The organism is Paracoccus sp. (in: a-proteobacteria), from assembly GCF_047605025.1.
GTDB lineage: Bacteria > Pseudomonadota > Alphaproteobacteria > Rhodobacterales > Rhodobacteraceae > Paracoccus.
In genome coordinates, this window is record NZ_JASGGO010000015.1 from 1 (window position 1) to 95,515 (window position 95,515).

95 protein-coding genes, 4 tRNA genes, 1 pseudogene and 1 riboswitch are annotated in these 95,515 nt (G+C 66.5%); of the genes and pseudogenes, 56 read left to right on the plus strand and 44 right to left on the minus strand.

The genetic code is table 11. The features are described from left to right. The first annotated feature begins 316 nt into the window (after positions 1 to 316). From QM682_RS10050 to QM682_RS10060, 3 genes are all read left to right on the plus strand, one after another. Positions 317 to 673, plus strand: coding sequence for a hypothetical protein (locus QM682_RS10050; protein WP_415129297.1), 357 nt, complete (start codon positions 317 to 319; stop codon positions 671 to 673). Positions 674 to 775: 102 nt separating this feature from the next. Continuing rightward, positions 776 to 964, plus strand: coding sequence for a hypothetical protein (locus QM682_RS10055; protein WP_415129299.1), 189 nt, complete (start codon positions 776 to 778; stop codon positions 962 to 964). Beyond that, positions 961 to 1,446 carry a hypothetical protein gene (locus tag QM682_RS10060; protein ID WP_415129301.1) on the plus strand — a complete coding sequence of 162 codons (486 nt, stop codon included), beginning with the start codon at positions 961 to 963 and terminating at the stop codon, positions 1,444 to 1,446. Before QM682_RS10055 ends, QM682_RS10060 begins: the two co-directional genes overlap by 4 nt. A gap of 220 nt (positions 1,447 to 1,666) precedes the next feature. Here QM682_RS10060 and QM682_RS10065 read toward each other — a convergent pair. Beyond that, positions 1,667 to 1,742, minus strand: a tRNA-Thr gene (locus QM682_RS10065). 117 nt (positions 1,743 to 1,859) lie between these two features. Continuing rightward, on the minus strand, positions 1,860 to 3,041 hold the full coding sequence (locus QM682_RS10070) for a calcium-binding protein (protein WP_415129303.1): 1,182 nt from the start codon (positions 3,039 to 3,041) through the stop codon (positions 1,860 to 1,862). 298 nt (positions 3,042 to 3,339) lie between these two features. Here QM682_RS10070 and QM682_RS10075 point away from each other — a divergent pair. Then, positions 3,340 to 3,424 (plus strand) — tRNA-Leu (locus QM682_RS10075). A 27-nt stretch (positions 3,425 to 3,451) separates the two neighbouring features. Here QM682_RS10075 and QM682_RS10080 read toward each other — a convergent pair. Further along, positions 3,452 to 4,939 carry an NAD(P)H-hydrate dehydratase gene (locus tag QM682_RS10080; protein WP_415129305.1) on the minus strand — a complete coding sequence of 496 codons (1,488 nt, stop codon included), beginning with the start codon at positions 4,937 to 4,939 and terminating at the stop codon, positions 3,452 to 3,454. Positions 4,940 to 5,128: 189 nt separating this feature from the next. Between QM682_RS10080 and QM682_RS10085 the strand changes: the two genes are divergently transcribed. From QM682_RS10085 to QM682_RS10095, 3 genes are all read left to right on the plus strand, one after another. Continuing rightward, on the plus strand, positions 5,129 to 5,467 hold the full coding sequence (locus tag QM682_RS10085; protein ID WP_028717789.1) for a P-II family nitrogen regulator: 339 nt from the start codon (positions 5,129 to 5,131) through the stop codon (positions 5,465 to 5,467). A gap of 86 nt (positions 5,468 to 5,553) precedes the next feature. Continuing rightward, positions 5,554 to 6,960, plus strand: a complete 1,407-nt coding sequence (gene glnA / locus QM682_RS10090; protein ID WP_415129307.1) for a type I glutamate--ammonia ligase — start codon at positions 5,554 to 5,556, stop codon at positions 6,958 to 6,960. A 484-nt stretch (positions 6,961 to 7,444) separates the two neighbouring features. Beyond that, positions 7,445 to 8,320, plus strand: a complete 876-nt coding sequence (locus tag QM682_RS10095) for a hypothetical protein (RefSeq protein WP_415129309.1) — start codon at positions 7,445 to 7,447, stop codon at positions 8,318 to 8,320. Positions 8,321 to 8,380: 60 nt separating this feature from the next. Here the strand turns inward: QM682_RS10095 and QM682_RS10100 are convergent, their stop codons facing one another. Beyond that, a complete protein-coding gene (locus QM682_RS10100) occupies positions 8,381 to 8,632 on the minus strand; it encodes a DUF2312 domain-containing protein (protein ID WP_415129311.1) in 252 nt (83 codons plus the stop codon). A gap of 93 nt (positions 8,633 to 8,725) precedes the next feature. On the opposite strand from QM682_RS10100, the gene QM682_RS10105 reads away from it, so the two are divergent. From QM682_RS10105 to QM682_RS10125, 5 genes are all read left to right on the plus strand, one after another. Beyond that, positions 8,726 to 8,953 (plus strand): hypothetical protein, encoded by a 228-nt coding sequence (locus QM682_RS10105; RefSeq protein WP_415129313.1) that lies wholly within the window; start codon positions 8,726 to 8,728, stop codon positions 8,951 to 8,953. Position 8,954: 1 nt separating this feature from the next. Further along, positions 8,955 to 9,404, plus strand: coding sequence for a D-aminoacyl-tRNA deacylase (gene dtd, locus QM682_RS10110; protein WP_415129315.1), 450 nt, complete (start codon positions 8,955 to 8,957; stop codon positions 9,402 to 9,404). A gap of 418 nt (positions 9,405 to 9,822) precedes the next feature. Continuing rightward, complete coding sequence (locus QM682_RS10115; RefSeq protein ID WP_415129473.1) at positions 9,823 to 11,061, plus strand: DEAD/DEAH box helicase; 1,239 nt, start codon at positions 9,823 to 9,825, stop codon at positions 11,059 to 11,061. Positions 11,062 to 11,161: 100 nt separating this feature from the next. Next, a complete protein-coding gene (locus QM682_RS10120) occupies positions 11,162 to 11,740 on the plus strand; it encodes a thymidine kinase (RefSeq protein ID WP_415129475.1) in 579 nt (192 codons plus the stop codon). Further along, the gene (locus QM682_RS10125; RefSeq protein WP_415129317.1) at positions 11,737 to 12,984 is read left to right on the plus strand and encodes a cytochrome b/b6 domain-containing protein; all 1,248 of its coding nucleotides are present in this window, start codon (positions 11,737 to 11,739) and stop codon (positions 12,982 to 12,984) included. Before QM682_RS10120 ends, QM682_RS10125 begins: the two co-directional genes overlap by 4 nt. Before the next feature lie 63 nt (positions 12,985 to 13,047). Here the strand turns inward: QM682_RS10125 and ndk are convergent, their stop codons facing one another. Further along, a complete protein-coding gene (gene ndk / locus QM682_RS10130; protein ID WP_415129319.1) occupies positions 13,048 to 13,470 on the minus strand; it encodes a nucleoside-diphosphate kinase in 423 nt (140 codons plus the stop codon). A gap of 124 nt (positions 13,471 to 13,594) precedes the next feature. On the opposite strand from ndk, the gene QM682_RS10135 reads away from it, so the two are divergent. The 4 genes from QM682_RS10135 to QM682_RS10150 all read left to right on the plus strand — a co-directional run bounded on the left by QM682_RS10135 (position 13,595) and on the right by QM682_RS10150 (position 17,347). After that, the gene (locus tag QM682_RS10135; protein WP_415129321.1) at positions 13,595 to 15,463 is read left to right on the plus strand and encodes an ABC-F family ATP-binding cassette domain-containing protein; all 1,869 of its coding nucleotides are present in this window, start codon (positions 13,595 to 13,597) and stop codon (positions 15,461 to 15,463) included. A gap of 115 nt (positions 15,464 to 15,578) precedes the next feature. Further along, positions 15,579 to 16,322 (plus strand): MipA/OmpV family protein, encoded by a 744-nt coding sequence (locus QM682_RS10140; RefSeq protein ID WP_415129323.1) that lies wholly within the window; start codon positions 15,579 to 15,581, stop codon positions 16,320 to 16,322. Positions 16,323 to 16,427: 105 nt separating this feature from the next. Further along, positions 16,428 to 16,787, plus strand: a complete 360-nt coding sequence (locus QM682_RS10145) for an SUF system Fe-S cluster assembly protein (protein ID WP_415129325.1) — start codon at positions 16,428 to 16,430, stop codon at positions 16,785 to 16,787. After that, positions 16,784 to 17,347, plus strand: coding sequence for a sugar O-acetyltransferase (locus QM682_RS10150; protein ID WP_415129327.1), 564 nt, complete (start codon positions 16,784 to 16,786; stop codon positions 17,345 to 17,347). The genes QM682_RS10145 and QM682_RS10150 overlap by 4 nt, the downstream gene beginning before the upstream one ends. Before the next feature lie 2 nt (positions 17,348 to 17,349). On the opposite strand, the gene QM682_RS10155 is transcribed toward QM682_RS10150, so the two are convergent. Both QM682_RS10155 and hemF read right to left on the minus strand, forming a co-directional pair. After that, on the minus strand, positions 17,350 to 17,910 hold the full coding sequence (locus QM682_RS10155; protein WP_415129329.1) for a histidine phosphatase family protein: 561 nt from the start codon (positions 17,908 to 17,910) through the stop codon (positions 17,350 to 17,352). Further along, positions 17,907 to 18,764, minus strand: coding sequence for an oxygen-dependent coproporphyrinogen oxidase (gene hemF, locus QM682_RS10160; protein ID WP_415129331.1), 858 nt, complete (start codon positions 18,762 to 18,764; stop codon positions 17,907 to 17,909). The genes QM682_RS10155 and hemF overlap by 4 nt, the downstream gene beginning before the upstream one ends. 81 nt (positions 18,765 to 18,845) lie before the next feature. On the opposite strand from hemF, the gene QM682_RS10165 reads away from it, so the two are divergent. Beyond that, positions 18,846 to 19,259 (plus strand): hypothetical protein, encoded by a 414-nt coding sequence (locus tag QM682_RS10165; RefSeq protein ID WP_415129333.1) that lies wholly within the window; start codon positions 18,846 to 18,848, stop codon positions 19,257 to 19,259. Here the strand turns inward: QM682_RS10165 and QM682_RS10170 are convergent, their stop codons facing one another. The 3 genes from QM682_RS10170 to clpS are packed head-to-tail and all read right to left on the minus strand — an operon-like array spanning position 19,260 to position 21,397. After that, the gene (locus QM682_RS10170; protein WP_415129335.1) at positions 19,260 to 20,066 is read right to left on the minus strand and encodes an SDR family NAD(P)-dependent oxidoreductase; all 807 of its coding nucleotides are present in this window, start codon (positions 20,064 to 20,066) and stop codon (positions 19,260 to 19,262) included. Next, positions 20,063 to 21,076, minus strand: a complete 1,014-nt coding sequence (locus QM682_RS10175) for a methyltransferase (protein ID WP_415129337.1) — start codon at positions 21,074 to 21,076, stop codon at positions 20,063 to 20,065. Before QM682_RS10175 ends, QM682_RS10170 begins: the two co-directional genes overlap by 4 nt. 3 nt (positions 21,077 to 21,079) lie before the next feature. Then, positions 21,080 to 21,397 carry an ATP-dependent Clp protease adapter ClpS gene (clpS, locus tag QM682_RS10180; RefSeq protein ID WP_415129339.1) on the minus strand — a complete coding sequence of 106 codons (318 nt, stop codon included), beginning with the start codon at positions 21,395 to 21,397 and terminating at the stop codon, positions 21,080 to 21,082. A 298-nt stretch (positions 21,398 to 21,695) separates the two neighbouring features. Between clpS and QM682_RS10185 the strand changes: the two genes are divergently transcribed. After that, a complete protein-coding gene (locus QM682_RS10185; RefSeq protein ID WP_415129341.1) occupies positions 21,696 to 23,309 on the plus strand; it encodes a D-alanyl-D-alanine carboxypeptidase family protein in 1,614 nt (537 codons plus the stop codon). 98 nt (positions 23,310 to 23,407) lie between these two features. Here QM682_RS10185 and QM682_RS10190 read toward each other — a convergent pair whose 3' ends face one another. The 5 genes from QM682_RS10190 to QM682_RS10210 form a co-directional block, all read right to left on the minus strand. After that, positions 23,408 to 24,556 carry a hypothetical protein gene (locus tag QM682_RS10190; protein ID WP_415129343.1) on the minus strand — a complete coding sequence of 383 codons (1,149 nt, stop codon included), beginning with the start codon at positions 24,554 to 24,556 and terminating at the stop codon, positions 23,408 to 23,410. 611 nt (positions 24,557 to 25,167) lie between these two features. Next, positions 25,168 to 26,007: an ATP-binding protein gene (locus QM682_RS10195; protein ID WP_415129345.1), complete on the minus strand. Its 840-nt coding sequence runs from the start codon at positions 26,005 to 26,007 to the stop codon at positions 25,168 to 25,170. Next, on the minus strand, positions 26,000 to 26,854 hold the full coding sequence (gene tatC / locus QM682_RS10200; protein WP_415129347.1) for a twin-arginine translocase subunit TatC: 855 nt from the start codon (positions 26,852 to 26,854) through the stop codon (positions 26,000 to 26,002). The genes QM682_RS10195 and tatC overlap by 8 nt, the downstream gene beginning before the upstream one ends. Positions 26,855 to 26,916: 62 nt before the next feature. Next, positions 26,917 to 27,414: a Sec-independent protein translocase protein TatB gene (gene tatB, locus QM682_RS10205; RefSeq protein WP_415129349.1), complete on the minus strand. Its 498-nt coding sequence runs from the start codon at positions 27,412 to 27,414 to the stop codon at positions 26,917 to 26,919. 21 nt (positions 27,415 to 27,435) lie between these two features. Next, entirely contained in the window at positions 27,436 to 27,747 is a 312-nt protein-coding gene (locus QM682_RS10210; RefSeq protein WP_415129351.1) for a twin-arginine translocase TatA/TatE family subunit, read from the minus strand. Between the two features lie 161 nt (positions 27,748 to 27,908). Here QM682_RS10210 and QM682_RS10215 point away from each other — a divergent pair, with 161 nt between their 5' ends. Further along, complete coding sequence (locus tag QM682_RS10215) at positions 27,909 to 28,535, plus strand: MarC family protein (RefSeq protein ID WP_415129353.1); 627 nt, start codon at positions 27,909 to 27,911, stop codon at positions 28,533 to 28,535. Beyond that, complete coding sequence (locus QM682_RS10220; protein WP_415129355.1) at positions 28,535 to 29,107, plus strand: TIGR02281 family clan AA aspartic protease; 573 nt, start codon at positions 28,535 to 28,537, stop codon at positions 29,105 to 29,107. The genes QM682_RS10215 and QM682_RS10220 overlap by 1 nt, the downstream gene beginning before the upstream one ends. 88 nt (positions 29,108 to 29,195) lie before the next feature. Here the strand turns inward: QM682_RS10220 and QM682_RS10225 are convergent, their stop codons facing one another. After that, on the minus strand, positions 29,196 to 29,645 hold the full coding sequence (locus QM682_RS10225; RefSeq protein ID WP_415129357.1) for a DNA polymerase III subunit chi: 450 nt from the start codon (positions 29,643 to 29,645) through the stop codon (positions 29,196 to 29,198). Beyond that, the gene (locus QM682_RS10230) at positions 29,645 to 31,117 is read right to left on the minus strand and encodes a leucyl aminopeptidase (protein ID WP_415129359.1); all 1,473 of its coding nucleotides are present in this window, start codon (positions 31,115 to 31,117) and stop codon (positions 29,645 to 29,647) included. Before QM682_RS10230 ends, QM682_RS10225 begins: the two co-directional genes overlap by 1 nt. 134 nt (positions 31,118 to 31,251) lie before the next feature. Here QM682_RS10230 and lptF point away from each other — a divergent pair, with 134 nt between their 5' ends. The 8 genes from lptF (at position 31,252) to QM682_RS10270 (ending at position 40,199) form a co-directional block, all read left to right on the plus strand. Then, a complete protein-coding gene (lptF, locus tag QM682_RS10235) occupies positions 31,252 to 32,382 on the plus strand; it encodes an LPS export ABC transporter permease LptF (RefSeq protein WP_415129361.1) in 1,131 nt (376 codons plus the stop codon). Then, positions 32,379 to 33,500 (plus strand): LPS export ABC transporter permease LptG, encoded by a 1,122-nt coding sequence (lptG, locus tag QM682_RS10240; RefSeq protein ID WP_415129363.1) that lies wholly within the window; start codon positions 32,379 to 32,381, stop codon positions 33,498 to 33,500. Before lptF ends, lptG begins: the two co-directional genes overlap by 4 nt. Positions 33,501 to 33,592: 92 nt before the next feature. Then, complete coding sequence (locus tag QM682_RS10245; protein ID WP_415129365.1) at positions 33,593 to 35,941, plus strand: LPS-assembly protein LptD; 2,349 nt, start codon at positions 33,593 to 33,595, stop codon at positions 35,939 to 35,941. A gap of 31 nt (positions 35,942 to 35,972) precedes the next feature. After that, entirely contained in the window at positions 35,973 to 37,253 is a 1,281-nt protein-coding gene (locus QM682_RS10250; protein ID WP_415129367.1) for a peptidylprolyl isomerase, read from the plus strand. A gap of 93 nt (positions 37,254 to 37,346) precedes the next feature. Beyond that, a complete protein-coding gene (gene pdxA, locus QM682_RS10255; protein ID WP_415129369.1) occupies positions 37,347 to 38,318 on the plus strand; it encodes a 4-hydroxythreonine-4-phosphate dehydrogenase PdxA in 972 nt (323 codons plus the stop codon). Continuing rightward, entirely contained in the window at positions 38,315 to 39,163 is an 849-nt protein-coding gene (rsmA, locus tag QM682_RS10260; RefSeq protein ID WP_415129371.1) for a 16S rRNA (adenine(1518)-N(6)/adenine(1519)-N(6))-dimethyltransferase RsmA, read from the plus strand. The genes pdxA and rsmA overlap by 4 nt, the downstream gene beginning before the upstream one ends. 36 nt (positions 39,164 to 39,199) lie before the next feature. Further along, entirely contained in the window at positions 39,200 to 39,619 is a 420-nt protein-coding gene (locus tag QM682_RS10265; RefSeq protein WP_415127037.1) for a transposase, read from the plus strand. Further along, complete coding sequence (locus QM682_RS10270; RefSeq protein WP_415129373.1) at positions 39,597 to 40,199, plus strand: IS630 family transposase; 603 nt, start codon at positions 39,597 to 39,599, stop codon at positions 40,197 to 40,199. Before QM682_RS10265 ends, QM682_RS10270 begins: the two co-directional genes overlap by 23 nt. A gap of 19 nt (positions 40,200 to 40,218) precedes the next feature. On the opposite strand, the gene QM682_RS10275 is transcribed toward QM682_RS10270, so the two are convergent. The 4 genes from QM682_RS10275 to QM682_RS10290 form a co-directional block, all read right to left on the minus strand. Next, the gene (locus QM682_RS10275) at positions 40,219 to 41,034 is read right to left on the minus strand and encodes a DUF4167 domain-containing protein (RefSeq protein ID WP_415129375.1); all 816 of its coding nucleotides are present in this window, start codon (positions 41,032 to 41,034) and stop codon (positions 40,219 to 40,221) included. Between the two features lie 231 nt (positions 41,035 to 41,265). Continuing rightward, positions 41,266 to 42,117 carry a peptide chain release factor N(5)-glutamine methyltransferase gene (gene prmC, locus QM682_RS10280; protein ID WP_415129377.1) on the minus strand — a complete coding sequence of 284 codons (852 nt, stop codon included), beginning with the start codon at positions 42,115 to 42,117 and terminating at the stop codon, positions 41,266 to 41,268. Beyond that, positions 42,117 to 43,172 carry a peptide chain release factor 1 gene (gene prfA, locus QM682_RS10285; RefSeq protein ID WP_415129379.1) on the minus strand — a complete coding sequence of 352 codons (1,056 nt, stop codon included), beginning with the start codon at positions 43,170 to 43,172 and terminating at the stop codon, positions 42,117 to 42,119. Before prfA ends, prmC begins: the two co-directional genes overlap by 1 nt. 143 nt (positions 43,173 to 43,315) lie before the next feature. After that, a complete protein-coding gene (locus QM682_RS10290) occupies positions 43,316 to 43,900 on the minus strand; it encodes a YceI family protein (RefSeq protein WP_415129381.1) in 585 nt (194 codons plus the stop codon). 309 nt (positions 43,901 to 44,209) lie between these two features. Here QM682_RS10290 and rpsF point away from each other — a divergent pair, with 309 nt between their 5' ends. The 5 genes from rpsF (at position 44,210) to QM682_RS10315 (ending at position 47,453) form a co-directional block, all read left to right on the plus strand. Continuing rightward, positions 44,210 to 44,632, plus strand: coding sequence for a 30S ribosomal protein S6 (rpsF, locus tag QM682_RS10295; protein ID WP_415129383.1), 423 nt, complete (start codon positions 44,210 to 44,212; stop codon positions 44,630 to 44,632). Between the two features lie 18 nt (positions 44,633 to 44,650). After that, entirely contained in the window at positions 44,651 to 44,878 is a 228-nt protein-coding gene (rpsR, locus tag QM682_RS10300) for a 30S ribosomal protein S18 (RefSeq protein ID WP_022704737.1), read from the plus strand. Positions 44,879 to 44,890: 12 nt separating this feature from the next. After that, positions 44,891 to 45,475, plus strand: a complete 585-nt coding sequence (rplI, locus tag QM682_RS10305; RefSeq protein WP_415129385.1) for a 50S ribosomal protein L9 — start codon at positions 44,891 to 44,893, stop codon at positions 45,473 to 45,475. Between the two features lie 156 nt (positions 45,476 to 45,631). Further along, complete coding sequence (locus tag QM682_RS10310) at positions 45,632 to 46,516, plus strand: hypothetical protein (RefSeq protein ID WP_415129387.1); 885 nt, start codon at positions 45,632 to 45,634, stop codon at positions 46,514 to 46,516. 106 nt (positions 46,517 to 46,622) lie between these two features. Continuing rightward, complete coding sequence (locus QM682_RS10315; protein ID WP_415129389.1) at positions 46,623 to 47,453, plus strand: universal stress protein; 831 nt, start codon at positions 46,623 to 46,625, stop codon at positions 47,451 to 47,453. Here QM682_RS10315 and fnrL read toward each other — a convergent pair. Further along, positions 47,450 to 48,199, minus strand: a complete 750-nt coding sequence (fnrL, locus tag QM682_RS10320; protein ID WP_415129391.1) for a transcriptional regulator FnrL — start codon at positions 48,197 to 48,199, stop codon at positions 47,450 to 47,452. The two genes, QM682_RS10315 and fnrL, sit on opposite strands and share 4 nt — an antisense overlap. A 52-nt stretch (positions 48,200 to 48,251) precedes the next feature. Here fnrL and hemN point away from each other — a divergent pair, with 52 nt between their 5' ends. Further along, positions 48,252 to 49,607 carry an oxygen-independent coproporphyrinogen III oxidase gene (gene hemN, locus QM682_RS10325; RefSeq protein WP_415129393.1) on the plus strand — a complete coding sequence of 452 codons (1,356 nt, stop codon included), beginning with the start codon at positions 48,252 to 48,254 and terminating at the stop codon, positions 49,605 to 49,607. A 157-nt stretch (positions 49,608 to 49,764) separates the two neighbouring features. On the opposite strand, the gene polA is transcribed toward hemN, so the two are convergent. Then, on the minus strand, positions 49,765 to 52,578 hold the full coding sequence (gene polA, locus QM682_RS10330) for a DNA polymerase I (protein WP_415129395.1): 2,814 nt from the start codon (positions 52,576 to 52,578) through the stop codon (positions 49,765 to 49,767). 181 nt (positions 52,579 to 52,759) lie between these two features. Beyond that, positions 52,760 to 52,951, minus strand: a complete 192-nt coding sequence (locus tag QM682_RS10335; RefSeq protein WP_415129397.1) for a zinc-finger domain-containing protein — start codon at positions 52,949 to 52,951, stop codon at positions 52,760 to 52,762. A gap of 69 nt (positions 52,952 to 53,020) precedes the next feature. Between QM682_RS10335 and QM682_RS10340 the strand changes: the two genes are divergently transcribed. Next, positions 53,021 to 53,974 (plus strand): ABC transporter ATP-binding protein, encoded by a 954-nt coding sequence (locus QM682_RS10340; RefSeq protein ID WP_415129399.1) that lies wholly within the window; start codon positions 53,021 to 53,023, stop codon positions 53,972 to 53,974. Between the two features lie 3 nt (positions 53,975 to 53,977). Here QM682_RS10340 and QM682_RS10345 read toward each other — a convergent pair whose 3' ends face one another. Both QM682_RS10345 and QM682_RS10350 read right to left on the minus strand, forming a co-directional pair. Further along, positions 53,978 to 54,349, minus strand: coding sequence for a histidine triad nucleotide-binding protein (locus tag QM682_RS10345; RefSeq protein ID WP_415129401.1), 372 nt, complete (start codon positions 54,347 to 54,349; stop codon positions 53,978 to 53,980). A 12-nt stretch (positions 54,350 to 54,361) separates the two neighbouring features. Further along, on the minus strand, positions 54,362 to 55,939 hold the full coding sequence (locus QM682_RS10350; RefSeq protein WP_415129403.1) for a DUF5928 domain-containing protein: 1,578 nt from the start codon (positions 55,937 to 55,939) through the stop codon (positions 54,362 to 54,364). 134 nt (positions 55,940 to 56,073) lie between these two features. On the opposite strand from QM682_RS10350, the gene QM682_RS10355 reads away from it, so the two are divergent. From QM682_RS10355 to QM682_RS10370, 4 genes are all read left to right on the plus strand, one after another. After that, positions 56,074 to 56,892, plus strand: coding sequence for a sulfotransferase family protein (locus tag QM682_RS10355; RefSeq protein ID WP_415129405.1), 819 nt, complete (start codon positions 56,074 to 56,076; stop codon positions 56,890 to 56,892). Between the two features lie 292 nt (positions 56,893 to 57,184). After that, entirely contained in the window at positions 57,185 to 57,391 is a 207-nt protein-coding gene (rpmF, locus tag QM682_RS10360; protein ID WP_155062779.1) for a 50S ribosomal protein L32, read from the plus strand. A gap of 17 nt (positions 57,392 to 57,408) precedes the next feature. Next, the gene (plsX, locus tag QM682_RS10365; protein ID WP_415129408.1) at positions 57,409 to 58,518 is read left to right on the plus strand and encodes a phosphate acyltransferase PlsX; all 1,110 of its coding nucleotides are present in this window, start codon (positions 57,409 to 57,411) and stop codon (positions 58,516 to 58,518) included. Between the two features lie 16 nt (positions 58,519 to 58,534). Beyond that, a complete protein-coding gene (locus QM682_RS10370) occupies positions 58,535 to 59,506 on the plus strand; it encodes a beta-ketoacyl-ACP synthase III (RefSeq protein ID WP_415129410.1) in 972 nt (323 codons plus the stop codon). On the opposite strand, the gene QM682_RS10375 is transcribed toward QM682_RS10370, so the two are convergent. Beyond that, positions 59,507 to 59,782 carry a DksA/TraR family C4-type zinc finger protein gene (locus QM682_RS10375; RefSeq protein WP_415129412.1) on the minus strand — a complete coding sequence of 92 codons (276 nt, stop codon included), beginning with the start codon at positions 59,780 to 59,782 and terminating at the stop codon, positions 59,507 to 59,509. Between the two features lie 196 nt (positions 59,783 to 59,978). Between QM682_RS10375 and ihfA the strand changes: the two genes are divergently transcribed. The 4 genes from ihfA (at position 59,979) to QM682_RS10395 (ending at position 62,190) form a co-directional block, all read left to right on the plus strand. Further along, the gene (ihfA, locus tag QM682_RS10380; protein ID WP_415129414.1) at positions 59,979 to 60,287 is read left to right on the plus strand and encodes an integration host factor subunit alpha; all 309 of its coding nucleotides are present in this window, start codon (positions 59,979 to 59,981) and stop codon (positions 60,285 to 60,287) included. Further along, positions 60,287 to 60,868 (plus strand): MerR family transcriptional regulator, encoded by a 582-nt coding sequence (locus QM682_RS10385; protein WP_415129416.1) that lies wholly within the window; start codon positions 60,287 to 60,289, stop codon positions 60,866 to 60,868. The genes ihfA and QM682_RS10385 overlap by 1 nt, the downstream gene beginning before the upstream one ends. A gap of 116 nt (positions 60,869 to 60,984) precedes the next feature. Next, a tRNA-Pro gene (locus QM682_RS10390) sits at positions 60,985 to 61,062 on the plus strand. Positions 61,063 to 61,122: 60 nt separating this feature from the next. Beyond that, the gene (locus QM682_RS10395) at positions 61,123 to 62,190 is read left to right on the plus strand and encodes a 2'-deoxycytidine 5'-triphosphate deaminase (RefSeq protein ID WP_415129418.1); all 1,068 of its coding nucleotides are present in this window, start codon (positions 61,123 to 61,125) and stop codon (positions 62,188 to 62,190) included. Positions 62,191 to 62,241: 51 nt separating this feature from the next. On the opposite strand, the gene QM682_RS10400 is transcribed toward QM682_RS10395, so the two are convergent. The 6 genes from QM682_RS10400 to argS all read right to left on the minus strand — a co-directional run bounded on the left by QM682_RS10400 (position 62,242) and on the right by argS (position 67,930). Beyond that, a complete protein-coding gene (locus tag QM682_RS10400; protein ID WP_415129420.1) occupies positions 62,242 to 62,436 on the minus strand; it encodes a hypothetical protein in 195 nt (64 codons plus the stop codon). Between the two features lie 9 nt (positions 62,437 to 62,445). Further along, positions 62,446 to 63,069, minus strand: a complete 624-nt coding sequence (gene scpB / locus QM682_RS10405) for an SMC-Scp complex subunit ScpB (RefSeq protein WP_415129422.1) — start codon at positions 63,067 to 63,069, stop codon at positions 62,446 to 62,448. Continuing rightward, entirely contained in the window at positions 63,066 to 63,866 is an 801-nt protein-coding gene (locus QM682_RS10410) for a segregation and condensation protein A (RefSeq protein ID WP_415129424.1), read from the minus strand. The genes scpB and QM682_RS10410 overlap by 4 nt, the downstream gene beginning before the upstream one ends. A 63-nt stretch (positions 63,867 to 63,929) precedes the next feature. Further along, on the minus strand, positions 63,930 to 64,916 hold the full coding sequence (locus tag QM682_RS10415; protein ID WP_415129426.1) for a glycoside hydrolase family 3 N-terminal domain-containing protein: 987 nt from the start codon (positions 64,914 to 64,916) through the stop codon (positions 63,930 to 63,932). Continuing rightward, a complete protein-coding gene (locus QM682_RS10420) occupies positions 64,916 to 66,109 on the minus strand; it encodes an SPOR domain-containing protein (RefSeq protein ID WP_415129428.1) in 1,194 nt (397 codons plus the stop codon). The genes QM682_RS10415 and QM682_RS10420 overlap by 1 nt, the downstream gene beginning before the upstream one ends. A 75-nt stretch (positions 66,110 to 66,184) precedes the next feature. After that, on the minus strand, positions 66,185 to 67,930 hold the full coding sequence (gene argS / locus QM682_RS10425; protein WP_415129430.1) for an arginine--tRNA ligase: 1,746 nt from the start codon (positions 67,928 to 67,930) through the stop codon (positions 66,185 to 66,187). Positions 67,931 to 68,358: 428 nt separating this feature from the next. Here argS and QM682_RS10430 point away from each other — a divergent pair, with 428 nt between their 5' ends. From QM682_RS10430 to metK, 3 genes are all read left to right on the plus strand, one after another. Beyond that, a complete protein-coding gene (locus QM682_RS10430) occupies positions 68,359 to 70,494 on the plus strand; it encodes a DEAD/DEAH box helicase (protein WP_415129432.1) in 2,136 nt (711 codons plus the stop codon). An 8-nt stretch (positions 70,495 to 70,502) separates the two neighbouring features. Further along, the gene (gene lnt / locus QM682_RS10435) at positions 70,503 to 72,059 is read left to right on the plus strand and encodes an apolipoprotein N-acyltransferase (RefSeq protein ID WP_415129434.1); all 1,557 of its coding nucleotides are present in this window, start codon (positions 70,503 to 70,505) and stop codon (positions 72,057 to 72,059) included. Positions 72,060 to 72,074: 15 nt separating this feature from the next. Continuing rightward, a riboswitch (SAM-SAH riboswitch) is annotated at positions 72,075 to 72,122 on the plus strand. Between the two features lie 6 nt (positions 72,123 to 72,128). Next, positions 72,129 to 73,295 (plus strand): methionine adenosyltransferase, encoded by a 1,167-nt coding sequence (gene metK, locus QM682_RS10440; protein ID WP_415129436.1) that lies wholly within the window; start codon positions 72,129 to 72,131, stop codon positions 73,293 to 73,295. A 179-nt stretch (positions 73,296 to 73,474) separates the two neighbouring features. Here metK and QM682_RS10445 read toward each other — a convergent pair whose 3' ends face one another. Further along, complete coding sequence (locus QM682_RS10445) at positions 73,475 to 74,101, minus strand: DnaJ domain-containing protein (RefSeq protein ID WP_415129438.1); 627 nt, start codon at positions 74,099 to 74,101, stop codon at positions 73,475 to 73,477. A gap of 69 nt (positions 74,102 to 74,170) precedes the next feature. Between QM682_RS10445 and QM682_RS10450 the strand changes: the two genes are divergently transcribed. The 4 genes from QM682_RS10450 (at position 74,171) to QM682_RS10465 (ending at position 77,462) form a co-directional block, all read left to right on the plus strand. Further along, entirely contained in the window at positions 74,171 to 74,422 is a 252-nt protein-coding gene (locus tag QM682_RS10450) for a BolA family protein (RefSeq protein WP_415129440.1), read from the plus strand. Positions 74,423 to 74,500: 78 nt separating this feature from the next. After that, positions 74,501 to 75,466 (plus strand): class II fructose-bisphosphatase, encoded by a 966-nt coding sequence (gene glpX / locus QM682_RS10455; protein ID WP_415129442.1) that lies wholly within the window; start codon positions 74,501 to 74,503, stop codon positions 75,464 to 75,466. A 47-nt stretch (positions 75,467 to 75,513) separates the two neighbouring features. Beyond that, a complete protein-coding gene (gene recJ, locus QM682_RS10460; RefSeq protein WP_415129444.1) occupies positions 75,514 to 77,253 on the plus strand; it encodes a single-stranded-DNA-specific exonuclease RecJ in 1,740 nt (579 codons plus the stop codon). A 134-nt stretch (positions 77,254 to 77,387) separates the two neighbouring features. Further along, positions 77,388 to 77,462: transfer RNA gene (locus tag QM682_RS10465), tRNA-Glu, on the plus strand. Positions 77,463 to 77,571: 109 nt separating this feature from the next. Here the strand turns inward: QM682_RS10465 and QM682_RS10470 are convergent. The 5 genes from QM682_RS10470 to dusB form a co-directional block, all read right to left on the minus strand. Further along, a complete protein-coding gene (locus tag QM682_RS10470) occupies positions 77,572 to 78,960 on the minus strand; it encodes a sigma-54-dependent transcriptional regulator (RefSeq protein ID WP_415129446.1) in 1,389 nt (462 codons plus the stop codon). Continuing rightward, entirely contained in the window at positions 78,957 to 81,170 is a 2,214-nt protein-coding gene (locus tag QM682_RS10475) for an ATP-binding protein (protein ID WP_415129448.1), read from the minus strand. The genes QM682_RS10470 and QM682_RS10475 overlap by 4 nt, the downstream gene beginning before the upstream one ends. A 129-nt stretch (positions 81,171 to 81,299) precedes the next feature. Continuing rightward, complete coding sequence (locus QM682_RS10480; protein ID WP_415129449.1) at positions 81,300 to 82,799, minus strand: response regulator; 1,500 nt, start codon at positions 82,797 to 82,799, stop codon at positions 81,300 to 81,302. Positions 82,800 to 82,808: 9 nt separating this feature from the next. Next, positions 82,809 to 83,969, minus strand: a complete 1,161-nt coding sequence (locus tag QM682_RS10485) for a two-component system sensor histidine kinase NtrB (protein ID WP_415129451.1) — start codon at positions 83,967 to 83,969, stop codon at positions 82,809 to 82,811. Beyond that, positions 83,966 to 85,018, minus strand: coding sequence for a tRNA dihydrouridine synthase DusB (gene dusB / locus QM682_RS10490; RefSeq protein ID WP_415129453.1), 1,053 nt, complete (start codon positions 85,016 to 85,018; stop codon positions 83,966 to 83,968). Before dusB ends, QM682_RS10485 begins: the two co-directional genes overlap by 4 nt. Before the next feature lie 244 nt (positions 85,019 to 85,262). Here dusB and QM682_RS10495 point away from each other — a divergent pair, with 244 nt between their 5' ends. The 4 genes from QM682_RS10495 (at position 85,263) to QM682_RS10510 (ending at position 90,550) form a co-directional block, all read left to right on the plus strand. Next, positions 85,263 to 86,645: an L-serine ammonia-lyase gene (locus tag QM682_RS10495; RefSeq protein WP_415129455.1), complete on the plus strand. Its 1,383-nt coding sequence runs from the start codon at positions 85,263 to 85,265 to the stop codon at positions 86,643 to 86,645. A gap of 129 nt (positions 86,646 to 86,774) precedes the next feature. Beyond that, positions 86,775 to 87,626, plus strand: a complete 852-nt coding sequence (locus QM682_RS10500) for a hypothetical protein (RefSeq protein ID WP_415129457.1) — start codon at positions 86,775 to 86,777, stop codon at positions 87,624 to 87,626. Between the two features lie 81 nt (positions 87,627 to 87,707). Next, positions 87,708 to 89,882 carry a YjbH domain-containing protein gene (locus tag QM682_RS10505; protein WP_415129459.1) on the plus strand — a complete coding sequence of 725 codons (2,175 nt, stop codon included), beginning with the start codon at positions 87,708 to 87,710 and terminating at the stop codon, positions 89,880 to 89,882. Continuing rightward, positions 89,879 to 90,550, plus strand: coding sequence for a YjbF family lipoprotein (locus QM682_RS10510; protein WP_415129461.1), 672 nt, complete (start codon positions 89,879 to 89,881; stop codon positions 90,548 to 90,550). Before QM682_RS10505 ends, QM682_RS10510 begins: the two co-directional genes overlap by 4 nt. A 428-nt stretch (positions 90,551 to 90,978) precedes the next feature. On the opposite strand, the gene QM682_RS10515 is transcribed toward QM682_RS10510, so the two are convergent. The 4 genes from QM682_RS10515 to QM682_RS10530 all read right to left on the minus strand — a co-directional run bounded on the left by QM682_RS10515 (position 90,979) and on the right by QM682_RS10530 (position 93,500). Beyond that, positions 90,979 to 91,182 carry a hypothetical protein gene (locus QM682_RS10515; RefSeq protein ID WP_379029276.1) on the minus strand — a complete coding sequence of 68 codons (204 nt, stop codon included), beginning with the start codon at positions 91,180 to 91,182 and terminating at the stop codon, positions 90,979 to 90,981. A gap of 213 nt (positions 91,183 to 91,395) precedes the next feature. Next, positions 91,396 to 92,178: a metal ABC transporter permease gene (locus tag QM682_RS10520; protein WP_415129463.1), complete on the minus strand. Its 783-nt coding sequence runs from the start codon at positions 92,176 to 92,178 to the stop codon at positions 91,396 to 91,398. 9 nt (positions 92,179 to 92,187) lie between these two features. Beyond that, complete coding sequence (locus tag QM682_RS10525; RefSeq protein ID WP_415129465.1) at positions 92,188 to 92,982, minus strand: metal ABC transporter ATP-binding protein; 795 nt, start codon at positions 92,980 to 92,982, stop codon at positions 92,188 to 92,190. Further along, the gene (locus QM682_RS10530) at positions 92,979 to 93,500 is read right to left on the minus strand and encodes a Fur family transcriptional regulator (protein ID WP_415129467.1); all 522 of its coding nucleotides are present in this window, start codon (positions 93,498 to 93,500) and stop codon (positions 92,979 to 92,981) included. The genes QM682_RS10525 and QM682_RS10530 overlap by 4 nt, the downstream gene beginning before the upstream one ends. Before the next feature lie 78 nt (positions 93,501 to 93,578). Between QM682_RS10530 and QM682_RS10535 the strand changes: the two genes are divergently transcribed. Then, positions 93,579 to 94,568 carry a zinc ABC transporter substrate-binding protein gene (locus QM682_RS10535; protein ID WP_415129469.1) on the plus strand — a complete coding sequence of 330 codons (990 nt, stop codon included), beginning with the start codon at positions 93,579 to 93,581 and terminating at the stop codon, positions 94,566 to 94,568. 193 nt (positions 94,569 to 94,761) lie between these two features. Then, positions 94,762 to 94,938, plus strand: a complete 177-nt coding sequence (gene hemP, locus QM682_RS10540) for a hemin uptake protein HemP (protein ID WP_415129471.1) — start codon at positions 94,762 to 94,764, stop codon at positions 94,936 to 94,938. Positions 94,939 to 95,075: 137 nt separating this feature from the next. Here the strand turns inward: hemP and QM682_RS10545 are convergent. Further along, positions 95,076 to 95,515 (minus strand): annotated as a pseudogene (locus tag QM682_RS10545) (hypothetical protein); the annotation flags it as partial.

Genomic DNA, 95,515 nt, shown 5'->3' on the forward strand with positions numbered 1-95,515 from the left:
AATCTGCGCCCCTTGCCACAGCGACAAGACCGCGAGGGACGAGGGGTGGAGGCGCCCGAGGCAGGTGGAACTGGATGGGTATCCGGTGTGACCCCTGGAAGTAAATCAACCCCTGAGGGGGGGGTATTGCCAACCTAGGGCCGAAGCGGCCCCGGACCCGATGCCCAGGTTCCTTCACACATCCACAATTCAAGCATTCGGGAAACCAACCATGTCGAGGCCGAGAACGCCCCTGGCGAAAGCCCGGCTGACGGGTGCCGACCGGAAGAATCCGCAACGCTACCGCCTCCGGTCCGAGCCTGATGGCGGTGGCCCCGTGGGTGATCCGCCCGCCTATCTGCCCGCTGACGCCCGCCGCCTGTGGCGCTCTTTCGTGGATGAACTGCCTTGGCTAAGGCGCTCTGATCGCGCCCTTCTCGAATCTCTGTCTCTGCTGCGTGCACGGGTGATGCTGGGCGAAGATGCATCATTCGCGCACATGCGTGAGTTGCGCTGCGAACTAGGCTTTCGCCTTCTCGATCAACTGTCGAATGAACTCAGGCCGCGACGGCTCTGGTTCCAGCTTCGCGCGTTCGGCGTCCAGCCATGCGAGAAGGTCGGGCTGGATGCGAACACCTATCAGGATTCCCTTGCCGGTAGCCGGGCGGCCCATTCTCTTTGTGTTATCATTTAGTGCTTGATCTGACATGCGGCGATGATAACATAAAGTCAGGCCGAGGGAAGTTGCGACCTTCCACCCGGCCCTAACCGAAACCCTGATCTGGAGGATCAGCGCATGGCTATCCATTGCCATAACGCCCCCGGCTTGCCTGTCGCAAGCCTTCACGAAATCCACGACATGCTCACGCTCGCTCTGGACGCTTCTGAGCGCCGGACCGGCTACAGCACGGCCGAGCGCGAAGCCCGGTCCTATGTCCGCAGCGCCCTGCGCCGCGTGGGCCGCATCATGGAGGGCGTGGCATGAGCTATTTCAGCGCACGTTGCGACACCGATGCTGAGCTTCACACCATCGAGGGGCTGCTATGCGTCCTTGATGATGCGGCTCTCAACCATCTGACGCAGGACGAAACGCCCATGGCCTCGGGCATCATCAACCTGATTCAGGTTGTCGCGGATCGGGTCAAGAAGGCGCGGGAACTCCACATGGCCGAGACTGACGCCCAGCGCGCAGAGCAGGCAGAGGAAAGCCCCATCGCCGCGATGCACCGGGAAATCACCGCGTTGCATGCGCTGCTGAACGGCGACCATGGCCTGACGGAGGATGAGGCCGATCAGGCCAGCAGCCGCCTGGCGGGCCTCGCCAATGCCATCGCCGAACTACCGGCCCGTAACGCAGACGACATGCTGCGCAAAATCATGGGCCAGACGGCCAACGGGGATCACGACATCGGCGACGGGCCGCACGCGGAAGCGATCTGGGCCGAGGCCCGCGCGCTCGTCGCCTGAAACGCGGGCTTCGTGGACCTGCTTGTGGGTCAGGCCGAGATCAGAAGCCTTCACAGCTTCTTCCGTCCCGGAAGAAGCGCATAGTGCCCGGCTTCGGCCAGGCGTTCGGATTCGTCGCAACCCGTGGCATCCAATCATTTTGAGGATGTGGGGTGCATCAGTGGGTGTAAAATCCACCAACTCAAAATCTCAAGGTAAAACAATGACTTATGAAAGTAATTGGTGCCGGTTGCAGGAATCGAACCCGCGACATCGTGATTACAAATCACGCGCTCTACCAACTGAGCTAAACCGGCATCCTTCATTGCTCTACCCTTCGGCCGGGCGCTGCGCAACCGCTTAGGAGAGCCGCCCGCGATCCCGGCATCCAAGATCGCGGCACGGGGCGGCGCCCCCTGGATCGGGCATAAGCCTCAGATGAAATCATAGACGTTGGAAAGGAAGATCGAATCCCCGCTGGCGAAGGTCAACTGCGTGCCGCCCGCAATCTCTTTCGCGCTATAAGTCATACCGGAATCCAGCTTCAGCGCGTCGATACCAGTGTCAAAGCCCAGCACCGTGTCATGGCCGAAGCCGCGCTGAAAGATCAGCACATCCCGCACCCCGTCGCCCGGCGCGTCCATGCGATAGAAATCGCCGTTCGCGCTGATCAGGTCGTTGCCGGCGCCGCCGGTGATGGTGTCGCGCCCCTCGCCGCCTTCCAGCGTGTCATTCCCGCGCGAGCCGATCACGATGTCGTCACCCCAACGGGCATTGCCGTGAAAGCCGTTGCCATCGGCGCCGATCACCGCATTGGCGCCATTGATCGTGTCCCGACCCTCATGGGTCCAGATCATCTCGAAGCCCTGGAACCTCAGATCGCTATGCGCGCCGCCGATATCGGTCCAGGCGCTTCCTCGGGTCGAGCCGTCGGCATTGACGCGGGTGACCGTCACCTCGACGCCGTCCGAGTTATCCCAGCCACTTTTGATCCAGATGTTGATCAGGTCGTTGCCGGCGCCGCCATAGATGGTGTCGTTCCCGATGATCTCCTCGAAATTGCCTTGCCCCCAGCGGATATTGTCGTTGCCCGTGCCACCGAAGATCAGGTCGTCCCCGGTCGAGCTTTGGATGAAGTCGGAGCCCGCGCCGGCGCGGATGGTGTCATTGCCCGACCCGCCATCGATGAAGTCATCATGCGCCGAGCCGACGATGCTGTCATTGCCGGCACCGGCATAGAGGGTCAGCCCATGCTCGGGCGTGCCGAAATGCGCCTTGTTCAGGGCCGCGTTCGAGGCAATGATCGTGTCATTGCCTTCGCCCAGATGAATACGCTCGACCCCGGTGAAATTCAGGAAACTGTCCTTGGTACTGAGCAGCCCGTTCTCGGTGGTCGAGAAGGTCAGCCGCAGACCGGCCGTGCTTTCGATCACCAGGCGGTCGCCGCCCGTCTTATCCATGTAGACATTGGTATCATACCGCTCGCCGGCATCACCGCCGTGGAAGTTATAGCTGCCCAGCTCGGGCGACCAATAGAGCGTGTCGTCGCCACCGCCCGCATAAAGCGTATTGGTTCCCGATGTCATGCGCAGGATGTCACTCTTCTCTGTCGGCATTTCTTAACTCCAAGAAATAAATGTATTTTATGCAACTGGCAGGTTGCGCATCGGATGGCCGGAGTGAGATCGTGCCGGCAGTCAATGGATGTGGTCTGAAGCTTAAGATACCGTTAAATTTCACGCAGAATACACCCTTAAGGATGTATTTTAATTTATCAAATATCTCTAAAATTGTGTACATGACTGGATTGAGCCGCCGACGCAAGCAGCCGAGGCCGCAAGGTTTTCCCCCTCGCACTTTCGGGAAGGCTTTGCTAAGAGGGCGCAATCCTTCGGGTTCCTGCCCGGAAGGGACGCGGGTGTGGCGAAATTGGCAGACGCACCAGATTTAGGTTCTGGCGCCGCAAGGCGTGGGGGTTCAAGTCCCTTCACCCGCACCAATCGTTAAGATTCCACGAAAGCCGACCTCACAGGGCGCGAAAAACTGCCGGCAAGAGTTCGGGCAAGTCCTCGGCGATCAATCCGGGGCCGAACTCACGCGCCGCCTCGGCATGCAGCCAAGCCCCTTGTGCCGCCGATTCGAGGGCGTCGAAGCCCCGCGCCAGAAGCCCGGCCAAAATCCCCGCCAGCACATCGCCCGAGCCTGCCGTGGCAAGCCAGGGCGCGGCCTGAAGCCCGGTCGCGGCGGCGACGGCCACCCGGCCCTCGGGGGTCGAAATCACCGTATCCGGCCCTTTCAGAAGCACCGTCGCGCCCGCCCGCGCGGCCGCCATCCGCACCAGATCCACCCGCGACATGGCCGGCCCCTTGGCGGACTGATCGCGCAGGACCCGACCCAGATCGGGAAAAAGCCGGGCAAATTCTCCTTCATGCGGGGTCAGCACGGCCCTGCGGTGCATCTGCGCGAAAAGCGCGTCCGGCCCATCCGCAAAGGCGGTCAGCGCATCGGCGTCCAGCACGACCGCGCGGCCAGAACGCAGCGCCTCGGGGACCAGGCTGCGCGCACGCTCCAGCCCCAGGCCCGGCCCCAGGCACAGCGCGTTCAGGCGCGGATCGCGCAGAAGACGAGCCAGATCCTCGGCGCCCTCGACGCGGGACAGCATGATCGCATCCAGCCTTGCGGAATTTTCGGGCATTGCGGCGGCGGGACAGCCCAGCGTCACCAATCCCGCGCCGCTGCGCAAGGCGGCGCGCGCGGCCAGCCGGGCAGCCCCCCCTTTCGCCGGCCCGCCAGCCACGGCCAGCACATGGCCGTGGCTGTATTTGTGCCCCGCCCGCTTCAGCAGCGCCGGGCCCGGACCCGCCTCTGGCACGCAATCCCCCGCCGCCGCCTGCCAGGGTTCAAGGCCGATGTCGCAGACCACGATCTCGCCTCCCAAGGCACCGCCATCGGCCAGCACATGGCCCAGCTTGCGGCGGTGGAAGGTCAGTGTCAGCGCCGCCTGGGGCAGGCGCTCATCCCCCAGGATGCGGCCGCTGCTGGCGCAGATGCCGCTGAGGATATCGACCGCCGCCAAGGGACAGCCCGAGGCCGAGATACCGCGCAAAAGTCCAGCGATCTCGGCAGTCAGGGGCCGGGTGATGCCGGTTCCGAACAGTGCATCGACGCAAAGCCCGATCGGCTTGCCGGCCCCCTCGCCCAGTCCCTGCGGCGCGGCCAAGCCGCCGATCGGCCCCTTCCACAGATCGGCCGCGCCCCGCGCCTCGGGCGTCACGGGCGCGGCCAGGGCCGCGACCTGCACCGTCCAACCACGTTGCGACAGGTGGCGCGCGATCACATAGCCGTCGCCGCCATTATTGCCCGGCCCGCACAGAATCAGCGCCAATTCGCGCCCCTCGGCCATGGCCGGAAAGCGCGCGGCCAGCACCTGGGCCGCGGCGGCGCCCGCCCGCTCCATCAGGATGGCGCCGGTGACGGCGCCGCTGGCGATGGCCGCGCCCTCGACCTGGCGCATCTGCCGAGTCGTCAGGAACTCCCGCCCGGCACCCCCGGATATTGCATATTTATTAGACTTTCTGCACATAATTAAGGCTACAATCCCAGTTTCATCGCCTCCATGCCGCTTTCCCCATCATGCCGCATGGACGAGGCCGATCAAACCCGCCAATCAGGTCGCAGGCAAGTCGCGAGGAAGGATCAGGCGATGAAGAAAGTCGAAGCCATCATCAAGCCTTTCAAACTGGATGATGTGAAGGAAGCGCTTCAGGAAGTGGGCGTCCAAGGTCTTTCGGTCACCGAGGTCAAGGGCTTCGGCCGCCAGAAGGGCCACACCGAGCTTTATCGCGGCGCCGAATATGTCGTGGATTTCCTGCCGAAGGTGAAGATCGAGATGGTTCTGCCCGACGATCTGGTCGAGGTCGCCGTCGATGCCATCATCTCGGCCGCACGCACCGAGAAGATCGGTGACGGCAAGATCTTCATCCTGCCGGTCGAGCAAGCCATCCGCATCCGCACCGGCGAAACCGGCGACGACGCGGTCTGAAAGGACTTCGGCCGCGCCGCGGCCTGTATGTAGTTTACCCACCCCGGCCGCGGCGGTCGGGCCGACTGAATGGAGGAAGGACCCCAATGAAAGTCAAGGACGTTCTGGATCTGATGAAGGCGGAAGATGTCGAATATGTCGACGTTCGCTTCACCGATCCGAAAGGCAAGCTGCAACACGTGACGCTGGTGGCCGACCTGGTCGACGAGGATTTCTTTGAAGAAGGCTTCATGTTCGACGGCTCGTCCATCGCCGGCTGGAAGTCGATCGATCAGTCCGACATGAAGCTGATCCTGGACCCCGCCTCGGTCTATATCGACCCGTTCTATGCCGAAAAGACCCTTTGCGTGCATTGCAACGTGGTCGAGCCCGACACCGGCGAGCCCTATGCCCGCGACCCGCGCGGCACCGCGCTGAAGGCCGAGGCATATCTGAAATCCTCGGGCATCGGCGATGCGGCCTATTTCGGCCCGGAAGCCGAGTTCTTCCTGTTCGACGACGTGAAATACCAGATCAGCCCGCAAAAGGTCTCGTTCGAGATCGACTCGGTGGATGCCGCCTGGAACACCGACACCGCCTATGAGGACGGCAACCTGGGCCACCGCGCGGCCCACAAGGGCGGCTATTTCCCGGTGAACCCCGTCGACGCCGCCCAGGACATCCGGGGCGAGATGCTGTCCACCATGAAGCGCATGGGCATCAAGGTCGACAAGCACCACCACGAGGTCGCCTCGGGCCAGCACGAGCTGGGCATGATCTTCGGCGGGCTGGTGCAGCAGGCCGACAACATCCAGAAATACAAATACGTCATCCACAACGTCGCCGCCGCCTATGGCAAGTCGGCGACCTTCATGCCCAAGCCCATGAAGGGCGACAACGGCAGCGGCATGCACGTCAACATGTCGATCTGGAAGGACGGCAAGCCGCTGTTCGCGGGTGACAAATATGCCGACCTGTCGCAAGAGGCGCTGTATTTCATCGGCGGCATCCTGAAGCACGCCAAGGCGCTGAACGCGCTGACGAACCCCGCGACCAACAGCTACAAGCGCCTGATCCCCGGCTTCGAGGCCCCCGTCCTGCGCGCCTATTCGGCCCGCAACCGCTCGGGCTGCGTGCGTATTCCGTGGACCGAGTCGCCGAAAGCCAAGCGCGTCGAGGCCCGTTTCCCCGATCCGGCCGCGAACCCCTATCTGGCCTTCGCCGCCCTGCTGATGGCCGGCCTGGACGGGATCAAGAACAAGATCGATCCCGGCCCGGCCTCGGACAAGGATCTCTACGATCTGCCGCCGGAAGAACTGGCCGCGATCCCGACCGTCTGCGGCTCGCTTCGCGAGGCACTGGAAGAGCTGGAAAAAGACATGGACTTCCTGCTGGCGGGCGATGTCTTCACCAAGGATCAGCTTGAAGGCTACATCAAGCTGAAATGGGAAGAGGTCTATGCCTATGAGCATACGCCCCACCCGATCGAATATGCGATGTATTACAGCTGCTGAAAAAGCTGGGACAGTGATCTGAAAGCCGCCCCCTCCGGGGCGGCTTTTGTCGTTTCGGAGGCAGGGAATCACACGGGCCGTTTCCCCCGGATTCGGCCCTTCGGTCCGGAGCTTTTGCCGATCCTGACCAAAGGGACAGGTCGCTCACGCAGAAAGCTAACCAAAAGGTCAACTACACCTTTAACGGGAAGCATGGGATAAGGCCCATGTCGGTAGGCGGTTGCTGGTTGTGGTGTTAAGCGATTGTTTTGTTTGCCCCGACATAACCGGGCGAGTGTTGTGGTGGCGCTCGTCCGGTTGTCCCGTTCTTCCCCTTGATCTTCTGCCCGGAAGGCACGCCAGCGCGCGATGCCCCGTCCCGACCGACAGCCGGGAATTGCATCACTCCCAGACGCATTCGCTTGCCTTTTCGGCGTGAAAGCTTTCTCTGCCCTGCAAGGGCGGCTAATCTGCCGCCTCGCGACGAAACAGAAACGAGGTTCGCATGCAGGTCGTCTTTCATTGCGGGGTTCACGGCACCGACATGTTCCGCATGGTCAAGACCTTGATGCAGAACCGGGACTGGCTGCTGAAGAACGGGATCGAGCCGCTGACGCCCAACAGGCACCGCGATGTCTTCGGCGAGGCGCTGAGCGCCTTGCGCGGCGCCCCCGCCAGCCCCGAGATGGAGCAGGTGATGCTGGACGCGATCCTGGAATCCGACCATCCCGAGCGGATCATCTTCAGCACCCCCACCTTTCTGGGCAAGGCCGAGCGCGCGATTTCGCCAGAGGGGCTCTATGCCTCGGCCGGGGACCGGATGGCGGCGCTGGCGAACCTGTTTCCTTCGGCCGATGTCGAATTCTTCATGGCGTTGAAGAACCCGGCCACGCTTCTGCCCTTCGTCTTCTCGCAAGAGGGCAGCGGCGACTATGCCAGGGTCATGGCCGGCATCCCGCCCGAGCGGCTACGCTGGGCGCCCGCCATCCGCCGGCTGCAAGCCGCGATTCCGGGGCGGCGGCTGGTGCTCTGGTGCCATGAGGACACGTCGCTGATCTGGCCCGAGGTGGTGCGCCGTATCGCCACCATGCCCAGCGACGTGCCGCTGAAAGCCGGCCTGCAAGTCCTGGCCGACATCCTTCGCCCCGAGGGCATCCAGATGATCCGCGACGAGATGGCCAAGCAGAGCCGCCTGACCGTCGAGACCCGGCGCGCGATCTTTTCCCGGGCCCTGGCGCAATACGCCCTGCCCGAGCAGATGGAGATCACCATCGCCCTGCCCGGCTGGACCCAGGATCTGGTCGATCAGATCAGCGATCTTTACGACGAGGACGTGGCCGAGATCGCGGCGCTGTCCGGCATCGAATTCATCACGCCCTGAGCGGGGGGGGGAAGTGGGGCCAAGACGGCCCCCTTCCGGCTTCGGAAGGCCCGGCCGGGATCAGCCCATGCCCAGCGCGGCCTTATACATCTCCAGAATGGCCTCTTCCTCGGCGATGTCGTCCTTGTCGCGCTTGCGCAGCGCGATGACCTTCTTCATCACCTTGGTGTCATAGCCGCGTGCCTTGGCCTCGGCCATCAGCTCTTTCTGCTGCTCGGTGATGTCCTTCTTTTCGCCTTCCAACTGCTCATATTGTTCGATGAACTGGCGCAGCTCTCCGGCGGCGATGCCATAGGCGTTATCGTCTGACATGTTCCGCTCCTTTGCCTTTGCCGCGCGGTCTAGGCGGTCTTGCGGGCGGGTGCAATCGCCGCTAGGGCCATGCGCAACGAGACGGAGGCAGGCATGACGATCTGGGACGGGCTGATCTGGGGCGGAGCCGCGCTGACCATGGCGGGGCTGGCCGCGCTGGTCTGGTGCATCGCGACGGCGGCCCGCGCCAAGCGCCGCGCCCTGGACGACGCGCAGATGCGCGCGGTCATGCGCCGGGTCGTGGTGGTGAACATGGCGGCACTGGGGGCCTCGGTCTTCGGGCTGATGTTCGTCGTGCTTGGCATCATGCTGGGGAAATAGGATGCGCGCGCTGATCCAACGCGTGCGCTCGGCCAGCGTCACCGTCGCGGACGAAATCGTCGGCCAATGCGGGCCAGGGCTGGCGATTTTGGTCTGCGCCATGCAGGGCGACCCCGACGACGCGCCGCGAAAGCTTGCCGCGCGGATCGCCAGGCTGCGCATCTTTCGCGATGAGGCGGGCAAGATGAACCGCTCGGTCATGGATACCGGCGGCGGCGTGCTGGTCGTCAGCCAGTTCACCCTGGCCGCCGATACCCGCACCGGCAACCGCCCCGGCTTTTCCGCCGCCGAGGCGCCCGCGCGCGGCGAGGTGCTTTATCTGGCTTTCGCCCAGGCCCTGCGCGATCTGGGCCTGCCAGTCGAAACCGGCCGCTTCGGCGCCGAGATGCAGGTCGCCCTGGTCAATGACGGTCCGGTGACGATCTGGATGGATTCGACCGACCGCGCCTGATCGTCCTTGACTTTTCGGCCCGATGGCCTCATTCCCGGCACGTTGCCGCCCGCTGCCGCGTGAGCAGCCGACGCGAATGCGCGTCAGGTCGGCACGATCTTTCCGGTTTCCCATTCACGCGGGGAGGCTTGCGGGCAAAGCGTATCGCGCCCGCCCCTCGCAACCAGCCGCCCGTGAGGCGGCGCCTTGTCATGCGCACCGATACGCGGGCGCATGGCCGAAAGATGACATGACGCAAGAAACCTCCCGCCCGAGCCGCTCGGGCAAGCCGAACCATCGCAACGAGGGCCGTGGCCCGAAACCCGCCTTCCGCGGCGGCAACGCCAAGCCCACCACCAATCACCGCCGCCACCGCGAGGAACCCGAGGAGAAATTCATCCGCCGGGCCATCCCCGATATCGACACGCCCTTCACCCGCATGGGCATCGATGCGCGCGTGGCGATCAACCTGCCGCCCATGGGGATCGAAACCCCCTCGCCCATCCAAGAGAAGTCCATCCCCTCGATCGTCGAGGGGCGCGACATCATGGGCCTGGCACAGACCGGCACCGGCAAGACGGCGGCCTTCGGCCTGCCCATGCTGACCCGGCTGCTGAACATCGGCCGCAAGCCCGAACCCCGGACCTGCCGCGCGCTGATCCTGGCGCCGACCCGCGAATTGGCGACCCAGATCGCCGAGAATATCGACGCCTATGCCGCCGGCACGCCGATCCGGCAGTTCCGCGTCGTGGGCGGCGCCTCGATCAACGTGCAGACCATGCGGATGGAGCGCGGCGTCGATGTGCTGATCGCCACGCCCGGCCGCCTGATCGACCTGATCGCGCGCGGCGCGGTGGATCTGTCGCAGACGAAATATCTGGTGCTGGACGAGGCCGACCAGATGCTGGACATCGGGTTCATCCATGCCCTGCGCCGCATCGCGAAGCTGCTGCCGCGCGAACGTCAGACGCTGCTCTTCTCGGCCACCATGCCAAAGCTGATGGAAGAGCTGGCCGAGAGCTACCTGACGAACCCCGTCAAAGTCGCGGTCAACCCGCCCGGCCAGGCCGCCGCCAAGATCGAGCAGGGCGTGCATTTCGTGAACCAGGGCGACAAGGCCACCCTGCTGGCCGAATACCTGGCCAAGCATCGCGATGAGCTTGCCATCGTCTTCGGCCGCACCAAGCACGGTTCGGAAAAGCTGTCGAAGCTGCTGGAGAAATGGGGCTACAAGGTCGCGGCGATCCACGGCAACAAGAGCCAGGGCCAGCGCGAGCGCGCTTTAGCGGGGTTCCGCGCGGGCGAAACCAAGGTGCTGGTGGCGACCGACGTGGCCGCGCGCGGCATCGACATCCCCGAAGTGGCGCATGTCTATAACTACGACCTGCCGAACGTGCCGGATCAATATGTCCACCGCATCGGGCGCACGGCCCGCGCCGGTCGCGACGGCCGCGCCATCGCCTTCTGCGCCCCCGCCGAGATCGGCGAATTGCGCGCCATTGAAAAGGCGATGAAATCGGCGATCACGGTCGTCGGCGGCGAGGCGCCCTTCGAGGCCGCCAAGATCCGCGAGCGCGGCGGTCCCGCCGGTCGCGGTGCCCCGGTCGGCGTGCAGGCGGCGCGCAAGCGTCCCGCCCGTCGCCCCTCGCGCGCGCCGAGATCGACCCAGAAGGCGTGATGTCGCCGGCCTGCCCGATCATGGGCAGGTCCCCCAAACGTGAGCCGCCGCCGCCATGCGGCGGCTTGCGGCCCTTGGCGCCAAGCGGCTATCTGCCCATATGGCCAAGCTTTATTTTCATTATTCCACGATGAACGCCGGCAAGAGCACGCTTTTGCTGCAAGCGTCCTATAACTATCGCGAACGGGGGATGCGCACGCTGCTGCTGACCGCCGCGCTGGACGACCGCGCCGGGCCGGGGCGGATCGGCAGCCGCATCGGCATCTCTGAATCCGCCATGACCTTCACCCCCGAGACCGATCTTTTCGCACTGATCCGCGCGGCGGGCGCGGGCTGCGCCTGCATCTTCGTCGACGAGGCGCAATTTTTGACCCGCACCCAGGTCTGGCAGCTTGCCCGCGTGACCGACGACCTGGGCCAGCCGGTGATGTGCTATGGGCTGCGCGTCGATTTCCGGGGCGAGATGTTTCCCGGCTCGGCCGCGCTTCTGGCCTGGGCCGACGACCTGCGCGAGGTTCGCACCATCTGCCATTGCGGGCGCAAGGCCACCATGGTCGTGCGCCAGGACGGCCAGGGCCGCGCGCTGCACGAGGGAGCGCAGGTCCAGATCGGCGGCAATGAAACCTATGTCTCGCTCTGCCGCCGCCATTGGCGCGAAGCGATGGGAGAGATCGCATGAAAATCGGCAACGACGCCCGTTCCTATGGCGCCCTGGCGCGGCTGTTTCATTGGAGCATCGCCGCCCTGATCCTGGCGGCCATCGGCCTGGGCCTTTACGCGGGCAGCCTGCCCGGCGGCACGCAGGAACAGTTGCAGCACATCTTCGCGACCTTCTCGGTCCACAAGACGGTGGGGGTCGCGGCGCTGGTCCTGGCGCTCCTGCGCATCCTCTGGACCCTGACCCAGCCGCGTCCGCGCCCGTTGCATCCACGCCGCCGCTTCGAGACCTTTCTGGCCGAGGCGGTGCATTGGGCGCTGTGGATCGGCATGGTGATGATGCCGCTTTCGGGCTGGCTTTTGCATTCGGCGGCGCCGGGCGGGTTTTCCCGCATCCTCTGGCCGCTTGGACAACGCCTGCCGCTGGTCCCCGAGGGCGCGGCCCTGGCCGAGCGTTTCGCGGCCTTTCACGAAACCGGCTGGTGGGTGCTGGCGGGGCTGATCGTTCTGCATGTCGCGGGTGCGCTGAAACATGCGCTGGTCGACCGCGACGGCACCTTGAGCCGCATGGCCGGCCCCGCCGCCCGCGCGCCCGAGCCTCCGGCCTCGCGGATCCCGGTGCTGTCGCATCTGCTTGCGGCGCTGTCGGGCCTTGCGATCTGGGGCGCGGTGGCATCGGTCGCGATGACGGGGGCCACGATGACGGGGGCAGATGACGGGACCACGGGAGCGGCCACGGGAAAAGTTACGGAAAAAGTTACGGAAAAAGTTACGGGGGCGGCGGGCGCGTCCGCCTCGGGCTGGGCGGTGCAGCAGGGAACGCTGGGGATCGAGGTGGCGCAGGCAGGCAGCCCGGTATCAGGCCAGTTCACAACCTGGCAGGCAGCCATCGACTATGACCCCGCGACACAGGCCGGGCATGTGACGGTGACGATCGACATCGCCTCTTTGGTGCTGGGCGCGGTCAGCGACAGCGCCACGGGACCCGAGTTTCTGAACGCCCCGGCACATCCCACAGCGACATTCGACGCCGACATCCTGGCCGAGGCCGGCACCCATGTCGCGCGCGGCACGCTGACCATAGCCGGGCAGTCGATGCCGGCGGAGCTGCCCTTTGATCTGGCCATCGACGGCAACGACGCGACCGCCAGCGGCACGATGCGGGTGGACCGACGCGATTTCGGCATCGGTGCCGGTTACGGCGACGAAAGCACCGTGGGCTTCGCGGTGGCGATCAGCTTTGATCTGACGGCGCGGCGTCAATGACGCGAAAGGGCCGCCTCGGTGGGCGGCCCTTTCCTTGGGTATTTGCGAAACGAAGAAGCCGGATCAGCCGACCAGTTCCAGACCCGAGAAGAAGAAGGCGATCTCGCGTGCGGCGGCCTCGGGGCTGTCCGAACCGTGGACCGAGTTTTCACCGACCGACAGGGCGAATTCCTTGCGGATGGTGCCTTCGTCGGCATTGGCGGGGTTGGTCGCGCCCATGACTTCGCGGTTCTTCAGGATGGCGCCCTCGCCCTCCAGCACCTGGACCACGACCGGCTGCGAGGTCATGAACTCGGTCAGTTCGCCATAGAAGGGGCGTTCCTTGTGCTCGGCATAGAACTGGCCCGCTTGCGCCAGCGTCAACTGGATGCGCTTTTGCGCGACGATGCGCAGGCCCGCATCCTCGAACTTGGCGTTGATCTTGCCGGTCAGGTTGCGCTTGGTGGCGTCGGGTTTGATGATCGAAAGCGTGCGTTCGGTCGCCATGAGATATCCTTTCCATGTCCCGGCCCGAGCGGCCGGAAATCCGCGCCCGGTTATCATGCGCAAACCCGCTTGAAAAGGCGGCGCGGCATTGACGCCCGCGCGCGCTTCGTCCATGCGGTGGCCCATGCTGCGCATCGACGACATATCCTATTCCATCGCTGGCAGGCCGCTGTTCGAGCAGGCCAGCGCCACCATTCCCGAAGGCCACAAGGTCGGCCTTGTCGGGCCGAACGGCGCGGGCAAGACAACGCTGTTCAAGCTGCTGCGAGGCGAGCTGGGCCTGGATGGCGGGGCGATTTCGCTGCCCCCCCGCGCCCGGATCGGAGGCGTCGCGCAGGAGGCGCCGGGGACCGGGGTGAGCGTCCTTGAGACGGTGCTGGCCGCAGACGAGGAACGCGCGGGCCTGATGGCCGAAGCCGCGACCGCCACCGACGCGCATCGCATCGCCGAGATCCAGACCCGGCTGGCCGACATCGACGCCTGGTCGGCCGAGGCCCGCGCCGCCACCATCCTGCGGGGCCTGGGCTTCTCGACCGAGGATCAGGCGCGGCCGACCAGCGATTATTCCGGCGGCTGGCGGATGCGGGTGGCCTTGGCCGGCGTGCTCTTCTCGCAGCCGGACCTGCTGCTGCTGGACGAGCCGACGAACTATCTGGACCTTGAGGGCGCGCTGTGGCTGGAAAGCTATCTGCAACGCTATCCCCATACCGTCATCGTCATCAGCCATGACCGCGACCTGCTGAACCGCGCGGTCGGCCATATCCTGCATCTGGAACACCGCAAGCTGGTGCTTTACTCGGGCGGCTACGACACCTTCGCGCGCACCCGCGCCGAAAAGCGCGCCCTGCAAGCCGCCGAGGCCAGGAAGCAGGAGGCCCGGCGCGCGCATCTGCAAAGCTTCGTGGACCGCTTCCGCGCCAAGGCCAGCAAGGCCGTGCAGGCGCAGGCCCGGATCAAGATGCTGGCGAAGATGGAGCCGATCACCGCCCCGGAGGAGGCGAAGTTCCACCGCTTCGGCTTTCCCCAGCCGGATCAGCTTTCGCCGCCCATCGTCTCGCTTGACGGGGTAAGCGTCGGCTATGACGCGCGGGCGATCCTGAAGCGGCTGAACCTGCGCATCGACCAGGACGACCGCATCGCGCTTCTGGGCCGGAACGGTCAGGGCAAGTCCACGCTGTCGAAGCTGCTGGCCGGGCGGCTGGAACCGATGGAGGGGCGGATCAACCGCTCGGGCAAGCTGCGCATCGGCTATTTCGCCCAGCACCAGGTTGATGAGCTGGACCTGGACGAGACGCCCCTGGCCCATGTCCGCAGGCTGCGCCCGGACGAGGCGCCGCCCAGGCTGCGCGCGCGGCTGGCCGGTTTCGGGCTGATGGAGGCGCAGGCCGAAACCAGGGTGCGCCAGCTTTCGGGCGGGCAGAAAGCGCGGCTGTCCCTGCTGCTGGCCACGATCGACGCGCCGCACCTGCTGATCCTGGACGAGCCGACGAACCACCTGGACATCGAATCCCGCGAGGCACTGACCGAGGCGCTGAACGACTATACCGGCGCCGTGGTGCTGGTCAGCCATGACATGCACCTGCTGAACCTGGTCGCGGACCGGCTGTGGCTGGTCGACCAGGGCGGCGTCAGCCCCTGGCAGGGCGATCTGGACGATTACCGCCGGATGCTGCTCTCGGGCGAAGAGAAGGCTGAGCCGAAAGAGGCCCAGCCCGCATCGAAGCCTGCATCGAAGCCCGCGGCCAAGCGCCCCACGCGCGACCGCATCCTTGAGCTTCGCGGCGATGCCCGCCGGGCCGAGGAACGGGTCGAGAAGCTGGCCGCCATGCTGGAAAAGCTTGACGCGATCATGGCCGACCCGGCAACCTATGACGATGCGCAAAAGGCCGAAAGCTTTGGCCGGAAGCATGCCGAAGCCAGCGAGGCCATGCTGCGGGCCGAGGCCCTTTGGATGGAGGCGCTGGAGCGGCTGGACCAGGCCGAGCGCGGCTGACGCGCCCGATTGCAACACTTGCCGACCCAATCCCGCGCCTTTGCGCCCGCGGGCTTGTCACAGGCGCGAGAATCACCGAAAGGTCCGCCCAGATCCGAACCAAGGAAACCACCCCATGACCCGCGCCCTTGCCATTGCTCTTCTGTCCGTTTCCGTCCTGGCGGCTCCGGCGGCTGCGCAATCCCTGCGCGGGATGGACCAGTTCTCGTTCGATGCGGGGCTGGGGCTGACCTATGGTCCCGATTACATGGGCGCGGGCGATGACGGCGCCTCGCCCTGGATCATCCTGCGCAACCCGCGACTGGGCGGCGAACAGGGCCAGAAGCAGGGGCTGGCAATCACCCCTTCGGTGAATTTCATCGGCAAGCGGGATGCGGGCGACAGCGATTCGCTCTCGGGGATGGACGATATCGGCGTGACCGGAGAGTTGGGGCTGCGCCTGTCCTATGTCAGCGGTCCCGTCACCAGCTACGGCGCCATGCGCAAGGGTTTCGGTGGCCATAGCGGGCTGGTGGGCGAAATCGGCACCAAATACCGCTATGATGCCAGCGACAAGCTTAGCCTCTGGACCGGGGTGGAACTGGAATTGGGCGATGACGAGTTCACCGGGACCTATTTCGGCGTCACCGATGCCGAATCGCTGGCCAGCGGCCACGCCGCCTATGATCCCGATGGCGGCGCCTATCAGGCCAAGCTGAGCCTTGAGGCGCGCTATATGCTGACGCCCGACACCTCGCTGATCGGGCGCGTGACCTATGGCCACCTGCTGGGCGATGCGGCCGACAGCCCGCTGGTCCAGGATAAGGGCGCACCGTCGATCAGCCTGGGCATCGCGCGCCGGCTGAACTTCCGCTTCTGATAGGGCCCGGCCTTTCCCGTTCTGGAGCCTGCGCCCTTGCCGGGACTGGACCCCGGCAAGGCATGGTTCTATATAATTGCCAGTTATTGACAGGATGCGGCCCGCATGACCACCGACAACCTTACGGAAGGCGATCCGCTGATCGCGCCCTCGACGACCGAACATCCGCTTTACGACAGCGTCGTCGAGGCTTGCAAGACCGTCTATGACCCCGAAATCCCGGTCAATATCTTTGACCTGGGGCTGATCTACACCATCGCCATCAATGACGAGAACCTGGTCCGGGTGATCATGACCCTGACCGCCCCCGGCTGCCCCGTCGCGGGCGAGATGCCGGGCTGGGTCGCGGATGCCGTCGAGGCCATCCCCGGCGTCAAGCAGGTCGATGTCGAGATGACCTTTCAACCGCAATGGGGTATGGACATGATGTCCGACGAGGCCCGGCTGGAGCTTGGCTTCATTTGAGCGCGCGCGAGGATATGCTGGCCGGCCGCCCCTATGATCCGGGCGATGGCGAGTTGGTCTCGTTGCGGCGGCAAGCGCAAAGCCTGATGCGCGACTATAATGCCACGATCACCGGCGACAAGCATCGCGCCCGCACGCTGACCCAGCTTCTGGGCAGTTGGAACGGCGCGGTGATCCGCGCGCCCTTCAGCGTCGATTACGGCAAGAACATCCATTTCGGCGAGGGATGCTTTGTCAATTTCGGATGCTTTTTCATGGATATATGCGAGATTCGCATCGGCGCGCGCGTGCAGTTCGGCACCGGCGTCCATGTCCTGACCGAGGATCGGCCCCGCGACCGTGCCAGCCGTGCCCAAGGCACCGAATGGGGGCGTCCGATCAGCATCGGGGATGATTGCTGGATCGGCGGCGGCGCGATCATTCTGCCCGGTGTGACCGTGGGTGAGGGCGCCATCGTCGGCGCGGGCGCCGTGGTCAGCCGCGACGTGCCGGCAGGCGCGACTGTCGTGGGCAGCCCCGCCCGGCCCATCCCCGCCCGGCCTATCCGCAGCCCCGCCTAAGATCAGAACAGGATGCGGTGCCTGCCCCCTTGCAGGTGATGGACCGCGCCTTGCAGCACCGGCATCCTCGCCAGTTCGCCGGGCGCAAGCCCCATCGCCACGCAGCGCAGCATGCGCAGGGTGATCCCATGCGTGACCAGGATCGCGGGTGCGCGCAGTTCCGACAGAAATCCCCGCGCCCGCGCCTCCAACGCGGCGAAATCCTCGCCCCCCGGAATGCGGTCATACCAGCCCAGCCCTTCGGCGAGGATACCCGGATGGTCGCGGCGCAGATCGGCCATCAATTGGCCGGTGAAGGCGCCAGTGTCGATTTCTTGCAGCCTTGGGTCGCTTCGGAAAGGCCGCGCGCCCAGGGCAATCCGCGCCGTTTCCTGCGCCCGGCCCGAGGGGCTGGCGATGGCCTGGATGCCGGCGGGCAGCCGCGCCAGGATCTGCGCCTGCCGCCGCGCCTGCTGCCGCCCCAGCGGGGTCAGCGGCGAATCCAGCCGGCCCTGGATGCGTCCCTCAAGGTTCCATTCCGTTTGTCCGTGGCGCAGCAGCCACAAATCAGACCCGCCGGTCATGCCCATTTCGCCAAGGGAGGCAGGCTCATCAGCACGGCCTCGGGATCGTGACCAGTAGCAAGGCCGAATTTCGTGCCCCGGTCGTAGACGAGATTATATTCCGCATAAAGCCCACGATGGGTCAATTGCACCTCGCGCTCGGCCTCTCCCCAGGGTTCGGCCATGCGCCGTCGGGCCAAAGGCAGAAAGGCGGGCAGAAACGCCTCGCCAACGGACTTGGTAAAGGCGAAATCGGCCTGCCAGTCGCCGCTGTTCAGATCGTCATAGAAGATGCCGCCAACGCCCCGCGCGCGCTGCCGATGGGGAATAAAGAAATACTCATCCGCCCAGGCCCTGAAACGGTCGTAATAATCCGTCCCGTGCGCCACGCAGGCGTGACGCAGGGTGTCGTGAAAATGCGTCGTGTCCTCGGGATATTCCAGGCAGGGGTTCAGGTCGCTGCCCCCCCCGAACCACCAAGCGCCGGGGGTCCAGAACATGCGCGTGTTCATATGCACGGCGGGGGCGTGGGGATTTTGCATATGCGCGACCAGGCTGATCCCCGAAGCCCAGAAGCGCGGATCCTTCTCGACCCCCGGAACGCCGCGCGCGGCCATGGCGCCGCAGGCGGCGGGCGACAACGCGCCATGCACTGCCGACCAGTTCACGCCGACCTTTTCAAAGACCCGGCCGCCCCGCATCACCGACATCAGGCCGCCGCCACCCTCTTCGCGGCGGGTTTCGCGCACATCGAACCGGCCGGGCGGCGTATCGCCCCCCGCCTCTTCCTCCAGCGCCTCGAAGGCGGCCACGATCCGGTCGCGAAGGACATGGAACCAATCCGCCGCCTGCGCGCGTTCCAACTGCATCTGCATGGCCGAAATCCTTTGCATTCTTGATTTGCCCAGTTCGGGTGCAGGGCATAAGCTTGATGCAGAGCAGTAGAGAAACCTTCCATGTCCCGCAACATCGCGCTTGCCTTTTTCCCCCTTCTTGCCCTGGCCGCCTGCGGCACGCCGCAGGAACGCTGTATCAGCAGAAATACAAGTGAATACAGGACAGTATCGCGACTTCTTGCCGAGGTTGAGGGTAATTTGGCGCGCGGTTATGCCTGGGAGGAGCGCGAGGTGGCGCGCAGCGAATGGGATGACTGTCCCTTCACCTATCGCGGCAAGAACGGCGAGCGTTACGTCAGCTATCGCCCCTGCCGACGCGACGTGATCGATACCGAGCGCTACCGCGTCCCGATCGACCCCGCCTCCGAGACCCGCAAGCGCGACAACCTGATCAAGCGCAAGCAGGCCCTTGCAAGTTCGTCCGCGCGCGCGGTCGATGCCTGCAAGTCCGCCTATCCCGAAACGCCGAAATGATCAGTAGCTGATCGGCTGGCCGGGATCGCCCAGGCTGCGGCCACCATCGACGCGCAGGATCTGCCCGGTCATGAAGCTTGAGCCCTCGCTGGCCAGGAACTGCACCGTATCGCCCAGCTCATCCGCGCCGCCGATCCGTCCCAAAGGGGTCGAGGCGATCAGCCTGTCGCGGATGCCCGGCTCCTCGCGCAGTTGCAGTTGCAAATGGTTCGACATGATCGAGGCGAAGGCCACCCCGTTCACGCGGATGCGCTTGGGCGCCAGCGCCACGGCCAGGGACCGCGTTGCCTGGGCCTGGGCGGCGCTGGCGATGGAATAGGCCAGCATGTTCGCCGCCGGGCGGTCGGCCACCAGCGAACTGACATTCACGATGGTGCCGCTCTGCAACCGATTGTCCTTGGGCTCTTCCTCGGCTTGGGCGACCATGCGGCGCGCGACCATCTGCGACAGCTTCAGCCCCGAGATCATGTTCTCGCGCAGCATCTTGCCCAAAAGCTCATCATTCATCGTCAGCGGGTCGCAAAGCTGGACGGCGCGATGGGCATTGACCAGGATGTCGACACGCTCGAAGGCGTCGATGGTCGCCGAGACCAGGTTCGCCAGTGCCAGCTTCTGGCCCAGATCGCCGGCGAATGCGCGGATCGGGCCGTCGCTTGGGTCGCCAATCTCGGCATGCAGGGCGGATTCGTCGCTATCGGCGAAGACCACCTGCGCGCCTGCATTCTGGAAATGCCGCGCGATGGCCAGGCCGATGCCGCGCGCGGCGCCGGTAACGATGGCGGTCTTGCCCTGGATCGAAAGCCTCATCTGCGGCGTCCCCTTGCAGGCTTGGCCGAGGCGCGGCGCGCGCCCGTGGCGGTCAGGATCTTGAAGCGGCTGTCCCCGCCCAGTTCGGCGACATCGGCGAAAGCCTCGCGCAGCACCGCCTCATAGGGCAGGTGCCGGTTCGCGACCATCCAAAGCCGCCCCGCCCCCGTCAGCATCCCCGCGGCCGCGCGGATGAAACCCGCGCCCAAGGCCGGATCGGCGTTGCGCCCGTCATGGAAAGGCGGGTTCATCACCAGGCCGTTCACCGGCTCGGGCAGACGGAAATCCAGCGCATCGGCCCAATGGAAGCGTGCGCGGGGATCGGTCACGTTGCGCCGCGCGCAGTCCAGCGCCACGGCGTCGGCCTCGATCAGATGCAGGGTCTCGACACCGGGACGTGTCAGGACCTGCGCCGCAAGCCAGCCCCAGCCCGCGCCCAGATCGACCATGCGGGTCGGTAGCTTCTCGGGCAGATGCGCCGCCAGCGCGACCGAAGCCGGGTCGGGCGCATCGGCCGAAAAGACGCCCGGCCGGGTGACGAAGCCCGGCGCGGCCTGATGATCCGCCGCAGCCCAATCGCCGGGGAACCAGCCCGCTTCGGGCAGGGTCAGGCGAAAGATCTTGCCATGGGCGCGGGACTGCACGCCATCGACCGGAGCCATGCCGCGCAATTCCTTCAGGACCGAATCGACGCCATCCGTCTTCTGCCCGTCGATCCAAAGCGAGGCGCCGGGCGGCAGATGCGCGGCGGCCTCGGCGATGCGGGCGCGCGCCTCGGCCCGCGCGCGGGGCAGAAAGACGATGCCCCCGTCGAAATCGCCCTGTGCCTGGGTCACGGCGGCAAAGCCCCGCGCCTTCAGCCAGGCGACATCCGGGAAATGGCGCTGCACCACCTGGGTGCGCGCGGGATCGAAGCAATCAAGATCGCTTTCACGTCCGGCGCCGATCAGCAACAGACGAGTTTCGGGCGGGGCATCGCCGAATACGAGCTCCAGTCGGGAACCAGCCAAATTCTACTCTTTTTCCATGGTGCATTGCAGCGGATGCTGCTGACGGCGGGCAAGCTCCATGACCTGCGCCACCTTGGTTTCGGCGATCTCATGCGAGTAGACGCCGACGACCGCGACCCCCCGGCGATGGACCGTCAGCATGATCTCGATGGCCTGGGCATGGGACATGCTGAAAAGCCGCTCAAGCACATGCACGACGAACTCCATCGGAGTGAAATCGTCGTTCAATAGCAATACTTTATAAAGCGGCGGCCGCTTCGTGCGCGGCTTGGTCTTGACCGCAAGATCGGCATCCTCGCCTTCGTTCGGATGTTTTGTCATGAACGGCTCAGTCACGGCGCCTAGCACATCGCTGTTGGATCAAGGGCACAATATAGGATTTCTTGCACGGTGATGTAAGCCCCCGCAAGGCATGGGCAGGAAACAACTATAGGGAGATCTGGCCCCGAAAACCGCAAACTGACGGTTTTCGAATGCCCGAAGCCGTGATATTATCGAAAAATTAACGAAGGGCCTGCATCAATGACAGACCCTCAGAGGCAGAGAGACCGGGACAGTGAGCAGAATCACCAGAAGCGTCCGCTTGGGACTAATGGTCCTATTCGCCTGGGCCATGCCCATGGCCGTCGTCGCAGCCCCGTTCGCGGCCTTCGTCATGGATGCGCGAACAGGCCAGGAAATCTATTCCCAGAATGCCGACACGCGGCTTCACCCCGCGTCATTGACCAAGATGATGACGCTTTACATGGCCTTCAACGCGATCGAGCGCGGGCAGGTCCGGCTGGACAGCAAGTTCCTGGTGTCCTCGCACGCGGCCTCGCAACCGCCTTCGCGTCTGGGCCTGCGCGCAGGCCAAAGGATCGAACTGCGCTATCTGATCCGCGCGGCGGCGGTGAAATCGGCCAATGACGCGGCGACCACCATCGGCGAGAATATCGCCGGGTCCGAGCCGAAATTCGCGGCCCAGATGACCGCCATGGCCAAGGCCCTGGGCATGCGTAACAGCAATTTCCGCAATGCGAACGGGCTGAGCGTGGACGGGCACTACTCTACGGCGCGCGACATGACGACCCTGGGGCGGCGGCTGTTCTATGACTTTCCGCAATATTACTCGATCTTCTCGCGCCGCAGCGCGGATGCGGGGATCGCGACGGTCTCCAGCACGAACAAGCGTTTCCTGGACAGCTATGAGGGGGCGGACGGGATCAAGACCGGCTATACCCGCGCGGCTGGCTTCAACCTGACGGCCTCGGCCAAGCGCGGACCCAAGCGGATCATCGCGACGGTGCTGGGCGGAAACTCGACCGCGCATCGCAACGCGGTGATGGCCCAGCTTCTGGATACGGGCTTCGGCAGGGCGCCAAGCAAAGTGCGCGAGACGCGCCCGGCCGCGCCGGTTCTGGTGGCAGAGCCGCGCCAGATCCGCCGCACGATCCAGGTCGCGCGGGTCGAGACGCGCCAACCGCAAGCCCAACCGCAACCGCAACCACAGCCGCAGCGACAGGCCATGGCGCAGCCGATGGCCCGGCTTTCCAGTTCGGATCGGCCGACGGCGCGGGCAACGCAAGCCAGCCTGGTGACCCCGCAGGCGATCACCGCGGCGGTCGAGCGGGCGCAGAAAGCGGCGCGCGCCGACAAGGTCGGGACCAGCGCGCGGCCCCTGCGCAAGCCGGGTGCCCCCGTCGCCACCGCCTCGACCAAGGGGACCGAGAGTCTGACGGCGCGCCCCGCCTCGCGCCCCGAAGGCGACACGGTCACGGATAACGGCATGAGCAGTTCTTCACGCCCTATCCCCGCGCGCCGGATCGAGGAATCGGCCAGCCTCGGGCAGGTGCGTCCCTCGCTTTTCATGCTGACCGCCCTGCCCCAGGATGAGCCGGCGCCGACCGCTGAGGCAGCCGCCCCGCCCCCGCCGCGCCAGGGCATCATCCTGGCCGCCGTCGAGCATGGCGATTCGCCCCAGCCAGCGCAACAGGTCGTCAGCCGCGCCTCGTCCGGGGCACGGGGCTTTGGCGTGTCGCTGGGGATCCATACCTCACGCGGGGCGGCGGAACAGCTTCTGCTGCGCACGGCCTTGCAGGAAAGCAATGCGCTTGGCGGGGCACAAAGCCGGGTCGGCAGCACCGCGCGCGGCTATGAGGCAACCTTCCTGGGGATGAGCCGGCAGACCGCCGAACTGGCCTGCGGCCGCTTGGCCGCGCGCCAGCAGGAATGCAAGGTGATCAGCCGCTAAGGCCGTATCGCACCCCGACGAATTGGAAAAGGCCACCCCAGACGGTGGCCTTTTTCATGCGCTGCAAGGTGCGTGCCCAGGACGGGCATCCGCGTCGGTCAGCGGAACCAAAGGCCCTGCCGCTTCAGCCGGTGGCGCAGCGCCTGCTCGGCCACCTGATGGGCGGGGTTCTGAAGCTGGCGTGCCGTCCTGCGCCCCTCTCCCTCCAGAACCAGCTTCCGATAGGCCGGATCCTCCGCGAAATGCCGGGCGATGCTGGGCTGGGCCAGCAGCGTCTCCATCAGGTGCAGGGCAGGCTCGGGCTCGCGCGCGTAAAGCAGCGAAAGGTTGCGGTAATGGCAGGTCGTCGCGCCGTCCAGACCGCAAAGCTCGGGACCGGGCCTGCCGCCGCCCAGCGAATGGATGACCAGCGGCAGAACGATCTGGTCCAGCCAGGGGTCCAGGCTTTGACAGGCCAGCTCATCCCCCGGATCGGCCCGCACCGCCAGCGCCCAATCCAGGAAGCGGCGCCCGAACTCGGCGGGATCGGCGCCGAAGAACCAGCCCGCGTTGAAATATAGATATCTCTCCCAATGCTCGTCGCACTGAGCCGGATCGAGCGAGCTTTCGAAATCAAGCCCGAAGCGGCGATACAGCGCGCCCCAGATCCCGGCATAGCCGGGACCGTAAGGGGGTGGCAGAGGCCAGGTGCCGCTTCGCCGCATCGAGGCCGAGGGGCGCGAAAAATCCAGCGGCAGCCGGCCAAGATCGCCCAGCACCAACGTATCGCTATCGAAGAAGACGAAGGGTTCGCCCTCGGGCAGGACGGCAAGCGCCTCGATCTTGTTGCCATAGGGATAGGCGCGGCCGAAATGGCGGGCGACGAAGGGTCGGATTTCCGCCCCGAGCGCCAGCAGATCGGCGCGGATCTGAGGGGGGATCGCGGTTTCGACCCCCTCCCAGGCCGCCTCGGGCAAGGGTTCGGCCAGGATCAGCCGCCCGGCTGATCCGGGCGCGTTGCGGCGCAAGCTGGCGGCGAAAAGCAACGCCTCGCGGGCCAGCCGGCCGTTCTGGGCGACCAGCAGGATATTGAAGACCCGGCTTTCAGCGGCACCGCTTTTCAGCCGATCACCCTGCCGAGCCGCACGCTTGGCCGCGCGCTCGGCCCTATTCCGGGCCTGGCGGGCCAGCCGCTCGGATTTCTGGTCGAGGGCGTTGCTTTTATGTATCAGCTTTTCTAACGTTTTTGCTTTGATCGAGTCACTCATTCCACGTTACCCCTACCCGGATCAGTCCTGCACGCAAGATTCCGGCCCAAGAACACCATTAGAAGATTATTCTGAAATGCAATCTTCAAGAAGAAGTTGTTTTCTGCGAATGCAAAAACACCTCTCTCGCAGCATTCGCCGAATAGGTGTAAGAATGGCTTAAAAGCGCGGTAAAAAGTCAGGTTTTCATGTGTCTCGTTTCCGTGCAGGGTAGGCCGAGCCGTTTAATTATTCCTCTTTTACTTGTATGGCCAAGGCCGGATGAGGCTGGGCACTGCCCTCATCCGGTCACCTGCTTTCCAAAGCCCTCACGCAGAATTCTCTTTTAAGCAGTTGCGGGAAATAGGGCTTTCGTTTTTTATAGTTTTTCTTGGTTCCGCCGATCCTGATCCACGAAGCCTTCGAGAAAAAAATATCGTTAAAAATCGGTATCTTGCCGGATCTTACCCTATCCTCGGAAAGGTCGCCTGCGGGTCACGAAAATCAATTTTTGGTTGATCTTCCGCCGAAGCCCAGCCTGGCGGGAAAAAGATCCGCAACCATCCGGCCATGCTGCGATGCGGCATGACCGGAATTCGGATTTCCACCATGGGTTTATAATTGCGAAAACCCTAGACGGCGATGCCGTGGCGGCCTGCCAGATCGGTGAAGAATTGCCACGCAACCCGCCCCGAGCGTGATCCCCGCGTCGCCTGCCATTCGATCGCCTCGGCGCGCAGTTCGGCCTCGGCGACAGCCAGTCCATGCGCGGCGCAATAGCCCTGGATCATCGCCAGATACTCGTCCTGGGAACAGGGGTGGAACCCCAGCCAAAGCCCGAAACGGTCCGAGAGCGAGACCTTCTCCTCGACCGCTTCGCCTGGATGGATCGCGGTCGAACGCTCGTTATCGATCATGTCGCGCGGCATCAGGTGGCGCCGGTTCGAGGTCGCGTAAAGAATCACATTTGCCGGCCGGCCATTGATACCGCCGTCCAGCACCGCCTTCAGCGACTTGTATTGCGTGTCGTCATGGCTGAAGGACAGGTCGTCCGAGAACAGCACGAAGCGCTTGTCCCCGGCCTGGCCCAGGATATCCAGCAACCGCGAGACCGAACCCAGATCCTCGCGCGCGATCTCGACCAGGATCAGGGGCAGGCCCTGTCGCACCGCCTCGGCATGGACGGACTTCACCAGCGAGGATTTTCCCATTCCCCGCGACCCCCATAACAACGCATTGTTCGCCGCGAAGCCGCGCGCGAATTGCAGCGTGTTGGCCAGCAGCGTGTCGCGCGCGCGGTCGATCCCGATCAGCAGCGACAGATCGACACGGCTGACCTGCGGCACCGGCTGCAAGCGGTCGGGATCGGGATGCCAGACATAGGCAGCGGCCTCGGTAAAGCTCGGCGCGGACGCGGGCGGCGGAGACATGCGCTCCAGCGCCTCGGCGATGCGGTGCAGCGGCTCACTCATCGGCCGCCTCCTCAAGGGCGCGCTTGCGCTCGATCCGGCGCACGAGGAAGATCGAGACCTCGTAAAGCCCATAAATCACCGTGAAAAGAACGATCTGGCTGATCACGTCTGGTGGCGTCACCATGGCCGCCAGGACCAGGATCACGATCACCGCATAGCGCCGAACGCTGGCCAGACCCTCGGAGCTGACCAGCCCCGCCTTGCCCATCAGCGTCAGCGCCACCGGAAGCTGGAACGAGAGGCCGAAGGCCAGGATGAACTTGGTGGTCAGCGCCAGGTATTCCTCGACCGAGCCCTGGAAAACGATGCCGGCCCACGGCTCCTTGGCCGCCGTGTCCACAACGGTGGCTGCGGCCGTGGGATCGTCGGGCAACGCCAGCGGACCCTGCTGGAAGCCCAGGAAGAAGTCGAAGGCCCAGGGCAGGATGACGTAATAGGCAAAGGCCCCGCCCAACAGGAACATGACCGGCGACGCGATCAGAAAGGGCAGCAAGGCGTTCTTTTCGCTGCGGTAAAGTCCCGGCGCGACAAAACGCCACAGTTGATAGCCCACCACCGGAAAAGCCAGCACGAAACCGCCGAAAAAGGCGATGCGCATGGCGACGAAGAAGCCCTCTTGCAGCTTCAGCAGGATCAGGCCGCAGGTCTGGCCGCGCTTTTCCAGCGAATGGCAGATCGGCTGCGTCAGGAAATCGAAGATCGGATTCCAGACGAAATAGCAGACGACCATCGCCAGCACGAAGGCCAGGACGGACCAGATCAGCCGCGTGCGCAGCTCCTTCAGGTGCTCGATCAGCGGGGCCGAGGAATCTTCGATATCGTCCGGCTTGGCAGAATTCGTCGCCACGGGATTGCGGCCTTTCCTGTCTTGATGTTGGGGCGGTCAGGGCTGGGGCGTCCGGTCCCGCCTCAATGATCCAGGTCCGAGCGTCGGACCGCATGCAGCCGGCGCCGCCCACCAGCGGCCTCGTCCGAAGACGGGGCGTCGGGCGCGGTGCCGGGCACCGGCGGGGCCTCACCCGTCATGGGCGCGGAAGCCTCCGCCACTGGGGGTTTCTCGGCGACGGGGGCCGATGGGTCGGGCACCAGCCCCTTGCGGCGGGCCTCGTCGCGCGGGTTCAGCGGATCCCATTTCTCGAACCGCTCGGTCGCACGCTCCAGCGCATCCAGGCCCAGCCCGCGCTTCGAGGTCAGCGAATTCACCTCGTGCAGCGTCTTCGACGCCTCTTCAAGACCCGAGGACTTGGCGGCATCCTCCATCGCGCTGGTGAACTCGCGCGCCATCGACCGCGCCCGCGCGGTGATCCGGCCCAGCGTGTGGAACAGCTTGGGCAGATCCTCGGGACCGATCACGATCAGCGCGACCACGCCGATCAGCAGCAGTTCACTCCAGCCGATATCGAACATGACAGATCAGCGCCGCCCTGCTCAGAGTTTGTTCTGGTCGCCGGGCGTCACGTCGCGCAGCGCCGTATCGGCGGACATGCGCGCGCGCTCGGCATCCAGCTTGGCGCGCTCGGCGGCCAGTTCGGCGCGGGCGTGGGCGATCTCGTCGGGCGAGTTCGGCTCAAGCTCCTTGGGATCGGCCTTGTCTTCCTCCGAGCCTTCCTTGACGCCCTTCTTGAATGCGGTGATTCCCTTGCCGACCTCACCCATCAGGGACGAGACCTTGCCGCGCCCGAACAGGACCAGAACGACGATTGCGATCAGCAACAGCGCCATGGGGGAAGGTGCGTGCATCTTGTTACCTCCGTGGCGCGGCCCCGACGGCCGCGCAGATATAGACTTTCCCCGATATAGGCGCCATGCGCCCTTCGGGAAACCCCCAAACGCGTGATGCGGCGGCCCCGCATCCTGCGCCCGGACTTTCCAAGCCGCACTTCGCACGCCATAGTCGCGGCATGGACATGACACAAACCATCAGTGCCTTCGTCACGCTTTTCGTGGTCATCGACCCCATAGGGCTACTGCCACCGTTCATCGTGCTGACCCGCAACATGGACCGGGCGCGGTGCAGGCGAGTGGGGTGGCGGGCGCTGATCATCGCGGCAGGGCTGCTCACGCTCTTCGGCCTCGCGGGCGAGGCGATCCTGGCCGGCATCGGCATCTCGCTTCCGGCCTTCCGCATCGCGGGGGGCGTGCTTTTGTTCCTGACCGCGCTCGACATGCTCTTCGAGCGCCGGACCGAGCGGCGCGAGGGCCAGACCCGCGACGACCCCGAGCGCGAGGATAGCGACGATCCTTCGGTCTTTCCGCTGGCGATGCCGCTCCTGGCCGGGCCTGGGGCGCTGGCCTCGATGATCCTGCTGGTGAACCAGAACCAGAGCGCGCTGCATACGCTCGTCATCCATGGGATGATGCTGGCGGTGCTGGGGATCGCGGCATTGCTTTTCGCGCTGGCGGTGCCGATCGCGCATCTGCTGGGCCGAACCGGGACCATGGTGGTGACGCGGCTTTTCGGCATGCTGCTCGCCGCGCTTTCCGTCCAGTTCGTGATCGACGGGCTCAAGGGCTCGGGGCTGGCCTGATGGAGGACCTCGGCCGGCTGGCCTATCTCGCGCTGCTGCTGGTCGCCCTGGGCGGCTTTCTGGTGGTCGAACTGCGCGCCCGCCCCGGCAGGACCCTGCGGCAGGCGGCGGCCTGGGCGATGATCTTCCTGGGCGTGATCGCGCTTGCCGGACTGTGGGACGACATCCGCCAGGCGGTGCTGCCCCAGACCCGCATGCTCGCGGGCGGGCGGATCGAAGTGCCGCTGGGCCAGGACGGGCATTTCCAGCTGACCGCGCGGGTCAATGGCGCGCCGGTGCGCTTCGTCGTCGATACGGGCGCCACCACCCTGGCCCTCAGCCCGGCGGATGCGCGCCGCGCGGGCATAGACACCGAAAGCCTGGCCTATGGCGGCGAGGCGCGCACGGCCAACGGCATCGTCGAGACCGCGACCGTCACCCTCGACCAGGTCGCCATCGGCGAGATCCGCGATTCCGACGTGGCGGCGCTGGTGCTGCGCGCGCAGCTCGACCAGTCGTTGATGGGCATGTCCTACCTCTCGCGCTTCGCCCGCCTCAGCATCGAGGGCGACCGCCTCATCCTGGAACGCTAAGCCCCTCTTTCTTGCCCAAATATCCTGGGGGGGAACGCCTGGACACCCCCATCAAGGGGGCGTCCAGGCGTGGGGGGCAAAGCCCCCCTTACTGCCTGCGCTCCCAACGGCCATCGGCCTCGGACCAATATTCAGCGGTAACCCCCTCGGCCTTCAATTGCCGCCATTGCACACGCGCACGCTCCAATGCCTGCGGATCGCTGCCGTCGAAAAGAATGCAACAGCGCTCCATCGCCTGGCACTCGCCCCCTTCGACCCCGACCCCGTCCAGCGCGATCAGGCAGCGAGGTGCGTTCGGCGCCCCCTGCCCCTCGACTGTCAGCAGCACCGGCTGCCTCGGATCATGCGGCCCGCCCGCCAAGCCATGCGGCAGAAAGCCGTCCCCCTGCCACAGCCGCTCATCCAGCGCCGCCTGGCGCGCGCGGTCCCTGCCCCGCAACTCGACCCGCCACCCTGCTTGCAGGCTCTTGCCGATCAGCACCGGCAAAAGCTGCTCCGGGCCCGAGCGGGTCAGGTGATAGAACAGGGCCGCGCCCATCAGTCGCGGCGCTCGAAGCGGTCGCGCACCAGCCGGTCCAGCGCCAGCACGCCCCAGCCGCTGGCACCCTTGGGCGAAAGCGCGGTCTCGCCCGGCGGCAGGGCCACACCCGCGATGTCAAGATGGATCCAGGGCAGATCCTCGCGCACGAAGCGTTGCAGAAACTGCGCCGCGGTGATCGAGCCGGCGGGCCGCCCGCCGGTATTCTTCACATCCGCCAGCCGCGAATCTATCAGCTTGTCATAGGCACCGGCCAGAGGCAGGCGCCAGGCCCCCTCTCCCTCGGCACGGGCGGCCGCCAGAAACTGCGTCGCAAACGCATCGTCGTTCGAGAAGACCCCGGCGTTCTCGTGCCCCAGCGCGATGATCACGGCCCCGGTCAGCGTCGCCAGATCGACGATCGCGGCGGGCTTGAAACGCTCCTGCGCATACCAAAGCACATCGGCCAGAACCAGCCGGCCCTCGGCATCGGTGTTGATCACCTCGATCGTGTCGCCCTTCATGGACTTCACGATATCGCCGGGACGCTGGGCGCGACCGTCGGGCATGTTCTCGACCAGGCCGACCAGGCCCACGACATTGGCCTTGGCGCCGCGCAGCGCCAACGCGCGCATGACCCCGGCGACGACACCCGCCCCGCCCATGTCCATGGTCATCTCCTCCATGCCCGCGGCGGGCTTGATCGAGATCCCGCCGGTGTCGAAGACGACGCCCTTGCCGACCAGCGCCAGGGGCGCCTCGTCACCGCCGCCGTTCCAGCGCATGACCACGACCTTGGACGGGCTTTCCGAACCCTGGCCCACGCCCAGAAGCGCACGCATGCCCAGCTTCTCCAGCGCGTCCTCTTCCAGCACCTCGACCTCAAGGCCCAGCGCGCCCATGGCCAGCAGGCGGTCGGCGAAATCGCCGGTGGTCAGCACGTTCGCCGGCTCATTCACCAGGTCGCGGGTGAAGAACACGCCCTCGGCCAGGGCCGCGCCGGGCCGGGCGGCCCTGGCCAAAGCCTCGGCATCGCCATGCATGAAAACGACACGGCCCCGGCCCGCCTGCTCGTCCTTTCTGGCGCTTTTATAGGCATCGAAATCATAAGCCCGCAGCGCCAGGCCCAGCGCGACCTCGGCGGCCTGGGGATGGCTCTCGGCCAGGACCGTCACACCCGGTTTGCCAAGCCTGGCGCCGATGGACGCGCCGGCCCGGCGCGCGGTCAGCGCATCGGCGCGGCGCGGCAGGGATACCAGTTGCAGCGCCTCGGCCGCCATCCCCGCGGGAAAGCCCAGTTCCAGGGATTTGCCCGGCTTCACGCCTTTCCAGGCATCCGAGGCGATCGCCCGCAGCGCCGCCTCGCGCGCGGCGCGCGGCAGGCCGGCGGGCAGGCGCCCAGTCTCGGGGACCAGGATCGCCACGCGGCCCTCGCGCTCGGCCAGGCCCGCGCTCTGCGTCTGGGTGAAGGAAATTTCGACCGGCTGGGCCATGATGCTCTCCGCGCTGCTTTGCGTTCGGGGCCGAACCTAGTCAGACAACCGGCGCTTGACCAGAGCCGGGGCTTTCGCAAACCGGACCTAGCGGCTATGCAGTCAGCAAGACGCCGACGAGAGCCGCCCGACACATGCCCCGGATCGACCGCTATATCCTGTCGCAGTTCCTGACGCTGTTCGGGTTCTTCGCGCTGGTCCTGGTCTCGGTCTATTGGATCAACCGGGCAGTGTCCCTGTTCGAGCAACTGATCCAGGACGGCCAGACAGCGCTGGTGGTGCTGGAATTCACCGCGCTGACGCTGCCTCTGGTCATCTCGGTCGTGCTGCCCATCGCGGCCTTCACCGCGACGGCCTACGGCACCAACCGTCTGGCCAACGAATCCGAACTCGTGGCCGCGCAATCGGCGGGCATGTCGCCCTGGAGGATGGCCCGGCCGGTGCTGGTCTTCGGCCTGGTGGTCGCGGTCATGGTCGCGGTCCTGGTGCATCTGCTGGTGCCGATGGCGCGGGGCCGCATGGCCGACCGCCAGGCCGAGATCGCCCAGAACGTGACCGCGCAATTCCTGCGCGCGGGGGGATTTCAGTTCCCGGTCGACGGCGTCACGCTTTACATCCGCGAGATCACCGGCGACGGGCGGCTTCAGGACTTCTATCTTGAGGACGCGCGCAATCCCTTGGACGAAAGCACCTATACCGCGACCGAGGCGCTTGTGATCAGGACCAAGGCCGGGCCGCGCCTGGTGATGCTGCACGGCATGATCCAGAACCTGCGCCGGATCCAGGGCCAGCAACGGCTTTCGGTGACACGCTTCGACGAACTGGCCTATGACCTGGCCGGGCTGGTCAGCAAGAGCACCAACCGCAAGCGCGACCTGCGCAGCTATTCGACCTGGCGGCTGCTCACCCCCGACGCGGAACTGCTGTCGGCGACCGGCGCCTCGCCCGAGGACGCGCTGGCCGAGGCGCATGAGCGGCTGGCCAAGCCGCTGATGTCGCCCATCGCGGCGATGCTGGGCTTTGCCATGCTGCTTCTGGGGGGCTTCAGCCGCTTTGGCGTCTGGCGTCAGGTAATCTGGGCGGTGGTGGCGCTGATCTTCGTGCAGTTCCTGATCACGGCGGCCGAGAATCAGGTGGCGCAGTCCCCCGCCCGCTGGCCGCTGATCTATCTGCCGCCGGCGGTCGGGGCGCTGATCTGCGTGCTTGTGCTGTGGCTCGCGGCCAGGCCGCGACGGCCGCGCGGAACGGCGAGGACCGCGACATGATCCTTTCAGCCTATGTCGGGCGGCGTTTCCTGCGCATGCTGATCGTGGTGGCGGCGATCTTCGCCGCGATCCTGTTCCTGATCGACATCGTCGAGCAGATCCGCCGCTTTTCCGGCGAGGGCATCGGTCTGACGGGGGCGGCGGGCCTCTCGGCGCTGAACATCACGGCAAGCTTCTATTCCATCCTGCCGCTGATCACCGTGCTGGCGGGGATCGCGCTGTTTCTGAACCTGTCGCGCAGTTCCGAACTGGTCGCGATCCGCGCCTCGGGCCGGTCGGGCATCCGCGTGCTGGCGGCGCCCGCCGTGGCGGCGGCGCTGGCGGGCGCGCTTTGCGTCGCGGTGCTGAACCCGGTGGTCGCGGCGACCTCGAAACGCTATGACGCGGCGGTCCAGCGCATCCAGACCGATGGCAGCCAGACCGTCAGCCTGGGCGAGGATGCCGTCTGGCTGCGCCAGGCGCTGCGCAGTCAGGACAGCGAGGGCAAGGAGGTGCGCGGCCAGGTGGTGATCCGCGCCAGCCGCGCCAGCCCCGACGCGACCACGCTTTATAACGCGACATTCATGGTATTTGCCCCGGATCAGGGACCGATCCGCCGCCTGGACGCCGCCGAGGCGCGGCTGACGCGCGGCGCCTGGGAATTGCGCAAGGTCAAGGAATGGCCGCTGACCGCCGCGAATCCCGAACTGATGTCGCAGACGCTGGAAGCGATGGAGCTTCCCACCGATCTGACCGCCGCGCGCATCCGCGACAGTTTCGGCCGCCCCGAGGCGATTCCGATCTGGCAACTGCCCGCCTTCATCCGGGGGCTGGAGCGGGCCGGCTTCTCGGCCCAGCGGCACAAGGTCTGGTTCCATATGGAACTGGCGCGCCCGCTGCTGATGGCGGCGATGGTGGCCATTGCGGCGGTCTTCACCATGCGGCATATGCGCGGGCGCAAGACCGGCATGCTGGTGCTGGGCGCCTTCGGCTGCGGCATCGGGCTGTTCTTCCTGCGCAACCTGGCGCAGGTTCTTGGGGATAACGGCGACATCCCGGCGGCTATGGCCGGATGGACGCCGCCGATCGTGGCGCTTCTTTTCGCGCTTGGCGCGCTGCTGCGGCTGGAGGACGGATGATGGCACGAGCCAGGCATGCAATGAAAAGGCGGCGAATGGCCGGAAAAGCGACAGCCAGGGCCGTGGCCGGGACAGCGTGGCGGACAGGGGCGATGGCCTGCCTTCTGGCGGCCGGTCCCGCGCTGGTGCCAGGCGCGGCCCTGGCGCAAAGCCTGGCCCCCGATGGCCAGACCCTGCCGGTCTATGGCACCGGCGACGACTTCATCGACAGCGCCGGCCCGGCCCTTGCGCCCACGGGCAGCGACAGCAACCAGCGCCTGGCCGACGGCACCGAGGCATCGCAGACGCCAAACGTCGCGGCCGGGCGGAGCGCGCTGCGCATCGCCCCCGGCGCCGGAACGGATGGGCAGTCCTCGGGCAGTCCCGCCACGCTGCTGGCCGATCAGGTGACGCTGGGCGCGGACAATACGCTGACCGCCTCGGGCGGGGTGGTGATCTGGTATCAGGGCACGCGGCTCGTCGCCTCTCGCGTGGTCTATGACCGCAAGACCGGCGGCGCGGTAATCGAGGGGCCGATCCACCTGAGCCAGCCGGCCCGGCGTGGCCAACCGCAGGAAACCATCGTCATCGCCGACAGCGCCCAGCTTGACGCGAACCTTCAGGACGGCATCCTGCGCGGCGCGCGGCTGGTCCTGGCGCGCGAATTGCAGCTTGCCGCCCGGCAGATGCGGCGCGAGGATAACGGCCGGCTGACCACGCTGGATAATGTCGCGGCATCAAGCTGCCAGATCTGCGCCGACGACCCCATCCCCCTGTGGGAAATCCGCGCCCGCAGGATCACCCATGATGCCCAGACCCAGATGCTGCATTTCGACCAGCCGCAATTCCGCGCCCTGGGCCTGCCCATCGCCAGCCTGCCCGCGCTGACCGCGCCCGATCCCACGGTCGAGCGGATGACGGGGTTTCTCTCGCCCGAGTTTCGCACCACCTCGGGCCTGGGCTTCGGGATCAAGCTGCCCTATTTCGTAACCTTGGGCGATCATGCGGACGTGACGCTGACGCCCTATGTCGCGGCCAGCCGCACCTCGACGCTGGAACTGCGCTATCGCCAGGCGTTCCAGAACGGCGTCATGGAACTGGACGGCGCCATCAGCCGCGACGATATCGAACGTGGCGTGACGCGCGGCTATCTGTTTGGCGCGGCGCGATTCGAATTGCCGCGCGGCTATCAACTGGGCCTGCAATTGCAGATCGCCAAGGACCGGGCCTATCTGCTGGACTACGACATCACCGATGCCGACCGGCTTTGGAGCGGGGTCACGCTGGACCGGGTGGCGCGGGACCGGCTGCTGACCGCGCGCATGGGGAATTACGAATCGCTGCGCGACGACGAGGCCGCGGAACTGACACCCTCGTTCGTGGCGGATGCGCTGTGGCAAAGGCGCTGGCAACCCAAGCGGATCGGCGGCATCGCCAGCATGGAATGGTCGCTGCACGCGCATCGCCGCGCCTCCGGCGTCGACGTGAGCGGCCGCGACATGGCGCGCGGCTCGTTCACGCTGGACTGGCAAAGGAACGAAGTCCTGCCCCTGGGAATGCTCGGCAAGGTCGAGACGCAGCTTAACGCCGATCTTTATCGTATCAACCAGGACAGCGATTATGAGGATTGGGTGATCCGCGCCGATCCGACCCTGGCCGCCGAGCTGCGCTGGCCCTTCGCCCGCCATGCCGGTGGCGTCACGCATATCATCGAGCCGGTGGCGCAGCTGATCTGGTCGCCCGAGCGCGTTCACAGCAACGATGTCCCGAACGAAGACAGCCAACTGATCGAGTTCGACGAGGGCAATCTGTTCTCGCTGGACCGCTTTCCGGGCTGGGACGCGCGCGAAAGCGGTTTGCGCGCCAATATCGGCGTCGGCTGGACCCGGATCGACCCCTCGGGCTGGTCGATCGGCCTGACCGGGGGCCGGGTGTTGCGCACCGAACCCGACTCCGATTTCCAGAAGACCGGGCCACAGGGACGCAAAAGCTCGGACTGGCTCATCTCGGCCAATTATCAATCGGCGAACGGGCTGGCGCTGGTGAACCGGGCGCTGATCGACGACAGCCTGTCGATCAGCCGCAACGAGTTGCGCCTGGGCTGGCTGCGGCCCGGATTGCAGCTTTCCGCGGGCTATCTGTGGCTTGATTCGAACGCGGCCGAGGACCGGCTGGAAGATGCCTCGGAACTGACCACGACTGCCGGATGGCAGATCCGGGACGGCTGGTGGGCCACGGCCGAGACGCGCTACGACTTCATCGCCGACCGTGCCCAGAAAGCCGAACTGGGCCTGAAATACCGCAACGAATGCATCACCGTCGAAATGTCGGTCGAGCGGCGATTCACCTCGACCGACACGTTGCGCGCGGATACGAGCTTCGATCTGGGCGTGCGGCTGGGCGGTTTCGGCAAGCAGTCGTCGGGGTCGGGAACGGTGGCGCGCCGCGCCTGCCTGCGTTAAGGTCTGGCGAAACGAAGCGGCGAGGGAGCTGATGCGTCGAATTCTTATGGCTGCGGCTGCGACCGCGATTCTGGCCGGCACGGGCACGCTGCCCGGCCTTGGCCCGCTGCCCGCAAAGGCGCAAGGCAACCCGTTCCAGCCGCTGGTCTATGTGAACGGGGGAGCCGTGACCCGGTTCGAACTGGACCAGCGCATGCGCTTCATGCAGATCCTGCGCGCGCCCCAGACCGACCGCGCCTCGATCGAGAAGGAGTTGATCGACGACAGGCTGAAGGCCCAGGCCGCCAAGCAGGCCGGCATCTCGGCCAGCGAAGAGCAGGTCAATGCCGGGCTTGAGGAGTTCGCCAGCCGAGGCAATCTGAGCACCGAGCAATTCGTCCAACTGTTGTCCCATAGCGGGATCGAGCGGCAAACCCTCGTGGATTATGTGACGACGCAGGTTTTGTGGCGCGAATTCATCCGCCAGCGCGTCGTGGGCATGGTGCGCGTCAGTGATGCCGAGGTCGATCAGGCGCTGAAGAAGGTGCTGGAAACGCCGCGCGTGACCAGCGTGTCGCTGTCCGAGCTGATCATCCCCGCCCCGCCCGGCCAGGAAGACAAGGCCATGGCCCTGGCCGAACGCATCACGGCCCAGACCCGAGGCGAAAGCGATTTCGCCGCCTTTGCCCGGCAATATTCGGCCACGCCCTCGGCTCCGAATGGCGGGCGGCTGCCGACGACCCCGCTGGCGAACCTGCCGCCCAGCCTGCGTCCGATCCTGTTGCAGATGCAGCCCGGCCAGGTGAGCCAACCCTTGCAGGTGCAAGGCGCGGTGGTGCTGTTCTTCCTGCGCGGCACGCAGGGTTCTCTGCGCCCCGGCGCGACCGAGCAGGTGCTGGATTTCGTGCGCTTTCGTCTGGCCTCGGCGCAGGAGGCGGCGCGGATCGCGGCGGTCTCGGACACATGCGCGGATGTTTTCGTTCACGCGCGCGGGTTGCCGCCCGAGCAGATCCAGCGCCAGACCCTGCCCCAGGGCCAGATCCCCACGGGCGAGGCGTTGCGGCTGGCGGTGCTGGACGACAATGAAAGCACGATCATCGACCAAGGTGGCGCGGTCGAGCTTCTGATGCTGTGCAAGCGCAGTCCCGCCCTGCTGGCGAACCCGGCCCCGCCCCCGGTGGATGCGGGAAATGACGCGCCCGCGCAGCCCGATCCGAACGCCCTGCCGCAGCGAAACGACGTGCAGAACCAGATCTATAACGCCAAGATCGGCCAGGCTGCGGAAAACAGCCTGGCGGAGCTGCGCGCCAATGCGATCATCCGCCGTCCCTGACGGCACCACCCGCCGGGGGCTCCGCCCCCGCGTTTTGCGTGCCCCTAAATGGGGCGCGCAAAGCGCTCCCCCGGGATATTTGGACAAGAAAGAATGAGTTTGGCCCGGCCCATCATCCTGACCTGCGGCGAACCAGCGGGGGTCGGCCCGGAACTGGCGCCGAAGGCGCTGGCATCGGGCGTGCCCTTCGTCTTTCTGGGCGATCCCCGGCATCTGCCCGAAGGAACGGACTGGGTCGAACTGGAAGCCCTGTCGGAACCGCTGCCCGAGGGACGGCTGGCGGTACTGCGCCACGAGTTTCCGACGCCCCGCGTGGCAGGGCAACCCGACCCCGCCAATGCGCAGGCCGTGATCGACGTGATCGCGCGGGCGGTGGGTCTGGCCCAATCCGGGGCGGCGGGCGGGATCTGCACGCTGCCGATCAGCAAGGAGGCGCTGAAGCGGGGCGCGAGTTTTCCCTTTCCGGGTCATACGGAATATCTGGCGCATCTGGCGGGTGGCGTGCCGGTGGCCATGATGCTGGCCTCGACCGAAGCCGAGCCGCCTTGCCGGGTGGTGCCGGTGACGATCCATATCGCCCTGTCCCAGGTCCCGGCGGCCTTCACCCCCGCCGCTTTGGAGCAGGCGATCCGCATGACCGACGCCGCATTACGCCGGGATTTCGGCATTCAGGCACCACGGCTGGCCGTGGCCGGGCTGAACCCGCATGCCGGCGAGAATGGCGTGATGGGCCATGAGGAAGCGACCTGGATCGCGGCCCTGGTTGCGCGGCTGCGCGGCGAGGGGTTTGCGCTGACCGGCCCTCTGCCCGCGGACACGATGTTTCACGCCCCGGCGCGCAGCCGCTATGACGCCGCGATCTGTGCCTATCACGATCAGGCGCTGATCCCGATCAAGACGCTGGATTTCGCGGGCGGGGTCAATGTGACGCTGGGCCTGCCATTCGTGCGGACCTCTCCCGATCACGGCACCGCCTTCGACATCGCCGGGCGCGGCATCGCCGAGGCGGGCAGCGTCGTCGCCGCCTTGCGCATGGCCTGGGAGATGGCGGGGCGCCGGGCATGAGCACGATCGACGGCCTGCCCCCCCTGCGCGAGGTCATCGCCCGCCATGACCTGCGCGCGAAGAAGCAATTGGGCCAGAACTTTCTGCTGGATCTGAATCTGACCGCCAAGATCGCGCGGGCGGCCGGGGATCTGCACGGCTGTGACGTGATCGAGGTCGGCCCAGGCCCCGGCGGGCTGACGCGCGGGCTTCTGGCCGAGGGCGTGCGCAGGGTGCTGGCCATCGAGAAGGACGCGCGCGCCCTGCCTGCCCTGGCCGAAATCTCGGCTGCCTATCCGGGGCGGCTGGACGTGATCCTGGGCGATGCGCTGGAGGTCGATCCGCTGGCGCATCTGACGCCACCGATCCGCATCTGCGCGAACCTGCCCTACAATGTGGGCACCGAGCTTCTGATCCGCTGGCTGACGCCGCCGGACTGGCCGCCCTTCTGGCAGTCGCTGACCCTGATGTTCCAGAAGGAAGTGGCCGAGCGTATCGTGGCCCGCCCCGGCGGCAAAGCCTATGGGCGACTGGCGGTATTGGCGCAATGGCGTTCGGACGCGAAGATCGTGATGACCTTGCCGCCCGAGGCTTTCGTGCCGGCGCCGAAGATCCATTCGGCGGTGGTGCATCTGACCGCCCTGCCCGAGCCCCGCTTTCCCGCCGATCCGGCGGTGCTGAGCCGCGTCGTCGCGGCGGGCTTCAACCAGCGGCGCAAGATGCTGCGCGCCTCGCTGAAGGGGCTGCATCCGGGAATCGAGGATCTGCTGCTCGCAGCGGGCATCGCACCCACCGCAAGAGCCGAGGAGATCGGGCTGGAGCAATTCTGCGCGCTGGCGCGGGGATTGGCCGCCGCGCCGCGCTAAAGCATTTCTGTTGAACGCTGGCTCACTTGGGGTTCCGTGGCGGTGCTGATCGTGATTCCCTTCCATTTGGGAGGATGGATCATGTCAGCACCATTGCCATCGGCACTTCGGGTTCGGTTTCATCGATATATCGATGAGGGTCTGAGTGGCCGGGCAGCGGCGCTGCGGCTGAAGCTCTCGCGGGCGACCGGCGCCCGGGCGCGGGCGACCAGGACCAATGGGCATGCCGAGCCATTGCCCCAGGGCCGTCCCACGGGGCATGGCAAGCTTGCTTCGCACCGGGCCTTTTTCGAGGAACTGCTTGCACAAGACCTCGACATCACGCTGTTGGAACTCAGGGACGCGCTGGCCGCGGCGGAAGGTGTTCGGGTCCATCATTCGTCCATCGCCAGCCTGCTGTCACGGCTTGGGTTCACCTATAAAAAAGTCTCTGGTGGCCGCCGGGCGCCGTGGTAGCAGGGTAAGGCAGCGGCGGATCGACTGGTTCGCGCATCGCCTGCCCGCCATCGCCGATCACCCGGATCGCGTGGTTTTTATTGATGAAACTTCGGTGAAGACCAATCTTACCCGCCTGCGGGGCCGGGCCCTGCGTGGCACACGCCTGACCATGGATGCGCCCTTCGGCAGTTGGGGAACACAGACCCTGATCGCCGGCCTCACCACGGAGGCCCTGATCGCGCCCTGGTGCATCAAGGGCGCAATGGACGGTCCCGCCTTCGCAACCTGGGTGCGCGAAGTCCTGATCCCGGAGATCGAGCCGGGAACCGTGGTGATCCTCGACAACCTTGCCGCCCACCACAACAGGCAGGCTGCCGAGGCTCTGCATGCCCATCGTTGCTGGTTCATCTATCTGCCGCCATATTCGCCGGATCTGAACCCTATCGAGATGGCATTCGCCAAGCTCAAGGCCCACCTGCGCAGGATCGGAGCACCAACCTTCACCGATGTCTTCAAGGCAATCGGCGAGGTCTGTGATCTCTTCGATCCCGACGAATGCTGGAACTACCTCAAGGCTGCCCGGTATGTCCCAGGTTAAAGCAGAAACGCTTTAGGGCTTACTCGTTCGAGGCTTTTTCCGGCGCGCCTTCCGCATCGGCGGCAGGCTTGCGGCGGCTGCGTGGGGCCGCGCCGGTGCTACTGCGAGGCGCGCGGCGGCGGGGCGCCTTTTCGGCAACCTCGGGCACGGGCTCGGGCGACGGCTCGGGCGCGAGCAAAGGCAGTTCCGGCGCGGTATTGGTCTCGGGCGTCTCGACCGGGCCTGAGCGATCCTCGACCCCGATCACCGGGGGCAGGCCCTGGGCCGGCTCATCGACCGGGGGCTTTTCCTGCCGGGGGGCACGATCCTCACGGCGATCTTCTCGGCGATCCTCACGGTTCTGGTTCTGCTCGCGATTCTGGTCGCGGCGGTCCTGGAAACGATCGCTCTGGCGATTGTCGCGGCGCTCGCCCCGGCCGTCCTGGCGATGCTCACCCCGGCTGTCGTCGCGATCACGGTTGCCGTTCTGGTAATGGCCGCCATTTTGCTGGCCGCCGGCGTTCTGGCCCTGACCGGACTGGGCACTCTCACCCTCGTCGCGGTCATCATCGCGCGAAAAGCCGTTCTGATGGCTTTGCCGCTCGGCCATTTCGCGCTGCGCCTCGCCCAGCATGCGGGTGTAATGCTCGGCATGCTGAAGGAAGCTCTGCTCGGCCACACGGTCGTTCGAGAGTTGGGCGTCGCGCGCCAGCGCCAGATACTTCTCAATGATCTGCTGCGGCGTGCCGCGCACCTTACCCTCGGGACCCGAGGAATCGAAGACGCGGTTGACGATATTGCCCAGCGTGCGCTGGCGGTTCGACTTGTTACGCGAACGGGATTTGGATGATCTCATCAGCTTGTTGTCAATTCGTGGGTCCGGCAAAGGGCCGACTCAGGTTAGGGTCGTTCTTATTGCAGCGAGTGCCAGTTCAGGAGCGGCGTTTAGCCCGATGTCCCGTCTACCAGTGAAGGCTGAGATTAACTGACCCGTGCGTGGGCCTGTCGCCCCCGTCACAAGTCCCACTAACCATCCCTCGGCCCGCCTTACAAGGGGAATCTTCCGCATTTGCGAGGTTTTGAGCGATTAGCCGCAGCTTGTGACCGGATTGCGGCCCCAGACCGCCCGGTCCCGGCCATCCAGATCCTGACGCAGCGTCACCTGCGTCAGCCCCGCCTGCCGCATCAGCCCCTGGACGGCGGCGCCCTGGCTGGGGCCTATCTCGACCATCAGCCGGCCCTGGGGGTTCAGATGGGCCAGGGCCCCGGCGCAGATGGCGCGATAGGCGGCAAGCCCGTCGCCCTCATCGGTCAGCGCCAGGCGCGGCTCCCAGTCGCGCACCTCGGGGGAAAGATCCGCCATCTCGGACAGTGCGATATAGGGCGGGTTCGAGACGATCAGGTCGAAGCGGCCATCGACAGCCCCATACCAGTCCGAAAACCGGAATTCGGGCCGCACGCCGACCGCCTCGGCATTTCCGCGCGCCACGTCCAGGGCGGCACGGGAAAGGTCGGTGCCAAGCCCGCGCGCCGCGCGCCGCTCGGCCAGAAGCGAGATCAGGATCGCGCCCGTCCCGGTGCCAAGGTCGAGCACGCTTTCGAACGCTTCGGACAGCGCCAGTTCTACCAGCAATTCGGTTTCGGGGCGGGGATCCAGCGTGTCGGGAGTGACGCGGAAATCATGCTTCCAGAAGGCGCGGCGGCCGACGATCTGGCTGACCGGCTGACGCGCGGCACGGGCGGCGACAAGCCCGGCATAGGCATCCGCCAGGGCCTGATCCGGCGTATGTTCGGTCAGGCGGTGGCGCGGGACCGGCGGCTGGCCCAAGGCCTCCAGCGCGTGCTGAAACAGGCGCTGGGCATCGCGCGCGGGGTCGGGCACGCCTGCGGCGGCCAGCCGCGCCTGGGCATCGCGCAACAGATCGGCGGCGCCGGGCATCAGCCTTCCTGAGCGGCCAGGCGCGCGGCCTGGTCATGCGCGATCAGGGCATCGGTGGTCTCGGCCAGGTCGCCCGCAATGATGCGGTCCAGCGCGTAAAGCGTCAGCCCGATCCGGTGATCGGTCATGCGGCCCTGGGGAAAGTTGTAGGTGCGGATGCGCTCGCTGCGGTCGCCTGAACCCACCTGGCTCTTGCGGTCGGCGGCGCGCTCGGCATCGGCGCGCGAGCGTTCGATATCGTAAAGCCGCGCGCGCAGGACGGCCATGGCATTGGCGCGGTTCTGGTGCTGGGATTTTTCCGAACTGGTGACGATGATTCCGGTCGGCAGATGGGTGATGCGCACCGCCGAGTCGGTGGTGTTGACATGCTGTCCCCCCGCCCCCGAGGCGCGCATGGTGTCGATGCGGATGTCGCCGGCGGGGATGTCGATATCGACCTCTTCGGCCTCGGGCAGGACGGCGACGGTGGCCGCGCTGGTATGGATGCGGCCGCCGGATTCGGTCTCGGGGACGCGCTGGACGCGATGCACGCCGGATTCGTATTTCAGCCGGGCAAAGACGCCCTCGCCCTCGATCCGGGCGGTGACCTCGCGCACGCCGCCCAGTTCGGATTCGGCCAGTTCCAGGATCTGGAAGCTCCAGCCCTGCGATTCGGCATAGCGGCGATACATCGAGAGCAGATCCCCCGCGAAAAGCGCGGCCTCGTCGCCGCCGGTGCCTGGGCGGATTTCAAGGATGGCGGGGCGGGCGTCGGCGGCGTCCCTGGGCAGCAGCGCCAGGCGCAGACGGTGCTCCAGATCGGGCAGAAGCCCGCGCAGGCGCGACAGCTCATCCTCGGCCAGTTCGCGCATCTCGGCGTCCGCCAGCATCGCCTGAGCCTCGCGGATGCCGTCCTGGGCCGCGCGCCATTCCTGGATCTGGGCGACCACGGGTTTCAGTTCGGCATATTCGCGGCTGATCGCGGCGATCCTGTCCGGCGCGGGACCGGCATTCAACTGCGCTTCGAGAAACTCGAAACGCTGGATGATCTGAAGAAGGCGGTCCTGAGGCAGCATGGCCGGGGATTAGCCCCAGATCCGCCGGGCGGCAAGCCGCAACCGCCGCATCACCGCCCCGGCCCTGGGAAAGGATCCGGGGCCACCCCTGGAAGCCGTATCAGAAACAGGATGCAAGACATTGTTCCTGATCGGAAACGCCCTTAGCCAGCCTTGGGCGCCTCGACCGTGATGCTGATGTCCAGCTTGTCATCCACGGCGGGGGCGAATTTGCCCAGGTTGAAATCCGAGCGCAGGATGCTGGTTTCCGCATCGAAGCCCGCGACCTCCTGGCCGCTCATCGGGTGTTTGGCGAGCTGGCGCAGTTCCACATCCAGCACCACCGGCTTGGTCACCCCGTTCAGCGTCAGATCGCCCGTGACCTTGGCTTCCTTGCCGTCGCCCTCGACCTCCACCTTGGTGGATTTGAAGGTGGCCAGCGCCGTGGCCTTGTCGGTGTTCAGAAAGTTCGGCCCGAAAAGATGCCCGTCCAGCACGGGCGAGACGCTGACCAGACCGGAAAGCGGGATCGTCGCCTCGACGCTGGAACTGGCCGGGTTCTCGGCATCCAGCATCAGCTTGCCGGTCACGCCGTTGATGATGCCGGTGCTGGTCGAAAAGCCCATATGCCCGTAATCGAACACGACCTGGCTGTGCGAGGGATCGAAATCATAGGCCACCGGCTCGGCCAGGGCGGCGGTCCCGGTCAGGACCAGAGCGAGGGCTGCGGGAATGAAAAACGGCTTCATGATGATCTCCTGATGGAATTTATCGGTTTACTGTCGCCGGGGAATGCCCTTGTCGCAACAAGGCCCTGCTTAACATATCCTGACAAATGCGTGTTGAGACCAGGCGGCGAAACACTGTCGCCGCAATGGGGAAGGCGGCGGGAAGGAATGCCCCGCCCCCATGATCCAAGGGGATTTCGCCTTGCAATCACGCCGACCGCCGCTATAAGGGCGCATCCTTCCGCATAAGCGAAACCGGCGCAGCCTCTCGTGGCGGGGCGCGGAGGGACTGTCCCGCCGTTGAAATGCGCTTTGAACATAGGTGCAGACATGCCGCTTTATGAGCATGTGCTGATCGCCCGCCAGGACCTGTCGAACACGCAGGCCGAGGGGCTGATCGAACATTTCTCGACCGTTCTCGCCGATAATGGCGGCAAGGTCGTCGATAACGAATACTGGGGCGTGCGCACGCTTGCCTACAAGATCAACAAGAACCGCAAGGGCCATTACGCCTTCCTGCGTTCGGACGCGCCCTCGGCCGCCGTGCAGGAGATGGAGCGCCTGGCCCGTCTGCATGACGACGTGATGCGCGTGCTGACCGTCCGCGTGGACGAGCACAAGGACGGCCCCTCGGTCCAGATGCAGAAGCGCGACGAGCGTGAGCGCGGTGACCGTGGCGATCGCGGAGACCGTGGTGATCGCGGGGACCGTGGCGAACGCCGCGAGCGTCGCGAACGCGACGACCGGAACTAAGGGAAAGGAACCAGAACCATGGCGAACAAACCCTTCTTCCGCCGCCGGAAAGTGTGCCCCTTCTCGGGCGACAACGCTCCTGCCATCGATTACAAGGATACGCGTCTGCTTCAGCGTTACGTTTCGGAACGCGGCAAGATCGTGCCCTCGCGCATCACCGCCGTCTCGGCGAAGAAGCAGCGTGAACTGGCCCGCGCCATCAAGCGCGCCCGCTTCCTCGCCCTGCTTCCCTATGCCGTGAAGTAAGGAGAGACGATCATGCAAGTCATCCTGCTGGAACGTGTGGCCAAGCTGGGCCAGATGGGCGATGTCGTGAAGGTGAAAGACGGCTTCGCGCGCAACTTCCTCTTGCCGCAAGGCAAGGCGCTGCGGGCCTCGGAAGCCAATATCGCGGCCTTCGAAGAGCGTAAGGTCGAACTGGCCAACCGCAACGACGAAACCCGCGCCGATGCGCAGAAGCTGGCCGAGAAACTGGACGGCCAGATCTTCGTCATCATCCGTTCGGCCTCGGACGCCGGCGCGCTTTACGGTTCGGTCACGCCGCGCGATGCCGCCGATGCCGCCATTGCCGAAGGCTTCTCGGTCGAGCGTCGTCAGGTCGTTCTGACCGCGCCGATCAAGGAACTGGGCCTGCACGAGGTGCGCGTTCACCTGCACCCGGAAGTCGGTGCGACGATCAGGCTGAACGTCGCCCGCTCGGCCGAGGAAGCCAAGCTGCAAGCCTCGGGCAAGTCGATCCAGGAACTGGCCGCCGAAGAAGAGGCCGCCGCCGAGTTCGAAATCGCCGAACTGTTCGACGATATCGGCTCTGCCGGCCGCGACGAGGATGGCGACGCGAACTGATCGCGTCCTTTCCCTGGCAAGACCCCGAAACGCGCCGCCTGCGGCGCGTTTTTTCATGGCATCGCCACACGCGGGCCGGGGAACGTTCGGGCCGGCTTGCGGGTTGATCCCCAAACTTCAGCCCCACGACCGCGGCCTCATCCCAAGGACAATCCCATGAGCAGCCACCACTCCGACCGCCGCGATCCCGACCCGCAGGGCGATTTGGGCGTCACCCGGACCGATGCGGATGTGCTCAGCGAGACCCGCTTTGGCCCCCGCCCCGTGCCCCAGGGGCACAGGCCTCCTCACGGGCCGCATGAATCGCGCCGCATCCCGCCCTCGGGCGATGTTTCGCCGGACGGCTCGCGCAGCTATCCGCGCCCGTCCCGGCTGGCGAAGTGGATCGTCTGGGGCGGCACCGGGATCGCCGCGGCGGCCCTGACGGCCGGCACGGTCTATGCCGCCCGCCATGTCGCCGACCTGCTGGATGGCGACAAATCCCCCGCCGGCGGGCCGCGCCCGGCCAAGCCGCCCCACATGCCCGCCGAGGCGGCCCGCGACGACCGTCCCCCCCGACAAGGTGCCCGACAAGACGCCCAGGATCGCGCCGCGCGTTTCGCCGCCCCCTCGGCGGACGAGCCGCGCGCCCGGCCTCGCCGCCGCGCGCCCCGCCGCAACCTGATGCAAGAGATCGAACAGAACACCCAAAGCCTCAGCCAGGGGGTGGACAGCGTGATGCGCTCGGTCAATCACGCGGTAACGGGGTTTGGCGGCGTCGCGGGGCAAGCCGCCCAGATCGTCCGCGAATTCGGCGATGTCGCGGTCCTGATCCGCGAATTGATGGGCAATTCCCAAGACCGGCGCCCGGAGCCGGCCGCGCGTCAGGGTTTCGGCACCCGTCCGCCCGGTCCCGCGCATGGCGAAGTTCATCCCGACAACCGGGCCCCCGACGACCGCCACGGCGCGCATATGCCCGACCTGCATGGCGATGCCGCCGCCCATGACCCGGCCAAGGACTCCATCGCTCGCGATTTCGATCCCCGCAGCCATCGGCTTTGAGCCGCGCGGCTCCAATCTTGATCTGCGTCAATCCGCTTGCCCGAAGGCCCGCTAGGATAGATCCGTGGATGCCTCGGTTCAGAGGCGCAAAGAAGGAGAGAGGCATATGGGCTACAAGTCCATTCTGACCGTGCTGACCGGCGAGGCGCGGCAGCAGCTTGATTCGGCCGTCGCCATGACCCGGCGCGAGAATGCGCATCTGGATGTTTTCTGCTTGGGCGTCGATCACAGCCAGGTCGGCTATTATTATGCCGGCGCCTCGGCCTATGTGTTGCAGGAAACCATCGACAAAGCCGTGGCCTCGGCGGGTGAGTTGGAACAGAAAGTGCGTGATCGGCTGGCCCCCGAGGATATCCGCTGGTCGGTCGATTCCGCTGTCGCGCAGGTGGGCGGCCTGTCCACGCTGGTGGCGCTGCGGGCGCGCTATTCGGATCTGGTGGTGTTGAACCGGCCCTATGGCGAAGGCGCCTCGGCCGATGCGGAGGCGATCACCGAAGCCGCCCTATTCGAGGGCGCCGCTCCGGTGCTGATCGTTCCGCATGAACTGACCGAGCCCTTCGGCAAGCGCATCCTGATCGCCTGGAACCAGTCGAGCGAGGCGATGGCTGCGGTGCGCCGCGCGCTGCCGCTTCTCCAGGCCGCCGATGCGGTCGAAATCACGGTGATCGATCCTTCGCCCAACGGGCCGGAACGCTCGGACCCCGGCGGAGCCTTGTGCCAGATGCTGACGCGCCATGGCGTCCGGGCCGAGATCGCAGTCCTGGCCCGCACCCTGCCCCAGGTCAGCGACATCCTGACCCGCCGCGCGACCGAGATCGGCGCCGACATGGTGGTGATGGGTGCCTATGGCCATTCGCGCTTTCGCCAGGCCATTCTGGGCGGCGCCACGCGCAATATGCTGGAAAAGGCCACCGTCCCGGTGCTGATGGCCCGCTAGCTCGGCAGGCCGCCATCCATGTCGTCCCCGCTTTCCGCGATCAGATCGCGGAAGCTGGGGACGATCACCCGGCGCTTGCCCGCAAGCTCGATCAGCCCCTCGCGCTTCAGGGTATTGATCTGGCGGCTGACGGTTTCCAGCGTCAGGCCCAGATAATCGGACATGGCATCGCGCGTCAAAGGCAGTTCGACCGCGATCCTGCCCTCGGGGCGCTGCTTGATCAGCGCTGCCTCTCGCCGGGCCAGGATGACCAGGAAGGACGCGATCTTTTCGCGCGCGGATTTCCGGCCCAGAAGCAGCAGCCAGTCGCGGGCGGCGTCCAACTCGTCCAGGGTCATCTCAAGCAGGCGGCTCGCGATGCGGGGATTGTCGATCAGCAGCTTCTCGAAGGGCTTGCGGCGAAAGCAGCACAAGGTCAGGTCACTGGTCGCGGTAACGGTATAGGCAGCCATCTCGCGCCCCGGACGGCCCAGGAAATCGCTGGGCAGCAACAGCCCCACCATCTGCGTGCGCCCATCCTCCATCTGCTGGGTCAGCCCCGCCATGCCAGCAACGACCGAGCCGACGAAATCCATCCGATCCCCCGCCCAGACGATGACCTGCCCCGCCTCGAAGCTGCGATAGAACTTCATCTGCTCCAACTCGGCCAGTTCGTCCTTCTCGCAATGTGCGCAGACCGCCCGATACCGGATCGGGCAGATCGCGCAGGCATGCTGCGAGACGAGAAGGGCGTTATCTGCTGTCATGAGGCTTGATCTGGGTCAATGAGTCCGCGCACCATCCCATTAAACTAGCGCCATGGAACAACAATCGCAACTTGAACGCCACGGTCTGTTCAAGACCCGTGTCCCGCGTTACACAAGCTACCCCACCGCGCCGCATTTCGGCCCCGCCATCGGTGCCGCGGAATTCGGCGAATGGCTTGCCGCGATCCCGGCGCAAGGCAGCATCTCGCTTTATTTGCATGTGCCGTTTTGCCGCAGGCTATGCTGGTTCTGCGCCTGCCGGACGCAGGGCACGCAATCGCTGGACCCGGTGCGCAGCTATGCCCAGACGCTGATCCGCGAAATCGCGCTCCTCAAGACGCGGCTCGCGCCGGGGATCACGCTCTCGCGATTGCATTGGGGCGGAGGAACCCCGACGCTGATGCCGCCCGAGATGATCCGCGAGATCGCGGCCGCGCTGCATTCCGCCTTCCCGCTAAAGCCGGATGCCGAATTCTCGGTCGAGATCGACCCGAGCGAAATCGACGAAGCCCGCATGGACGCGCTGGCCGAGGCCGGCCTGACCCGTGCCTCGATCGGAATCCAGGACTTCGACCCCGAGATCCAAAGGATCATCGGCCGGGAACAAAGCTTCGCCCAGACCCGCCGCGCGGTGCGGATGATCCGCGACCGGAACATCGCCAGCCTGAATGCGGATATCCTCTACGGCCTGCCGAGGCAGGATCCGCTCCGCATCGCCGAGACGGTGCAGAAGCTGCTGGCGCTCTCACCCGACCGGGTGGCGCTTTACGGCTATGCGCATGTGCCCTGGATGGCCAGGCGGCAGGTGATGATCCCGGATGACAGCCTGCCCCTGGCCCAGGATCGGCTGGCCCTGTTCGAAACCGCCCGCCGGCTTTTCCTGGCCGATGGCTATGACCAGGTTGGCATCGACCATTTCGCCCGCCCAGGGGACGGCCTCGCCCGCGCCCAGGGCCGGGGCCGGCTACGCCGGAATTTCCAGGGCTATACCGATGACCGATCCCCGGCGCTGATCGGGCTGGGCGCCTCGGCCATCTCGCGTCTGCCCCAGGGTTATGCGCAGAACGCCCCGGCAACGAACCAGCATATCGCCCAGATCCGCCAAGGCCGGTTTTCGACCACCCGAGGCCATCGATTCACAGCCGAGGATCTCTGGCGCGGCCGGATGATCGAGGCGCTGATGTGCGACTTCCACATCCATGCCCCCGAATTCACCGCCGCCCACGGCCTTTCTCCGGCGCGATTGTCCCAGATCCTCACCCCCGTCGCGCGGCACTTCGGCAACCTGGTGCGGATCGACGATCAGGGCCTGACCATCCTGCCCGAGGGGCGCCCGCTGACGCGGATCATCGCGCGGATGTTCGACGCCTATGAAGCGTCGTCCTCGGCCCATTCCTCGGCCATCTGACGAAGGCCCCGCCTTGCGGCACTGGTGCATGGGTATTTGGAAAGCGGAGAAGCACTGCGCCGCACCCCATGACCAAGACCGGCGCAGGACAAGATCCCCTCTGCATTCTTCGCTTCCGAAATACCCATGCGGCCATGACGAAGCAAAGGCGCCGGGATCAATGCGCCTCGGCCCAGTTCGCACCAACGCCCGCGTCCACGATCAGCGGCACATCCAGACGGATCGCCGGATCGGCGGCACCCTGCATCACATCGCGCGCGACCCGGATCAGATCCTCAACCGCCGATTCCTCGACCTCGAAGACCAGTTCGTCATGGACCTGTAACAGCATCTGGGCGGGCAGGTCGCGAATCGCCTCGGGCATGCGGATCATCGCGCGGCGAATGATGTCAGCCGCCGCGCCCTGGATCGGAGCATTGATCGCAGCGCGCCGCGCGCCGCCCGCAGCAGGCCCGCTCTGGTTGATGCCCGGCGTCATGATCCGCCGCCCGAACAGGGTGCGCACCTGCCCCTCCTGCTTGGCACCGGCGATTGTGCGGTCCATATAGGCCCTGATCTCGGGGAAACGCTGAAAATAAGTATCGATGAATGCCTGCGCCTCGGCGCGAGGAATGCGCAGATTGCGCGCCAGGCCAAAGCCCGAGATACCGTAGATCACCCCGAAATTGATTGCCTTGGCACGGCGGCGGATCATCGGATCCATGCCCTCGACCGGGACGCCGAACATCTCGCTGGCGGTCATGGCGTGAATGTCGATGCCGTCGCGGAACGCCTGGCGCAGCGCCGGGATCCGCGCCACATGCGCCAGGATGCGCAGTTCGATCTGGCTGTAGTCAAGGCTCACCAGCCGCATCCCCGGCCCCGCGACGAAGGCTTCGCGGATGCGCCGCCCCTCGTCGGTCCGGACCGGGATATTCTGCAAGTTCGGATCGGTCGAGGCCAGCCGCCCCGTCTGCGCGCCGGCGATGGAATAGCTGGTATGGACCCGCCCCGTCTCGGGGTTCACATGCAAGGGAAGCGCGTCGGTATAGGTCGATTTCAGCTTCGATATCCCGCGCCAATCCAGCACGCGGGCAGGCAGGTCATGACCCTCGGCGGCCAGGTCCTCAAGCACCTCGGCATTGGTCGAGAAGGCCCCGGTCTTACCCTGCTTGCCGCCCGCAAGGCCCATCCGCTCGAACAGGATCTCGCCCAGTTGCTTGGGACTGCCGACATTGAAGGGACCGCCCGCCAGTTCGTGGATCTCGGCCTCAAGCGCGGCCATCTTCTGGGCAAAGGCATTCGACATGCGCTTCAGATGCTCGGCATCGATGCGGATGCCCTGCATCTCCATCCGCGCCAGGACCGGGACCATGGGGCGCTCCAGCACCTCATAAGCGGTCGTAACCTGGGCGCGGGCAAGCTCGGGACGGAAGCGATGCCACAGCCGCCAGGTCACCTCGGCATCCTCGGCGGCATATTCGGCGGCCTTGTCGATGGCGACCTGTTGAAAGCCGATCTGCGCCTTGCCCGAACCGATCAGATCCTTGATCGGCACGCATTTATGCCCCAGATAGCGGTCGGCCAGTTCGTCCATGCCATGGTTATGCTCGCCCGCATTCATCGCGTAAGACATCAGCATGGTGTCGTCGATCGGCGCGACCGTGATGCCCTGCCGGGCCATGATCTTGAAATCATACTTGATGTTCTGGCCGATCTTCAGGACCGCCTCGTCCTCCAGCATCGGCTTCAGCAGGGCCAGCGCACGGGCCGCATCCATCTGCCCCTCGGCCAGAGCCGGGCCGCCGAAAAGATCGCCCGCCGCCCCCTCGCCGACATGGCCCAAAGGGATATAGCAAGCCCGCCCCGGCCCCGTGCAAAGCGAGATCCCGACCAGATCCGCCTGCATCTCGTCCAGCCCGGTCGTCTCGGTATCGAAGGCGACGACGCCCTTCCCGGCGATCTCGTCCAGCCACTGGCACAAGGCGGCCTCGTCGCGGATCACGGCATAGAGGCGGCGGTCGATGGCCGGCAGTTCGGCCGTCGTCGTGGGCGCCGAGACGGTCGCCGCCACCGTCTCGGCGGCCGCGGGCGCCTCGGCCCCGAATCGCTCGGCCACGCGCTGGGTCAGGGTGCGGAACTCCATCCGGTTCAGGAACTCGATCAGCGCCTGCGGCTCGGGCGCTCGCACATCCAGGCTCTGCAAACCGAAATCCAGCGGCGTGTTGCAATCCAGCTCGACCAGCCGCTTCGAGACCCGAATCTGCTCGGCATGGTCGATCAGGGTCTGGCGGCGCTTGGGCTGCCTGATCTCGCCCGCCCGCTCCAGCAGCGTCTCCAGGTCGCCGAACTCGTTGATCAATTGCGCGGCGGTCTTGATCCCGATCCCCGGCGCGCCCGGAACGTTGTCGACTGAATCGCCGGCCAAAGCCTGCACATCCACCACCCGCTCAGGCCCGACGCCGAACTTCTCGCGCACCTCGTCTGGTCCGATGGACTTGCCCTTGATCGGGTCCATCATCTCGACGCCATTGCCCACAAGCTGCATCAGGTCCTTGTCCGAGCTGATGATCGTGACACGCCCGCCCGCATCCCGCGCCTGGCAGGACAAGGCGGCAATGATGTCGTCCGCTTCGAATCCCTCAAGCTCGATGCAGGCGATGTTGAAGGCCCGCGTCGCCTCGCGGGTCAGCGGGAACTGCGGCCGCAGATCCTCGGGCAACTCGGGGCGGTTGGCCTTGTAAAGCGGATAAATATCGTTTCGGAACGTCTTGGAACTATGGTCAAAAATTACCGCGGCATGGGTCGGCTGATCAGACCCCGAGCCGTCCTGGATATATTTCCACAGCATGTTGCAAAAGCCCGCCACCGCCCCGATGGGCAGCCCGTCCGAGCGGCGCGTCAGCGGCGGCAAGGCGTGATATGCACGAAAGATGAAGGCCGAGCCGTCGATCAGATGAAGATGGTGGCCCTTGCCGAATTTCGCGTCCATGGATGCCTCCGTCTGCCGCTGCCGAATACAGCCCCCTTCTGGCACGAAGCGGAACGGGGGCCAAGACCGGGGACAGACCCGGCATCGCCGCATCTTTCTTGTTCAAATATCCCCGCCGGAGGCAGCCAAGCCCACCACCGGCGCAAGACGCGAAACGAAGGGAACGGCGATGAAATCGGCCTCAGTGATCGTCGTGGGCGTGGGCGCGGTCGATGACGAAACGCTTGTCGCAATAGCCGCATTCGACCCAACCCTCGTCGTTATGCGGGATCGCCAGCCAGACACGCGGATGGCCCAGGCCCCGGCTCTCGTCGCCATCACAGCAGACTTTCCAGGAAGTGACGGTCTGGATCTCGGGGGCCGGAAGGGTCATGGCGGTTCCTTGAGCTTTGACGACAAACGGGGTTAAACCCGCACGCATCATAATAACTGGAAGGACGCGATGCCAGCCCCCGAAAGCGCGACGGATCGTGCGAATGCGATCGAAATCAGCGGCCTGACCAAGATCTACGCGGCCTCGGGCGCGAACCCGGCCAAGGCGGCGCTGAAGGGGCTGGACCTGAACATCCCGACCGGCTCGGTCTTCGGCCTGCTGGGACCGAACGGCGCGGGAAAATCCACCACGATCAACATCCTGGCCGGCCTCGTGCGCAAGACGGCGGGCAAGGTCCGTATCTGGGGCTTCGATCAGGACATGAACCCGCGCCAGTCCCGCGCGGCCATCGGGATCATGCCGCAGGAACTGAACATCGACCCCTTCTTCACGCCCCGCGCCAGCCTGGAACTGCAAGCGGGGCTTTACGGCGTGCCCAAGCGCGAACGCTGGACCGACGAACTCCTGGCCCTGGTCGGCTTGACCGAGCAGGCGGAGAGCTATTCCCGCCACCTTTCCGGGGGAATGAAGCGGCGGCTTCTTCTGGCCAAGGCGCTGGTCCACCGACCGCGGATCCTGGTCCTGGACGAGCCGACGGCCGGCGTGGACATCCAGTTGCGGGAAATGCTTTGGGCCAATGTGCGCAAGCTGAACCGGCAGGGGATGACCGTCATCCTGACCACGCATTACCTCGAAGAGGCTCAGGACATGTGCGACCGGATCGCCATCATCGACCGGGGAGAGCTTTTGCTGAACGAGCCGACCGCGACACTGCTTGGCCGGGCCGATTCGAAGACGCTGGTGATCGATACCGGCACCGATCACGCCTTGCCCGCGCTTCCCGCCTCGGTCCGGGCCGAGCGGCGGGCGGATGGGCGGCTGGCGCTCAGCTATGCGCCCTCGAACCTGACGGCGGACCGGCTGATCGACCTGCTGCGCGCCGCCGGCCTGCCCATCCGCGACATCGCGGTCGAGGCGCCGGACCTTGAGGATGTCTTCGTCCAGCTCACTTCGGGACGATAGGGCTCAGTCCTCGACCATGCGGCCCATGCCGCGCCCGGCCAGGATATGCAGATGGTAATGCGGCACCTCCTGCAAGCCATGGGGACCGGCATTGGCGATGGCGCGGAAGCCCTGGCCGTGGTCCAGGTCCACCCCCAGATCGCGCAGCAGCCGGGCGGTGGCGCGGGTGAAATCCAGGATCTCCGCATCCGAGGCATTGGCGGCGAAATCGTCATAGCTGACATAGGCGCCCTTCGGGATCACCAGCACATGCACCGGCGCCTTGGGGGCGATATCGTGAAAGGCCAGCGTGTGCTCGGTTTCCAGCACGGTCTTGCTGGGGATCTCGCCGCGCAGGATGCGGGCGAAGATGTTCGTCGTGTCATAGGCCGGCATCAGCCTCTCCTCTCAGTCATTGAACAGACGCGGGGTCAACGCGATCTCGCGCGCGGCATCGGGCATGATGTCCAGGAAGTTGGCAAGCTCGACGGCATTGTCCTCGGCCCGGCGCGAGGGGCCGATGGAATGAAACTTGGCGAAATCGGAATCGCGCAGCCGCTCGCCCTCATGCTCCAGATCGGCCCGCACGGTCGGGATCAGCCGGTCGACCACCTCGGGCGGGGTATGCGGTCCGGCCAGCCCCACCCGGCGGATATGGCCGCGCAGATAATCATCGTCGAAATCCGATTCGATCAGCAGCACGCGGGTATCGGCCTTGTCGGCCATCAGGTCGCGGATCAGATGCAGCGCCGAGGGATCCAGGCAGATCACCAGCCACTTGGACTGGAACTGCTCGAAGAGCAGCTTCAGCAGCGCGCGGCGATGACGCTCGCGCTTGGCCACGGTGGTCTCGACCCCGCCCAGATCGGGCAGACGAGCCTCGACCTCGTTGAACAGGTAATCGACCGCGGGAATATCCGTCCGCCTGCGGATGGCCTCGGTCAGGCGCTTGGCCACGTGCCATTTCTTCGACACCACCATCAGCAGCGATTTCTGCCGCCCCAGGCTGCCGTCCACCTCCCAGAAACGCGCCCCGAAACGGCGCCCGACCCGACCCTGCCCGGTCAGAAAGCGGAAAAGGCCCGTCGCCTCGTTCGAGATCGGAAAATGCACATCCGTCGCCGCCCAAAGCGCCCCCAGCCTTTCGCGCAGGCGAATCGCCTCGGGACTGATCTTGCGGGCGAACAGGTAGTTCTGGCCGCGCAGCAAGTCGTAATGGTCGTTATAGAAGGTCACCGGCATGCCGTAATCGGTGAAGACCAGATAGGTCAGCGTCCGCGTCCGCAATTCCTTCTTCGGCACGACATGGGGCACGATGGTCTGGAAGAAGGTCTCGTCCGGGATCCATGTGGTCGAGAAGAAGCGCAGCACATCGGATCGGCTGCTACAGAATTCCAGCACCCGCTCCAGGCTCCGGCGGCGCAGGCACCACCATTGCGAACCGATCATCACCTGGATGTCGGCGGGCACGGGGCGGGTGATCTTGAACCGCTTCTGCAACTCATAGCTGGCATAGAACCGCTTGGGCTGCCTGCGCTCGTTGAACCAGTGCCGATAGATCAGCCGCTCTTCCTTGAAGCCAGTCTTGATCCAGTCCGAGGCGAAGAAATCGAGGCTCTCGATATAGTCGCAATCCTCGGCATCCAGGAAGGCATGGGCGTATTCGGCCGATTTGATCGGCATGCAATCGCCCGACAGCATGTAGAAATGCGTCGCCTGGGGAAAGGTCTCGACGGCGATGCGCGCGGTGTCAAGCGTGGCGCCCACCAGCGACCACTCGCCCCAGCCGCATTTCCAGCGCCGCGTCGCGAAGACCACGCCGGGATTGTCGGCCAGCGCGCCGCGGATCGCCTCGAAATCCTTGGGGTTGGCGCGCCCGTCGAAGTGGATCGCCACATAATCGCCGGTGGCGGTCAGCCGGTTCGCCTGGGCGATGACACCCTTGGTGTCCTTGTGACAGAGCAGAATGAAGGCAATCCGCGCCATTTATCCGACCATTCCCGACCTCGCGCCGCGACCCTTCCACACCCGGTTGAATCTCACCCGATGATTTGCTTTCTGTCTCTAACGATTTTGACAGGGTCGGCAACCCGACCGGCACCGCGAAGGGACGAAACGCGATGGGATTTCCAGGCACCTGGATGACGGAAAGCGAAAGCATGATCTATCGGGTCGTGCCCAAATGCGCGTGCTCGTCCATCGGCCAGATCATGTTCTACTCGGACCACGGCCGCTACTTCGACGGCGACATCCACGATTCGACCTCGGGGCTGCATAAATGGAACCAAGAGGCCAGCCAGCCCCTGATCGAACAGTCCGTGCGCGAGCATAAGGCCCTGACCTTCACCTGCGTGCGCAATCCCTATGGGCGCATCCTGTCCTCGTTCTTCGACAAGATCGCGGGCGTCCAGCGCAACGGCAAGCGGTATAGGGGCAATCTGGTGCCGCAACTGACGCAGCGTTACGGCATCGACGTGGGCAGCCCCGAGAACGATTTCCAGTTCGACCAGATCGCCAGTTTCCGCCGCTTCCTGCTCTTCGCGCGCGACACGATTCGCTGGCGCCGCCCGATGGAACCCGACATCCACTGGTCCGCGATGTCCGGCCATATCGCCACCTTCATCGTGAACGGGGGCCGCTACGATCAGATCTTCTTCACCGAGAAATTCAACGAAGGCATGCAGAAGGTGCTGAACGCCTCCCCCACGCCCGTCAAGCTCGACGTGAACGAGGTGCCCAGGTTCAACGAATCCGAAGGTCACGGACCCAAGCGCGCGCATAAGATCGGCGAATATTTCGACGACCTGTCCCGGCATCTGGTCTGGGAAATCTACAAGAAGGATTTCCAGCTCTTCAAATACGACTTCGACAACCCCGACAACAAATACCCCAGATCCGAGATCGACCTGGCCGAGGTCCATGCCAAGCTGGGCCGCTGAAAGCGCCGCTCCGCCCTTCTTTCTTGCCCAAATATCCCCGCCGGAGGCAGCGGCGCGCCCGCGCCGCTTTTCTTCCTCGCAGCCCCAGTTTTCCCTTGCGGAACGGAAAAATAACGCTATTTTTCCGCCTTCATTCGACCGGCGGGGGATGACCCGGACCGAAGGCCCCCGTGCGCGCGATACGTTTCGCGCCTTGCGGCTGACGCTCTTCTGGCCTATGCCCCGCCCCAGACCCGAAATCAGAATCCGGGGCCGCCTTTCCGCCGCCCCCCGAACCCCTTGAGGATGTGACATGGCTGTCCCTCAGAACCGAGTTACCCGGTCCCGCCGCAACATGCGTCGCTCGCACGATGCGCTGGTCGCCGGCAACCCGAACGAATGCACCAATTGCGGCGAATTGAAGCGTCCGCATCACGTCTGCCCCTCCTGCGGTCATTACGATGGCCGTGAGGTCGTGGCGCAGGCCAATGAAGTCGATCTGGACGACGACGCGGCATAAGCGGACCGACCGCGGACATGTCATCGCCGAAGGCCACGACCAGTCCGCGCGCCCCCGACTCCAGGGGCAGCGTGGTGATATCCGTTGACGCGATGGGCGGCGACCGCGGCCCTGCCGCGGTTGTCGCGGGCATTGCCGAAAGCGCCCTGAAGAACCCGGACATCCGCTTCATCCTGCACGGCCCCCGGACCGAGCTGGAACGGCTGATGGCACGCCGTGACGATCTGTTGGCGCGCTGCGATATCCGCGACGCCAGCGGCGTCGTGACCATGTCGGACAAGCCCAGCCAGATCGTGCGCAAGGGCCAGGACACCTCGATGTGGTCCGCCCTGGAATCCGTCCGCAATGGCGAGGCGACCGTCGCCGTCTCCTGCGGGAACACCGGCGCGCTGATGGCGCTGTCGATGCTGCGCCTGCGCAAGCTGCCGGGCGTCAACCGCCCCGCCATCGCCTGCCTCTGGCCCTCGCGCAATCCGCAGGGCTTCAACGTCATGCTGGACGTGGGCGCCGACATCCGTGCCGACGCCCAGGATCTGCTGACCTATGCGCTGATGGGCGCTTCCTATGCCCGCAACGGGCTGGGGCTGGACCGACCCCGCGTCGGCCTGCTGAATGTCGGCACCGAAGAGCACAAGGGCCGTGCCGAGCTGAAGCAGGCGCATGAACTGATCGGCCAGACCGCCGAGACGGGCAGTTTCGAATATGTCGGCTTCGTCGAAGGCGGAGACCTGCCCTCGGCCCGCGCCGATGTGATCGTGACTGACGGCTTCACCGGAAATATCGCCTTGAAAACCGGCGAGGGCACGGCCAAGCTGATGGGGGATTTCCTGAAGGAAGCCTTCAACAACTCGATCATGTCGAAATTCGCCGCGCTGCTCGCCATGACCTCGCTCAAGCGGCTGCAAAAGCGCATCGACCCGCGCCGCGTGAATGGCGGCGTGTTTCTTGGTCTGAACGGCACCGTCGTCAAGTCGCACGGCTCGGCCGATGCGACAGGCGTATCGGCCGCGATCAAGCTGGCTTTCCAACTGGCGCAATCCGGTTTTCACGACCGGCTGGCCGCCCGCGTGGCGCAATCGCTTGCGCCCGCCACCCAGGCCCACGACGAAGATATGAATGCGAAGTGAACAAGGGGGCGTGCTGATGCGGCGTGCGATCGTCCGGGGCACCGGCCATTACCTTCCCGAGCGCGTGGTCCCGAACAGCTGGTTCGAGGACAAGCTCGACACCACCGACGAATGGATCCGCGCGCGCACGGGGATCGAACAGCGCCATTTCGCCGCCCCCGACCAGCGCAGCAGCGATCTGGGCATCGCCGCAGCGAAGGCCGCGCTGGCCAAGGCCGGGATGGGCGCCGACCAGATCGACGCGATCATCGTCGCCACATCGACCCCGGACTTCACCTTCCCCTCGGTCGCGACCATGGTGCAGGCGGGGCTGGGCATGACGCGCGGCTTCGCTTTCGACGTTCAGGCGGTCTGCGCGGGCTTCGTCTTCGCGTTGGCCAATGCCGACGCGATGATCCGCGCGGGCCAGGCAGACCGCGTTCTGGTCATCGGGGCCGAGACGTTCAGCCGCATCATGGACTGGACCGACCGCGGCACCTGCGTGCTGTTCGGAGACGGCGCCGGCGCCGTGGTGCTGGAAGTCGCCGAAGGCAGCGGCACCTCCGAGGATCGCGGCATTCTCGCCGCCGATCTGAACAGCGACGGGCAATATCGCGAATTGCTTCATGTCGACGGCGGCGTCGGCTCGACCGGCACGGCGGGCTGCCTGCGCATGCAGGGCAATCTGGTCTTTCGCCACGCGGTGGAGAAGCTGGCCCAGACGGCGCATCGCGCGCTGGCCCGCGCCGGGCTGACCGAGGATCAGGTCGATTGGCTGGTCCCCCACCAGGCCAATCTGCGCATCATCGAATCGACCGCCAAGCGCATGCATCTGCCGCTGGAAAAGGTGGTGCTGACGGTGGCGCAGCACGGCAACACCTCGGCCGCCTCGATTCCTCTGGCCCTGTCGGTCGCCGATTCGCAAAACCGCTTCCAGCCCGGCCAGATCGTGGTCGCCGAGGCCATCGGCGGCGGCCTCGCCTGGGGTTCCATCGTCCTGCGCTGGTAATCAGCGCAGTTGCGAATCCTTCGAGCCGCGCCGATTGATCCCGGCCTGCGGCTTGAACTTTTTGTCCCGCCCCGACTGGCAGGCCACGCAAAGCCGCACCCCCGGCAATGCCCGGCGCCGCGCCTCGGGAATCGGCTCGTCGCATTCGGCGCAGAATTCCGCGCCTTCACCCGAAACACGCGCGGAATTGCGCAGTCGCATCCGCTCGATCGCCTCGCGCGTCGAGACATCGATCTGATCGTTCACCGCATCGTCGCGGGTCCATCCACCAGCCATGATCCCGGCCCCCTTTCGCGCCGCTGCCCCATAGGTAGGCGCAAATTCCGCCCGTCAAACCGCATCAGCCGAACCGCACTTCTAAGACGCGAATATGATGGGCGAATTTCCGTCATAAAGGAACCTGAATCAGTGGCGCTTGTTGACAGGGAATGGCAAAGAAGATCATCCTCGTTTCACAAGAGAGGTATTTCTGATGAGTGAAACCACCCTGACCCGCATGGATCTGGCCGAAGCCGTTTTCCGCGAAGTCGGCCTCTCGCGGCACGAATCGGCCCAATTGGTGGAAAGCGTGCTTGCGCATATCTCGGACGCATTGGTGCGGGGCGAGCAGGTCAAGATCTCGTCCTTCGGCACCTTCTCGGTGCGCGACAAGAACGAGCGTATCGGCCGCAACCCCAAGACCGGCGAAGAGGTGCCGATCACGCCCCGCCGGGTGCTGTCCTTCCGTCCTTCGCATCTGATGAAGGACCGGGTTGCCGCCGGCAACAAGAACGGTAGCTGATGGTCAAATCGCCCGACGCCTTCCGCTCGATCGGCGAAGTCTCGCGAATGGTGGGCGTTGCGCCGCATGTGCTGCGTTACTGGGAAACCCAGTTCAGCCAGTTATCCCCGGTCAAGCGCGGCGACGGCCGACGCTATTACCGCCCCGAGGACGTGCGCCTGGCCGCCGGCCTTTGCCAGATCCTGCGCGAAGAGGGGCTGAGCATTCGCGGCGCCAAGCGGATGCTCGCGTCCGACCGGGGCGAGCGGTTGCGCCGTCTGGGCGCCGTCCGCCTGGGCGAGGCGGTGGCCAGGACCAAACCCGCCCCCGCAGCAGCCCCCGCGCAGATTGAAACGCCGCCGCCGCGCGCATTCGCGCCATACGAATCCCAGGCCCCCCAATCCCCGGTCTGCGAATCCTCTCTACCGGGTCCGAAAGCCGAATCCCGCCCCGATCCCGGCGCGGCTCCCGCCGCGCCCCTCTGGCTGGCGCGCCTGGCCGCGACAGGGGCAAGACTCCGGGCCAGAAACGACCTGCCCCCGCACCTTCAGACCGCGCTGACCCCGCTGCGCTCGGCCCTTGCGGCCGGGCCACGCTCCTGAATATCCAGGCTTTTGCAGGGCTATGCGTCCCCCGCGGCAATCATCCTGGTTTCGAGCGATTTTTCTGCCCTCCGCCCCTTGTGCTTGGCTGCGCCTTCGCTCTATATGCCCCTCGTCGGGCCGTGGCGCAGCCTGGTTAGCGCGTCCGTCTGGGGGGCGGAAGGCCGCGAGTTCGAATCTCGCCGGCCCGACCATTCCGAAAACGCCCATCCTCGGCCGAGGGTGGGCGTTTCCTTTTGCCGAAAGGGTTCCGCATGAGCGGCGTTCTGCCTGATCTGTCCCTGCGCCGCCTGATCGAGCAGGGCGCGATCCGGGCCGAGACTCGGATCCTCTCCGAACAGATCCAGCCCGCCAGCCTTGACCTGAGGCTGGGCAACACTGCCTGGCGGCTTCGGGCGTCCTTCCTGGCCGGGCATGGCCGCAAGGTCAGCGACCGGCTCGCGGATTTCGAGATGCATCGGATGGACCTTTCGCAGGGCGCCGTCCTGGAAAAGGGCTGCGTCTACCTGGTGCCGCTGCTGGAACGCCTGGCCCTGCCCCAGGGCCTGGACGCGGTCGCCAATGCCAAAAGCTCGACCGGGCGGCTGGATCTTCTGACCCGGCTCGTGACCGACGAGGGCACCGAATTCGACCGCCTGCCCCCCGGCTATGACGGCCCGCTTTATGCCGAGATCTGCCCGCGCAGTTTCTCGGTCCTCGTCCGTCCCGGCATGCGCCTGAACCAGCTTCGCCTGCGTGAAGGTCAGGCGCAACTCAGCGATGCCGATCTGCGCGCGCTTCACGCCCGCCAACCACTGGTCCGCGGCGAGGCCCTGATCGACGAGGGCCTGGGCTTCTCGGTCGATCTGCGCCCCGCGCGCGGTGATCTGGTCGGCTATCGTGCCCGCCCGCATAGCGGCGTGATCGACCTCGACCGCATCGGGGCCTATCCGGCCCGCGACTTCTGGGACGAGCTTCGCACCACCGACGGCCGGCTCATCCTGGATCCTGGCGCCTTCTATATCCTGGTCAGCCGCGAATCGGTCGCGATCCCGCCCGATTACGCCGCCGAGATGGCGCCTTACCTGGCGATGGCGGGTGAATTCCGGGTGCATTACGCCGGCTTCTTCGATCCCGGTTTCGGCCATGGCGCGGCGGGCCAGGGCGCGCGCGGCGTCCTTGAGGTCCGTTGCCACGAAGCGCCCTTCGCCCTTGAGCATGGTCAGGTCGTGGGCCGCCTTGTCTATGAGCGCATGGCCGCGCGGCCCGAACGGCTTTACGGCGCCGGGATCGCCTCGAATTATCAGGGCCAGGGCCTGAAGCTGGCCAAGCAATTCGCTTGACCGGCCTTCCGCTTGCCCCAATACCGAGCCAGTATCGGGGGGGTAACCCGCTTACTTCCCGATCCGCCGGGTGATCCGCGCCGCCTGCCGCGCGCGCTTGACCGCCATGCGCGCGGCCTTTTCGCGCCCGCGCTGCTGGGGCGTCTGGCGACCATCCGCCGACTGGTTCATCTTGCGGATGCCCAGGTTCAAAAGCCGGTTCGTCAATATCCGGGCCAGCATGCCGAAAAGTCTATTCGCATTCATCATCCGCTCCTACTCGTCCTCGAACAGATCCTCGGCGGCGACCGGCTCGTCCTCTACCTGGGCCGACATCGGCCCCAGGGGCCGCGATTCCAGCAGCCCCGCCGCGCGCAATTCGGCAAGACCCGGCAGGTCGCGGGCGCTTTCCAGCCCGAAATGATCCAGGAAACTTTCGGTCACGACAAAGGTGACGGGGCGGCCCGGCGTCTGCCGCCGCCGCCCGATGCGGACCCATTCCAGTTCGATCAACTGGTCCAGCGTCCCCCGGCTTAGCGCGACGCCGCGAATTTCCTCGATCTCGGCGCGGGTGACCGGCTGGTGATAGGCGATGATCGCCAGCGTCTCGGTCGCGGCCCGCGACAGGCGCCGGCTCTCGACCGTGGCCTCCTGCATCAGGAAACCCAGATCCGCCGCCGTGCGAAAGGCCCAAGCCTCGCCCACGCGGGCCAGCGTCACCCCCCGCCCCTCATAGCGCCGCCGCAGACAGGCCAGCGCCTCGGCCACGTCGCAGCCCTTGGGCAGGCGGGCCGCGATCTCGCGCAGGCCCATCGGCTCGGCGGCGGCGAAAAGCACCGCCTCGACCATGCGCTCCTGCTGGTCCAGAGGCGGTGGCGGGAAGGTTTCCAGATCGGTCATTCGGGACGCCTGCGGATCGAAAGGGGGGCGAAGGTGCCCGATTGCTGAAGCTCAAGCTTGCCCTGGCGCGCCAGTTCCAGGCTGGCGGCGAAGGTCGCGGCGGTGGCCGAGCGGCGACGGCCCTGATCGGCGCCCCAGCCTTCGGGCAGGAACTCGGCCAGGTCGGTCCACCCCCCGACATAGCCCAGCAGCCCGCGCAGCCGGTCCAAAGCCTGCTCCATGGTGAAGATGTCGCGCCGGTCGAAGGCAAAGGGCCGGAACTCGTCTCGCGTGCGCAGCCGGGCATAGGCGCGCATCAGATCGATCAGCCCCGCCTGCCAGGACACGCGGCGGGCGCGCAGCACCGTTTCCGGGGCGCCCCGCGCGAACCGCTGATGGCCCAGCCGGTCGCGGGCCATCAGCCGCGCCGCCATCTCGCGCATGGCCTGCAAACGCTCAAGCTGGAAGGCCAGATGCGCGGCCATCTCCTCGGCGCTGGGACCTTCGGCCTCGGGATCGGGCGGCAGCAGCAGCCGTGATTTCAGGAAGGCCAGCCAGGCCGCCATGACCAGGTAATCCGCCGCCAGTTCGATGCGCAACTCTCGTGCCTGATCGACGAAGTTCAGATATTGGTCCACCAGTTGCAGAACCGAAATCTGCATCAGATCGACCTTTTGCGTCCGCGAAAGGGTCAGCAGCAGGTCCAGCGGGCCTTCGAAGCCCGAGACATCGACGACCAGAACCTCATCGGCCTGCCGCTCGGCCACGCTTTGCGGCGCCTCGCCGGGCACCGGGGTCAGATAGGGCACCTTGATCATGGCCAGAGGGACACGCGCTTGCACCGGGGCAGAATCGGACGGGGCGGCCAAGCTGTCAACCGCTTAGGCCGCAAGCCCGCCAAGCGCGCGCAATTCCCGCCGCAATTCGGCCAGGTCCAGCGCGCCGGCAGGCTGGCGCAGCGCCAGGGCGCCTGCCGCGCGGCGCTTGGCGTCAGGCGACAGCCTGCCCGAGGCGGCGACGATCCCCTCCATCTGCGCCAAGGTCTCGTTGCAGGACAGGACCAGATCGCAGCCCGCCGCGACGCTGGCCGCCGCACGCTCGGCCAGCGAACCTTGCAGCGCCTGCATCCCGATATCGTCGGACATCAGCAGCCCGTCGAAACCTATCCAGTCGCGGATCATGCGGATCACCGGGGCCGAGGCGGTGGCCGGCGCATCGTCCAGCGCGGTGAAGCGGATATGCGCCGTCATCGCCATGGGCAGATCCGCCAGCGCCCGGAACGGCGCGAAATCGCTGTCCTGCAATTCGGGCAAGGGCGCCTCGACCACGGGCAGGTCCTTGTGGCTGTCCACCCGCGCCCGGCCATGGCCCGGCATGTGCTTGATCACCGGCAGCACGCCCGAGGCCAAAAGCGCATCCGCCGCGATCCGGCCGCGCCGGGCCACGCTGTCCACATCGGTCCCCAGGCAGCGGTTCCTTAAGAACGGATGGGTCTCGTCGCGGGCAATGTCCAGCACCGGAGCGCAATCGGCGTCGATGCCCATGGCACGCAATTCCTGGCCCAGCAGCAGGTGATGCAGCCAGATGGCGCGGTCGCCGCGCCCGGCCTGCTCCAGCGGCGGCGGGAAATCGGTCCAATGCGGGGCACGCATCCGCTGAACGCGCCCCCCCTCCTGGTCGATCAGGACCGGGGCATCGCGTCCCACCGCCTCGCGCAGCGCGCCGGTCAGCCGGCGCAGCCGCTCAGGCGTGTCGATATTGCGGCCGAACAGGATGAAACCCCAAGGATCGGCGGCGCGAAAGAAATCGCGCTCGGCCCCGCTCAGGTCGGGACCGGCGATGCCGCCCAGGATCGTCGCGCCGGCCATTACTTGGCGGTGGCGGGGATGCAGTCCACGCCCTCGGCGATCAGCGCGGCGCAGAAGCGGCGTGCCTCTTCTTTCGAGGTGAAGCCCCCCGCCCGCAGGCGCCAGAAGGTGCGGCCATTGGCCTTGTGCTCTTGCACCACCATGGATTTGCCCGAGAAAAGTCCGCCGAACTTGCCCGAGACACGGTTCCATTCGCCGCGCGCCAGCTTGTCGCTGTCGAAGGCACCGATCTGGGCCATGGACGACCCCGATGCGGATTTGGCCGGGGCGGCAGCAGGCGGCGCATCCTGGGCGGGCGCGGCGGCGGTAGCGCGCGAGGGCGGGGCGGCGGGGCGGCTTTCGCTGACCGCCGGAGCCGCGGCGCTGGCAGCAGCAGCAGCGGGCACCGGGGCTGAAGTCGCCCGCGCGACCACGCGGCGCGGGCGCGGCGCGGGACGCTCGGATTGCGGCACCGCAGGGGCGGGCACGGCGGCCTGCGCCTCGACCAGGGCCTGCGCGATGGCGTTCTCCTCGGGCTCTTGCCCGGAAAGGTCGGTCAGTGCCTCGTTCACGGGCGCCTCGGCAGCCGGCGCGTCGCTGATCATGGCATTGGCGACGGCATCCTCTTCCTCGGTGGTCTCGACCGGCGCGGGCCTGCCGTCGGGGCGGGCGATGACGCGGGCGGTCTCTTCCAGCGGCGGCAGTTCCACGGCGCGCGAGGGCGCCTGGGCGGTCGCGCCCAGAACGCCCATGGCGACATCCTGTGCCTCAAGCCCGGTGGCGCCGGGGGCGATCGCCACCTTGTCCACATCGCGGGGCTTGGCACCGGCGGCGACGGTATTGACCGCCAGGCCCAGACGGTCGGTCAGTTCGCCGCCCGGATCGTCGGGCGCGGTCCGCGCCTCGCCTTGCAGCGCGCGGATCACCGGCACGCCCGAGACATCGCGCACCACCAGCTTGAAGCCCCAGACCGCCAGCACGATGATCAGCCCGACCGAGATCAGCGCGCCGAGATAATGCGTCAACCGCGACAGGCGCTGTCGCATGCTGGGCGGGCCAAGCAAGGCGGGATCGTGGTCCCCGCTCCATTCCTGATCCTGCCAGGCATCGAATTGAGAATCCTCGCCCCGGCTCTCGCCATAGGGAAAGTCTTGCGGCTGCCGCCGGGACTGATCGCCTTGGAACCCGCCAGAGCGGAAATCTACTACTGCCATGCCTATGCCTGCCTGCCGGTTCGCCCGGATGTTATGCTGCTCGTTACTCTGCTTGCCCCGGCAGGCGGCTGTTTGTCAGCGCATCTCTTTGGCCGGAGTCACGCCCAAGATACCAAGACCGGCCGAAATAACAACGCCGACGGCCCGCACAAGCGCGATTTTCGCCGAAGTCGCGGCCAAATCGCCCTCTTGCACGAAACGCAGGCCGGTTTCCTCATTCCCCCGGTTCCATAGCGAATGCAGGTCCGAGGCGATGTCATACAGGAAAAACGCGACCCGGTGCGGCTCATGGGCGCGGGCGGCGATCTCGACCGTGCGCGGCCATTCGGCGACCTTCCTGGCCAGTTCCAGTTCGGCCGGATGGTCCAGCCGGTCCAGATCCGCCCCGGCCAGCGCGGCATCGGCGACATCGACCCCCAGCCCCGCCGCCCGACCCAGGACCGAGTTCACCCGCGCGCTGGCATATTGCACATACCAGACCGGGTTGTCCTTGGACTGTTCCAGCACGCGGGCAAAGTCGAAATCCAGCGCCGCGTCGTTCTTGCGCGTCAGCATGTGAAAGCGCGTCACATCCGCGCCCGCCTGCTCGACAACATCGCGCAGGGTGACGAAGGTGCCGGCGCGCTTGGACATCTTGAAGGGCTCGCCGTTCTTGAACAGCTTGACCAGCTGGATCAGCTTGACATCCAGCGGCACGCGGCCATCGGACAGCGCCTTCACGGCGGCGGTCATGCGCTTGACATAGCCGCCATGGTCGGCGCCGAACACGTCGATCAACTGGTCGAAGCCCCGGTCGATCTTGTCCCAGTGATAGGCGATGTCGGGCGCGAAATAGGTCCAGGAGCCATCCGATTTCTTCACCGGCCGGTCCACGTCGTCGCCATGGCTGGTCGAGCGGAAAAGCGTCTGCTGGCGCGGCTCCCAATCCTCGGGGGTCTTGCCCTTGGGGGGCTCCAGCACGCCCTCATAGATCAGCCCGGCATCTCGCAGGCGCTGAATGGCGGATTCGATCCGGCCCGTGCCGTAAAGCGCCTTCTCGCTTGAAAAGACATCCATATGCACGTTCAAAAGCGCCAGATCCTGCCGGATCATGTCCATCATGGCCTCGGTGGCGAAGTCCCGGATCTGGGCCAGCCAATCGGATTCGGGCCTGTCGATCAGGCTGTCGCCGTATTTGGCCTTCAGCGCCTCGCCCACCGGGATCAGGTAGTCGCCGGGATAAAGGCCCTCGCGGATCTCGGGCTCCAGGCCGTTGGCCTCGCGGTAACGCTCATAGGCGGAGCGCGCCAGAACATTGACCTGCGCGCCGCCGTCATTGATGTAATATTCCCGCGTCACGTCGAAGCCCGCGAAATCCAGAAGCGCGGCCAGCGCATCGCCGAAGACCGCGCCGCGCGTATGGCCGACATGCATCGGCCCGGTCGGATTGGCGCTGACGAATTCGACATTGACCTTGACGCCATCGCCCAAGGCCGAGCGGCCGTAATCCGTCCCCGCCCGCAACGCCGCGCGCAGGACGCCGCGCCACTCGCCCGGTTCCAGCCGCAGGTTCAGAAAGCCCGGCCCCGCCACCTCGGCCCCCGCGATGCGCGGATCGGCGGCAAGGCGCGCCGCCAGGACCTCGGCGATGTCGCGCGGCTTCTTTCCGGCGGGCTTCGAAAGCACCATCGCGGCATTGGTCGCCATGTCGCCATGGGCGGCATCGCGCGGTGGCTCGACCGTGACGGCGGCCATGTCGAGGCCGGCGGGCAGATCGCCCGATTGTTCCATCTGCGCCAGCGCGTCCAGGACCAGCGCGCGGATTTCCGAAAAGAGGTTCATGGCTTCCATCCGTATGATCGCGCTGGGATAGCCCTTGCCCAAGGGGGCCGTCAACCACGCGGCCGGGACAAAGCCGCGCGGCGACGGCGGCAGACCCTGCTGGCGGCGGATCTCCCTGGGGCACACCCCCCGCCGGTCCCGCCAGCCCCCCGCAGACAGCCCCGCCAGCACCCCCGCAGGCAGCCCGAGCCTTCCCGAATGACGATCCTGCACGCGCAAGGCACGCGATCACATTGACGCAGGGAAGGTTTTCGGCTACGCGGCATGCGTCTGCATCCGGCAGGCATGGCGAGGGGCGTGCGGAAATTGCGTCCCTGACCGCAACCGATGACCCTTCGATCCGATATCACGATCCGGGGCCAGCGGCGGCGATGGACGCAAAACAGTTTGCACGGGCATGGCCTCGTGCAGTGACACGAAAGCCCTGAATGACCAAGTTCTCCGATCTGAAGCTGGACCCCAAGGTTCTGAAAGCCATTTCCGAGGCGGGGTATGAAACCCCCACCCCGATCCAGGCCGGCGCGATACCGCCCGCGCTGGAAGGCCGCGACGTGCTGGGCATCGCCCAGACCGGCACCGGCAAGACCGCCAGCTTCACGCTTCCGATGATCACGCTGCTGGGCCGGGGCCGTGCCCGCGCGCGGATGCCGCGTTCGCTGGTGCTGTGCCCGACGCGCGAACTGGCCGCCCAGGTGGCCGAGAATTTCGACATCTATGCCAAGCACACCCGCCTGACCAAGGCCCTGTTGATCGGCGGCGTATCCTTCAACGAACAGGACAAGCTTATCGACCGGGGCGTCGACGTGCTGATCGCGACCCCCGGCCGGCTGCTGGATCATTTCGAGCGCGGCAAGCTTCTGCTGACCGGCGTGCAGATCATGGTCGTGGACGAGGCCGACCGGATGCTGGACATGGGCTTCATCCCGGACATCGAGCGTATCTTCCAGCTTACCCCCTTTACCCGGCAGACGCTGTTCTTCAGCGCCACCATGGCACCCGAGATCGAGCGCATCACCGACACCTTCCTGCATGCGCCCGAGCGCATCGAGGTCGCCCGCCAGGCCACCACCAGCGAGACGATCACCCAGAAGCTGGTCGAAATCACGCCCACCCGCCGCGACCAGTCCGCCAAGCAAAAGCGCGAGCTGCTGCGCGCCCTGATCCGCGCCGAGGGCGATGAGCTGAAGAACGCCATCATCTTCTGCAACCGCAAGACCGAGGTAGACATCGTCGCGAAGTCGCTGAAGGCGCATGGCTTCGACGCCGCGCCCATCCATGGCGACCTGGACCAACGCCACCGCATGGCGACGCTCGACGATTTCCGCGAGGGGAAGCTGCGTTTCCTGATCGCCTCGGACGTGGCGGCGCGGGGGCTGGACATTCCCGCCGTCAGCCATGTCTTCAACTTCGACCTTCCCAGCCACGCCGAGGATTACGTCCACCGCATCGGCCGCACCGGCCGCGCGGGACGCAAGGGCACCGCGATCTCGATTGCAACGCCGATGGACGACAAGCTGCTTGCCGCGATCGAAACACTGGTCAAGCAGACTCTGCCCCGCGCCGAAATCCCCGAGGGCTTCTCCTTGACCGCCGCCGCCCAGGACGCCCCCCGCCCGCGCGAGGGCGGCCGGCGCGAGCGTAATGGCCGCGACCGCCGGGGTCGCCGGAGCGAGGATGAGCAGCGCCCCTCCCGCCACGAGCGCGAAGAGCGCAAGCCCGAAGAGAAGCGCGCCGAGGCCGCCCCCGCCGAACGCCCCCCGCGCGAGGAACGCGCCGAGCGCCGCGAGGAGCATCGCCCGGAAAGCCGCCATGAGGGGCGGCACGAAAACCGCCGCGACCGTCGCGACCGTGACGATCGCCGTGATCGCGGCGACCGCCATCCGGTGACGGGCATGGGCGAACATATGCCCGAATTCATGACCCGAACCTTCCGTCCGGGCTTCATCGAGGGCATCGCCGAAGCCGAGCCGGCCGTGGAAGCGGTCGAGGGTGGCGCCGCGAATGCCGAAGCCGTGGCCGCGCAGCCCGCCGCCGAGGCAAAGGCCGCGAAACCACGTCGCGCGCGCCGGGGTGGCACCCGCGCCGAGGAAGCCCCCGCCGATCCGCTGGTGCAAGCCTCCGAAGCGGCCCCGGTCGTGGAAGCCGCACCCGTCGCCGAAACCGAGGCCCCGCTGGAAGCGGCCGAGGCCGAGGCCCCTGCCACCAAGCCCGCGCGCAAACCCCGCGCAGCGCGCAAGAAAAAGGCCGAAGCGGCGCCGGAAGCCGAAGCCGCCACCGAAACCCAGGCCGAAGCCCAGGCCGAAGCTGCCCCCATCGAAGCCGCCGCGGAACCCACCGAGGCCACGGAAGAGACGCCAAAGCCCAAGCGCAAATCCAGCCCGCGCAAGAAGGCTGCCGAACCTGTCGAGGCCGGCTTCGAAGTCGGGGCGGTGGAAAAACCCGCCAAGCCCGCGCGCAAACCCCGCGCGCCGCGCAAGAAGGCCGCGCCGGAAGCCGAAACCGCCGAAGCTGCGGCGGCCGAGGCCGTCCCCGCGTCGGGCGCGGATGACAAGGCCGAAGCCTGACACCAGCCATGAGCGCGGCCGCGCCCTCTGAAGACATCGCCCGGCGGCGCCCGCCGCTGGGCGCGCTTGCCCTGGACCTGGGGGCGGGGCTGCTCGCCGCGCTGGGACAGGCACCCTGGAACCTCTGGCTCCTCACCGTCCTGGCCTTCGTTTTCCTGACCTGGCGCATCGCCACGGCACGCGGCCCCCGCGCCGCCGCCTGGCATGCGCTGGCCGCCGGTTTCGGCCATTTCGCCCTGGCCATGTCCTGGATCATCGAACCCTTCCTGGTCGAGCCAGAGATCTACGGCTGGATGGCACCCTTCGCGCTTTTCCTCATGGCGCTTGGCGGAGCACTGTTCTGGACCCTGCCCGGCTGGCTCGCGGCGCGGCTGGGGAGCGGTGCCCAAGGTCGCGCGATGGCTTTCGCGGGGGCCATGCTTTTCTCGGACTGGCTGCGGGGCTGGATCTTCACCGGCCTGCCCTGGGCGCTGACCGGACATATCTGGATCGCCACGCCGGCGGGCCAGGTCGCGGCCGGCTTTGGCGCGCTCGGCCTTTCGGCGCTGACCCTGCTGGCGGGCGCGCTGCCGCTGATCTTTCGCGGCAAGCCGGGCTGGCGCGGGCTGCTGCCCGGCGCCGCGCTTTCGGTGCTGCTGATCGCACTGGCCTTCAGCGCCGGCCTCGCCCGGCTGGCGCGCCCCCTGCCCCCCGACACACAGGTCCATCTGCGCCTGATCCAGCCCGATGCCGCCCAGGCGCTGAAATGGGATCCCTATTGGTCCGAGGTCTTCTTTCGCCGCCTGCTGGATCTCTCGGCCGCGCGCGACCCCGGCCAGCCCGCGCCCGACGCGGTGATCTGGCCCGAAACGGCGGTGAACTTCCTGCTGGATCAATCAGGCAGCGCCGCGCAGGACATCGCGGCCTTCACCGGAGCCCCCGTGATCCTGGGCATCCAGCGCGCAGAAGAAGAGCGTTATTTCAATAGTCTGACATACTTTTCCTCGAAAGGGATCGGGCCTGTCTATGACAAGTTCCACCTCGTCCCCTTCGGCGAATACACGCCCTGGGGCGATCTGATGGCGCGCTTTGGCATCCGCGCCTTCGCCGCGCGGCACGGCTTCGGCTATTCCGCCGGCGCCGGTCCCCGCGTCATGCGCTTCGAAAATCTGCCCCCGGTCCAGCCGCTGATCTGCTACGAAGCCGTTTTCTCGCGCCACCTGATCGCCGGTCCCGACCGCCCGCAATGGCTCTTGCAAGTGACGAACGATGCCTGGTTCGGCAAGGTCTCGGGGCCCTGGCAGCACCTGGCCCAGGCCCGGCTGCGCGCGATCGAAAGCGGCCTGCCCCTGATGCGCGCCGCCAATACCGGCGTCACGGCGGTGATCGACGCGCGCGGAGGGATCCGCGCCGAACTGGGCCTGAACCTCGCGGGCCGGATCGACGCGGCTCTTCCCGCCGCGCTGCCCCCGACGCCATGGTCACGCTGGGGCGACCTGCCCGCGCTGGCCCTGGCGCTGATCCTGGCGCTGGGACCTCTCATGACGGCCATGCGCGCGCGCAGGTTGACGGCGACCGGGGCGTGATCTATCGCTCGGACCTGACCGTCACAACGGCTTCCTGGCGTGGCGGCGTAACTTAACGGAGCATTTCTCATGGCCAGACTGGACTATGTCTTCACCTCGGAATCCGTGTCCGAGGGGCACCCCGATAAATTATGCGACCAGATCTCGGATGCGGTGCTGGACGCGCTTCTGGCCGAGGACCCGGCGGCACGTGTCGCCTGCGAGACCTTCGCCACCACCGGCACCGTGGTCATCGGCGGCGAGATCGGGCTGACCGATCAGAAGAAGCTGGGCGAATACATGGGCCGCGTGACCCAGATCGCCCGCGATACGATCCACGACATCGGCTATGAGCAGGAAAAGTTCCACTGGAACACCTGCCACGTCCACAACTACCTGCACGAACAATCCGCCCATATCAGCCAGGGCGTGGACCGCGACGGCGCGGGCGACCAGGGCATCATGTTCGGCTATGCGGTCGATGAGACGCCCGAACTGATGCCCGCCCCGATCCAGTATGCCCACGCGATCCTGCGCCGCCTGGCCGAAGCCCGCAAGTCGGGCGCCGAGCCTCTGCTGGGCCCGGACGCCAAGTCGCAACTGTCGCTGCGCTATGAAAACGGCAAGCCGGTCGAGGTCACCAGCCTGGTCCTGTCGCACCAGCACAAGGACGAATCGCAAAGCTCGGACGACATCCGCGCCATCGTCGAACCCTATATCCGCGAGGTCCTGCCCACCGAATGGCTGACAGGACGCACCGAATGGTGGGTGAACCCGACGGGCACCTTCGTGATCGGCGGCCCCGATGGCGATGCGGGCCTGACCGGGCGCAAGATCATCGTCGACACCTATGGCGGCGCGGCCCCGCATGGCGGCGGCGCGTTTTCGGGCAAGGACCCGACCAAGGTGGACCGCTCGGCCGCCTATGCGGCGCGCTACCTGGCCAAGAACGTGGTCGCGGCGGGCCTTGCGAAACGCTGCGTGATCCAGCTCTCCTATGCCATCGGGGTGGCAAAGCCGCTTTCGATCTATGCCGACACCTTCGGCACCTCGGAAATCCCCGAAGCCGAGATCGAGCGCGCCATCGCGCGCGCCATGGACCTGACCCCGCGCGGCATCCGCGAGCATCTCGACCTCTGCCGGCCGATCTATCGCCGCACCGCCGCCTATGGCCATTTCGGCCGCGCCCCGGAGGCGGATGGCGGCTTCTCCTGGGAACGCACGGATCTCGCCGAAGCACTGAAACGCGAATTGTAACGCCGCATGGGGGCTTTGCCCCCGCGCGTGCCGCGCTCCCCCAGGATATTTTCGTCAAGGAAGAACAAGGGGCCGGGCCTTTGGATCCAGGCCCCTCTTTCTTGTCCAAATATCCTGCGGGGGAAGCTCGGTTGTCCGCAGGACGACCGGGCGTGGGGGCGCAAAGCCCCCAAGCAACCTCAGTCCTTGAAGCTGCGGCTGTCCTTGATTTGGTCCCAAGCCCAGACCACTTCCTGCAACCGATCCTCGTCCGAACGGTCGCCACCGTTCATGTCGGGGTGAAGGTCCTTGACCAGGGATTTGTATTGCTTGCGGATTTCGGCCCTGGTCCAGCTGTCCTTGGCCTCCAGGATCTCCAGCGCCTTGCGCTCGGTCGGGGGCAGTTTGCGGGTCGATGCGCGGCGGGCTTCGGGATTGGTTCCGTTCGCGCCCAGGATCTCCAGCGGGTCGCTGATGCCGTGGCGCGCCCATTTATCCTCCTGCGCCGCGCGGCCGAAGGGTTTCGTGGGCCGTTCCCAGACCGTCGCATTGTCCAGGAACTCTTGGAATTCGGCCTCGGACTGACCCTGGAAATAGTTCCAGTTCAGATTGTATTCGCGCACATGATCCTTGCAGAACCAATAGTATTCGTCGAGGTTGCGCGGAGATTTCGGTGCCCGATACTGGCCGGGCTGGCTACAACCCTCTTTGTCACAGCACCGCGTCGAGGTCTCGAAGGCGCCGGACATGCCCCGCCGGCCCCTGGACTTCTTCTTCTTGTCCGAGGCCGCTGAAATATCGAATCCGAACGGGTCGCTATTACTCATTTCCCTGCCTTGTCCTGAACGGGACGCGCAGTTTAGGCTATTTCGCTCGACATGAAAGGGGCATTGCGGATGATTGCCGATCAGATACGGGAACGCTTGCGCGAATTGGAGCCCAGCCGGCTTGAGGTCATCGACGAAAGCGAGGGCCATCGCGGGCATGGCGGCTGGAAGGAGGGCGGCGAGACGCATTTCCGTATCCGCATGGCCAGCCCTCGCTTCGCCGGGCTGGGCCATCTGGCGCGGCACCGGCTGGTGCATGCCGCCCTGGGCGACATCATCCCGCGAATCCATGCCCTTGCGCTTGAGCTTGCCGAAGGCTGAGCCACCGGCGGGCCCAGCCTTGCCGCAATTGGTCCGCTTGCTTAGAACCCGACAGGCAGCAACAAGGATTTTCCGCCGATGACCTCGCCCAAGGATTTCAATGACCGCATGCTGTCCCTGGGTCTGGCCCGCGTCAGCGAGGCTGCTGCCCAAGCCTCGGCGCAGTTGATCGGTCACGGCGACGAGAAGGCCGCCGATCAGGCCGCGGTAAGTGCCATGCGCGATCAGCTGAACCTTCTGGACATCAAGGGCGTCGTCGTCATCGGCGAGGGCGAGCGCGACGAGGCGCCGATGCTTTATATCGGCGAGGAGGTCGGCACCGGCAAAGGCCCCGATGTCGATATCGCGCTGGACCCGCTTGCGGGCACCACGCTGACCGCCAAGGACATGCCCAACGCGCTGACCGTGATCGCCATGGCGCCGCGCGGCACGCTGCTGCACGCGCCAGATGTCTACATGGAAAAGCTGGCGATCGGTCCCGGCTATGCCAAGGACGTGATCAGCCTGGACATGCCCCCGGCGCGGCGCGTCCGGGCACTGGCCGACGCGCGCGGCCTGAAGGACAGCGACATCACCGTCTGCATCCTGGACCGCCCCCGCCACGAGGATCTGATTGCCGAGATCCGCTCGACCGGGGCGGCGATCAGGTTGATCCCCGATGGAGACGTGGCCGGCGTCATCCATTGCGCCGAGGCCGAATTGACGGGGATCGACATGTATATGGGCTCGGGCGGCGCGCCCGAGGGCGTACTGGCGGCCAGTGCGCTGAAATGCATGGGCGGGCAGATGTGGGGCAAGCTGCTGTTTCGCAACGAGGATGAAAGAAGGCGCGCGAAAAAGGCCGGGATCGCCGATCTGGACCGGATCTATTCGCGCGACGAGTTGGTGACCGGGGACGTAATCTTCGCCGCGACCGGCGTGACCAACGGCCTGATCGTGGCGGGCGTCAAGCGCGAGCCGGGCTATCTGACCACCGAGACCATCTTGATGCGCTCCAAGACCGGCTCGGTCCGGCGCATGATTTATCGCAACCCGGTCAAGTAATCAGGCGCCACCTTGCGCAGAAGGCGGTCATGGGGGATGAAGCCTGCATGACCGCTTTTCTTTCCGTGACCTCATCGCTGACCGGCAGGCTGTGGCGCGGCCCCGATCCGGGGCTTGAGCGCGCGGCCGAGGCTTTGGTCCAGGCCAGCCGCCTGCCCTTGCCCGTCTGCCGCGTGCTGGCCGACCGAAGCGTCCCCGCGCCCGAGACCGCCGCCTATCTTGAGCCGCGCCTGCGCGACCTCTTGCCCGATCCGCTGACCTTGCGCGACATGGACGTGGCCGCGCGGCGCATCGTCCGGGCGGCCACCCGGCACGAGCGGATCGCCATATTCGCCGATTACGACGTGGATGGCGGTTCCTCGGCGGCGCTGCTGATCGACTGGCTGCGCCGCCAGGACCGGCCCGCGACGCTTTACATCCCCGACCGCATCGATGAGGGCTACGGCCCGAACATCCCCGCGATCCAGGGGCTTTCGGCCGGGCACGACCTGATCATCTGCGTCGATTGCGGCACGCTCAGCCATGAGGCACTGGCCGCCGCCGGTTGCGACGTGATCGTGCTGGACCATCACCAGGGCGCCGAGACCCTGCCTCCTGTCCTGGCCGTGGTGAATCCCAACCGCGCCGATGAAGACGGCGCGCTGGGGCATCTTTGCGCGGCTGGGGTCGTCTTCCTGACCCTGGTGCAATGCAACCGCCTGCTGCGCGAGGCCGGGCTGCCCCAGCCCGACCTGATCGGGCTTCTGGACCTGGTAGCGCTGGCGACGGTGGCGGATGTGGCGCCTCTGGTCGGCGTCAACCGGGCTTTCGTGCGGCAGGGCCTGGCGATCATGGCGCGGCGCGAAAGGCCGGGGCTGGTGGCGCTTTCCGACGTGGCGCGGCTGGACGCGGCGCCCAATGCCTTTCACCTGGGCTTTCTGCTGGGACCTAGGATCAATGCCGGGGGGCGCGTGGGTCGTGCCGATCTGGGCGCGCGGTGCCTAAGCTGCACCGATACGACCCAGGCCCTGCGCTATGCCGAGGAACTGGACGCGCTGAACCGCGACCGCCGCGCCATCGAAGCCGCCGTGCGCGAGGCCGCCCTGGCCCAGGTCGAAGCCCGCGCCGATCCGCTGCTGGCCTGGGCCGCGGGCGAGGGCTGGCATCCCGGCGTCGTCGGCATCGTGGCGGCGCGGGTGAAAGAGGCCGCGAACCTTCCCTCGGTGGTGATCGGGGTGGAAAACGGCATCGGCAAGGGCTCGGCCCGCTCGGTGCCCGGCGTCGACCTTGGCCGCGCGATCCAGCGGCTTGCCGCCGAGGGCCTGCTTGTGAAGGGCGGTGGCCATGCCATGGCAGCGGGGCTGACGGTCGAGGAGGCACGCATCCCCGAAGCCATGGCGCGCCTCTCGCAGCTTCTCGCGCGCGAGATGGCCGAGCGGCCCGGCTCGGGCGAGCTGCGCATCTCGGGGCTCTTGGACCCGGCGGGGGCCACGGTCGAATTGATGCAGATGCTGGAACGCGTCGGTCCCTATGGCCAGGCCGCGCCCGCACCGCGCTTCGCTTTCGCCGAGCAGTTGATCGACAGCGCCGGGACCATGGGCGACAGCCACCTGCGCCTGCGTTTCCGCAGCCCCGGCAGCCCGGTGGTCGAGGCCGTGGCCTGGGGCGCGATGAGCACCCCGCTGGGCCCCGCGCTTCTGGGCGCCAAGGGCCGCCGCTTTCACCTGGCGGGCAAGCTGGAGCTGTCGCAATGGGGCGGACGCGAACGGGTGCGGCTGCGCCTGGACGACGCCGCTGCGGTGACCTAGCGGGCGGGCGGAGACCGGCGGAAAGGTGCGAAAAAAACTTTCCCCGGCAGCCGTTTTTCCGCTTGCGCCCCCGCCCCCCCTCGCCTAAACACCGCTCCACACCGCAGGCCAAGGGCTTGGCGGAGTGAAGAAGTGGCCCGTTCGTCTATCGGTTAGGACGTCAGGTTTTCAACCTGAAAAGAGGGGTTCGACTCCCCTACGGGCTGCCACTTTTCATCTTGGATACCGCCAGACATTGCCCCTGATCGCGTATCGGCATGTCTTGGGCAGGCCGCGCCCTCGGGCGCCGCCGCAGCGACGCCCGCAAGGGCGAAGCGCCTATTTTCCCATCATTTCCTCTTCGACGCGGACGCCACCAACCACGCCCAGCGATTTCAGCTTGCGGTGCAGGGCCGAGCGTTCCATCCCCACGAATTGCGCCGTGCGGCTGATATTGCCGCCGAAGCGGTTGATCTGGGCCAGAAGATATTCCCGCTCGAACAATTCGCGCGCCTCGCGCAGCGCCAGGCTGGTGATCTGCGGACCCAGCGCCAGCACCTCGCCCGAGGCACTGGCCGCGCCCTGGGTCTCAAGCTCCGAGGGCTGGATCGGTCCCGAGCCCTCGCCCAGGATCAGCACCCGTTCGATCACATTGCGCAATTGCCGGATATTGCCCGGCCAACCCATCGCTTGCAGGGCAGCGACGGTTTCCTCGGGCAGGCTGCGCTGGGGCAGGCCCTGGGTCGCGTGAAACTGCTCGATGAAGAACTGCGCCAGTTGCGCGATATCGTCGCGCCGCTCGGCCAGCGAGGGGACCGCGATGGGAACCACGTTCAGCCGGTCGTAAAGCTCTTGCCGGAAGCGGCCGCTGGCGATCTCGACCGCCAGATCGCGATTGGTCGAGGAAATCACCCGCAGATCCACCCGCACCTTGTCGGTGCCGCCGGCGCGCTGGAACTGCTGTTCGGTCAGGACGCGCAGAAGCTTGGGCTGGGTGCCCATGGGCATGTCGGCGACCTCATCGAAATAGATCACGCCGCCATGCGCCTGTTCCAGCAGGCCCGGCTCGACCCCGCGCTCGGGCGTCTCGCGGCCGAAAAGCACCTCCTCCATGTGCTCCGGCTCGATGGTGGCGCAGGGGACGGTGATGAAGGGCGCGCGCCCGCGCGGACTGTGGCCGTGGATATGGCGCGCGGCCATCTCTTTGCCCGAGCCGGGCTCTCCGGTCAGCATCACCCGGCCATTCGACTTCGCCACCTTGTCAAGCTGGTCGCGCAGCCGCCTGAAGGGCGCGGAACCTCCCAGCATCTCGGCGGCACGGGCCTCTCCCTGGCGCAGGGTCGTATTCTCGTGGCGCAGGCGCGATGTCTCCATCGCGCGCCGGATCACCACCAGAAGCTGATCGATATTGAAGGGCTTCTCGATGAAATCATAGGCGCCCTGCTTGATCGCGGCGACCGCGATCTCGATATTGCCATGCCCCGAGATGATCACGACCGGGACATCGGGATTGTTGCGCTTGACCTGCTTCAGGATGTCGATCCCGTCCATCTTGCTGTCCTTCAGCCAGATATCCAGAATCATCAGCGAAGGCTCGGCCAGGTTCAGTTCGGCCACGGCCTGGTCGGAATTCGCGGCCATCCGGGTCGAATAACCTTCATCCCGCAGGATGTCCGAAATCAGTTCGCGAATGTCCTTTTCGTCATCGACAATCAGAATGTCACTCATGTCACGTGTTCCTGCTCATGTTTCTGGCGCCGCGCGGACAGCCGGACGGGCTGTCTTTCGCGGGGTAGCCTGATTTCGGCCATTGCGCCCCGTTGGTTCGGGGCGTCGGTCAGCGTGAAGCTGCCGCCGTGCTCCTCGACGATCTTCTTGACGATGGGCAGCCCCAGCCCCGTGCCGCCCGGCTTCATCGTCACATAGGGTTCGAACAGCCGCGAGCGATCCTCGGGCAGTCCGGTGCCGTTATCCGTGATGCGGATCGTCACCGCATCCGGGGCCAGGACCATCTGCACCCGCACCTGCGGCTGCCAGCCTGGATCTGGATTTTGACAAAATTCCTCAATGGCTTCTCCGGCATTCTTCAGAAGGTTCGTGAAGACCTGCCGCATCATGCCCTCATCGGCATCGACGATCACCGGCACCTCGGGAATGTCCGAGACCAGCGCCCCCTGCAAGGCGTCGCGCTGCATCAGTTCGCTGTCGCGCAGAAGCTTCGCGATGTCGGTTTCCTTGCGGTCGGGTTCGGGCATGCGGGCGAAGCGGCTGAATTCGTCCACGATCCGGCGCAGATCGTTGGTCTGGCGGATGATCACGCCGGTCAACTGCTCCAGCGCCTCGCGCTCATCCCCCGCGACGGCCGAGAACTTGCGCTTCAGCCGCTCGGCGGAAAGCTGGATCGGGGTCAGCGGGTTCTTGATCTCATGCGCGACGCGACGCGCCACGTCGCCCCAGGCCGCCATCCGCTGGGCCGATACAAGGTCGGTCACGTCGTCCAGCGCCACCACATAGCCTTCAAGGCCACCCGCCGCGCCACGCCGGATCGCCATGCGGACAAGCAGGCTCTCCACCCGGCCTTCGCGGGCAAGGCGGATCTCGTCCTGGACCCATTCATTGACCGATTGGCCCAGACGCTCGAACAGGGGCGCGAATTCCGGCACCGCCTCGGACAGCAGCCGGTCATGCGCGGTGGCGGGGTCAAGGCCCAGCAGCCGCGTCGCCGAGCGGTTCAGAAAGTCGATCTCGCCCGCCGCATCCAGGCCGATCACCCCCGCCGTGACCGAGGACAGCACGGAATCGAACAGCCGCCGCTGGTCGTCGGCGATACGATAGCTTTCGACCAGTTCCAGGCGCTGCTGCTTCAATTGCCGGGTCATGCGGTTGAAGCTTTCACCCAGGGTCTGGATCTCATCCCCGGTATCCGCCTCGGGGATTTGCAGGTCCAGATTGCCCTTGCCCACCTGCTCGGAAGCCGCTGCCAGCCGCCCGATGGGACGCGACAGGCGGTCCGCGAACCACAGCCCCAGCCACATCGCCGCCGCCACGAGAAGCAGCGCGAAGCCAAGGTAAAGCAACGAGAATTCCAGCAGCACCCGGCCCCGCTCGCTTTCCAGGCGCTGATATTCGCCGACGCTCTGGCGGGTATCGTCCAGCAGCCCCAGCAGTTTCCCGTCCACGTCGCGGGTGACGTAAAGATAGCGGTCGGCCAGCGGCGGCAAGGGCACCAGCGCGCGGAATTCGTTGTTCTGCCAGTCCTGGATCAACACCAGGCCCTGGGCGCGGGCCTGATCGAAATTCTCGGGGCTGGGACGCTCATACCAGAATTGATAGCTGCGCTCGCCCCGCGCTCGGATGGTGCCGCGCCCGTCGATGACATAAGCCTCGCGCAGGCCGCGCTGGATCTGGACCTGACCCTGGCCCAGCAGCCGGCGCAATTCGCCATCGTCCAGCAACGGCTTTTGACGCGCGGCCTGGGTCAGCGCATCCGCAAGCAGCTTCGCGTCGTTTGTCAGGTCGCGGCGATGCTCGTCCTGGTAAGCCTCGGCGGCGGCGAGCGAGCTGTTCACGACCTGCTGCACCCGGTTCGAGAACCAGCCCTCAAGGCCGATATTCACCGTCAACCCGGCGAACAGCGCGACCAGCACCGTGGGCACCAGCGCGATGGTGGCGAAGACCCCCACCAGCCGCATATGCAACCGCGAGCCCGCGGCCGAGTTCCGCCGCGCCATGACGATACCCAGCATCCGCGTCACGACCAGCCCGGTCAGCACGATCAGATAAAGCAGGTCCGCCAGCAGCACCAGGCGCAGCACAGAGCGGCCCGGCGTCACATCCGCGAAGGGTCCCATGACGGCGAAGGTCAGGCCCGCCAGCACCGGCCCCAGCACCGCCAGCCCCAATGTGCCCACATTGCGCCAGAAACGCAGCCGCCGCATTCTTGCGACGCGCTCCCAAGTGCCTTTCGATAGCGTGCCCGCCACTTCTCCCGACCTCACGGTTCCGCCGCTGTGCCGCGGCCTGTCTGTGGCCGTCGCGCGACGAACGTGCGGCCATCTGTGGCCGTTTTACATCAGTTTGCGGCGGCGTGTCACCTCGATATTCAGGTCGGTCAGCTTCTTGCGCAGCGTATTGCGGTTGATCCCCAGCAAATCGGCGCATCGAAGCTGATTTCCGCCGGTCGCGTCCAGGGCGATCTCAAGCAGGGGCTTTTCGATTTCGCGCAGGATGCGGTCGTAAAGGCCGGGCGGCGGCAACTGGTCGCCATGCAGGTCGAAATAGCGTTGCAGGTGCATTTCCACCGATTGCGCCAGCCGCGCGTTCGAGGCGTCGGGCAGCGCGCCCATGTTCTGGGACGACGCCGCGCCCGAGGGGGGGATGGCGGTGCTGGCGGCGGGGACGACCGCGACCGGGCTGCGCGGGGACGGGGACGGGCTGGGCGCGGCGGCGATGGGGGCCGATTCCGACAATGCGGCGCGGGCCTCTGCCTCGGTGATCTCGGCACCGCCGGCGGTCAGAGCCAGGCGGCGCATCAGGTTCTCCAACTCGCGGACATTGCCGGGGAAGGGATAGGCGCGGATCAGCGCCGTCGCCCCCTCGGCCAGGCCGCGCTGCGGCAGGCCCTGCGCGGCGGCACGGGCCAGAAGGTGCCGCGCGAGCGGCGGAATGTCATCGACGCGGGCACGCAGCGGCGGCACGGTGATCGTGACCCCCGCCAGCCGATAATAAAGATCCGCCCGCAGCCGGCCCGCCGCGACATCGGCCTGCGGCTCTGGCCCGGTGGTCGAAACCAGGCGCGGCATCTGGTTGCGCGTCGGCCCGACCTCCCATGCCTCGATCAGGCCGATCAGCCGCGCCTGTGCAGGCGCGCCGAAACCCGAAGGATCCTCGATCAGCAGCGTGCCGCCAGTCGCCCGCTCGCCCGCGCGCGCGATGGCCTCTTCGGAAAGATCGGCCGAGGTCAGCACCGCGAAGCCCTGGTCCCGCCGGTCCGACAGATCATGGAACGAGCGTGCCACGACCGTCTTGCCCACCCCCGCCTCGCCCGCGATCATCACCGGCAGGTCGGCGTTCAGCACCCGCGCGACCATGCGGAACAGGTTCTGCATGGCCGGCGCATGGCCGATCAGCGGCAGCGCGGGATCGGCGTTGCTTTCGGGCGAGGGGATGGCGGGCACGGGCGGCACGGGATCGGATTTCCGCGCCCGCCGGGACAGCGCCTGGTTCGCGCGCACCATCAGGTCGGGCAGATCGAAAGGCTTCGGCAGGTAGTCAAAGGCCGCCGCCTCGGTCGCGCGGATCGCGGTGACGATGGTGTTCTGCGCCGAGATCACGATCACAGGCAGGTCGGGGCGCGCCTTGCGGATCGCGGGGATCATGTCGATGCCGTTGCCGTCGGGCATCATCACATCGGTAATGACAAGATCGCCTCGCCCCTCCTCGACCCAGCGCAGTAGCTGCGCCAGCGAGCCTGTCGCATGCACCCGGCATCCGGCGCGGGTCAGGGCCTGGGTCAAGACTGTGCGGATGGTGCGGTCGTCATCAGCGATCAGAACGGTGCCGTCCATGGGAAAACCTCAGGCTTTGGGAAGTGAGATACGGAAAACGGTGCGGCCGGGCCGCGAATCCAGCGCGATCCAGGCGCCGTGGTCGGTAATGATCTTCGAGACCAGCGCCAGGCCCAACCCGGTGCCGTTCTCGCGCCCCGAAACGAAGGGCTCGAACACCTGATCGGCGATGGCCTCGGGGATGCCGGGGCCGTCATCCTCGATCTCGATCTGAAGGGGCAGGCTGCGGCCCATCGGCTCGGCCTCGGTCGGGGCCATGCGCAGCGTGCCGTCATAAAAGCTGCGGATACGGATGGTGCCGTCCTCGCGCTCCTGGCGCTTGATCGCCTCGGCGGCGTTCTTGACCAGGTTCAGGCAGACCTGCACCAGTTGGTCGTTGTCGGCCAGCGCCGTCGGCAGCGAGGGGTCATAGTCGGGCACGATCTTCAGCCCCTTGCCGAAGCCCACCAGGGCCGAGCGCCGCACCCGCTCAAGCACGTCATGGATGTTCACCTCGGTCAGCTTGGGCGCCGAGGTGTCGCCAAATCGCTCCACCTCGTCCAGCAATTCGACGATGCGGCGCGATTCGGCCACGATCAGGTCGGTCAGGTCGCGATCCCCAGGCGCAAGGCTCATGCCGATCAGTTGCGCCGCGCCGCGAATGCCCGCCAGCGGGTTCTTGATCTCATGCGCCAGCATCTCGGCCATGCCGATGGCCGAGCGCGCGGCCGAGCGCACCGCCCGCCCCTGCCCCAGCCGTCCGGCGCTGTCCGAGGGCGCGACCAGGATGACGACGCCGCCCTCGGGGCTTGGCACCGGACCGGCATGAACGGTCGCGATACGGTCGGCATGGCCGCCCAGCCGGTCGCCGATCTCGAAGCGCACGCCGGCACGGTTCAGCGCATCATGCCCCTCGCGCACGCGCTCCAGGATTTCGCCGATCGAGGGGACGATACGCAGCCGCTTGAGCATCTCGGGGCCTTCCAGCAGATGGCCCATGGCCGAGCGGCGCGAGACGTTGAGAAAGCTTTCCGCCAGGTCGTTCATGCCCGCGACCCGGCCCTGCGCGTCGACGATGACGGCGGGCAGCGGCAGCGCGGACCAGTTCGGTCCGACCTCGGCGGGGACGAAGGCGGCGGAGGGCGGCGCGGCGCTCTCGCCGCGCGAACGGGTCTTGACGCGAAACTTCATGCCGTGATCCCCGCCTGCGCGATCTCATCCGCCTGGGCCGGCGCATCCGCATCCGCATCCGCATCGGAAAAGCCGCTGCGGATGGCGGCCAGCGCGGCCGCGGCCGTGGGCGCGCGCAACAGCTCGGCCCGGTTCGGGGCGCCGTTGGCCTCGGCATACCAGCCCAGGTGCTTGCGCGCGACGCGCAGGCCCAACTCGGTCCCGTAAAGGGACAGGATGTCGTCGTAATGCCGGGCCACGGCCTCGGCCAGGGCCGGGCCGCGCGGGATCGCGGGCGCGGGCGTGCCCCAAAGCTCATGCGCGATCTGCGCCAGCCGCCAGGGCCGGCCCTGGGCGCCGCGCCCGACCATGACCGCATCCGCGCCCGACTGCGCCAGCGCCGCGCGGGCGCTGGCCGCGTCGATCACATCGCCATTCGCGACCAAAGCCGGCCGGCCCGGCACGTTCGCCACCGCCCGGATACGCCGCCAATCGGCGCGCCCGGTATAGAACTGCGCCCGCGTGCGGCCATGCACGGTCAGCATCCGCACCCCCGCCGCCGTCGCCCGCGCCGCAAGGTCGGGGGCGTTCAGGCAATCCATGTCCCAGCCCAGCCGCATCTTCAGCGTCACCGGCAGGTCGGGCACCGCCGCGACGACCGCATCGACCAGAACCAATGCGTGATCCAGATCGCGCATCAGCGCCGCGCCCGAAAGCCCGCCCGTCACCTTCTTGGCCGGGCAGCCCATGTTGATGTCGATGATCCTCGCGCCCAGATCCGCGACGATCCGCGCGGTTTCGGCCATGGCGCCAGCCTCGCGCCCCGCAATCTGGACGCTGACGGGCAGCGCGCCCTCGGTCAGGGCCTTGGCGCGCACCGCCGCGCGGGTCGAGGGCCGGGGCGTCAACATCTCGGTCGAGGCCACCATCTCGCTGACCATCAGCCCGGCTCCGCCATGGCGGGCCACGGCACGGCGAAAGGGCAGATCGGTGATGCCGGCCATCGGTGCCAGAAAGACAGGAGGGCCGAGTCGGGTCGCACCAAGAAGGATCGGTTCGGGCAGGGTCATTGGCAACTCGTAGGACGGGGCGCGGGAATGCGAAAGAATGCGGCGATTGCCCCATCGGCGGGCGGTCGCGACAAAGGCATAACTGCCTATAGTATAGGCTTGCAGTCCAATTAAAGTGCAATACTTGTCCGCTCAAATGTCGCAGCCATGCAGATGAGGCGTCGCAGCCACCACTGGCGCGAACCCCGCCCAAGGATTACCTCTAAGGCCATGGCGGCAATCGGCGCATCAAGGAGGCCATGGCATGTTTCTCTCGGTCTTCGACATCTTCAAGATCGGCGTCGGCCCCTCGTCCTCGCATACGATGGGACCGATGGTGGCGGGGGGACGGTTTCTGGACGCGCTGCGGGGCCAGCCCTTCCGGGCGCATGGGCTGCGCGCCAGCCTGCACGGCAGCCTTGCCTTTACCGGCAAGGGCCACGCCACCGACCGCGCCACCATCTTGGGTTTGGCCGGATTTCTGCCCGAGACGATGGATGCGGACGCCGCCGAGGCCACGCTTGCGGCAAACCGCGCCTCGTGCCTTCTGTCGCCGCCGGGCCTGGGCGCGCTGGCCTTCGACCCCGAACGGGATCTGGTCTTCGATTTCGACCGCGCCCTGCCCGGCCATGCCAACGGCATGATGCTGATGGCGACCGACGCCCAAGGCGACGTGATCTTTCACCAGACCTATTACTCGATCGGGGGCGGCTTCGTGATGACCGAGGCCGAGCTTGCCGCGCGCGGCGACGACACCCGTTCGGACGACGCACCCCGCGTGCCCTTCCCCTTCGCCTCGGCCACCGAGATGCTGGCCATGGCCGAAAAATCGGGCAAATCCATCGCCGCGATGAAACACCAGAACGAGCGCGCGCATCGCAGCGAAGCGCAGATCCGGGACGGCATCGCCCGCATCTGGCAGGTGATGCGCGACTGCATGGACCGGGGGCTGGCGACCGCGGGCACGCTGCCGGGCGGGCTGTCGATCCGCCGCCGCGCCTCGGGCATCCACGACGCGCTGAAGGCCGAGGCGACGATGAACCTGATCGCGCCGCATGTGATCAACGACTGGATGTCGATCTATGCCATGGCCGTGAACGAGGAAAACGCGGCGGGCGGTCAGGTCGTCACCGCGCCCACCAACGGCGCGGCCGGCGTGGTGCCCGCCGTCATCCGCTATTGGCTGGACCATGTGCCCGGCGCGTCCGAGCGCCGGCTTGACGATTTCCTGCTGACGGCGGCGGCCATCGGCGGGCTGATCAAGCACAATGCCAGCATCTCGGGGGCGGAATGCGGTTGCCAGGCCGAGGTGGGCAGCGCCTCGGCCATGGCGGCGGCGGGGCTTTGCGCGGTCCTGGGCGGAACCCCCGAGCAGGTCGAGAACGCCGCCGAGATCGCGCTGGAGCATCACCTGGGCATGACCTGCGATCCGGTGCGCGGCCTGGTCCAGGTGCCTTGCATCGAACGCAACGGCCTGGGCGCGATCAAGGCGGTTTCGGCGGCCAGCCTGGCGCTGCGCGGCGACGGCAGGCATTTCGTCCCCCTGGACGCCGCCATCGAGACCATGCGCCAGACCGGCCGCGACATGTCCGAGAAATACAAAGAGACCTCGCTGGGCGGGCTGGCGGTCAACGTCCCCAACTGCTGAGCCGGGCCGGGTCCTTGCGCGCGCGCCACAGCGACGGCACCGAATGGACCGGGGCGCTTGCCCAAATGCGGGGCTTCCTGTAGCCAGAGAGGCATAAGGAAAACCCACAAGGAACCGGGGACAGAGCAGATGAAATTCCGTTCGGCTTTTGCCGTTCTGTCGATGACGGTGGCCCTGACCGCTTGCGGCGAGCTGCCCTTCCAGAAGAAATCCGAGGAACCCGCCGCCGCGCCCGCCCATTCCGGGCCGCCCGGCGTGTCGCCTCTGGAACAGCCGATCGAGACCGGCGCGGCGGGCCAGCCCGTCGCCACCGCCGAGGCATCGACCGTCGGCACCGCCATGTTCCGCGCCGGCGGCGCGGGCTGGACCGTGACGGCGGCCGACAAGACTGCGGTTTATGAACGCGCCGGCGCGAAATCCGTGGGCGTGACCGTGCGCCGCATGGTCTATGGCCGTGGCGTGGAATTCGTCGGCACCATGAACGGCGCCGTCTTCTCGCTGAACGTGCGGGCGCAGGAATGCGACACCGGCTCGGGCAAGGCGCCGTTCTCGGCGCTGCTGCGCGTCGGCAGCCAAAGGTTGAGCGGCTGCGCCGTGCCCACCGACACGATGCCCAAGGCCCAGACCAAGGCGTCCTCGGCCCCACCGGCACCCAAAGCGACGCCCAAGGCCGCGCCCAGCGCGACGGCGGCCCCCGCCGCCAAGCCCGCCGTGCCGAAACCGGCCGAAGAGCCCGCCGCGACGACCCCGGCGGCAAGCACGCCCGCAGCGACCGAGCCGGCAACGCCTGCCCCCGTCACTACGGCACCCGTCACCCCGGCCCCCGCCACGACCCCAGCGACGCCAGAGCCTGCGGCGACCACCTCGACCAGCACCACGCCCGAGCCGGCCGCACCCACGACACCCGAAACTGCGGCGCCCGAGACGCCGGCACCCGCCCCGGTGGTATTGCCGCCCACCCCGGAAACGCCCTCGCAGTAACCTCGACCGCAGCGGCGTCCCGGCGCCGCTGCCTTTCCCGCGCGCCTCAGCCCGCGGCCCGCGATCTGAAAGGACCCGCCGATGCGCGCCCATTCGACCCTGACCCGCCGCCTGCTGGCCTCGACCGTCCCGGCGGCCCTTCTGCTAAACCTGGCCGCATCGCCCGCGCGGACCGATCCGCTGATCGGCGACGTGATGAACAGCTACGGCCTTGCCGGCGGGGTCGAGACGCCGACCGCCGAGATGCTGCCCGACGGCACGCTTGGCGGCACGCTGTCCTATACCGATCTGGGCCGGCGCCACGATCTGGTGTTCCAGCTTCATCCCCGTGTGACCACGGCGCTGCGCTATTCCCGCGTCTCGGGGATCAACGACCATAACGACCTGGGCCATATCTGGGACCGCAGCTTCGATGTGCGTTTCCAGTTCCTGGATGAAAAGGGCTGGCGTCCCGCCGTCGCGGTGGGCTTGCAGGATTTCATGGGCACGGGCGTCTATTCCGGCGAATATCTGGTCGCGACCAAGACCCTGACGCCGCGCCTGCGCGCCAGCATCGGCCTCGGCTGGGGCCGCCTCGCGGGCGAGCAGCGCGCCCTCGACACCGATGACGAGGGCGGCAAGCCCAATATCGGCGACTGGTTCTCGGGCTCGGTCAAGCCTTTCGGATCGCTCACATGGCAGGCGACCGACAAGCTGCGCCTGATCGCCGAATATTCGAACGACCGTTACGAGCGTGAGACCGCCTCGGGCGAGAAGGAGGCCCCGGGCAATCATGTGAACCTGGGCGCCTATTACGTCTTCAACCCGCAATATCAGGTCGGGCTGTATACGCTGGGCGGCGATACCTTCGGCGCGCAGTTCAGCTTCGCGCTGAACCCGCGCAATGCGCCCTATCCGTCGGGCCTGGAAAAGGCCCCGCCCCCGGTGCGCCCCCGCCCCGCCCCCTCGGCCGACCCCGAGGGCTGGTCCGGCGCCTGGTCCGCCGATCCGACCGCCCAGCCCGCGATCGAGGCCGTGCTGGGCAAGGCCCTGGCCAATGAGGGACAAAAGCTCACCGGCATGTCGCTATCCGCGAACCGGGCCGAGGTGCGGATCCAGAACACCCGTTATATCCAGCAATCCGAGGCGATCGGCCGCACCGCCCGACTGATGACCCGCGCCCTGCCGCCCTCGGTGGAAACGCTGGTGATCACCTCGATGCAGAACGGCATGGCGACCTCTTCGGTGACGCTGCGCCGCTCGGATGTCGAGCGGCTGGAGAATACCGAGGCCGGCAGGATCGCCGCCGTCTCGACGCTCGGCGATGCCGATCCGCGCCCCGAGGGGATGAGCCGCATCCCCGATGCCTCGCCGCGCTTCAAGTGGTGGCTCGGCCCCTATCTGGAACTGGGCGTCTTCGACCCGCAGGACCCCTTGCGCTACGAGGCCGGGGCCGAGCTGAAGGCCAGCTATGAATTCATGCCGGGCCTGGTGCTCTCGGGCAAGGTGCGTCAGCGCATCCTGGGCAATATGGAACAGCGCGGTCCGGGCATTTCCGGCAGCCGGGGCGAACATTACACGCCCGAGGAATATCTGTCCGATCCGGCCAATGAATATGTCAACGGCGTGCCGCGCGTGCGCTCGGACACGCGCATGTATACCGGAAACGACAAGCCCACGGTGCCGGTCCTGACGCTGGCCTGGTATGCCCAGCCCACGCCCTCGGTCTACAGCCGGGTGACGGTCGGCCTGCTGGAACGCGCCTATGGCGGCGTCTCGGGGGAACTTCTGTGGAAGCCCGCCGACTCGGCCCTGGGCGTCGGGGTCGAACTGAACCGCGTGCGCAAGCGCGACTTCGAGGATGCGTTCAGCTTCCGCGATTATGAGGTCACGACCGGGCATGTCTCGCTTTATTACGAATTCGCCCAGGACTATACGGCGCAACTGGATCTGGGCCGCTATCTGGCCGGGGACAAGGGCGCGACCTTCACCCTGACGCGCGAATTCGCCAATGGCTGGCGCGTCGGCGCCTATGCGACCAAGACCAACCTCAGCGCCGAGGAATTCGGCGAGGGCTCGTTCGACAAGGGCGTGACGCTCTCGATCCCGATCGGCTGGGCCGTGGGCACGCCGACCCGCGACCGCGCCACGGCGGATCTGCGCTCGCTCTCGCGCGATGGCGGCGCCAAGGTGAATGTCGAGGGGCGGCTCTACGACAAGGTGCGCGACGCGCAATCCGGGAAACTCTATCAAGGCTGGGGGAGGTTCTGGCGATGATCGGAACGCGTATCCAAGGCGCTGCCCTGACGCTGGCGCTGGTCGCGGGCCTGGCCGCCTGCGGCAACGACAATGACGGCGGACAGGCGGCAAACCCGCTGCTGATCGCGGCCAAATCTCTCGGCACGGCAGCGACCCGCATCCGCGGCAACGACGACAAGGCCGCGGCGGCGCCCGCACGCACGCCCGAACAGATGGCGGCCGAGGCGATGCGGGTCAATTCCGGCCCGCTGATCCTGGTGGGCTTCGAATCCCTGGGTCGCAACCAGGTCATGGCCATGACCGGACAGAACGGCGGCCTGCGCACCTACATGACCCCCGCCGAAGAGGCGCTGATCCTGCGCGACGGTATGGTGATCGGCACGCGCGGCCTCGGCAACGACCTCTCGGTCGCCGAGCCAGGCACCGAAAACCTGATTCGCCGCCAGGGCACCGGCCAGGCCAGGCGCGTGATGCGCTATTTCGCGGGCGACGGGCTGGAGCGCCCGCTGGACTTCAATTGCAGCGTCGGCCCCGGCCCCAGGGCCGGCGTGGTCGTGGAAAACTGCCAGGGCCATGGCGCCAGCTTCCAGAACAACTACCTGCCACAGGGCGGCCACCTGCCCGTCTCGCGCCAGTGGCTGGGACCGAAGCTGGGCTATGTCACCATCCAGGTGCTGCGCCCCTGATCTCAAGGGCCAGGAAAGGCCCCGGACAGACGAAAACCGGCCCCACAGGGCCGGTTTTTTCACGCCTTGAAGCCACGCGAACTCGTTGCCTCACCCAGATTATCCCCCGCCAGCGCCAACCCGTCCGCCTCTACTCCCTGCGCGCACCAAGACACCCAGGGATCCAGGGCAATGAAAACCGCCATCCCCAGCCCCCCGAAAATGCCGGATAAAATCCGAGAAAGCGCGCGCCCGGCTCGCCTTTCCGGCGCAGCCCACCATCTTTCTTGCCTAAATATCCCGGGGTCCGGGGCAGCGCCCCGGTCCAAGTCCGCCCGCATGCGCCGCGCCTGGGCCGGCACGACCCAACCCGCGCCGTGCAATAAAGAAAAGGGGCCGGTCCAAGGACCAGCCCCCCATCGCATACGGAACTTTCGTCCCGTTAGATATCAGCTGTCGTCGTCGTCCGAAGCGACGGCGGCGATGACGCCCAGCAGCAGCAGCGCCGGAACGACAAGGCCAGCATTCGACGAAGCGGGCTTCTCGTCAACGACGACCGGCTCGACTTCGACGACGGGGGCAACGTAACCGCCGGCCAGAGCCGACGAAGCGGTCAGGCCGAGGGCCAGTGCAAAGGTAGCAAATTTGGTCATGATCATGCTCCGTTCAGTACTTTGAAGGCTGCCGTTTCCAGCAACATCAATGCGACAGTCGCATAAAGCCAATGGCTTGGGAAGCGCCCTTGAGACGCCATCCGGCGCGGCTCATCTTACTGTTGCATATTCGCCAACACCTTTCCCGTTCGGCGACAAACTGCCCATGGCCGCGCCGGCCTTCGCCGGGGCACGGTCAGGCGGGAATCGCCCTCATTTTCGGTAAATCACCAGAGAGATTGCATAAAATGCAGCCGAAACCACGATGATCGAAGGTCCGGCGGGGGTATCCAGGCGCAGGCTGGCCCAAAGCCCGCAAATCACCGCCAGCGCCCCCAGCAGGGTGGCGGAACCGGCCATCTGTTCGGGCGTTCTGGAAATCGCGCGCGCCGAAGCCGCAGGCACGATCAGCATGGCCGAGATCAGCAGCGCCCCCACGATCCGAATCGCGATCGCCACCGTCACGGCCAGCGCCAGGGACAGGATCAGCCGCTCGCGCTCGGGATCGATGCCCGAGGCCAGCGCCAGTTCCTCGTTGACCGAGGCCGTGACCAGCCGTTGCCAGCGCCAGACCAGCAGCGCAAGCACCGCCGCCGCGCCGCCCCAGATCCAGGCCAGGTCAGCGCGCGTGACCGCCAGGATGTCGCCGAACAGGAACGCATCCAGATTCACCCGCAACGAGGGGATGAAGCTCGCGGCCAAAAGCCCCGTCGCCAGCGCCGAATGGGCGATCACCCCCAGCACCGTGTCCATGCCCTGCCCCCGGCCCGTCAGCCAGGCCACCAGCACCGCCATGCCCACCGCGACCAGCAGCGTGCCCAGATAAAAGGGCATGGCGAAGGCAAAGCTCAGCGCCACCCCCAGGATCGCCGCATGGGAGGTCGAATCGCCGAAATAGGCCATGCGCCGCCAGACCACGAACGAGCCGAGCGTCCCCGTGGCCAGCACCAGCCCCAGCCCCGCGATCACCGCGCGGGTCAGAAAGTCGTCAAGCATGGGGCACCTTCAGGTTGCGGGAGGATGGTCGTGCGCACAGGCCGGGCCATGGACATGAACCTCGTGGACATGCGCATCTCCCACATGGTCGTGGTCATGGTCGTGATGGTGGCGGTAAAGCGCCAGCGTGCCCTGGGCCTCGGCGCCGAACAACGCGCGATAGGCGGGGGCGGCGCTGACCGCCTGGGGCGTGCCCTCGCAGCAGATATGTCCGTTCAAACAGACCACCCGGTCCGAGGCCCGCATCACCACCAGAAGATCGTGGCTGACCATCAGCACGGCCGCGCCGGTCTCGCGCCGGACCTCTTCGATCAGCTTGTAGAAGGCGACCATACCAGGCTGATCCAGCCCCTGGGTCGGCTCGTCCAGGACCAGAAGCTGGGGATCGTTCAGCAGCGCCCGCGCCAGCAGCACGCGCTGGAACTGCCCCCCCGACAGCGCCGAGATCTGCCGCCCCTGAAGCCCCGGCACGCCGGTTCGCTCCAGCACCACCGCCGCCTGCGCGTCGCCGACCCGCACCGGCAGCGACAGAAAGCGACGCACGGTCATCGGCATCGCGCGCTCGATATGGACGCGCTGCGGCACATAGCCGATGCGCAGCCCCTTGATCCGGCTGACCTTGCCCCGCGTCAGCGCGATCTGACCCAAGAGCGCCCGGATCAGCGTCGATTTCCCCGAACCGTTCGGGCCAACCACGGTCACGATCTCGGAGGGGGCGATATGCATGTCGATATGGGAAAGCACCGGGCGATCCGCGCCGGGATGGCTGACGGTCAGGTCGCGGGCCTGGATCAGCACACTCATGCCCGCGCCTCGGCGGCGCAGCGGGCGCAAAGGCCCAGAAGCTCGATGGTGCGGCGCTCGACGGTGAAGCCGCTGGCCTGGCCCAGAGCCTCGACCGCGGCGCTCAGCGTGGGGCTGGTGGCCTCGGCCACCTGCTCGCAGACGCGGCAGATCAGGAAAGCCGGCGCATGGTCGCGCTCGGGCGAGAGGCAGGCGGCATAGGCGTTCAGCCGCCGCACGCGATGGGCCAGGCCCTGCTCGACCAGGAAATCCAGCGCCCGATAGGCGACCGGGGGCTGCTTGCCAAAGCCTTCGGCGGCCAGCCGGTCCAGCACCTCATAGGCGCCCATGGCCTTGTGGGCTTCCAGCAGGATCTCAAGCGCACGGCGGCGCACCGGGGTCAGGCGAACGCCGTCCGCCTTGGCCCGCGCCTCGGCCCGGTCCAGCATCGTCGTCGTGCAATGGGCGTGGTCGTGGCTGTGGAACGGATCCGCCCCCACCGGACCGGCGGCGGGAACATGGTCGGGGTCGCTTGTCATGTTATACCATTACAAAAAGGCTTGACGCGTTACGCTATAACATAAATAACCTCTCCGTTTCCGCAAGAGAACCACGCCATGACCCACAGATATTCCCTTCGCCTTCTGGCCCCGGCGGCGATGCTGCTGGCGCTTCCCGCCTGGGCCGAGGTGCCCCGCATCGTCACCGACATCCCCGCGACCGGCGCGCTGGTCCAGCAGGTCTTGGGCGATCTGGGCAGCCCCACGGTGCTGATGGACAAGGGCGGCGACCCGCATCACTACCAGCTTCGCCCCAGCCAGGCGGCCAGCCTTCAGGATGCGGGACTGCTGGTCTGGATCGGCCCCGAACTGGCCCCCTGGCTGCAACGCAGCGCCGAAAGCCTGGCGCCGGGCAGATCCCTGCCCCTGCTGGCCCAGCCCGGCACCGTCACCCGCACATATGCCGGAGACGGCGATGAGGACGAGCACAGCCATGACGCCGAAGATCACGAACATGAACATGAACACGAACACGAACATGAACATGGGCACGAGCATGGCGACGCGGATCACCACCATGAGGGCACCGATCCCCATGCCTGGCTGGACCCCAGGAACGGACAGCTTTGGCTGAAGATCATCGCCGACCATCTGGCGGCCCAGGATGCCGAGAACGCCGCCACCTATCAGGCCAATGCCCGCAAGGCCGCCGACGCCCTTGCCGATCTGGACGCCCGGCTTCAGGCGCGGCTCGCGCCGGCAAGGGGCCGGCATTTCGTCGTCTTTCACGACGCCTACGGCTATTTCACCCAGCATTACGGGCTGGAACCCGCGATTGCTGTCAGCCTGGGCGATGCCTCGACCCCCTCGGCGGCGCGGCTGAAGCAGATCCAGGATCAGATCCGGCAAAGCGATGCCCGTTGCGCCTTTCCCGAACTGAACCACGATCCCAAGCTGATCCAGGTAGCGATCGAGGGCAGCGGCGCGCGCCTGGGCCCGCCCCTGGACCCCGAAGGCGGCAGCCATGACCAGGGTTCAGGCACGCTTTACGCCGACATCCTGAGCGGCCTCGCCACGGCCATCGCGGATTGCATGGCCGGCGACTGAATCGAATCTTCTGGCCGTGATTCACACGGGCGCTCCACAGAGGAGCGCCCGTTTTTTCATATCTCATCAATATGATAACAGGATCTTAAAATTCCCGACTCTTTTCCTTTGACATAGCCGAGGATTTTAGTCAGATTACAACCATCAAGACCGTATAAACAAACCGACCACAAAAGCATACGAGGAACTGGACATGACCGCGACTCGCCCTGCCGAATTCATGCGTCCTGGCGTGACCGCCCTGACGCGCCTTCCCGAATATGACGCCGAGGCCCTGACGGCTGGCGGAAACCAGGCGCTGATCGTGCTGGGAGATCAGGTCTATAACCTGCGCATCACCCGCGCGGGCAAGCTGATCCTGACGAAATAAGCATTCCCCTTAGGAATTCGGGCCGGGTGTTTCTCTCTCTGCCGGCTCGGATAAAGCAAAAGGCGCGGAGCTTGCTCCGCGCCTTGCCGATTCCGGGGCCGGGCTTTCGCTGATCCCGGCCGCCATGGCGCCGCGCCTTAGCCGCGGCGCGGTCCATTACCCGCAGGCCGAGGCCCGCGATCAGGGCGCCCCGCACCCGGCCGGGCATTGCCGCCGAACTTGCCCATGGGCTTCGCGCCCGGCTTGCCCCCCGGCCGAGGGCCGCGATCCGGTTTTCCGAAGGGTTTGCGGTCGCCGTCCTCACGCTTCGCGAAGGGCTTGCGGTCACCATCCTCGCGGCGGACGAAGGGCTTGCGATCACCGTCTTCACGCTTCGCAAAGGGCTTGCCGTAGGGTTTGCGGTCGCCGTCCTCACGCTTCGCGAAGGGCTTGCCGTAGGGTTTGCGGTCGCCGTCCTCACGCTTCGCAAAGGGCTTGCGATCACCATCCTCGCGGCGGGCGAAGGGCTTGCGATCACCGTCCTCACGCTTCGCGAAGGGCTTGCCGTAGGGTTTGCGGTCGCCGTCCTCACGCTTCG

Coding starts and splice junctions, on each gene's coding strand:
- QM682_RS10080 (WP_415129305.1), bottom strand. CDS start 4,939: ATGCGCCAGGTCGAGGGCGCGGCCATCGCCAGCGGCGCCGTCACCGGC.
- ihfA (WP_415129414.1), top strand. CDS start 59,979: ATGAGTGAAACCACCCTGACCCGCATGGATCTGGCCGAAGCCGTTTTC.
- QM682_RS10520 (WP_415129463.1), bottom strand. CDS start 92,178: ATGCTTGACGACTTTCTGACCCGCGCGGTGATCGCGGGGCTGGGGCTG.
- QM682_RS10345 (WP_415129401.1), bottom strand. CDS start 54,349: ATGCCGGCCTATGACACGACGAACATCTTCGCCCGCATCCTGCGCGGC.
- tatB (WP_415129349.1), bottom strand. CDS start 27,414: ATGTTCGATATCGGCTGGAGTGAACTGCTGCTGATCGGCGTGGTCGCG.
- QM682_RS10245 (WP_415129365.1), top strand. CDS start 33,593: ATGGCCTGCCTTCTGGCGGCCGGTCCCGCGCTGGTGCCAGGCGCGGCC.
- QM682_RS10120 (WP_415129475.1), top strand. CDS start 11,162: ATGGCCAAGCTTTATTTTCATTATTCCACGATGAACGCCGGCAAGAGC.
- QM682_RS10395 (WP_415129418.1), top strand. CDS start 61,123: ATGAGCGGCGTTCTGCCTGATCTGTCCCTGCGCCGCCTGATCGAGCAG.
- QM682_RS10140 (WP_415129323.1), top strand. CDS start 15,579: ATGACCCGCGCCCTTGCCATTGCTCTTCTGTCCGTTTCCGTCCTGGCG.
- QM682_RS10290 (WP_415129381.1), bottom strand. CDS start 43,900: ATGAAGCCGTTTTTCATTCCCGCAGCCCTCGCTCTGGTCCTGACCGGG.
- hemN (WP_415129393.1), top strand. CDS start 48,252: ATGGAACAACAATCGCAACTTGAACGCCACGGTCTGTTCAAGACCCGT.
- QM682_RS10340 (WP_415129399.1), top strand. CDS start 53,021: ATGCCAGCCCCCGAAAGCGCGACGGATCGTGCGAATGCGATCGAAATC.
- QM682_RS10125 (WP_415129317.1), top strand. CDS start 11,737: ATGAAAATCGGCAACGACGCCCGTTCCTATGGCGCCCTGGCGCGGCTG.
- QM682_RS10415 (WP_415129426.1), bottom strand. CDS start 64,916: ATGGCCGGCGCGACGATCCTGGGCGGCATCGCCGGTCCCGACCTGAGC.
- QM682_RS10210 (WP_415129351.1), bottom strand. CDS start 27,747: ATGCACGCACCTTCCCCCATGGCGCTGTTGCTGATCGCAATCGTCGTT.
- QM682_RS10115 (WP_415129473.1), top strand. CDS start 9,823: ATGGGCATCGATGCGCGCGTGGCGATCAACCTGCCGCCCATGGGGATC.
- QM682_RS10145 (WP_415129325.1), top strand. CDS start 16,428: ATGACCACCGACAACCTTACGGAAGGCGATCCGCTGATCGCGCCCTCG.
- QM682_RS10420 (WP_415129428.1), bottom strand. CDS start 66,109: ATGGCAGTAGTAGATTTCCGCTCTGGCGGGTTCCAAGGCGATCAGTCC.
- QM682_RS10350 (WP_415129403.1), bottom strand. CDS start 55,939: ATGGCGCGGATTGCCTTCATTCTGCTCTGTCACAAGGACACCAAGGGT.
- QM682_RS10355 (WP_415129405.1), top strand. CDS start 56,074: ATGGGATTTCCAGGCACCTGGATGACGGAAAGCGAAAGCATGATCTAT.
- QM682_RS10335 (WP_415129397.1), bottom strand. CDS start 52,951: ATGACCCTTCCGGCCCCCGAGATCCAGACCGTCACTTCCTGGAAAGTC.
- QM682_RS10155 (WP_415129329.1), bottom strand. CDS start 17,910: ATGACCGGCGGGTCTGATTTGTGGCTGCTGCGCCACGGACAAACGGAA.
- lptG (WP_415129363.1), top strand. CDS start 32,379: ATGATCCTTTCAGCCTATGTCGGGCGGCGTTTCCTGCGCATGCTGATC.
- QM682_RS10470 (WP_415129446.1), bottom strand. CDS start 78,960: ATGAGTGACATTCTGATTGTCGATGACGAAAAGGACATTCGCGAACTG.
- QM682_RS10135 (WP_415129321.1), top strand. CDS start 13,595: ATGCTGCGCATCGACGACATATCCTATTCCATCGCTGGCAGGCCGCTG.
- QM682_RS10185 (WP_415129341.1), top strand. CDS start 21,696: ATGGCCGTCGTCGCAGCCCCGTTCGCGGCCTTCGTCATGGATGCGCGA.
- QM682_RS10275 (WP_415129375.1), bottom strand. CDS start 41,034: ATGAGATCATCCAAATCCCGTTCGCGTAACAAGTCGAACCGCCAGCGC.
- QM682_RS10535 (WP_415129469.1), top strand. CDS start 93,579: ATGACCCACAGATATTCCCTTCGCCTTCTGGCCCCGGCGGCGATGCTG.
- metK (WP_415129436.1), top strand. CDS start 72,129: ATGGCCAGACTGGACTATGTCTTCACCTCGGAATCCGTGTCCGAGGGG.
- QM682_RS10055 (WP_415129299.1), top strand. CDS start 776: ATGGCTATCCATTGCCATAACGCCCCCGGCTTGCCTGTCGCAAGCCTT.
- polA (WP_415129395.1), bottom strand. CDS start 52,578: ATGGACGCGAAATTCGGCAAGGGCCACCATCTTCATCTGATCGACGGC.
- rsmA (WP_415129371.1), top strand. CDS start 38,315: ATGAGCACGATCGACGGCCTGCCCCCCCTGCGCGAGGTCATCGCCCGC.
- prmC (WP_415129377.1), bottom strand. CDS start 42,117: ATGCCCGGCGCCGCCGATCTGTTGCGCGATGCCCAGGCGCGGCTGGCC.
- QM682_RS10445 (WP_415129438.1), bottom strand. CDS start 74,101: ATGAGTAATAGCGACCCGTTCGGATTCGATATTTCAGCGGCCTCGGAC.
- rpsR (WP_022704737.1), top strand. CDS start 44,651: ATGGCGAACAAACCCTTCTTCCGCCGCCGGAAAGTGTGCCCCTTCTCG.
- scpB (WP_415129422.1), bottom strand. CDS start 63,069: ATGACCGATCTGGAAACCTTCCCGCCACCGCCTCTGGACCAGCAGGAG.
- QM682_RS10170 (WP_415129335.1), bottom strand. CDS start 20,066: ATGAGGCTTTCGATCCAGGGCAAGACCGCCATCGTTACCGGCGCCGCG.
- glnA (WP_415129307.1), top strand. CDS start 5,554: ATGAAAGTCAAGGACGTTCTGGATCTGATGAAGGCGGAAGATGTCGAA.
- QM682_RS10370 (WP_415129410.1), top strand. CDS start 58,535: ATGCGGCGTGCGATCGTCCGGGGCACCGGCCATTACCTTCCCGAGCGC.
- fnrL (WP_415129391.1), bottom strand. CDS start 48,199: ATGACAGCAGATAACGCCCTTCTCGTCTCGCAGCATGCCTGCGCGATC.
- QM682_RS10505 (WP_415129459.1), top strand. CDS start 87,708: ATGCGCGCCCATTCGACCCTGACCCGCCGCCTGCTGGCCTCGACCGTC.
- QM682_RS10530 (WP_415129467.1), bottom strand. CDS start 93,500: ATGACAAGCGACCCCGACCATGTTCCCGCCGCCGGTCCGGTGGGGGCG.
- QM682_RS10385 (WP_415129416.1), top strand. CDS start 60,287: ATGGTCAAATCGCCCGACGCCTTCCGCTCGATCGGCGAAGTCTCGCGA.
- prfA (WP_415129379.1), bottom strand. CDS start 43,172: ATGCTGCCTCAGGACCGCCTTCTTCAGATCATCCAGCGTTTCGAGTTT.
- ndk (WP_415129319.1), bottom strand. CDS start 13,470: ATGGCGACCGAACGCACGCTTTCGATCATCAAACCCGACGCCACCAAG.
- lptF (WP_415129361.1), top strand. CDS start 31,252: ATGCCCCGGATCGACCGCTATATCCTGTCGCAGTTCCTGACGCTGTTC.
- QM682_RS10410 (WP_415129424.1), bottom strand. CDS start 63,866: ATGATCAAGGTGCCCTATCTGACCCCGGTGCCCGGCGAGGCGCCGCAA.
- pdxA (WP_415129369.1), top strand. CDS start 37,347: ATGAGTTTGGCCCGGCCCATCATCCTGACCTGCGGCGAACCAGCGGGG.
- QM682_RS10450 (WP_415129440.1), top strand. CDS start 74,171: ATGATTGCCGATCAGATACGGGAACGCTTGCGCGAATTGGAGCCCAGC.
- QM682_RS10085 (WP_028717789.1), top strand. CDS start 5,129: ATGAAGAAAGTCGAAGCCATCATCAAGCCTTTCAAACTGGATGATGTG.
- QM682_RS10105 (WP_415129313.1), top strand. CDS start 8,726: ATGACGATCTGGGACGGGCTGATCTGGGGCGGAGCCGCGCTGACCATG.
- QM682_RS10480 (WP_415129449.1), bottom strand. CDS start 82,799: ATGGACGGCACCGTTCTGATCGCTGATGACGACCGCACCATCCGCACA.
- dusB (WP_415129453.1), bottom strand. CDS start 85,018: ATGACCCTGCCCGAACCGATCCTTCTTGGTGCGACCCGACTCGGCCCT.
- QM682_RS10495 (WP_415129455.1), top strand. CDS start 85,263: ATGTTTCTCTCGGTCTTCGACATCTTCAAGATCGGCGTCGGCCCCTCG.
- QM682_RS10315 (WP_415129389.1), top strand. CDS start 46,623: ATGGGCTACAAGTCCATTCTGACCGTGCTGACCGGCGAGGCGCGGCAG.
- plsX (WP_415129408.1), top strand. CDS start 57,409: ATGTCATCGCCGAAGGCCACGACCAGTCCGCGCGCCCCCGACTCCAGG.
- QM682_RS10525 (WP_415129465.1), bottom strand. CDS start 92,982: ATGAGTGTGCTGATCCAGGCCCGCGACCTGACCGTCAGCCATCCCGGC.
- hemF (WP_415129331.1), bottom strand. CDS start 18,764: ATGCAGATGCAGTTGGAACGCGCGCAGGCGGCGGATTGGTTCCATGTC.
- QM682_RS10475 (WP_415129448.1), bottom strand. CDS start 81,170: ATGCGGCGGCTGCGTTTCTGGCGCAATGTGGGCACATTGGGGCTGGCG.
- QM682_RS10195 (WP_415129345.1), bottom strand. CDS start 26,007: ATGAGTGAGCCGCTGCACCGCATCGCCGAGGCGCTGGAGCGCATGTCT.
- rplI (WP_415129385.1), top strand. CDS start 44,891: ATGCAAGTCATCCTGCTGGAACGTGTGGCCAAGCTGGGCCAGATGGGC.
- lnt (WP_415129434.1), top strand. CDS start 70,503: ATGAGCGCGGCCGCGCCCTCTGAAGACATCGCCCGGCGGCGCCCGCCG.
- dtd (WP_415129315.1), top strand. CDS start 8,955: ATGCGCGCGCTGATCCAACGCGTGCGCTCGGCCAGCGTCACCGTCGCG.
- QM682_RS10100 (WP_415129311.1), bottom strand. CDS start 8,632: ATGTCAGACGATAACGCCTATGGCATCGCCGCCGGAGAGCTGCGCCAG.
- QM682_RS10220 (WP_415129355.1), top strand. CDS start 28,535: ATGGAGGACCTCGGCCGGCTGGCCTATCTCGCGCTGCTGCTGGTCGCC.
- QM682_RS10230 (WP_415129359.1), bottom strand. CDS start 31,117: ATGGCCCAGCCGGTCGAAATTTCCTTCACCCAGACGCAGAGCGCGGGC.
- QM682_RS10400 (WP_415129420.1), bottom strand. CDS start 62,436: ATGAATGCGAATAGACTTTTCGGCATGCTGGCCCGGATATTGACGAAC.
- QM682_RS10510 (WP_415129461.1), top strand. CDS start 89,879: ATGATCGGAACGCGTATCCAAGGCGCTGCCCTGACGCTGGCGCTGGTC.
- clpS (WP_415129339.1), bottom strand. CDS start 21,397: ATGACAAAACATCCGAACGAAGGCGAGGATGCCGATCTTGCGGTCAAG.
- argS (WP_415129430.1), bottom strand. CDS start 67,930: ATGAACCTCTTTTCGGAAATCCGCGCGCTGGTCCTGGACGCGCTGGCG.
- glpX (WP_415129442.1), top strand. CDS start 74,501: ATGACCTCGCCCAAGGATTTCAATGACCGCATGCTGTCCCTGGGTCTG.
- QM682_RS10310 (WP_415129387.1), top strand. CDS start 45,632: ATGAGCAGCCACCACTCCGACCGCCGCGATCCCGACCCGCAGGGCGAT.
- QM682_RS10250 (WP_415129367.1), top strand. CDS start 35,973: ATGCGTCGAATTCTTATGGCTGCGGCTGCGACCGCGATTCTGGCCGGC.
- QM682_RS10225 (WP_415129357.1), bottom strand. CDS start 29,645: ATGGGCGCGGCCCTGTTCTATCACCTGACCCGCTCGGGCCCGGAGCAG.
- QM682_RS10190 (WP_415129343.1), bottom strand. CDS start 24,556: ATGAGTGACTCGATCAAAGCAAAAACGTTAGAAAAGCTGATACATAAA.
- QM682_RS10375 (WP_415129412.1), bottom strand. CDS start 59,782: ATGGCTGGTGGATGGACCCGCGACGATGCGGTGAACGATCAGATCGAT.
- QM682_RS10515 (WP_379029276.1), bottom strand. CDS start 91,182: ATGACCAAATTTGCTACCTTTGCACTGGCCCTCGGCCTGACCGCTTCG.
- QM682_RS10485 (WP_415129451.1), bottom strand. CDS start 83,969: ATGAAGTTTCGCGTCAAGACCCGTTCGCGCGGCGAGAGCGCCGCGCCG.
- hemP (WP_415129471.1), top strand. CDS start 94,762: ATGACCGCGACTCGCCCTGCCGAATTCATGCGTCCTGGCGTGACCGCC.
- QM682_RS10095 (WP_415129309.1), top strand. CDS start 7,445: ATGCAGGTCGTCTTTCATTGCGGGGTTCACGGCACCGACATGTTCCGC.
- QM682_RS10165 (WP_415129333.1), top strand. CDS start 18,846: ATGTCCCGCAACATCGCGCTTGCCTTTTTCCCCCTTCTTGCCCTGGCC.
- QM682_RS10430 (WP_415129432.1), top strand. CDS start 68,359: ATGACCAAGTTCTCCGATCTGAAGCTGGACCCCAAGGTTCTGAAAGCC.
- QM682_RS10070 (WP_415129303.1), bottom strand. CDS start 3,041: ATGCCGACAGAGAAGAGTGACATCCTGCGCATGACATCGGGAACCAAT.
- rpsF (WP_415129383.1), top strand. CDS start 44,210: ATGCCGCTTTATGAGCATGTGCTGATCGCCCGCCAGGACCTGTCGAAC.
- QM682_RS10500 (WP_415129457.1), top strand. CDS start 86,775: ATGAAATTCCGTTCGGCTTTTGCCGTTCTGTCGATGACGGTGGCCCTG.
- QM682_RS10215 (WP_415129353.1), top strand. CDS start 27,909: ATGGACATGACACAAACCATCAGTGCCTTCGTCACGCTTTTCGTGGTC.
- QM682_RS10060 (WP_415129301.1), top strand. CDS start 961: ATGAGCTATTTCAGCGCACGTTGCGACACCGATGCTGAGCTTCACACC.
- rpmF (WP_155062779.1), top strand. CDS start 57,185: ATGGCTGTCCCTCAGAACCGAGTTACCCGGTCCCGCCGCAACATGCGT.
- recJ (WP_415129444.1), top strand. CDS start 75,514: ATGACCGCTTTTCTTTCCGTGACCTCATCGCTGACCGGCAGGCTGTGG.